The 115,343-nt window shown below is 43.7% G+C and carries 97 protein-coding genes, 2 tRNA genes and 1 riboswitch (1 of these 100 cut by a window edge); of the genes, 36 read left to right on the forward strand and 63 right to left on the reverse strand.

From position 1 onward, the window contains the following. From Q3W13_RS03665 to Q3W13_RS03700, 8 genes are all read right to left on the reverse strand, one after another. Nucleotides 1-497, reverse strand: partial view of a sterol desaturase family protein gene (locus Q3W13_RS03665; RefSeq protein ID WP_302861415.1) — the 5' portion only. Its footprint begins 124 nt before the window's first position; the window shows 497 of its 621 coding nt (coding positions 1-497); its start codon is at nucleotides 495-497; its stop codon lies beyond the left edge, outside the window. A gap of 182 nt (nucleotides 498-679) precedes the next feature. Continuing rightward, entirely contained in the window at nucleotides 680-1,393 is a 714-nt protein-coding gene (locus tag Q3W13_RS03670) for a CDP-alcohol phosphatidyltransferase family protein (protein WP_302861416.1), read from the reverse strand. Nucleotides 1,394-1,410: 17 nt separating this feature from the next. Then, entirely contained in the window at nucleotides 1,411-3,972 is a 2,562-nt protein-coding gene (locus tag Q3W13_RS03675; RefSeq protein ID WP_302861418.1) for a DUF5686 and carboxypeptidase-like regulatory domain-containing protein, read from the reverse strand. Nucleotides 3,973-4,339: 367 nt separating this feature from the next. Continuing rightward, complete coding sequence (locus Q3W13_RS03680; RefSeq protein WP_302861419.1) at nucleotides 4,340-4,798, reverse strand: phosphatidylglycerophosphatase A; 459 nt, start codon at nucleotides 4,796-4,798, stop codon at nucleotides 4,340-4,342. 127 nt (nucleotides 4,799-4,925) lie between these two features. After that, a complete protein-coding gene (locus Q3W13_RS03685) occupies nucleotides 4,926-6,248 on the reverse strand; it encodes an inositol-3-phosphate synthase (protein WP_302861421.1) in 1,323 nt (440 codons plus the stop codon). Nucleotides 6,249-6,275: 27 nt separating this feature from the next. After that, nucleotides 6,276-7,262 carry an NAD(P)-dependent oxidoreductase gene (locus tag Q3W13_RS03690; protein ID WP_302861423.1) on the reverse strand — a complete coding sequence of 329 codons (987 nt, stop codon included), beginning with the start codon at nucleotides 7,260-7,262 and terminating at the stop codon, nucleotides 6,276-6,278. After that, a complete protein-coding gene (locus Q3W13_RS03695) occupies nucleotides 7,259-8,374 on the reverse strand; it encodes a hypothetical protein (RefSeq protein WP_302861424.1) in 1,116 nt (371 codons plus the stop codon). The genes Q3W13_RS03690 and Q3W13_RS03695 overlap by 4 nt, the downstream gene beginning before the upstream one ends. 92 nt (nucleotides 8,375-8,466) lie before the next feature. Further along, complete coding sequence (locus Q3W13_RS03700) at nucleotides 8,467-9,672, reverse strand: pyridoxal phosphate-dependent aminotransferase family protein (protein WP_302861426.1); 1,206 nt, start codon at nucleotides 9,670-9,672, stop codon at nucleotides 8,467-8,469. Nucleotides 9,673-10,010: 338 nt separating this feature from the next. Between Q3W13_RS03700 and Q3W13_RS03705 the strand changes: the two genes are divergently transcribed. The 4 genes from Q3W13_RS03705 to Q3W13_RS03720 all read left to right on the forward strand — a co-directional run bounded on the left by Q3W13_RS03705 (nucleotide 10,011) and on the right by Q3W13_RS03720 (nucleotide 16,745). Continuing rightward, nucleotides 10,011-11,348, forward strand: a complete 1,338-nt coding sequence (locus Q3W13_RS03705; RefSeq protein ID WP_302861428.1) for a TolC family protein — start codon at nucleotides 10,011-10,013, stop codon at nucleotides 11,346-11,348. Nucleotides 11,349-11,350: 2 nt separating this feature from the next. Beyond that, nucleotides 11,351-12,502: an efflux RND transporter periplasmic adaptor subunit gene (locus Q3W13_RS03710; RefSeq protein WP_302861429.1), complete on the forward strand. Its 1,152-nt coding sequence runs from the start codon at nucleotides 11,351-11,353 to the stop codon at nucleotides 12,500-12,502. A gap of 55 nt (nucleotides 12,503-12,557) precedes the next feature. Further along, nucleotides 12,558-15,737 (forward strand): efflux RND transporter permease subunit, encoded by a 3,180-nt coding sequence (locus Q3W13_RS03715; protein WP_302861431.1) that lies wholly within the window; start codon nucleotides 12,558-12,560, stop codon nucleotides 15,735-15,737. A 474-nt stretch (nucleotides 15,738-16,211) separates the two neighbouring features. After that, the gene (locus Q3W13_RS03720; RefSeq protein ID WP_302861433.1) at nucleotides 16,212-16,745 is read left to right on the forward strand and encodes a hypothetical protein; all 534 of its coding nucleotides are present in this window, start codon (nucleotides 16,212-16,214) and stop codon (nucleotides 16,743-16,745) included. A 285-nt stretch (nucleotides 16,746-17,030) separates the two neighbouring features. Here the strand turns inward: Q3W13_RS03720 and Q3W13_RS03725 are convergent, their stop codons facing one another. Beyond that, nucleotides 17,031-18,224, reverse strand: coding sequence for a pyridoxal phosphate-dependent aminotransferase (locus tag Q3W13_RS03725; RefSeq protein WP_302861434.1), 1,194 nt, complete (start codon nucleotides 18,222-18,224; stop codon nucleotides 17,031-17,033). A 443-nt stretch (nucleotides 18,225-18,667) separates the two neighbouring features. Between Q3W13_RS03725 and Q3W13_RS03730 the strand changes: the two genes are divergently transcribed. The 7 genes from Q3W13_RS03730 to Q3W13_RS03755 all read left to right on the forward strand — a co-directional run bounded on the left by Q3W13_RS03730 (nucleotide 18,668) and on the right by Q3W13_RS03755 (nucleotide 24,325). Next, nucleotides 18,668-19,639 (forward strand): cation diffusion facilitator family transporter, encoded by a 972-nt coding sequence (locus tag Q3W13_RS03730; protein ID WP_302861437.1) that lies wholly within the window; start codon nucleotides 18,668-18,670, stop codon nucleotides 19,637-19,639. Then, nucleotides 19,639-20,079: an NUDIX domain-containing protein gene (locus tag Q3W13_RS03735; RefSeq protein ID WP_302861439.1), complete on the forward strand. Its 441-nt coding sequence runs from the start codon at nucleotides 19,639-19,641 to the stop codon at nucleotides 20,077-20,079. The genes Q3W13_RS03730 and Q3W13_RS03735 overlap by 1 nt, the downstream gene beginning before the upstream one ends. After that, entirely contained in the window at nucleotides 20,076-21,341 is a 1,266-nt protein-coding gene (gene bioA / locus Q3W13_RS03740) for an adenosylmethionine--8-amino-7-oxononanoate transaminase (protein ID WP_302861441.1), read from the forward strand. Before Q3W13_RS03735 ends, bioA begins: the two co-directional genes overlap by 4 nt. A 64-nt stretch (nucleotides 21,342-21,405) precedes the next feature. After that, entirely contained in the window at nucleotides 21,406-22,017 is a 612-nt protein-coding gene (locus Q3W13_RS03745; protein ID WP_302861443.1) for a hypothetical protein, read from the forward strand. Between the two features lie 112 nt (nucleotides 22,018-22,129). Further along, nucleotides 22,130-22,396, forward strand: a complete 267-nt coding sequence (locus Q3W13_RS03750) for a hypothetical protein (protein ID WP_302861445.1) — start codon at nucleotides 22,130-22,132, stop codon at nucleotides 22,394-22,396. Continuing rightward, nucleotides 22,368-22,805 (forward strand): transposase, encoded by a 438-nt coding sequence (locus Q3W13_RS25190; protein WP_368077617.1) that lies wholly within the window; start codon nucleotides 22,368-22,370, stop codon nucleotides 22,803-22,805. The genes Q3W13_RS03750 and Q3W13_RS25190 overlap by 29 nt, the downstream gene beginning before the upstream one ends. A 446-nt stretch (nucleotides 22,806-23,251) precedes the next feature. Further along, the gene (locus Q3W13_RS03755; protein ID WP_302861448.1) at nucleotides 23,252-24,325 is read left to right on the forward strand and encodes a S9 family peptidase; all 1,074 of its coding nucleotides are present in this window, start codon (nucleotides 23,252-23,254) and stop codon (nucleotides 24,323-24,325) included. A 105-nt stretch (nucleotides 24,326-24,430) separates the two neighbouring features. Here the strand turns inward: Q3W13_RS03755 and Q3W13_RS03760 are convergent, their stop codons facing one another. From Q3W13_RS03760 to Q3W13_RS03770, 3 genes are all read right to left on the reverse strand, one after another. Next, entirely contained in the window at nucleotides 24,431-25,075 is a 645-nt protein-coding gene (locus tag Q3W13_RS03760; protein WP_302861451.1) for a DUF4412 domain-containing protein, read from the reverse strand. Between the two features lie 68 nt (nucleotides 25,076-25,143). Beyond that, nucleotides 25,144-27,246: a ComEC/Rec2 family competence protein gene (locus tag Q3W13_RS03765; protein ID WP_302861453.1), complete on the reverse strand. Its 2,103-nt coding sequence runs from the start codon at nucleotides 27,244-27,246 to the stop codon at nucleotides 25,144-25,146. Nucleotides 27,247-27,391: 145 nt separating this feature from the next. After that, nucleotides 27,392-27,727, reverse strand: coding sequence for a MerR family transcriptional regulator (locus Q3W13_RS03770; RefSeq protein ID WP_302861454.1), 336 nt, complete (start codon nucleotides 27,725-27,727; stop codon nucleotides 27,392-27,394). A 198-nt stretch (nucleotides 27,728-27,925) separates the two neighbouring features. Here Q3W13_RS03770 and alaS point away from each other — a divergent pair, with 198 nt between their 5' ends. Next, the gene (gene alaS, locus Q3W13_RS03775) at nucleotides 27,926-30,643 is read left to right on the forward strand and encodes an alanine--tRNA ligase (protein ID WP_302861455.1); all 2,718 of its coding nucleotides are present in this window, start codon (nucleotides 27,926-27,928) and stop codon (nucleotides 30,641-30,643) included. Between the two features lie 78 nt (nucleotides 30,644-30,721). Here the strand turns inward: alaS and Q3W13_RS03780 are convergent, their stop codons facing one another. Beyond that, nucleotides 30,722-31,300, reverse strand: coding sequence for a hypothetical protein (locus Q3W13_RS03780; RefSeq protein WP_302861456.1), 579 nt, complete (start codon nucleotides 31,298-31,300; stop codon nucleotides 30,722-30,724). A 245-nt stretch (nucleotides 31,301-31,545) separates the two neighbouring features. Between Q3W13_RS03780 and gatB the strand changes: the two genes are divergently transcribed. The 3 genes from gatB to Q3W13_RS03795 all read left to right on the forward strand — a co-directional run bounded on the left by gatB (nucleotide 31,546) and on the right by Q3W13_RS03795 (nucleotide 35,073). Next, nucleotides 31,546-33,015 carry an Asp-tRNA(Asn)/Glu-tRNA(Gln) amidotransferase subunit GatB gene (gene gatB / locus Q3W13_RS03785; protein WP_302861457.1) on the forward strand — a complete coding sequence of 490 codons (1,470 nt, stop codon included), beginning with the start codon at nucleotides 31,546-31,548 and terminating at the stop codon, nucleotides 33,013-33,015. Nucleotides 33,016-33,158: 143 nt separating this feature from the next. Then, entirely contained in the window at nucleotides 33,159-34,307 is a 1,149-nt protein-coding gene (locus Q3W13_RS03790) for a TlpA disulfide reductase family protein (RefSeq protein WP_302861458.1), read from the forward strand. A 76-nt stretch (nucleotides 34,308-34,383) separates the two neighbouring features. Then, entirely contained in the window at nucleotides 34,384-35,073 is a 690-nt protein-coding gene (locus tag Q3W13_RS03795) for a response regulator transcription factor (RefSeq protein WP_302861459.1), read from the forward strand. Nucleotides 35,074-35,206: 133 nt separating this feature from the next. On the opposite strand, the gene Q3W13_RS03800 is transcribed toward Q3W13_RS03795, so the two are convergent. The 7 genes from Q3W13_RS03800 to Q3W13_RS03830 form a co-directional block, all read right to left on the reverse strand. Beyond that, complete coding sequence (locus Q3W13_RS03800; protein WP_302861461.1) at nucleotides 35,207-35,725, reverse strand: hypothetical protein; 519 nt, start codon at nucleotides 35,723-35,725, stop codon at nucleotides 35,207-35,209. A gap of 230 nt (nucleotides 35,726-35,955) precedes the next feature. Next, on the reverse strand, nucleotides 35,956-36,762 hold the full coding sequence (locus tag Q3W13_RS03805) for a hypothetical protein (protein ID WP_302861463.1): 807 nt from the start codon (nucleotides 36,760-36,762) through the stop codon (nucleotides 35,956-35,958). A gap of 356 nt (nucleotides 36,763-37,118) precedes the next feature. Further along, nucleotides 37,119-37,685 carry a Crp/Fnr family transcriptional regulator gene (locus tag Q3W13_RS03810; RefSeq protein ID WP_302861465.1) on the reverse strand — a complete coding sequence of 189 codons (567 nt, stop codon included), beginning with the start codon at nucleotides 37,683-37,685 and terminating at the stop codon, nucleotides 37,119-37,121. A gap of 68 nt (nucleotides 37,686-37,753) precedes the next feature. Beyond that, on the reverse strand, nucleotides 37,754-39,130 hold the full coding sequence (locus tag Q3W13_RS03815; protein ID WP_368077618.1) for an amidohydrolase family protein: 1,377 nt from the start codon (nucleotides 39,128-39,130) through the stop codon (nucleotides 37,754-37,756). 301 nt (nucleotides 39,131-39,431) lie between these two features. Then, nucleotides 39,432-39,866: a hypothetical protein gene (locus tag Q3W13_RS03820; RefSeq protein WP_302861468.1), complete on the reverse strand. Its 435-nt coding sequence runs from the start codon at nucleotides 39,864-39,866 to the stop codon at nucleotides 39,432-39,434. Between the two features lie 124 nt (nucleotides 39,867-39,990). Beyond that, a complete protein-coding gene (locus Q3W13_RS03825) occupies nucleotides 39,991-40,488 on the reverse strand; it encodes a cupin domain-containing protein (protein ID WP_302861470.1) in 498 nt (165 codons plus the stop codon). 241 nt (nucleotides 40,489-40,729) lie between these two features. Continuing rightward, nucleotides 40,730-41,212: a hypothetical protein gene (locus tag Q3W13_RS03830; RefSeq protein ID WP_302861472.1), complete on the reverse strand. Its 483-nt coding sequence runs from the start codon at nucleotides 41,210-41,212 to the stop codon at nucleotides 40,730-40,732. 178 nt (nucleotides 41,213-41,390) lie between these two features. Here Q3W13_RS03830 and Q3W13_RS03835 point away from each other — a divergent pair, with 178 nt between their 5' ends. Further along, nucleotides 41,391-42,110: an RluA family pseudouridine synthase gene (locus Q3W13_RS03835; protein ID WP_302861474.1), complete on the forward strand. Its 720-nt coding sequence runs from the start codon at nucleotides 41,391-41,393 to the stop codon at nucleotides 42,108-42,110. Between the two features lie 204 nt (nucleotides 42,111-42,314). Further along, nucleotides 42,315-43,895, forward strand: a complete 1,581-nt coding sequence (locus tag Q3W13_RS03840; protein ID WP_302861476.1) for a hypothetical protein — start codon at nucleotides 42,315-42,317, stop codon at nucleotides 43,893-43,895. Between the two features lie 76 nt (nucleotides 43,896-43,971). Here Q3W13_RS03840 and Q3W13_RS03845 read toward each other — a convergent pair whose 3' ends face one another. The 3 genes from Q3W13_RS03845 to Q3W13_RS03855 all read right to left on the reverse strand — a co-directional run bounded on the left by Q3W13_RS03845 (nucleotide 43,972) and on the right by Q3W13_RS03855 (nucleotide 48,084). Further along, nucleotides 43,972-45,366 (reverse strand): arginine decarboxylase, encoded by a 1,395-nt coding sequence (locus tag Q3W13_RS03845; protein WP_302861477.1) that lies wholly within the window; start codon nucleotides 45,364-45,366, stop codon nucleotides 43,972-43,974. 203 nt (nucleotides 45,367-45,569) lie between these two features. After that, nucleotides 45,570-46,499 carry a citrulline utilization hydrolase CtlX gene (gene ctlX / locus Q3W13_RS03850; protein WP_302861480.1) on the reverse strand — a complete coding sequence of 310 codons (930 nt, stop codon included), beginning with the start codon at nucleotides 46,497-46,499 and terminating at the stop codon, nucleotides 45,570-45,572. Nucleotides 46,500-46,638: 139 nt separating this feature from the next. Beyond that, on the reverse strand, nucleotides 46,639-48,084 hold the full coding sequence (locus Q3W13_RS03855; RefSeq protein WP_302861481.1) for an arginine deiminase family protein: 1,446 nt from the start codon (nucleotides 48,082-48,084) through the stop codon (nucleotides 46,639-46,641). Nucleotides 48,085-48,240: 156 nt separating this feature from the next. On the opposite strand from Q3W13_RS03855, the gene argS reads away from it, so the two are divergent. Further along, nucleotides 48,241-50,010, forward strand: a complete 1,770-nt coding sequence (gene argS, locus Q3W13_RS03860) for an arginine--tRNA ligase (protein ID WP_302861482.1) — start codon at nucleotides 48,241-48,243, stop codon at nucleotides 50,008-50,010. 68 nt (nucleotides 50,011-50,078) lie between these two features. On the opposite strand, the gene Q3W13_RS03865 is transcribed toward argS, so the two are convergent. The 6 genes from Q3W13_RS03865 to Q3W13_RS03890 form a co-directional block, all read right to left on the reverse strand. Further along, nucleotides 50,079-50,375: a hypothetical protein gene (locus tag Q3W13_RS03865; protein WP_302861483.1), complete on the reverse strand. Its 297-nt coding sequence runs from the start codon at nucleotides 50,373-50,375 to the stop codon at nucleotides 50,079-50,081. A 192-nt stretch (nucleotides 50,376-50,567) separates the two neighbouring features. Then, the gene (locus Q3W13_RS03870; RefSeq protein ID WP_302861485.1) at nucleotides 50,568-51,458 is read right to left on the reverse strand and encodes a 3-hydroxyacyl-CoA dehydrogenase family protein; all 891 of its coding nucleotides are present in this window, start codon (nucleotides 51,456-51,458) and stop codon (nucleotides 50,568-50,570) included. Nucleotides 51,459-51,612: 154 nt separating this feature from the next. Then, a complete protein-coding gene (bioD, locus tag Q3W13_RS03875) occupies nucleotides 51,613-52,227 on the reverse strand; it encodes a dethiobiotin synthase (protein WP_302861487.1) in 615 nt (204 codons plus the stop codon). Then, nucleotides 52,217-53,338, reverse strand: a complete 1,122-nt coding sequence (locus tag Q3W13_RS03880) for an 8-amino-7-oxononanoate synthase (RefSeq protein WP_302861488.1) — start codon at nucleotides 53,336-53,338, stop codon at nucleotides 52,217-52,219. Before Q3W13_RS03880 ends, bioD begins: the two co-directional genes overlap by 11 nt. Nucleotides 53,339-53,415: 77 nt before the next feature. Next, on the reverse strand, nucleotides 53,416-53,766 hold the full coding sequence (locus tag Q3W13_RS03885; RefSeq protein WP_302861490.1) for a Spy/CpxP family protein refolding chaperone: 351 nt from the start codon (nucleotides 53,764-53,766) through the stop codon (nucleotides 53,416-53,418). Between the two features lie 224 nt (nucleotides 53,767-53,990). Next, nucleotides 53,991-54,770, reverse strand: coding sequence for a LexA family transcriptional regulator (locus Q3W13_RS03890; protein WP_302861493.1), 780 nt, complete (start codon nucleotides 54,768-54,770; stop codon nucleotides 53,991-53,993). An 87-nt stretch (nucleotides 54,771-54,857) separates the two neighbouring features. On the opposite strand from Q3W13_RS03890, the gene Q3W13_RS03895 reads away from it, so the two are divergent. Then, a complete protein-coding gene (locus Q3W13_RS03895) occupies nucleotides 54,858-55,214 on the forward strand; it encodes a GIY-YIG nuclease family protein (protein WP_302861495.1) in 357 nt (118 codons plus the stop codon). Here the strand turns inward: Q3W13_RS03895 and msrB are convergent. The 4 genes from msrB to Q3W13_RS03915 all read right to left on the reverse strand — a co-directional run bounded on the left by msrB (nucleotide 55,204) and on the right by Q3W13_RS03915 (nucleotide 57,033). Next, nucleotides 55,204-55,692, reverse strand: coding sequence for a peptide-methionine (R)-S-oxide reductase MsrB (msrB, locus tag Q3W13_RS03900; RefSeq protein ID WP_302861498.1), 489 nt, complete (start codon nucleotides 55,690-55,692; stop codon nucleotides 55,204-55,206). The two genes, Q3W13_RS03895 and msrB, sit on opposite strands and share 11 nt — an antisense overlap. 275 nt (nucleotides 55,693-55,967) lie before the next feature. Continuing rightward, complete coding sequence (locus Q3W13_RS03905) at nucleotides 55,968-56,144, reverse strand: spore protein (RefSeq protein WP_302861501.1); 177 nt, start codon at nucleotides 56,142-56,144, stop codon at nucleotides 55,968-55,970. 30 nt (nucleotides 56,145-56,174) lie between these two features. Further along, nucleotides 56,175-56,245: transfer RNA gene (locus Q3W13_RS03910), tRNA-Cys, on the reverse strand. A 32-nt stretch (nucleotides 56,246-56,277) separates the two neighbouring features. Further along, nucleotides 56,278-57,033, reverse strand: coding sequence for an RNA methyltransferase (locus tag Q3W13_RS03915; protein ID WP_302861503.1), 756 nt, complete (start codon nucleotides 57,031-57,033; stop codon nucleotides 56,278-56,280). On the opposite strand from Q3W13_RS03915, the gene Q3W13_RS03920 reads away from it, so the two are divergent. After that, nucleotides 57,024-59,423, forward strand: a complete 2,400-nt coding sequence (locus tag Q3W13_RS03920) for a BamA/TamA family outer membrane protein (protein WP_302861506.1) — start codon at nucleotides 57,024-57,026, stop codon at nucleotides 59,421-59,423. The genes Q3W13_RS03915 and Q3W13_RS03920 overlap by 10 nt on opposite strands. A gap of 303 nt (nucleotides 59,424-59,726) precedes the next feature. Here Q3W13_RS03920 and Q3W13_RS03925 read toward each other — a convergent pair whose 3' ends face one another. Continuing rightward, complete coding sequence (locus tag Q3W13_RS03925) at nucleotides 59,727-60,713, reverse strand: phosphotransferase (RefSeq protein WP_302861508.1); 987 nt, start codon at nucleotides 60,711-60,713, stop codon at nucleotides 59,727-59,729. Nucleotides 60,714-61,339: 626 nt separating this feature from the next. Between Q3W13_RS03925 and Q3W13_RS03930 the strand changes: the two genes are divergently transcribed. Further along, on the forward strand, nucleotides 61,340-62,521 hold the full coding sequence (locus tag Q3W13_RS03930) for an NHL repeat-containing protein (protein ID WP_302861510.1): 1,182 nt from the start codon (nucleotides 61,340-61,342) through the stop codon (nucleotides 62,519-62,521). A 73-nt stretch (nucleotides 62,522-62,594) separates the two neighbouring features. On the opposite strand, the gene Q3W13_RS03935 is transcribed toward Q3W13_RS03930, so the two are convergent. Continuing rightward, complete coding sequence (locus tag Q3W13_RS03935; RefSeq protein WP_302861512.1) at nucleotides 62,595-62,918, reverse strand: hypothetical protein; 324 nt, start codon at nucleotides 62,916-62,918, stop codon at nucleotides 62,595-62,597. Nucleotides 62,919-63,226: 308 nt separating this feature from the next. On the opposite strand from Q3W13_RS03935, the gene Q3W13_RS03940 reads away from it, so the two are divergent. After that, entirely contained in the window at nucleotides 63,227-63,685 is a 459-nt protein-coding gene (locus Q3W13_RS03940) for a PA2169 family four-helix-bundle protein (protein ID WP_302861513.1), read from the forward strand. A gap of 93 nt (nucleotides 63,686-63,778) precedes the next feature. On the opposite strand, the gene Q3W13_RS03945 is transcribed toward Q3W13_RS03940, so the two are convergent. The 7 genes from Q3W13_RS03945 to Q3W13_RS03975 form a co-directional block, all read right to left on the reverse strand. Next, entirely contained in the window at nucleotides 63,779-64,312 is a 534-nt protein-coding gene (locus tag Q3W13_RS03945; protein ID WP_302861515.1) for a hypothetical protein, read from the reverse strand. 42 nt (nucleotides 64,313-64,354) lie between these two features. Beyond that, complete coding sequence (locus Q3W13_RS03950; protein ID WP_302861516.1) at nucleotides 64,355-64,876, reverse strand: TspO/MBR family protein; 522 nt, start codon at nucleotides 64,874-64,876, stop codon at nucleotides 64,355-64,357. Nucleotides 64,877-65,043: 167 nt separating this feature from the next. Continuing rightward, nucleotides 65,044-65,226: riboswitch (SAM riboswitch) on the forward strand. Nucleotides 65,227-65,397: 171 nt separating this feature from the next. Beyond that, entirely contained in the window at nucleotides 65,398-66,114 is a 717-nt protein-coding gene (locus Q3W13_RS03955; protein WP_302861518.1) for a peptidase, read from the reverse strand. Between the two features lie 3 nt (nucleotides 66,115-66,117). Then, the gene (locus Q3W13_RS03960; RefSeq protein WP_302861520.1) at nucleotides 66,118-66,861 is read right to left on the reverse strand and encodes a YdcF family protein; all 744 of its coding nucleotides are present in this window, start codon (nucleotides 66,859-66,861) and stop codon (nucleotides 66,118-66,120) included. 125 nt (nucleotides 66,862-66,986) lie between these two features. Continuing rightward, nucleotides 66,987-68,177, reverse strand: a complete 1,191-nt coding sequence (locus Q3W13_RS03965; protein ID WP_302861522.1) for a hypothetical protein — start codon at nucleotides 68,175-68,177, stop codon at nucleotides 66,987-66,989. A gap of 12 nt (nucleotides 68,178-68,189) precedes the next feature. Beyond that, nucleotides 68,190-69,440, reverse strand: a complete 1,251-nt coding sequence (locus Q3W13_RS03970) for a hypothetical protein (RefSeq protein ID WP_302861524.1) — start codon at nucleotides 69,438-69,440, stop codon at nucleotides 68,190-68,192. Nucleotides 69,441-69,939: 499 nt separating this feature from the next. Continuing rightward, the gene (locus Q3W13_RS03975; RefSeq protein ID WP_302861525.1) at nucleotides 69,940-71,145 is read right to left on the reverse strand and encodes an MFS transporter; all 1,206 of its coding nucleotides are present in this window, start codon (nucleotides 71,143-71,145) and stop codon (nucleotides 69,940-69,942) included. A gap of 243 nt (nucleotides 71,146-71,388) precedes the next feature. Here Q3W13_RS03975 and Q3W13_RS03980 point away from each other — a divergent pair, with 243 nt between their 5' ends. The 4 genes from Q3W13_RS03980 (at nucleotide 71,389) to Q3W13_RS03995 (ending at nucleotide 76,715) form a co-directional block, all read left to right on the forward strand. Continuing rightward, on the forward strand, nucleotides 71,389-72,663 hold the full coding sequence (locus Q3W13_RS03980) for a BamA/TamA family outer membrane protein (protein ID WP_302861526.1): 1,275 nt from the start codon (nucleotides 71,389-71,391) through the stop codon (nucleotides 72,661-72,663). 186 nt (nucleotides 72,664-72,849) lie between these two features. Beyond that, a complete protein-coding gene (locus Q3W13_RS03985; protein ID WP_302861527.1) occupies nucleotides 72,850-75,219 on the forward strand; it encodes an ABC transporter permease in 2,370 nt (789 codons plus the stop codon). A 161-nt stretch (nucleotides 75,220-75,380) separates the two neighbouring features. Continuing rightward, a tRNA-Arg gene (locus Q3W13_RS03990) sits at nucleotides 75,381-75,452 on the forward strand. 177 nt (nucleotides 75,453-75,629) lie between these two features. Then, on the forward strand, nucleotides 75,630-76,715 hold the full coding sequence (locus tag Q3W13_RS03995; protein ID WP_302861529.1) for an alkene reductase: 1,086 nt from the start codon (nucleotides 75,630-75,632) through the stop codon (nucleotides 76,713-76,715). Nucleotides 76,716-76,804: 89 nt separating this feature from the next. On the opposite strand, the gene Q3W13_RS04000 is transcribed toward Q3W13_RS03995, so the two are convergent. From Q3W13_RS04000 to Q3W13_RS04055, 12 genes are all read right to left on the reverse strand, one after another. Then, the gene (locus tag Q3W13_RS04000; RefSeq protein WP_302861531.1) at nucleotides 76,805-77,122 is read right to left on the reverse strand and encodes a hypothetical protein; all 318 of its coding nucleotides are present in this window, start codon (nucleotides 77,120-77,122) and stop codon (nucleotides 76,805-76,807) included. A gap of 247 nt (nucleotides 77,123-77,369) precedes the next feature. Next, nucleotides 77,370-79,724, reverse strand: coding sequence for a TonB-dependent receptor (locus Q3W13_RS04005; protein ID WP_302861533.1), 2,355 nt, complete (start codon nucleotides 79,722-79,724; stop codon nucleotides 77,370-77,372). A 113-nt stretch (nucleotides 79,725-79,837) separates the two neighbouring features. Further along, nucleotides 79,838-82,510 (reverse strand): ThuA domain-containing protein, encoded by a 2,673-nt coding sequence (locus Q3W13_RS04010; RefSeq protein WP_302861535.1) that lies wholly within the window; start codon nucleotides 82,508-82,510, stop codon nucleotides 79,838-79,840. Nucleotides 82,511-82,739: 229 nt separating this feature from the next. Then, nucleotides 82,740-83,189, reverse strand: a complete 450-nt coding sequence (locus tag Q3W13_RS04015; protein ID WP_302861536.1) for a MarR family winged helix-turn-helix transcriptional regulator — start codon at nucleotides 83,187-83,189, stop codon at nucleotides 82,740-82,742. A gap of 32 nt (nucleotides 83,190-83,221) precedes the next feature. Continuing rightward, entirely contained in the window at nucleotides 83,222-83,380 is a 159-nt protein-coding gene (locus Q3W13_RS04020) for a DUF5522 domain-containing protein (protein ID WP_302861538.1), read from the reverse strand. A gap of 82 nt (nucleotides 83,381-83,462) precedes the next feature. Continuing rightward, entirely contained in the window at nucleotides 83,463-84,410 is a 948-nt protein-coding gene (locus Q3W13_RS04025) for an exonuclease (RefSeq protein WP_302861540.1), read from the reverse strand. Between the two features lie 43 nt (nucleotides 84,411-84,453). Beyond that, nucleotides 84,454-85,053: a dephospho-CoA kinase gene (gene coaE / locus Q3W13_RS04030; RefSeq protein WP_302861541.1), complete on the reverse strand. Its 600-nt coding sequence runs from the start codon at nucleotides 85,051-85,053 to the stop codon at nucleotides 84,454-84,456. Beyond that, the gene (locus Q3W13_RS04035; RefSeq protein WP_302861542.1) at nucleotides 85,053-86,000 is read right to left on the reverse strand and encodes a YbbR-like domain-containing protein; all 948 of its coding nucleotides are present in this window, start codon (nucleotides 85,998-86,000) and stop codon (nucleotides 85,053-85,055) included. The genes coaE and Q3W13_RS04035 overlap by 1 nt, the downstream gene beginning before the upstream one ends. A 127-nt stretch (nucleotides 86,001-86,127) precedes the next feature. Next, nucleotides 86,128-86,448: a preprotein translocase subunit YajC gene (yajC, locus tag Q3W13_RS04040; RefSeq protein ID WP_302861543.1), complete on the reverse strand. Its 321-nt coding sequence runs from the start codon at nucleotides 86,446-86,448 to the stop codon at nucleotides 86,128-86,130. A 16-nt stretch (nucleotides 86,449-86,464) separates the two neighbouring features. Beyond that, nucleotides 86,465-86,896 (reverse strand): DUF1573 domain-containing protein, encoded by a 432-nt coding sequence (locus Q3W13_RS04045; RefSeq protein ID WP_302861544.1) that lies wholly within the window; start codon nucleotides 86,894-86,896, stop codon nucleotides 86,465-86,467. A 3-nt stretch (nucleotides 86,897-86,899) separates the two neighbouring features. Next, nucleotides 86,900-87,850 (reverse strand): transcription antitermination factor NusB, encoded by a 951-nt coding sequence (nusB, locus tag Q3W13_RS04050; RefSeq protein WP_302861545.1) that lies wholly within the window; start codon nucleotides 87,848-87,850, stop codon nucleotides 86,900-86,902. 47 nt (nucleotides 87,851-87,897) lie between these two features. Continuing rightward, the gene (locus Q3W13_RS04055; RefSeq protein WP_302861547.1) at nucleotides 87,898-88,983 is read right to left on the reverse strand and encodes a Glu/Leu/Phe/Val dehydrogenase; all 1,086 of its coding nucleotides are present in this window, start codon (nucleotides 88,981-88,983) and stop codon (nucleotides 87,898-87,900) included. A gap of 235 nt (nucleotides 88,984-89,218) precedes the next feature. On the opposite strand from Q3W13_RS04055, the gene Q3W13_RS04060 reads away from it, so the two are divergent. After that, nucleotides 89,219-91,006, forward strand: a complete 1,788-nt coding sequence (locus tag Q3W13_RS04060; protein WP_302861549.1) for an ABC transporter ATP-binding protein — start codon at nucleotides 89,219-89,221, stop codon at nucleotides 91,004-91,006. A gap of 117 nt (nucleotides 91,007-91,123) precedes the next feature. Continuing rightward, a complete protein-coding gene (locus tag Q3W13_RS04065) occupies nucleotides 91,124-91,453 on the forward strand; it encodes a DUF3276 family protein (protein WP_302861652.1) in 330 nt (109 codons plus the stop codon). Nucleotides 91,454-91,529: 76 nt separating this feature from the next. Here Q3W13_RS04065 and Q3W13_RS04070 read toward each other — a convergent pair whose 3' ends face one another. Beyond that, nucleotides 91,530-92,021, reverse strand: a complete 492-nt coding sequence (locus tag Q3W13_RS04070; RefSeq protein ID WP_302861550.1) for a DUF5362 family protein — start codon at nucleotides 92,019-92,021, stop codon at nucleotides 91,530-91,532. Between the two features lie 94 nt (nucleotides 92,022-92,115). Next, nucleotides 92,116-93,552 carry a magnesium transporter gene (mgtE, locus tag Q3W13_RS04075; protein ID WP_302861553.1) on the reverse strand — a complete coding sequence of 479 codons (1,437 nt, stop codon included), beginning with the start codon at nucleotides 93,550-93,552 and terminating at the stop codon, nucleotides 92,116-92,118. Between the two features lie 212 nt (nucleotides 93,553-93,764). Between mgtE and ychF the strand changes: the two genes are divergently transcribed. Together ychF and Q3W13_RS04085 are read left to right on the forward strand one after the other, a co-directional pair. Next, the gene (ychF, locus tag Q3W13_RS04080) at nucleotides 93,765-94,868 is read left to right on the forward strand and encodes a redox-regulated ATPase YchF (RefSeq protein WP_302861555.1); all 1,104 of its coding nucleotides are present in this window, start codon (nucleotides 93,765-93,767) and stop codon (nucleotides 94,866-94,868) included. A 289-nt stretch (nucleotides 94,869-95,157) separates the two neighbouring features. After that, nucleotides 95,158-97,812: a glycoside hydrolase family 2 TIM barrel-domain containing protein gene (locus Q3W13_RS04085; RefSeq protein WP_302861557.1), complete on the forward strand. Its 2,655-nt coding sequence runs from the start codon at nucleotides 95,158-95,160 to the stop codon at nucleotides 97,810-97,812. A gap of 6 nt (nucleotides 97,813-97,818) precedes the next feature. Here the strand turns inward: Q3W13_RS04085 and Q3W13_RS04090 are convergent, their stop codons facing one another. Then, complete coding sequence (locus tag Q3W13_RS04090) at nucleotides 97,819-98,388, reverse strand: phosphatase PAP2 family protein (protein ID WP_302861558.1); 570 nt, start codon at nucleotides 98,386-98,388, stop codon at nucleotides 97,819-97,821. A gap of 113 nt (nucleotides 98,389-98,501) precedes the next feature. Here Q3W13_RS04090 and glmM point away from each other — a divergent pair, with 113 nt between their 5' ends. From glmM to Q3W13_RS04115, 5 genes are all read left to right on the forward strand, one after another. Next, complete coding sequence (gene glmM / locus Q3W13_RS04095; RefSeq protein ID WP_302861560.1) at nucleotides 98,502-99,890, forward strand: phosphoglucosamine mutase; 1,389 nt, start codon at nucleotides 98,502-98,504, stop codon at nucleotides 99,888-99,890. 106 nt (nucleotides 99,891-99,996) lie between these two features. Further along, nucleotides 99,997-101,133, forward strand: a complete 1,137-nt coding sequence (locus Q3W13_RS04100) for a cysteine desulfurase family protein (RefSeq protein WP_302861563.1) — start codon at nucleotides 99,997-99,999, stop codon at nucleotides 101,131-101,133. Nucleotides 101,134-101,231: 98 nt separating this feature from the next. Beyond that, nucleotides 101,232-101,531, forward strand: a complete 300-nt coding sequence (locus Q3W13_RS04105; protein ID WP_302861564.1) for a hypothetical protein — start codon at nucleotides 101,232-101,234, stop codon at nucleotides 101,529-101,531. Nucleotides 101,532-101,620: 89 nt separating this feature from the next. After that, nucleotides 101,621-101,854 (forward strand): hypothetical protein, encoded by a 234-nt coding sequence (locus Q3W13_RS04110; RefSeq protein WP_302861566.1) that lies wholly within the window; start codon nucleotides 101,621-101,623, stop codon nucleotides 101,852-101,854. A 149-nt stretch (nucleotides 101,855-102,003) separates the two neighbouring features. Continuing rightward, complete coding sequence (locus tag Q3W13_RS04115) at nucleotides 102,004-102,618, forward strand: hypothetical protein (RefSeq protein ID WP_302861568.1); 615 nt, start codon at nucleotides 102,004-102,006, stop codon at nucleotides 102,616-102,618. A gap of 71 nt (nucleotides 102,619-102,689) precedes the next feature. Here the strand turns inward: Q3W13_RS04115 and accD are convergent, their stop codons facing one another. From accD to Q3W13_RS04135, 4 genes are all read right to left on the reverse strand, one after another. Further along, complete coding sequence (gene accD, locus Q3W13_RS04120) at nucleotides 102,690-103,535, reverse strand: acetyl-CoA carboxylase, carboxyltransferase subunit beta (RefSeq protein ID WP_302861570.1); 846 nt, start codon at nucleotides 103,533-103,535, stop codon at nucleotides 102,690-102,692. Nucleotides 103,536-103,621: 86 nt separating this feature from the next. Continuing rightward, nucleotides 103,622-104,263 carry a fasciclin domain-containing protein gene (locus Q3W13_RS04125; RefSeq protein ID WP_302861571.1) on the reverse strand — a complete coding sequence of 214 codons (642 nt, stop codon included), beginning with the start codon at nucleotides 104,261-104,263 and terminating at the stop codon, nucleotides 103,622-103,624. A 103-nt stretch (nucleotides 104,264-104,366) separates the two neighbouring features. Continuing rightward, complete coding sequence (locus Q3W13_RS04130; protein ID WP_302861573.1) at nucleotides 104,367-107,561, reverse strand: DPP IV N-terminal domain-containing protein; 3,195 nt, start codon at nucleotides 107,559-107,561, stop codon at nucleotides 104,367-104,369. Between the two features lie 171 nt (nucleotides 107,562-107,732). Continuing rightward, on the reverse strand, nucleotides 107,733-110,042 hold the full coding sequence (locus tag Q3W13_RS04135) for a transglycosylase domain-containing protein (RefSeq protein ID WP_302861575.1): 2,310 nt from the start codon (nucleotides 110,040-110,042) through the stop codon (nucleotides 107,733-107,735). 184 nt (nucleotides 110,043-110,226) lie between these two features. On the opposite strand from Q3W13_RS04135, the gene Q3W13_RS04140 reads away from it, so the two are divergent. Continuing rightward, the gene (locus Q3W13_RS04140) at nucleotides 110,227-111,105 is read left to right on the forward strand and encodes a polyphosphate kinase 2 family protein (RefSeq protein ID WP_302861577.1); all 879 of its coding nucleotides are present in this window, start codon (nucleotides 110,227-110,229) and stop codon (nucleotides 111,103-111,105) included. 112 nt (nucleotides 111,106-111,217) lie between these two features. On the opposite strand, the gene Q3W13_RS04145 is transcribed toward Q3W13_RS04140, so the two are convergent. Next, a complete protein-coding gene (locus Q3W13_RS04145; protein WP_302861579.1) occupies nucleotides 111,218-114,274 on the reverse strand; it encodes a GH92 family glycosyl hydrolase in 3,057 nt (1,018 codons plus the stop codon). A gap of 128 nt (nucleotides 114,275-114,402) precedes the next feature. Continuing rightward, nucleotides 114,403-115,182 carry an amidohydrolase gene (locus tag Q3W13_RS04150; protein ID WP_302861581.1) on the reverse strand — a complete coding sequence of 260 codons (780 nt, stop codon included), beginning with the start codon at nucleotides 115,180-115,182 and terminating at the stop codon, nucleotides 114,403-114,405. Nucleotides 115,183-115,343: the final 161 nt, after the last annotated feature.

Genomic DNA, 115,343 nt, shown 5'->3' on the forward strand with positions numbered 1-115,343 from the left:
CCCTTAAAGTTAAAGTGATGTATGGCATAGTGCGATATATCATAAAACAGGTATCCTAAAATAAATGCCGGGAAAAAGCCCCATATATAATCCACCGGTAATATGGCCTTAAACAAGAAGTAAAAGCCGGTAGCCAAAGGAATGCTTACCGATGGCGGTAATACCAAACGTTTCGCGTCGCTTGGATAATCGTGGTGTACACCATGAAATATAAAATGTATGCGTTGAGCCCAGGGCTTGTCCGCAGGTTCATAATGGAACACAAAACGATGCATTACGTATTCAGTTAGTGTCCACACGAAAAGCCCTAAAGCAAACAATTCAACAAAAAGTAATACACCTAATCCCGTTTGGGTGTACCTGTACACGCAATAAGCAATTACCGGCACAAAAATATACAGCGGAACGGTAAAATGAACTTTTGAAAGCGCTTCCAGAAGATCGCTTTTGAACATCCTTACAGATTCCGTTGAGTTGGAAACAAATTTCTTTTTCATAACTGCCCAGGGTTTAAAACGGTTAAATTTCTCCGCCTGTTATTCAATGTTGATCTATTAAAGTTATACCAATTTAGCCGGATTTTACTAACCTGTAACCTGATTGATATAATTGTTACGAAGATATGATATTTTAAGCCGATGGGCTATAAATACTTTTTATTTTGACAATCGGCGCATGTTTAGCGGCCTTGTTCTGCCAGGGATTTTTTGGCATCGACAAGCCGTTTAAATGCGGTTATATTAGTGAGTACCGCAAGTATGGCAATCGGTATGGTGAATATCGACATGGTTTCGAAAACATGAAACCTGATACCCGGGATGTACAGCTTATAATCCCCGCCTATGTATGCTGCGGTTACGCCGCAAAGCATGGCGCAAAGACCTATGGTGACCACACGCTCGGGGCGTTGCATCAGGCCGCCTTTACATTCAACACCCAGGCCTTCGGCGCGGGCACGAACGTAGCTCACCATCATTGAACCGATCAACGCGATGAAAGCGAATATAGAGCTTAAAAAATAGTGATGACCAACAAGATAATAGCAAATACCCAGGAACATGATCAATTCACTGTAACGGTCAAGCACAGAATCATATAAGGCGCCAAAAGTAGATTTCATATTACCCAGGCGTGCTACTTGCCCGTCGAGCATATCAAATAAACCCGCAAAAAGTATCAGCCCGCCTGCCCAGCCCACATACGACAGATCGCCGCGGTTGCCTTCTTCGGCGCCGATAATAAATATAATTGCGACGCCCACATTCAGTACAAAACCGATGGATGTTACCGCATTTGGCGTCAATCCCAGTTTTATAAACACCTTTACAACCGGGTCGATAACTTTGTAGATACCCAACTGTAAACTTGTGCGTACCGATGTTTGTTGTGCCATTCTGTTATGCAATATTTTTAAAAGTCAAATTTAACCCTCGCACGTATACCCCATTGCGAAACATCCGGGTGGTCCAGATAAGTAAAACGCTTAACAAGGTCTACCCGTACAAATTTAAATATATTTTCAATCCCCACACTACCCTCTACATAAGGCGTTCTGCCGAGACCATAAGTTATGGGCTCTCCACCGGCAGTTACCGGAAATTGGTAGAGTGATGGATGAAGCGACGGGTTATTTTTATCACTCAGGCCGCCATATATCGCTTTCAATGAAGCAACTTCGCGCCATTTTAGTTTTTTCAATAATGGAATTTTGTTAAAGAAAAAGCCCACGAAGTGCTGGTCGATATTTATACTGGCGTAATGGTCGCCTACAAACTCCAGGAAGTTCATCAGGTTGTATGAATAAATATCGTAGGCATATGTTTGGTTCGCGCGGAATATATCAAGCAGCGGATAGGGCACTTGTCCGAAAGTTTTTCCAGCCTCTACGGTAACATCAGCATAACCTAATATCGACAGATAAAAACGTTTGTCCATTTGTGCGTGCAGGTTCTGGTAGCCGTAATTGCTGCTGCCGAAAACATTTTTCAGGCCGGCAGTATAATCCAGGGTTAATACAGGGTACTTGCTTGGTACAGGGATCCGGTAGATTTTGCCCTGGTAAAACTGCTCGTGTGGCGCATAACGCAGGGTTAGGCCTGCCTCGCTGGTAGTAAGGTCTTTAACTACGTTTGATGTATTGTTGCCAACGGTATTCAGGAAATATAATGAGCCGGCGGGTGCTTGTGTAAGCCGCGTGAATTTAAAGTGATAGGAAAAATGGTTTTCGTATTCATGCACGTAATCAAAATTATAGCTCCTGTCATACAGGTATTTGTCGTTTTCTCCGCGCTTGAATGAAAGCAGGAAGTTATCCTCCTGTACGAATTGCAGGTTAGCCCCGGGAATTTTAGTATCGTACTGCGTGCTTATCCGCACATAGTTTTGCGGGAATTTATAAATCGATTTATTATTGAGTGAATATGTAGCGCTTAAAAAATATTTAAACCGCTCATCTTTAAAGCCGTAAGCGCCATAAGTTTCAAAATAATACCGCTTACTCAACTCCGGCGTGGTACGGCCGCCTACGCGCAGTTTAAACCCTTCCACAGGGTTAAAACTGTAAAATGTATTTGCCGGACCCAGCTCAAATCCTCCGAAACCTTTATAACCGGCCAGCAACAGCGTGGCAATGTCCATTGTACGCCTGAACGATGGCATGTTACGCAGGCTATCAACATTTTTATAAACTTTTGATTCGGCCGTGGTAAGTGTATCTAAACGGTTTTGGGCCCAGAATTCGTCGCTGCGGTGTTTAACTTCGTCGGATTCGCCGTATTCCTGGTGCTGATAAGTTGTATCAGGGTGAGGCACATTTACGGCATAATTGCCGTATGTAATGGTCCTTATACCAAATAAGCCGCCCTTTTTATTTTTGGTCAAGCCGAAGTCGGCCACGGTAGTGCTCTTGCTCAGGTGAAAACGGCCATCAGGATTTTGCTCAAATTCCTGATTAACCCGCATCCCATTAACAAAGTTAAGGTTAATATGCTTGTTAATGTTAAGCTCTACCTTTTCAACTGCGTAATTGCCGTCAAGCGTTATGTATAACTTACCCACAAAAAGCATATCGGCAGTATTGCGCGGTGTAAAGCTCAGCTCCACCAGCTTCGTGTTTTTATAAGCTACTGTATCGGTAATGAAGAATTTATAGAAAGTAGGCGACGACCCTGCTATCGGGCTTAAAAAGTTATTGGTCATCAGGAAGATGGTATTGTCATAAATATCCACCTTGTAATACATGTGTTTAAAATACGCGCCAAGGCCCTCACTGTCAACAGAACCGCCAAAGTTTACCGTCTTTTCGCCCAATACAATTGTTTTCTCTTTTTCAGGGTTTCTGCGATAGTAATATTGGCTGAGTTTTTCGTTTAAAAATATCGGGAGCAGGTTTTTTCCGGGAACGCTTGTGGTATCACGGTTATTGATTACAAACGCATATTTGCGGAAGAACTTTTTATCCGCCAGCGTAGGGGAGACGTTAGCCAGCGAAAACTGCATTTTGTCATATTCTTTATATTCAACATAGTCGTATGCAGTAGGGCGGTTTTTTTCCTTATTCTCAATAACCTTGCGGATAAGTTCTACAGCAGGATTGTCCTTATTACGGTATTTGGGCTTCTTCCCGGACTTAACCGTAACCTCGCTCAGCTCATTGGCGGCAGGTATCAGTCTTATGTTTACAGTTTGCGAAACCCCTTGCTTAACATTATAGAATGCATCTTTGTAGCCTAGAAACGAAACCTTGATTTGCTTAACAGGGCGGTCGGTGCTGATGGTATAGCGGCCGTCGTTATTGGTGGGGCCGCCTACAGATGTACCGTTAAATTTAACCGATACGAATGGCAGGGGCTCATTGGTTTTCCCATCGGTAACCAGGCCGGTAACAACCGTTGTCTGCGCCAGCAGTGCAGAAGTCAGGAAAATGAAGAAGCCTGATAAAAATAGCTTCTTATATAAATGTCTGTAGTCCATTTAATTTTTGTGCCTCAGCAAATGCAGGATTTATCCGATGTACGTAATTAATCCTGAAAACATTTGCAGTTGATGTCAACTTTTTATTTGTTAATCGCCCGGCAATACACGCTGCAAAAAACGCTGTCCAATTTATCACCCAACGCTTTATTAAAAACGCCATGGGCGGTTATCGGTATAGCCCGCAGGTACTCCGCTTTTTATTTCCCTCTTCGCGGCGACCGTAGAGGGTCTCTAAATTGAGTGCCAAAGGTAAAAAAAAACCGTACAGACTATTGTGGTCAAAAAGTCAAATATAAATTGCGATCAGGGCACAATTGTAAACTTTACATTGCTGTTGTTTTTGAACAGAATTGCCGCCGTTTTGTTAAAACAATTTAAACCATACAACGGCATACAACAGGATGTTAGTATAAATACCGGATAGTACATCATCCATCATAATTCCCCATCCGGCAGGAAAGTTTTCCATTTTGCGGATGTAAAATGGTTTAACAATATCAAAAAAACGAAAAAGGATAAGGCCTGTAATAAGGTATTTAAGCTCGACAGGGATAAAAAGCAACCCTACGCAGATCCCGGCAACTTCATCAATAACTACGCGGCTGGGATCTTTCCCCCAAATCTTTTCAACAACGGTGGATGACCATACACCAGTCAATGTTACGACAATAGTAACGGTCAGCGATAATAACAGTGGTGGTGGCGTCGAACCAGCCCATGCCAGGTACCAGCAAATACAGCAAAATATCGCAGCTAGTGTACCTCCGCCTTTAATATAACCTAAGCCAAAAGTTGAGGTAAATATTTTGTGGAAGAGGAGCATCTTTAGTTTTTGTAAAGGTTGTAGCGATTAAAAATGGTAATATTAGCTTAAATATCTGTTAAAGAAAAAGGTTGTAAATGTGAAACTGCATCAACATTTACAACCTTTTAACATTTACAACTAAAGGCTACAGCGCATCTACCAGCTCTTGGTAGTAATCCAGTCCAAGGTGGGTGATCAAGTCTTCGCCCATCATGTGGCGCAGGGTGTTCTGCAGTTTAATTAATTGTTTGAAAATATCATTTTCAGGCGGCAAACCTTCAGCAGTTTGAGGCGATTTCAAATAGAATGATAACCATTCCTGTATACCGCTCATACCTGCGCGTTTTGCAAGATCACTGAAAATAGCCAGGTCAAGTGCGATAGGCGCAGCAAGGATCGAGTCGCGGCAAAGGAAGTTGATCTTGATCTGCATTTTATAGCCTAACCATCCGAATATATCGATGTTATCCCAGCTTTCTTTGTTGTCGCCATGCGGAGGATAATATTCGATACGTATTTTGTGGTACAAATTTCCGTACAGTTCGGGGTTTTGCTCCGGTTTGAAGATGTCTTCCAGTACGCCAAGCTTTGAAACTTCCTTGGTTTTAAAGTTATCAGGGTCATCGAGAACCAAACCGTCACGGTTGCCTAAAATATTGCCGGAGTACCAACCGCTAACGCCTAACGAACGTGCAGCCAGGCCAGGGGCCAGAATGGTTTTCATCAAGGTTTGACCGGTTTTAAAGTCTTTACCTGCAATTGGGGTTTCAGTAAGCTTAGCCAATTCGATCATGGCGGGAATATCAACAGTTAAGTTAGGCGCACCGTTAGCGAATGGAATGCCTAATTTAAGAGCAGCATAGGCGTAGATCATACTTGGCGAAATTCGGGTGTCATCAGCTTCCAAAGCAGCTTCAAACTGGGCAAGGCTCTGGTGAATTTCTGATGGTTCGTAGTAGATCTCAGTCGAACCGCACCAAATCAGTACAATACGGTCGCAGCCATTTTTTTCTTTAAAATTTTTGATATCATTCATCACCTCCTGGGCCCAGTCAGAACGGGTACCTGTCTTAATGTGCGTACCATCGAGGTTTTTAGCGTATTGTTTGTCGAACGCAGCTTTCATCGGCACAACCGATTCCAGCTCAGCCCGTACTGAATTTAAGAGTGCCGGTTCAAGCACTTTTGCGTGCATGGCTGCTTCGTAAACGTTATCTGAATAAACATCCCATCCGCCAAATACTATATCTTCAAGCTTAGCCAAAGGAACAAAATCCTTAACCTTGGGGTAACGGTTTTCAGTTCTTTTTCCTAAACGTATGCTTCCCATTTGGGTTAATGATCCAATTGGCTGCGATAACCCTTTTTTTACAGCTTCAACCCCGGCGATCATGGTGGTGGCAACAGCGCCAAGGCCCGGAATCAAAATACCTAATTTACCGTTAGCCGGTGTGATATTAGTTTTCATATTTAATTGTTATAGTGTACTCTAGTTTTATAGCCAGTTGTTGGCTTTATACCATTTTATTGTTTCAGTAACTCCTGCCTTCAAATCGTAGGCCGGAGAAAAACCAAGATCGGCTTTTGCAGGGGTAATATCGCAGTTCCAATTTACAGCCATCAGCTCGTTCAATTTTTCCACGTTCAGTACGGCCGCTTTATTGTTCAAAGAACTTATTTTTTCTGCTATCCGTGCTATAAATTTTACAAAGTTTACAGGCAAATGAAATTTAGCTGTATTTAATTTCAGCGCTTCCCTCGCAAAATCTCCCAATGCGTAGCGGCTGTAAAAGTTGCCATCGCTCAGGTTATAAGTTTTTTGCCTGCCGGCATACAATGCTTTTATGGCTACCTTTGCCAGGTCGGTTACATAAATCAAGCTTAATTTTTGCTCAATATGCCCTATATAAGGCTCAATGCGGTTGCTTACCTGCTTAAAAAATATGAATATATCCCGGTCGCGCGGGCCGTACACGCCTGTAGGGCGTAATATTGTATAGTTTAAAGCGGTAAGGCTTTTTAATTTCTCTTCGGCAAGTAATTTACTTTTGCCGTATGCTGTAACCGGGTTAGGGGTAGTGTCGCCGGTTATTATTCCATCAAGGGTATTTAAAGGACCCATTGCTGCAAGGCTGCCGATCAATACAAATTTTTTAAGTCCGATATTGCTTTCCAGCGCGGCCAAAGCCAGATTGTACGAGTTCCCGGCATTCACCTGGTTATATTCCTTTGCCGACCTCGCCCGGGTAATACCTGCCGCGTGGATAATATAATCGTACTTGTTTTCAATCATATTATCTTTCAGCGCCTGCAGGTTGCCGAAGTCCGGGTAGGTATATTTTATATCAAAATCCTTTAAGTGGTCAATTTTGCTGCTTTTCCGTATGGCTGCAAATACTTCCAGATCGTTAGCTAATGCCTCTTTTATCAGGTGGTATCCAACAAAACCACTTGCACCGGTTATTAAAACCCGCTCCTTCATATATCCTTTTCGTAAAGGCGGTAAGTCTTGTATGGGTCGCCTTTAATGGCTTTAATAGCCTCGTTTATCATAACATTGTTTTCCAGTGTCCAGCCGGCTTCGGCGTGCGCAAGGCCCCTGCGTTTATACTCGCGGATGATGGAGCCATATATACAGGCTTCGATCCCCATTTTACGATAACCCTCTACTACGCCAAGTGCATAGATGCGGATGCTCCTGATCTTCTTTTTGCCAAACAGCAGCTTAAAGATACCGGTTGGCAGTAAGCGGCCCCGTTTTATAGTCTTAAATATTTCATTGTAATTTGGCAGCGCCAGGCCGAAACCTACAACTTTATTATTTTGTTCAGCAACATAAACGAAATCTTCATCCAGGATCATTTTCAAATCTTTAGCCAGGTAATCAAATTCCTCGTTGGTGAAGGGTACAAATCCGCTGTTCTGATCCCAGGCCGAGTTGTAAACTTCGCGCACCTTTTCAACCTCGCTTTTAAAGTTTTTAATATTCACCTTACGGATAATGATGTTGCTCCGCTTCAACCTTTCCTGCAAGGCATCCAGCAATCTCACCGATTTGTCGTCGTATGCATCTCCGTCCCAGTGCCAGGCAATCAAATCCATCTGCTTACCGTAGCCCGCCTTTTCAATCAGTTGGGCATAATACGGATAGTTATAGGTCATCATCAGCATTGGCGGGCTGTCAAAACCACGTATCAGTAATCCGCAAGCTTCATTTGTCGAGAAATTTACAGGGCCGATAATTTTTTGGTCAACACCTTTATCTTTCAGCCATTGCGTGGCGGCAGCAAAAAGCGAGTCCGCTGTTTCCTGGTCGTTTATGCAATCAAAAAAACCGAAAAAGCCGTCATTCCTTTTATTGTATTCGTTGTGGGCGTTATTCAGTATGGCAGCAATGCGGCCGATAACCTTATCGCCGTCATAAGCCAGAAAGCATTGTAACTGGTTATGTTTATGGAAGGGGTGTTTTGTCAGCAGGTCGCGCTGCGCAATAAACAGTTCCGGAACATAGTTTGGGTCATCCTTATAAAGGTCGTGCGGAAAGTCGATAAATGCCCCGAGTTCTTTTTTAGAATTAACCTGTACTATCTTCATTGGTGTTTTGTAGTAATGTATCTCCCTTAAAACGGAATAAGCATCGCAGATAACTCAATACTTGCGATGCTTTTATTATTTGCGGCCTTGCCTTATATCTTTTCTTTAACAGTAGTAACGCCTACTTCCTTAAATGCTTTGGCGATCTTTTCAACCGCTTCTTCAATCTGGGCGAAGGTATGTGTCGCCATCAACGAAAAACGCAACAAAGAAGAATCCGAGGGCACTGCAGGCGAAACAACCGGGTTTACAAATATACCGGCGTCCTGCAGGTGGCGGGTTACCTGGAAAGTTTTCAGGTTATCCCTTACATAAATTGGCAGGATCGGGCTTTCTGTAGGGCCAAGATCAAAACCTTCTTCTACCAACAGCTTCATTGCATAATTGGTATTATCCCACAGTTTAGCAATTCTTTCCGGCTCTGATTCAATAATATCCAGCGCAGCTATTACGCTTGCTACTGAAGCGGGTGGCATACTTGCGCTGAAAACCAGCGAACGGGCTCGGTGCTTAAGGTAGTCGATGGTGTCGGCATCGCTTGCAATAAAACCGCCAAGTGATGCCAGCGATTTACTGAAGGTGCCCATGATCAGGTCGACAGAATCAGTCAGATCAAAGTGTGATGCTGTTCCTGCGCCTTTTTTACCGATAACACCCAGGCTATGGGCATCGTCCACCATAATATTAGCTCCAAACTTGTCTGCTACTTTTACTATTTCAGGAAGCTTTGCTATATCGCCCTCCATGCTGAATATACCGTCAACTACAATTAATTTAACGGCTTCTTCAGGCAAGATGCTGAGCTTGCGCTGCAGGTCATCCATGTCGTTGTGCGAATATTTGATAACCTTCGAGAACGAAAGCCTGCTTCCATCAATTAACGAAGCATGGTCATATTCATCGAGTATTAAGTAATCATTACGGCCGGTAATACTGGAGAGCACCCCCAGGTTAACCTGGAAACCGGTGCTGAACAAAAGGGCTGCTTCTTTTTCAACGTAACGGGCAAGCCTCTGCTCCAGTTCGATGTGTATATCAAGCGTTCCGTTTAAGAATCTGGAACCGGCACATCCTGTTCCATATTTGTCAATCGCTTTTTTTGATGCTTCCTTTATCTTAGGGTGACTGGTTAGCCCTAAATATGAGTTGGAGCCGAACATTAATACACGCTTGTTATCGATATATACTTCAGTGTCTTGCCCAGACTCGATAGGCCTGAAGTACGGATATAAGCCCAATCTCCTGATGTCATTGGCATCCTGAAACTGTGCAATCTTCTCATGTAGTCTTTTAACCATGTATTAACGCTGCTTAAATTTTTTGTAAAAATACCATGAATTAGGTTATATCTCGAATTTACTTCGCAATTTTTTTGAGATGCACTCATTATACAACGCTTCTCAATCGGCAAATTAATTAATTTTTTTAATTATTTGCAGTCACTATTTTTCATTTTTTTTCAAAAACCCTAAATTAAAGCGGAAGTGTTGTTTTTATGACAAGTTTGCGTAAAAATATTGTTGCCGCTTGTATGGCTAAATAAATTGTAGCCATATTCGCTTATTCTTATCAAAAAGTTAAAAATATAGGCAACTTTGTTTATAAAATACTTTTAATAACGGATGCCATAAACAATATGAAAAAATCTACCTGTTTATTAATTCTCACTTTATCAATAACGGTGCCCACAGTGGTTCTCGGCCAGGCCAGTAAAGACACAGTGTTAACGCTTAAGCAATGTGTTGAATTTGCCCTGCGCAACCAGCCGGCTGTTAAGCAAGCTTCTCTCGACCAGGAAATTAACGAGCGCGACATCCGCATTGGTCTTTCAGACTGGCTGCCGCAGCTGAATGGTTCCGGCGAATACCAGCATTATTTTAAGGGCAGTCCGGTTAATAATTCAGCAGCCGCTGCAACGCCTTCGGGTACTTCAGCCCGTAATGATGAATTTTCTATCCTTGGCTTGCAGGCCAGCCAGGTTATTTATAATAATGATGTATTGCAGGCGGCCAAAGCAGCCCGTTACTCGCGCGATTATTATAAAGAGAATTACCTGAGCAGCCAGATAAATGTGGTGTCAGACGTAAGTAAGGCTTTTTTTGATGTGCTTTTATCACAAAGACAATTAGATATACTGAACGAAGACATTACACGTTTGCAACGCAGTTTGAAAGATGCGTACAACCGTTACCAGGCGGGTGTTTCAGATAAGATTGATTACAAACAGGCCACCATTTCGTTAAACAATTCTTTAGCCAGCCGCAAGCAAACGGCTGAGTCCATCAATGCAAAGCTTGCCTATCTTAAACAGGTTATGGGGATAACGTCCGGGCATAATGTCGTGCTGTCGTACGATTCAAGCCGGTATGAGCAGGAGGCGCTGATCGACACTAACCAGCACCTGGATGTAAATAACAGGGTTGAATATCGCCTGCTCCGCTCCAAAAAGAACCTTGAGGTGGTAAACGCCAATTATTATAAATATGGGTTCCTGCCGTCCCTTTCGGCGGTGGGCAGTTATAACTGGATTTATTTAAGCGACAGGTTCAGCAATTTATATAATAACTCGTTCCCCAGCGCTTATGCGGGTTTGTCATTGTCATTGCCGATATTCCAGGGTACCAAGCGTCTGCAAAACCTGGCCAAAGCCAGGCTGCAGGTAACGCGCACCGATTACGATATCGATAATACTGCCAATACCATTAATACCGAATACGTGCAGGCATTGGCAGGCTATAAAAGCAATTTTACCAGCTGGCAGTTAATAAAGCAAAATGTCGATCTGGCCAAGGATGTATATAAGGTAGTAAGCCTGCAATATCGCGAAGGTGTTAAAACCTATCTCGACGTAATTGTGGCACAGTCTGACCTGCGTACGGCCGAATTGAATTATTACAACGCTTTATTCCAGCTGTTATCTGCAAAAATTGATCTCCAAAAATCTTTAGGGACCCTATCTGTACAATCCAATTGAATATGAAAACAAAAAATATACTATTAGCAGGGACAGTTTGTTTGCTTATGGCATCCGCTTGCAAGCAAAAGGCAAAGCAGGCTCCCCCTATGCCGCCCACTCCTGTTAACGTTGCCGAAGTAAAGCCCGGCGAAGCTATCTATTACGACCAGTACCAGGGCACGGTGGTAGCGTTAAATACCGTGGAACTGCGCGCACAGGTAAGCGGATTTATAACCGGCATATTTTTTAACGAAGGCGAGGTAGTGCAGAAAGGCAAAGCCCTTTATGAGATTGACCGCCGCAAGTTCCTCGATGCTTATGCCCAGGCTCAGGCTAATCAACTAAGCGCCGAAGCTAACCTGGCAAAAGCACAAAAGGATATTGACCGCTATAATATGTTGCTGAAAAATGACGCTATTGCCCGGCAGACGGTCGATCAGGCAGAGGCGACTTACCAGACAGCCAAAAGCCAGGTGGCCGTAGCTAAAGCCGCTGTAGCATCCGCCAAAACCGATCTTTCCTATGCAACCATAGTGGCGCCATTTACCGGCAGGATTGGTATCTCACAGGTTAAACTGGGTACGCAGGTTTCGCCTGGTACAACGGTTTTAAATACTATTTCGAGCGAGCATCCAATAGGTGTGGACGTAGTAATCAATGAGCAAGACATTAATCGCTTTTACAGACTTCAAAAAGCAAGTACCGACTCTACCTTTAAATTGCAGTTATCAGATGGCACTATTTACAATCAGCCCGGTAAGGTTCGCGCTATCGACCGTGGAGTGAATAATCAAACAGGTACCATAAAGGTGCGGATTGAATTCGGTAACAAAGATGATGTGTTAAAGGATGGTATGAGCTGTGTGCTGAACGTGCTTAATAACGAATCGGGAAACAAGCTGATAATACCTAAAAAAGCCATTACCGAACAGATGGGTGAATTTTTTGTATTCACGGCGCAGGATACCGTCGCCAAACAGGTTAAAGTAAAACTCGGCCCTACCATAGGGCTGAATGTGGTGGTGCTCGACGGGTTAAAAGAGGGTGATAAAGTGATAACCGACGGGTTCCAGCGCTTACGCGACGGCGGGAAAATTACATTAGGTATGCCGCCTGCTGCGGGCCCCGGTAGTGATAAAGCCCAGGGAAAATCAGCAGCAGCGGGAAAATAGATTATATCATTGCAACTATAAGCAGCATACAAATCCTGATTTAAAGAATAAAGGAATGATTGCAGAAACTTTTATAAAACGACCGGTTACAGCTATCGTTATTTCGCTGGTGATAGTGATCGTCGGTATAATATGTATAATGAATTTGCCCATCGGGCAGTATCCTGAAATTACACCGCCAACGGTTAATATCAGCGGTTCCTATATAGGTGCTGACGCACAAACTGTGGAGCAAACTGTTGCTACCCCGGTTGAAGTACAGGTTAATGGTACGCCCGGCATGACGTACCTGCAAAGCAACAGCACCAGTAACGGCCAGATGAGCATGACGGTAAACTTTGAGGTAGGTACCGATATTAATATCGCCGCCCTCGATGTGCAGAACCGTGTGGGCATTGCTACGCCAACCCTGCCACAGGAAGTACAGCGCCTGGGGCTAACCGTGCGTAAACGTAACCCAAGTATATTAATGCTGGTGGCTATGTACTCGCCGAAGGGCTCACACAATGTTACCTTTTTAGATAACTATACCAACGTATTCGTGCGCGATGCATTATTGCGCGCCAAGGGTGTGGGCGACGTGTTTACCCGCGCTGATGATTTTAGTATGCGTATCTGGCTGAAACCGGATAAGCTGGCTTCGCTTGGTATGACTGCCGCCGACGTTACCAGCGCCTTGCAGGAACAGAATGCACAGGTGGCGGCCGGCTCAGTAGGCACCACACCTCAGGAGAGCACCCAGGCATTTGAGTACACTATTATTGTAAAGGGCCGTTTAACAACCCCGGAGGAATTTGGTAACATCATTGTACGTACTCAACCCTCCAACGGCTCAGTGGTGCACCTGAGAGACGTAGCACGTGTTGAGCTGGGTAAGTTTAATTATGCCGGTAACTCTTTTGTCGACGGTAAACGTGCATCCTACCTGCTGGTTTACCAGGCGCCCAACAGTAATGCTATAGAAACAGCCGACAACGTGTACGCGGTTATGGAGCAGCTTAAAAAGAGTTTCCCTGCCGACGTAGCTTACGTTGTTCCATTCGAGTCAGTTACTGTAGTGAAGGTTTCGGTAGGTGAAGTGGTTGAAACGCTGGTGATCGCCCTCGGTTTGGTGATTGTTGTGGTTTTTCTTTTCCTGCAGAACTGGCGCACTACGCTGATCCCTATCCTCGCCATACCGGTCTCTATTATTGGTACGTTCATCTTTTTTGTGCCGTTGCATTTTACCATCAATACGCTAACATTGTTCGGCTTTGTGCTTGCCATCGGTATCGTGGTTGATGATGCCATTGTAGTGGTTGAGGCCGTTCAGCATTATATGGACGAAAAGGGTATGTCGCCCAAAGAAGCAACGGTTCATGCAATGCGGGATATTTCGGCGCCGGTTATCGCTATTGCGCTTATCCTGGCAGCGGTGTTTGTGCCGGTAGGGTTCATACCGGGCATCGTAGGCCGCCTGTACCAGCAGTTTGCCATTACCATTGCTATCTCGGTGCTCATTTCGGCTTTTGTGGCCTTGTCGTTAACCCCTGCTCTATGCACTATACTTTTAAAGCCGCATAAAATTGACGACAAATCCAAAGGCATCGATAAGTTCTTCTTTAAATTTAACGAATGGTTCACCCGTGTAACAAACCGCTATCGCAATGGCGTGGATAAGAGTATTAAGAACTCCAAGTTTGTTATCATTATATTGGTATGTATCATTGTTGGTGCGATACTGTTGTTTAAAACCAAGCCGACTGGATTTATACCTACCGAAGACGAAGGCCGTATTTATGTCACTTACGATCTGCCTGAAGCATCGTCCACCAAGCGTACTGTCGACGTTCTGCACCAGGTTATGGCCGAACTGGACAGTGTTCCGGAGATTTATCACTATGCTGCGTTAGGTGGATTGAATGTAATCAGCTTTGCAAGTAAATCCAACAGCGCCACTATTTTCTGCCAGCTAAAACCATGGGATGAGCGTAAAGACAAATCGCAGCAGCTGGAAGCGGTAATCGCCAAAGTTCAGAAAAAACTGTCGCGGTTTAAGGAGGCAAGCGTTGTAGTTATTTCGCCCCCTGCGGTTCCGGGCCTTGGTACATCTGCCGGTTTTTCATTTATTCTTGAGGAAAAGCAGGCCGGCGGAGATGTGAAAAACTTTGAGAAGGTATTGCAAAACTTTGTTGCAGCTGTTCAGAAGCGCCCCGAAATCGGTAAGGCATTTTCCTTCTTTACCGCCCGCACCCCGGCGTATCAGCTTACTATCGACCGGGAAAAGGCTAAAAAGCTCGGTGTATCGATATCCGACATCAGTAATGCGCTGCAAACCTATATGGGCAGTTCCTTCGTTAATGACTTTACGGTGTATGGCCGAAACTTCCACGTGGTAGCCCAGGCGGATACCAATTACCGTACAGGTATAGAGAATATCGGGCAATACTTCGTGCGTAACTCATCAGGCGGCATGGTTCCCTTAAGCACGCTTACCAGCTATAAGATGATTGAGAATGCTCCACTGATTTCCCACTTTAACCTTTTCCGTTCTGCGGAAATTGACGGCGGTGCAGCACCCGGTTACAGCAGTGGCGATGCAATAAAAGCGCTGGAGGAAGTGGCTGCGCAAACCCTGCCTGCGGGCTACGGCTATGAATTTTCTGGCCTGAGCCGCGAGGAGATCATATCCGGCTCAAAAACGGTTTATATATTTATGCTGTCGATTGGCTTCGTATTCCTCTTCCTGGCTGCATTGTATGAAAGCTGGTCGGTGCCATTCTCGGTATTGCTGGCAGTACCGCTGGGCGCCTTTGGCGCTATATTGTTTTTAACCTTTAAGAGCGGCCTTGATGACAACATCTACGCCCAGATAGGACTAATTACCCTGATCGGCCTGGCGGCTAAGAACGCTATCCTGATCGTAGAATTTGCCAAAGAACGTGTAGACCGTGGCGTTGAGCTTGAAAAGGCCACCCTCGAGGCTGTTCGCCTGCGTTTGCGCCCGATCATCATGACATCCATGGCCTTTATATTAGGTGTAGGTCCGCTATTAGTAGCCTCGGGCGCCGGTGCTAAGGCAAGGCAAACCATCGGCTGGACGGTGTTCGGCGGTATGCTTACGGCTACTTCGCTGGCTATATTTATCGTTCCGGTGCTGTTTTACGTGATTACCAGGTTCGCCTATGGCAAAGAAAAACTGGCCGAACTGGAACGAAATTATAAACCCGATCCGGAGACAGATCCGCAAACCTGAAAAATGTAGCTTTTTTAAGCCACTTTAATACTTAATGCCTCTTGCAAAAGCTGTTATGCAGCCGGTTAAGGGGCATTTTTCTTTATAAACATGTCGGAACTTAGCGACCAATATTACGATTAGAATGCGTTTTAAGCGGTAAAAATGACATATTTGAGTATTCCTGCCTACATTTTTGACCTTTTTACCCTGCAACAATACTTGCTTGCGATAATGACAGCATGTCTCCATGTCAGTTGTCGGTTCGTCATGTTAAGATTTTGTTAAGCCGGGATGTATTTAACCATTTTCACAAAAAAGTCAATTGATTATCAGGGTAATTAAATAACCGGCAATTGTTAACAAATAATGTTGATTTTGCTGTTTAGAGCTATGTTTACATAATAGCGACAATCATTTTGGAATAGTGGCAAAGTATTTGATTAGTCGCACTGTATAGAAATATCTATAATTTTTTTCACTAAAGACACAACAATGAAAAACTCAACAAAATGGATAGCATCGGTAGCAACTGCTGCTGCTATTTTTTTCTCGGTTAACGTAAAAGCTCAAACAGTAGAAAATGGAAAATGGCGCCTTGGTGTTGGCGTTGAAGGTGGTATACCAACCGGATCTTTGCATACCGATCCTGCATATTCAAAATTTGAATTAGGTGGTACAGCCCGCTTGCAATATGGGGTGGCAAATAACGTAGCTTTAACGCTAACATCCGGCTACTATAACTTCTTCGCAACACAGGCTGCAAAAGATGTAGGTGGCGAAAGTTTCGGAGTAGTTCCGGTAAAACTTGGTGTTAAAGGCTTTGTTACCAACAACATTTACTTAGGTGCAGAGGCCGGTGCCGGTTTTGAAACTAAGTATGACAAAAACACCAAGCTGATTTTATCACCAGCTGTAGGTTGGGCTAACAAATCATGGGATGTAGGCGTTCGTTATGAAAACCTTTCGGGCCAAAGCGACACTTATGGTGTTGTAGCTCTTCGCCTGGCTTATGGCTTCGCCCTCTAATAACAAATAGCAAAATAATTATTTAAGCGTAGTGATTACGCATAAACAGAAGAGCCGCTCCAATTAGGGCGGCTTTTCACTTTTTATACTATTTTAATCTCGGTATGGCCGCACTCTTAACGCAGCAGGCGCCAACTTTTATATTGCTTGGTTAAGTGCAAAAGCGGATTACGTGAGCTTTGTTGAATCGAATCCGACCAACTATCTTATTTGATGACTAACAGAAAGCCCCTTACCGAGTTTGATAAGGGGCTTGTATGCATGAAGCAGGCAATTAAATTTTTATTAGATTAACTTCCCTAACGCCTCTTTAATTCTTTTCATCGCCTCAACTAGTTTATCTTCTGCTGCTGCATAGCTGATGCGGATCGACTTTTTATCGCCGAAAGAATCACCGCCAACGGTTGCAACGTGTGCATTTTCGAGCAGGAAGATAGCCAATTCATCGGCATCATTAATAGTAACACCATTGTAGCTTTTGCCGAAGAATGATGTTACATCGGGAAAGAAATAAAACGCGCCCTCGGGCAGGTTTACCTTCACGCCCGGAATTTCCTTCAGCAGGCCGTAAACCAGGTCGCGGCGCTTTTTGAATTCTTCGCGCATAGCCAATACAGTTTCCAGTCCGCCTTCGTAAGCTGCAACACCGGCGCGCTGCGTAATGGAGCAGGTTCCCGAAGTGATCTGCCCCTGCATTTTGTCACAGGCTGCGGCAATTTCTTTGTTCGACGCAGTGTAACCGATTCTCCAGCCGGTCATGGCAAACGCTTTTGACCAGCCATTGATGATGATCACGCGGTCTTTTATATAATCAAATTGTGCGATAGATTCGTGCTTATCCACAAAGTTGATATGCTCATAAATTTCGTCAGACAGGATATAAATGTCCGGATATTTTTCAAAAACTTTAGCCAGGCCTTCCAGTTCATCTTTGCTGTAAACGCTACCGGTAGGGTTACATGGCGACGAGAACATAAATAACTTGGTTTTTGGCGTGATTGCTGCCTCTAATTGTGCAGGGGTAATTTTAAAATCCTGCTCAACAGGCGCTTCAATGAATACGCTTACACCTTCGGCCAGTTTGACAACCTCAGAATACGATACCCAGTAAGGGGTTGGGATGATCACTTCTTCGCCCGGGTTAACCAGGCAAAGCACCGCATTGGCAATGGCTTGTTTTGCGCCGGTTGAAACTACGATCTGGCTGAAATCATAATCCAGGCCGTTCTCGTTTTTTAGCTTGGCGGCTACAGCTTTTCTTAATTCGGGATAACCCGATACCGGGGTATAATAAGTAAAGTTTTGGTCCATAGCCTGTTTGGCAGCAGCCTTAATATGCTCAGGGGTATGAAAATCCGGTTCTCCAAAGCTAAGGCTTATCACATCAACGCCTTTCGCGGCGAGTTCACGGCCCATTTTGGCCATCTTGATAGTTGCTGATTCAGACAGGTTTTGTATCCTGTTACTTAATGTACTCATGATTAATTAATTATTGCGCGGCAAATATAGAAAATCTCCTATGCGATAAATAATTAGATTTAAAAGAATTTGGTTTATAATATTGTTTTTTATAAATAACCACCATCTATTTTATGAATTATATAATTAATTCGCGGTTTTTTATGGGTTTAATAAATTGATACCCGTTATACTCCACTATTTTTTATCAATATGTTAATTTGAAATTCACGAAATTATTTATTGCGGCGCAGGGGGCGTGATGCGTTACATCTCTTGCGCTGATTGACATATTTTAATTAGCCCATCATTCCAATACCGGTATGGTTAAAAATGTAAAGCATTGCATCCCTGCAAGTAAAATCAAGCCTCTTAAAGCCGGCTCTTAATCGCCACTTTCATTTTTCAACAGAAACAACGTTTAAACATAAAATAGCTACTTTTGGCACCTAAATAATATCGACTTGGGACAGCACAAAAGGATAATACTAGCAGCACTGATAACCGGTGTAGTCCTGATGCTCGCAAAATTCGTAGCTTATATTTTAACCGCTTCAAACTTTGTGCTTACCGACGCTGCTGAAAGCATTGTTAATGTGGTAGCCAGTGCTTTTGCTTTTTTCAGTATCCATTTGTCGGCTCAGCCGCGTGACCATAACCATCCGTACGGGCACGGAAAGGTTGAATTTTTCTCTGTTTTTATAGAAGGTTCCCTCATTTCGATTGCGGCCATCATTATCATTATCAAATCGGTTTACGGCATCTTTCACCCTGCTGCCGTGCACGATCTTATTACCGGCGCTATTATTATCGGTGCTACAGGATTAATTAACGGCACACTTGGCTTATACCTGGTCAAAAAGGGTAAAGCACTGCAATCAATCACTATTTATGCAGACGGTAAGCATCTGCTGGCTGATATGTTTACCAGCATTGGTTTGGTAGCAGGTTTGCTGCTGATACATTTTACGGCGATATTGTGGCTCGACAGCCTGCTTTCAATAGCCGTTGCTTTATATATACTTTACAGCGGTTACAGATTAGTTCGCCGCTCCGTTTCGGGGCTGATGGATGAAGCCGATTTCGAGGTTGTCACAAAATTACTGGAGGTCCTGAATAAAAAGCGCCAGGTGGAATGGATAGATATCCATAACTTTCGGGCGCAAAAATATGGGAACGAACTGCATGTAGACTGCCACCTGACGCTGCCCAATTATTTTGATTTAAACAGGGTTCACGAGGAAATGAAGCGGGTAGACCGGTTGATAAATAATGAAGTAACCAAAACCGAATTGTTTATTCATGCCGACCCTTGTGTGCCTCAATGCTGTCACTATTGCAGCATGCCCAACTGTCCTATTCGCAGCGAGGCAAAAACAGAAGACATCACCTGGACGATGGATAAAATTATCCGCAACCAAAAGCATTTTGAATAATGTACCCATTCAACGTACGTGTTTACGGCATTTTAGTAAACGATGATAACCAGGTGCTCATCAGCGATGAGCAGGAGTATGGCATGCGCTTTACCAAATTCCCTGGCGGCGGCCTGGAACATGGCGAAGGTTTGATTGACGGGCTTAAACGGGAATTTGTTGAAGAATGTAATTTAAGTATCGAGGTCATCAGTCATTTTTATACGACGGATTTTTATGTGAGATCGGCTTTTAACGACTCCCAGGTGATTAGCGTGTATTACCTGGTTAAGAACATCGAGCCGATAAATCTTAACATAAAGACAGTTGTTTTCGATTTTGACAGCGACGGAGAAGTTTTGCAGGCTTTCCGATGGGTGAAAGTTCATGAATTAAATACAGATGATTTTATTTTCCCGACCGATAAGAAGGTGGCGGAATTGTTAAAGAATACAATATGAACCTTGTTGAACGTGATTTAAAAGTAATATGGCACCCTTATACGCAAATGCAGACTGCATTGCCGCCCATACCAATAGTACGCGGCGAAGGGGCATGCTTATTTGATGAGGATGGAAAAAAATATATCGATGCGGTATCCTCATGGTGGGTGAATATCCACGGTCATGCGCATCCCCATATTGCTCAAAAAGTTGCTGAACAGCTAAATAAGCTTGAGCACGTAATATTTGCAGGTTTTACTCATGAAGGCGCTGTTGAGTTAGGGGAGCGGTTGTTGAAGCTGCTACCGGGTAATCAGAAAAAGGTTTTCTACTCGGATAATGGTTCAACGGCCGTTGAAGTAGCCATAAAAATGTGCCTGCAATACTGGCATAACAGGGGAGAAGCGCGAACTAAAATATTGGCTTTCAACAATGCCTACCACGGCGATACTTTTGGTGCTATGGCGGTAAGCGGCCGCAGTGCGTTTACCGCGGCTTTCGATAGTTTATTGTTTGAGGTGGAGTTTATCGATTTGCCGGATGCAGGTAATATCGAACGTCTTAAATCTCACATCTCACATCTCAAATCTCAGCTGGCGTGCTTCATTTTTGAGCCGCTGGTGCAGGGTGCAGGCGGTATGATCATGTACGAAGCGCAATATTTGGAGGAACTGATGGCCCACTGCAGGCAGGAAGGCGTTTTGATGATTGACGACGAGGTGTTTACCGGCTTTGGGCGCACAGGTAAACCATTTGCCTGTTATCATGTAAACCAACAGCCGGACATCATGTGTTTTTCTAAAGGCTTAACCGGGGGCACAATGGCCCTTGGGGTTACCACGTGCAGCACACAGATTTACGATGCTTTTTTATCGGATGATAAGCTGAAAACGCTATTCCACGGGCATTCATTTACTGCCAACCCGGTAGCTTGCGCCGCCGCCTTAGCCAGTATGGATTTATTTACAGATCCGTCCACGCAGAAAAACATCGATAGAATTTGTGCGGCGCACTTAGAGTTCTCACAAAAAATCGAGTATCACCCCAAGGTTAAAACCATACGGCAAACAGGAACCATACTGGCCATGGAATGGGAGACCGGCGACAATACCTCGTACTTTAATTCATTAAGGGATAAATTGTACCAATATTTTTTAGCTGCAGGCATAATATTGCGTCCCCTTGGTAACGTTATTTATATTTTACCCCCGTATTGCATTACTGACGATGAATTAAATTACGTTTACGCCAAAGTCGCGCAAGCGTTAGAAGAGATATGATCTCAACGGTTTTAATCATTTACTTGATTAAATAGTTGATCAATCGTTAAAATCAAAAAACTAAATGGAACTTAAAAACATACTGCCTGTAATTATAAACGATAATGTGCTGCATGCCAAATGGCTCAACACGCTTTCGCTGATGGAAAACACCGGGGCACGTAAGATATCGGCCAGCGAAGACCCGGTTATGGTGACTTACATTGTGCTGAAGCATGCCGCCGAAGAGCACAGGCATGCCTTCTATTTGAAAAAGCAAATCGAAAAGACCCTGACAAGTTGCCCCACTTATGCGCCGGAATTGTTATTGGCGCCAGTGTTTAGCAAGTATTACTTAAATCAGTTGGACATACAGATCAGCAGATATTTGAAACAGGCTTTAAGGCTCAACGGTCGTGATTTACGCTTTGCTGCGTATTTATTGGTTACCTACGCCATCGAGGTACGCGCTGATGAACTTTACCCGGTATATCAGCAGGCGCTTGACGATGCTGGCAGTAAAGTAAATGTAAAGTCGATTATTCTGGAGGAGGAAGGGCACCTGGAAGAGATGATCAGCCAGTTAAAAACATTTTCGCCGCAATGGGAGGAGCATGCAAAGATTGCCGTTGAGTACGAAAGTCAATTGTTTAACGACTGGATCAATGCGCTTTCTGAAGAATTGATTGCGGCATAGCCGGCGGCTGAGGAAACCCCGCTTATAGCAGACGCCTTATCATACTAAGTGTAATGATTTGACAAACATCCAGGCTCATAAAAATGTAACTCATAAATAACAAGGAGGATTTATGAAACAGCATTTAAAGGAGGATGTGAACAATCTGCCGCAATTGGATAAAGCTTGCGGTTTGGATATGCACAAAGACAAGATCGTTGGCTTTATTTCCTGCAAGGATGGTAGCCAACAGGCTCTGAGAGAGTTTGGGACGTTTACGTGTGAACTTAAACAAATCAAAGAGTGGCTGCAAGCCAGCAATGTTGAAGATTGCTTGATGGAAAGCACGGGGATCTACTGGATGAGTTTGTATGCCATACTTATCGAAGCTGGTGTTTAATGTAACAGTGGCTAATCCCGTTCACATCAAACAGATTCCAAAACGGAAGACAGATCGCAAAGACGCCAGGTGGCTCTGCACTTTACTATTGCATGGATTGGTTCGTGCCAGTTTTATGCCAGACAATGATCAGCGGAAATTGAGGGATTATTGTCGCGGTCGCTTATTTTATACATGGCAGCAAAGCAAGACGCAAAACAGGGTGCTGAAGATTTTAGAAAGCAATCAAACTGCGGTCAGTAATAAGCACCATTCATACCAAGACGGCAATGGACATCATTCGTTTGTTGGCGGATGGTGTTACCGACAAGGAAGCCCTACTGAATTGTTCGAGAGGTCAAATCAAACAAAAGAACGGATGAAAGCACAAAAAGCCATTGTAGCTGTAGCGAGAAACTGCTTAAAGTAGTTTATAAAACACTGGAAACATTAACCATTTATAAAGAAAGGGGTATTGCTCACTTTGTCGATTTGCAAGCCAAAGCGGCATTGTATCATAAAAAGCAGCTATCGTGGTCACAAATCAAAGATAATAGAATGCACTAAAAGGACGGAAAAGGTAATAGAATAAAAGTCTGAAACCTAAGCTGCCAAATCTGTAGATAGCATCCAGGCTTGTTCCAAGAGAACGCAGAGGAAACTTATTTTTTATAATGATGAGGCGCAAAACGGTATAGCGCTAATGATAAGTTAGCTTGAATTTTCATACAATTAATCAGTAATTCTATGTCTGAGGATGATTAAAATATGTATTAACTTCCAATAAGGATGATATTTAACTGTTCGTTTAAAAGTAAGCCGTAAAATGTTTCAGTTGTGATGTAACCTGAAGTTTCTTCATGTCGTCATAATTGTATGAAACGTTTCCTAACCCTATTGTTTGTCATCTTAGTCTTTAGTCTTTCGTCTTATGCGCAGAAAAATAAGGGCCTCTTATTAAAATTATTGGGTGACATGCCTAAACCTCCTCCATTAACAGTTGATACTTTAGGAAAGGTAAGCATAGATGGGGGCTGGCGTTACAAAATCAGGTATTTATCAGAAGATAGTAACACATATTTTCACTCCCCTAAAGATTATATAGACGCTTACTTATTTATACCTCGCCACACAAAAGACACAAAGCTCCCCGCAATAATTGCTATACATCAAGATGGTGCTCATAATTATATAGGTAAAGATGAACCTGCGGGTATTGCTGGCGATGAAGACCAGCATTATGGTATTGAACTCTTTAAACGAGGATATATAGTTATATGCCCTGACAGATTTTGTCATGGCAATAGAAGAAGAATCGCCAATCCTGACACTACGGCTGATCTTTGGAATGAAGGGACAATATTATCAATAGAACACTGGGGTGGACAGCTTTTGTCTATTGGAAGGACTGCTATGGGTAAAGAAGTCTATGATTTGGAAAGAACAATGGATGTTCTTTATTCAATTCCTGCAGTTGACAAAAGCCGGATAGGAGCTATTGGGCATTCTGCTGGAGGGAATGCTCTTGCCTACTTCATGTTTGCTGATCCCAGAGTTAAGTTAGGTGTCTCATCTTGCGGCGTGTTTGAGATGGCTAATTGGTATGATGAAAAAGCTCCAATGAAACGTTATACATTTACAGTAATACCAAACTTTGTAAATGTTGCCCGTACATCAGATTTTGTTGCCCTTATTGCACCCAGGCCCTTCTTAATGACCAGGGGTTTATGGGAATGGGGCCAGGAAACTGATGAGGAAAAAACTAAGAGCATTGATCATGTAAAAGCTACCCGACTTCTATATAACGAAGCATTGCCCTACTATGCTACTCTTAAATCGGGTAAGGATTTGAAGGTAATTTATTTCGATGAAGATGGAGGCAGGCATGCTTTTCCAACCAAGCTTAAACGTCAAGTCTATGAATGGATTGATTCCTACTTGAAGAACTAATTTAGCTTTTTAGCCAGTCATTTTTAGAGGAAATCATTTAAAACAAAGAAGCCGCCCGTAACAGTAACAGGCGGCTTTTCTAATTAAATTTATAGAAAAAGCTTATTATTGACCTCCGCCTTGCATGGCTTTAAGTTCTTCAAGGGTCATTTTGTCAAAATCTTTTGGAATGCCAAATGTGCCGGCAGGCGCAGCTTCGTCGCTAACACCGTTTAAGGTAACGCTTGCAGACTGGCCCTGTGCAAATGAGGTGTACTGAACCGGCACGCCGCCGATGGCCGCGTAGTAAACCGGGATGACACCTTTTGGTAAGCTAATGTCATTAGTGATCCAAACATCATATTTAGTGCCCTTGGCATCGGTAGCTACAACTTTCTTGCAGTTAAATCCGGAGATCTGCTTAGCCTCGCTGGTTGGGGCAAAGGTCAATTTAGGATAAGCAGATACCATTTCTTCAACTTCGGCAGGTGTGGCTATGCCTGCTTTTCTTACATTGAATTGCGAAACGTCTACAATAACTGCGAAGTAAGTATCCTTGTTGTCTTTTAACACCTTGATTTTGGCCGGACCCGCCTCAAAGGTGATAGCAGCTGAGTCTGGCGTAAAATAAGTTTTAGCCTCAATCGGACCCTGAGGGCCGGTTGTACTCATGTTGAGGGTTCCGTTTGTATAACTTTTTTGCGCGCTGGCACTTAAGGTAGTTGTTGTAAGCGCAATGCCCAGCGCAACGTTGAAAAATTTAATATTCATGTTTTTAGTGTTATTTATTACAATTTAGAGTTTAGTTAACGTATATGCAAATATTATTGATTATTGTATTAATTAGATACGCTGATCAGGGAAATGTTACGTTTTAATATCTTATAATTTGTCTTGCTGCTGTCTGCGGCCAGCGCCAATCTTTCAACATAAGCATTACTATTGGTACCATCAGCTATCAGCATACCGAAATCAAAATTCCTGTTTATGACTTCTAATTTTGCCTTTGGATTAGTAGTGATGTAAATAAAATTTGCCTTTAGCTTTTCGGATGAATCACTTCTTGCAGGGGGCGTATTTAATATAAAAGCCCTTTTATCCATAAACTGTATCAGTCCCCCGTTTTTTGCCATCCAGGGCAGTGCAGTATTTTCAGTGAAGGTGAGTTGGCGCAAATGTTTTACCTGGCAGCTATCCAGGTAAGGTTGTACAGAATACTTATACGCTTTGTCGGTATCCTTTAGATCCGTTAACAAAACCGCTGACCTGCCATGTTTAAATACGATTGCTTTATGTCTGCTGATGTTCAGCCAGGCTATGTGGTTGCTTTGCTGCGCGTGGATGCTTTTCAGGCTGATGCTTATACAGAAAAACAGCATAAGCATCAGGCTTAATCTTAAAAGTGCAGTCCTTTTGTTATACAGAAAATAGAAAAAACCGATAATAACGCCATACAACAGCAGGTATTCGGCGGTTGTAAGCCATATCCTGCTGATTGATGCAAAGGGCAGGTGTTCAATCCAGGCCAAAAACTTATTCACTATCAGGATGGATTGTTCAAGCACGTAAGCCAACCCTGCTGACACAAGGGGTATTTTTGGTAAAAGCAGGTAAGCAATTCCCGACAGCATGATTATTTCTGTTGGAATGACGATAAACAGGTTGGTTATTAAAAAATAAACCGGAAACTGGTGGAAATAAAAGGCGCTTAACGGGAAGGTGATCACCTGGGCTGCAATGGAAACGGAAACGGGTGTCCACAGCCATTTATCCACCCACTTATTTTTAACCTTAAGCCAATTGTGTACAAGGGGTTGCAAGATGATCAACCCGAATACCGCAAGATAAGAAAGCTGAAAGCCTACGTCAACGATAAACAGCGGATTGTACAACAGCAATCCGAATGCCGATATGGCCACGATATTGACCATGTTGATATACCGGTTGTATGCCTTGCCAATAACCACCATGCTGATCATTACCGCTGCCCGGCATACCGCCGGCGAAAAACCGGTAAGCATGGCGTAATACCAGATAAGCGCAATAATAACAATGGCTTTGAGCAGTTTCCCGAACCTGAACCGGTTAAAAAAGCTGAGCACAAAATTAAGCAGCAAATAAATAACAGCCACATGCGCTCCCGAAACCGACAGCACATGTATGGTGCCCGTTTTGGAGTACGCCTGCAAAATGTCGTTGCTTAAATCGGCTTTATATCCAAGTATCAGTGTCGACGCAACCGCGATGGCGTTGGTATCGCGCATATTTAATCTCAGCTTTTCAATATACCGCTGCCTCAACTGAAGTGCATAACTGACGAGCGGATTGCCTTTATTAAAATCCAGTTTTTGATACTGACCGGGATATAAAAATTGCTGAAAATAAATATTTTGATTGGCGAGATAGCGTTTGTAGTTAAATTCAGCCGGATTGAACGGTGGGTTTACTGAAGTATATTTTGCAGGGATGAGCAGCTCGTCGCCGTACATCAGATCGGGTGTAACATCTTTTAGCGTTATCAGCAAAGTGCCCGTCGCGGCCGATCTTCTGCCTTGGTTCACGGTCGCTTCTACATTAACGGTAAATCGGTAAAATCCGTTCTTCAGCACCGGTTCGCTAACTATTTTAACCGCAAGCAACTGTGCATGTTGCTTTGAAAAATGGTGTTTGTTATTGAGCTCGTTATTGTTGAATGTAGTAACGTATCCGGCAATAACAAGTATAATCGTTATAAGTGCGCCGCCAGCCCATTGCGATTGGTAAATCTTTAGCCTGGTATAACCTATATTCAGGAAGATAAAAATTGCGGTCAGCGCAGAAAAAGCTATAGTTAGCCAATGGATATCCGCGACAGGGGGTAAGTTAATGGCCAAACCAATACCCAGTATAAATGGAAGCAAGAGGATAAGGAAAGGCACTTCGCCTTTGTGGTTGGCTATCATAATATCTTTTTGAATTGCGGGAAGAGAGCACGGCTATCTCGTTATCTTCGTTAGCATCATGCGCAACAAACTTACCGGCGAGGTTGCTTCGTTCCCCGCAATCACAATATTTTTAATTTTAGTAAATATATGATTTCACAGGGAATCAGAGCTGGTCTCTTACCTCAATCAGAAATTTCTTCAGGCTTTCCAGGGACGCTATGACGCGCTGGCTGTCGCGGGTGTCGGCCATGTTGTTTTTGAGGTATTCTTTGGCGCCATTAAGCGTATAGCCCTTGTCGCGTATCAGGTGAAAGATGATTTTGAGGTTCTCAATATCCTCGGGTGTAAAGTAGCGGTTGCCTTTTTTGTTTTTTTTGGGCTGAAGGATATCAAACTCCTTTTCGTAAAACCTTATCAGCGACTGGTTTACATCAAACAGGATAGCCACCTCACCCATCGTGTAGTACATCTTGCTGATTTCCCGTTCTTTATATGGCATATGCAAATGTAATTGTTTAGATCGAAGTCCGGAAGTCCGGAAGACGGAAAAGTCAGGAAGATTTAATTTAAGTCGGATTTTATTTGCAAAGCAGTATTTTTTTGCTGCTGAAATCCTGTTAAAATCTGCGAAATCTCAAAAATAATCTTTCGGGCCTGGGGACTTCCCGACTTTCGGACTTATGCTTACCTTTGCCTCATGACTGCTACCGAAATTCGTAAGGCTTTTCTCGACTTTTTTGCTTCTAAGGGACATACCATTGTGCCTTCTGCACCTATTGTAATAAAAAACGACCCGACGCTGATGTTTACCAACGCGGGGATGAACCAGTTTAAAGCACTATTTTTAGGCGAAGAAACGCCTAAGTTTAAACGTGTGGCAGACACGCAGCGCTGTTTGCGGGTTTCTGGAAAGCATAACGACCTGGAAGAGGTAGGGATTGATACCTACCACCACACTATGTTCGAGATGCTGGGCAACTGGAGCTTTGGAGATTACTTTAAGAAAGAAGCGATAGAATGGAGCTGGGAACTGCTGACCGAAGTTTATGGTATTGAAAAAGACCGCTTGTATGTAACCGTTTTTGGAGGCGATGAAAGGGAAGGGTTGCCGATGGACCAGGAAGCCTACGATTTTTGGAAACAATATGTACCGGAAGACCACATCCTGATGGGCAGCAAGAAGGATAATTTCTGGGAAATGGGGGAGACCGGTCCTTGCGGCCCTTGCTCCGAAGTTCATTATGATAACCGTAGTGAAGGTGAAAGGTTAAAGGTGAAAGGCGAAAGCTTGGTGAATGCCGACGACCCGCAGGTGATTGAGATATGGAATAACGTATTTATGCAGTTTAACCGTCTGAAAGACGGCAGCTTGCAGCCGTTGCCGGCCAAGCATGTGGATACGGGCATGGGCTTTGAACGTTTGGTGCGTGTGCTGCAAGGGAAAACATCAAATTATGATACCGATGTATTTACCCCACTGATTGATTTTATTGCACAAAAAAGCGGTATAGCTTATAACAGCGCTGCCAAACCCGGCGATGCCGATTGGAACACGGCCGTAGCCATGCGTGTGCTGGCCGATCATATCCGTGCTATTAGCTTTGCTATTGCTGACGGACAACTGCCGTCGAATAACAAAGCCGGTTATGTTATCCGCCGAATTTTACGCCGTGCCGTCAGATATTCGTATCAGTATTTGGGATTCAAGAATCCGTTTTTAAACCAATTGGTGCCGTTACTGGCCGACCAGTTTAAAGGCGTGTTTGATAATTTAGTTGAGCAAAAGGATTTTGTGCAGAAGGTGGTATTGGAAGAGGAGGTTAGTTTTTTGAGGACATTGTCTGTTGGCATTGGGCGCTTTGAAAATTACTTTAAAAAGGACGGGGAGCTATCTGTCGCTAATACGCAGGACGACTCGACACAATTCCTTTCAGACAGATGGGACTATGCTAGTGAAATTGCTAATAATAGAGTCGCAGGTAAATTCGCATTTGAGCTCTCGGATACGTTCGGTTTTCCAATAGATTTAACTGAATTGATGGCTCGTGAAAAAGGCTTTACCGTAGACATAGAAGGTTTTGAAAACGCTCTCCAACAGCAAAAAGACCGCTCCCGCGCTGCTACCGCCATTGATACAGGTGACTGGGTAGTTTTAAAAGACGATGAAAATGTTGAGTTTACCGGTTATGATGAGCTGGAAACCATAGCGCATGTTGTAAAATACCGTAAGGTAAAAGCTAAAGGAAAGGAGCAATACCAGATTGTGCTGGATAAAACCCCTTTCTACGCCGAAAGTGGCGGCCAGGTAGGCGACAGGGGCGAGCTGGTTTTTCCTGATGGTGAAATAGTTTATGTAACTGATACCAAAAAAGAGAACGGCCTGATCGTACATTTCACCGATACGCTGCCAAAGGATATTGATGATGCATTGACGGCGATGGTAGACCCGGGCCTGCGGGGGCGCACCAATAACAACCACAGCGCCACGCACCTGCTGCATGCGGCTATGAAGCAGATTTTGGGGTCGCATGTAAATCAGAAGGGTTCGCTGGTAAATGCTGATTACCTTCGTTTCGACTTTTCGCATTTTGCCAAAGTAACGGACGAGGAGATTGCGCAGATTGAGGCCCTGGTAAACCAAAAAGTACGCGAAAATATCCCGTTGAAGGAAGAACGCAGCGTGTTGTACGCGGAGGCCATTTCAAGCGGCGTAACCGCGCTGTTTGGGGAAAAATATGGCGACTATGTGCGCGTAATTACTTTTGATGATGATTTTAGCAAGGAGCTTTGCGGCGGTACGCATGTTAAGGCTACCGGGCAGATCGGCTACTTTAAAATAATCAGCGAAAGCGCAGTAGCGGCGGGCGTGCGCCGTATTGAAGCGATAACCGGCATAGCTGCTGAGACTTTTATTAATGAGCAGAATAAACTGGTGCACCAGCTGCGCGAATTGCTGAAAAATCCAAAAGATATTACTAAAAGCGTTGAGGGCCTCATCGAAGAAAACAACAAGCTGAAAAAAGAAATTGAAAAATCTGTTCTGGAAAAATCAGCCGGGTTAAAAAATGAGCTGGCCCAAAAAGCAGAACAGATTAATGGCATCAATTTCATCGCCCAAAAAGTACAACTACCCAATGCAGACGCTATAAAGAACCTGGCTTATCAGTTAAAGGACATCGTTAGCAACTTGTTCCTGGTGCTGGCTGCAGACATAGATGGCAAGCCATCGTTGACCGTAATGATTGCCGAAAACCTGGTAAAGGAGAAAAATCTGAATGCCGGCATTATTGTTCGTGAGCTTGCCAAAGAAATTAAAGGCGGCGGCGGCGGTCAGCCGTTCTTTGCCACTGCGGGCGGCAGCGATGTAAGCGGCTTAGATAATGCCTTGCACAAAGCGAAAAGCTTTATAGCGTAAACGAATCCCATATACGTTAATCTAAAACAAGCAAAAAGGGGGACTCCGAATCCGGAATCCCCCTTTTTGCCTGGGATATTAGTGGTGCCCATGTGGGCCATGTCCACCTGGTCCGTGGCCACCGCCATGCGGTCCTCCATGAAATCCGCCAGGGCCTCCGTGTGGTCCGCCGTGCGGGCGTTGTATATTATGGTAGACAGGTCCGGGGCGTCCGTGTCCAAAACCATGCGGTCCGCCGGCGTAATACGGCCTGCCGGCATGGTAAGGCCTGCCAACATAGCGGGTGCGGTAATGGTCGCGTACGATCACGCCTCCTGGTCTGCCGCGATAATGGGCGTACATGCGCCGGTCATGATAAAAATAACGGTAAGGGCGGGGCCGGTCTACTGCTACTTTATAACCTGTTGCAATGCTGTATGAAGCATAGCGTGGTGGCAAATATGACCGCCAAACCCAGTTTCCCCCATCTAAATAAATATACCGGTGAGTGGGTACATAATAATAAGCCTCTACATCAGGAAGGTAATAATAATCAACTGATGCATATTCAGGAGGCGGTGTCCAGATCCCAACGCTAATGCTCACCTGGGCATTAGCTCTCGGAGTGCTTACGGCAAGTAATAAACAAACAGGTAAGCTAAAAAGTATTTTTTTCATAGTTTGTTGTTGTTCGTCCCGGTATATTCAAATTACATGCCGGAAGCGTGAATGTATACAAATTCGACTGATTTAATTACTGTTGGTTTAAAGCGAACTTCAGTTCGCTGTTTAGTGAAATGACAAACACACCTATGTCTGACAGTCCGGTCGCCGTTAAATGGCAGTAAAATGTTACCGCATTAACAGTAATAACTTTATATTTGGGTTTTATTACGATTCAGGCATCGCCGCATTTACTTTTTATGACAAGTTTTAAAGCCGGTATTGGCGACAAGTACGAGTTGGTAGTAGGGTTAGAAGTTCACGCACAATTATCCACTTTAAGTAAAGTATTTTCTTCCGACTCAGCAGCGTTTGGGGCGGCCCCAAATGAGCACATCAGCCCTGTTTCTTTAGGTCATCCGGGAACTCTGCCCAAGCTAAACAAAAAGGCTGTAGAGTACGCGGTGAAAACAGGATTGGCCTGTAATTGTACCATCAACCTGAACAATACTTTTGCCCGTAAAAATTATTTCTATGCTGATCTGCCTAAGGGCTACCAGATAACCCAGGACCAGCAACCGATTTGCCTCGGTGGTTTTATACCGGTACGATTGGCCGACGGATCTACAAAAAATATTGCTATCCACCATATCCACATGGAAGAGGATGCCGGCAAAAGCATGCACGACCAGCACCATGCCGACTCCCTGATTGACCTGAACAGGGCAGGGGTACCATTGCTGGAGATTGTGACGGAACCTGATATACGCAGCGCTGAGGAGGCTGGCCAGTTTTTAACAGAGATCCGAAAGCTGGTGCGTTATATAGAGGTATGCGACGGCAACATGGAGGAAGGCAGCCTGCGTTGCGATGCCAATATATCTGTAAGGCTAAAAGGGCAAACAACTTACGGTAACCGCTGCGAAGTGAAAAACCTCAACTCCATACGTAATGTACAGCGGGCCATTGCACACGAGTTTGAGCGCCAGGTAAACATTATTGAAAACGGCGGTTTTATCGAACAAAATACGTTGAACTTTAATGCTGATACCGGCGAAACGTCGGTGCTGCGCTCTAAAGAAATGGCGAATGACTACCGCTATTTCCCCGAACCGGATTTAACGCCGCTGGCATTGACAAAGGAGTATATAGCCAAAATACAAAAAGATATGCCCGCACTGCCCGGCGTACTATATAACAGATACATAACGGAGCTTGGTCTTTCAGAATACGATGCCGGTGTAATAACTGCAGAGCGCGACATGGCGCAATATTTTGAAGCTGTGATCGCCGGTACGAATAATTACAAAGCTGCGGCAAACTGGCTGATGGGACAGGTAAAATCGTATTTGAATGATAGCGGAACCGGTATTTCTGAATTTCAGCTAAGCCCTGAAACGCTGGCGGGACTGATTGCTTTAGTAGATTCCGGAAAAGTAAATAATTCTGTGGCGGCTCAGAAAGTGTTTCCCGAACTGATTAAAAACCCGGGGAAAACAGCCGAAGCCATTGCCATGCAAATGAACTTACTGATAAGTGCCGGCGATAATGATGTTGACCGTTTTATACAGGCTGCACTTGCCAAGTATCCGGATAAGGTAGCAGAATACAAAAAGGGAAAAAAAGGCGTGCTTGGGCTATTTATGGGCGAGATTATGAAGAGTTCGAAAGGTAAAATCGACCCGCAAAAGACCAATCAGTTGCTTATAAAGGAATTGGAAGGGAAATAATCAGGCAATACCCTGTCGGTATTATGTCATATCTCGAGTTTAAAAGAAATAAATTCAACCGATGTGTGAAATTGCGCGTATGTTTTTGAAACAGACAAATTGCATTCAAGACGCATTGCGCATGTTGGAAACCTAAATAAAAGATGAAAAAAAACTTCGCATTATTCAATGTCATCGCAGCGGCTGTAATCATGTTCAGCTCATGTAAGGACAAATCAGCTTTGGTTATCAATGGTACCATACTTCACCCGGGCAGTCAGAAAAAGGTAGTGTTAATGGCGGTTGACAGCAGCCAGGTTGCGGTAGTAGATTCTGCAAACCTTAATGAACAGAATAAATTTGTTTTTAAACATTCGGCGCCCTACGCCAGCTTGTTTATGCTGCGCATTGGCAATTCCATTTATGATGTGATCGGGAAAAATGGCGATGAGATAGATTTTACCGCCGACCTGTCAGATAAGCAGGGCAATTATGACGTTAAAGGTTCGCCGGAAACAGAGAAGATCAAAGAATTTGATAAAATAAGAAACGCCTTTATTATCCAGCGCACGAAACTTGCTGAGGAATACGACAGCGTTGCGCAGTCATACGGAAAGTCGACTGATTCATTAGTAAATATTTACAGGCCGAAATACCAAAAAAATATGACTGATTTAGCACAGGCCAGTATAAAGTTCGCCAATGATAATGCCAGCTCAATAGCGGGTTTTTATGCTATCGCAATGCTGGAAGATCCCACTCAGTACGAGCAGCAGGTTATTGCGTATGTTAATAAGATAAGAGGAAGCTTTCCTGATAATGCTGCTGTACAGGGCTATATCAGGCAGGTGGATAAATTAATACCGGTATCTATAGGCCACAAGGCGCCTGATTTCACGATTACAGGCATAGACGGCAAACCGATAAAGCTATCGGATTACAAAGGTAAATATGTGATGCTCGATTTTTGGGCATCGTGGTGCGTACCCTGCCGGCAGGAAAACCCTAACGTGGTTAAGCAATATGCCAAGTTCCACCCGATGGGTTTGAATATACTGGGCATCTCGCTTGACCAGGATAAGGCGAAATGGCGGCAGGCAATTAATGCAGATAGGCTGGTGTGGAACCATGCATCTGATTTAAAGAACTTTGAAGGCGCAACAGAAAGGCTATACCATGTAGAGGGCATTCCGTCAAACTTTATCATCAACCCGGATGGTATAATAGTGGCAAAGAACGTCCGGGGTACCGACCTTGAAGATTTTTTGAATAAAACATTTAATAAATCTCAACAAAACGTTAAAATAAAGTAACATTTAACAATTTCTTAATGTAACTTTAACCAAAATCTTCAATTGTCCGCCTACTTTTACGCAAAAATTGACCTGCATGAGTAGTTCTGCCAAACAAAAAATTTTGATAGTTGACGATGAACCGGATATTCTTGAGCTCATCGAATATAATCTGAAAAAAGAGGGCTACCAGGTTTTCCTGGCCCGTAACGGACAAGAGGCAGTAGCCGAAGCCAAACGCTCATTACCCGACCTGATAGTGCTCGACATTATGATGCCAAAAATGGACGGCATAGAAGCCTGCCGGATTATGCGCACCATGCCTGAGTTTAAAAACACCTTTATGGTTTTTTTAACAGCCCGCAGCGAGGAGTATTCTGAGATTGCCGGGTTTAACGTTGGGGCAGATGATTATATCGCCAAACCAATAAAGCCCCGTGCATTGGTAAGCCGTATAAATGCCATACTACGCCGTAATGCCCCTGCCGAAGACGTAGCGGATAATAAGTTGGAAATAGGTGATCTGGTAATTGACCGTGAAGCTTACCTTGTTTACAAGGCCGGTCAAAAAGTCGTTCTGGCAAAAAAGGAATTTGAATTACTTTACCTGCTTGCCTCAAAACCCGGCAAGGTATACACCCGGGAGGTCATTCTGAAAAATATCTGGGAAGATTCCGTAGTGGTAACGAACCGAACGATAGATGTGCATATCCGCAAACTTCGCGAAAAACTGGGCGACGATTGCGTTGCTACGGTAAAAGGTGTTGGCTACAAATTTGAAGCGTAGTCAATCAATTTAATGTCCACAAGATTATGGAACAGGCCCCGCAAAATGCGGGGCCTGTTTTTCCGTTATAAAATTATGGCCGTTGGACTAACCGATATAGTTGCCTTGATGGCCATTCTCAGATGGTTATTGTCTACATCGTTTCAAGCCAGCTTTTTACCTCTGCCTGGGCTGCTTCTATAACAGGTCTGCCGGCCCTGTAGTACATTTTCCATTGGCTGCTTTCAGCTTCGTATTGCACATCTGCGAATAGCCGTCCATTTAGTTTGGCGTCAAAATTAACTGTGGCAGATACCTTTAAAAATTCTTCCAGGCGCTTTTTTATTATCTCCTTTGGATTGGTCGGTAGTAAGTCTGCAGATGCGTCGCCGTTTAATAATTTATTCTTTGCTTGACCCAATAGTTCAGATGGTTTTGGTATATGAAAACCATGTGATTTTCGTGGCAAATGCTCAACACGATATTTTTTATAGGCCTTTGCAAAGGCATCGCTTTCAGTATAAGCTTTAAACAGCCGTACTAAGATTCTGGCGCAATCTGCCTGCATATCGGTGTTCAGACTACGCGCTTTATTAACCAATACTCTGCTAAACTGAACATTGCTTGACAATAGTTCATTAAACATATAGTTATTCGCAGTTTCTGGTTCCACCCCGAGTTGTTGAAGCACGTCTGGGGCGCGAAAAGCCAAAAGTATGCAGGCTAAAACAAGAATTTTAATTTTCATAAATTGGAACTGAAAAGGTTATAATTTCTGTTGATCGGCCATCCCATTTGCACCATGCTGATTTCGAACAAAAACGAGCTAATCGGTGCTTAAAGTTTGACTGATTGTCATTGCGGGAAAAATGGTTTCCCGCAATGTGGTTTGAAGTTGTGTGTTTAGTTGTTGTAACTGTAAGTTGAGCTTTTTACAACCACAGGATCGCCGGTTTTTGCTACAGTTTCGGTCTGTGTAGCCGGATAACCATTGCTGTCGTAGGTATAGCTATAAGTGTCTGTTTCAATGATGGCATTTTGGGCATTGTACACGGTTTCTTTTACCGGGTTATGTGCGGAAATCATCTGAAATAACGCTTGTGCAAGTTCCGGCGCAGCTACAATCGGATTAGTTTTGTTATCATATTCAAACTTTCGTGTTTCACTAACTTTAAACTGATTGGTTACCACCGACCATTGATAGGTGGTTTGCGTCTCTACGTCGTCGCCGTTGTAACTGTAAGTCACTTTGGTAAAAGGGATGTTATCGTTTAAGTACTTTACATATTGGGTGTACTCGCTTAGTTTATTATTCAGATAGGTAAATTGAGTATAAGCCACGACTGCATTATTGGTTTGGTCGAGGTATTCCATGCCGGACAGCGTAGTCCCTGTGTAAATAAAATTTATAGCGCCATCTGTAGTAACAGCTGTATTTATTTTCTTTTGGGCGTTATAGGTTAAAGCGATATTCGATGCTTCGCCATTATTTTTGCCTTCAATTCTGTCTATCAAACCGCTGGCATTATAATTGAATGACGTGTAGTTATCAGCATCCTGCTGAATCCTTGTAATTAAGTGCGTCCCGGTGGGTACGGGTGTCGGTGTTGGGCCGCCGCCGGTAGTTTTATCGTCTTTTTTACAAGCTGACAGGAATAGGACGCCCGCTATAATCAATAGAGGAGCGTATTTTTTGGTTTGTTTTTTCATTGTTTTACTTTTAATTGTGAATTTTATTGTTTGATTTTTTAATTATTTAATTAGAGTTTTACAGGTAGAATCTACCGGCACCCCGATCTTTAAAGGTTGCAAAAGGTGGGTGTTTGTGCGTTGCGGCAATAGCCAGGATCAGTCCGTGGTAAGATTAATTATAGCTTACCAAAGTAATCTCCGGCAAGGCTAAATGTGGTTGCTTAAATTCTAAAGAAGCTTCGATTTTTAACAGAGTGGCGCGAACGCAGGTATTATTTGCCGCGCTTTTTACTTTTTGGAAAAGTAGTACCGGGCACCCTCCAAAATGCACGGCATGGGCCATGGAATAAACAGTTGCCTGCCAAACCTGCCGATTATGATCTTATTTTACTGCGGTACCTGCTCAGGGTCTCACGGGTGATGCCTAAATAGCTGGCGATGTATGTTAGAGGCACACGTTTAAATATTTTGGGGTGTTCCTCTATTAATGAACGGAACCTCACTTCCGGCGGGTCTTTTAGCAAGGCTGCCTCCCGTTTTTCGGCCTTTACAAATTGCTCCTGCGCAATTATCTGTGCTAATTGTCGCCAGGATGGATACTCAGAAAGTAAGTGCATCACATCATTATAGCAAAGTTCCAGAATAGTTGCTTCCTCCATCGCTTTAATATTCAGTGGCGAGGCACCGCGCGAAAAAAAGCTTGCAAGAGAGCCGATAAGGCCGTTTTCAAAAACAAAATCCTTACAGCATTCGCGGTCTTCCAACTGATAGTAATAACGCACGCTGCCCTTTTCAATAAAAGCCAGGCTTTTACAGACTTCGCCCTCCCTTAGAAAAAAATCATTTTTTTTAAGGACCCGGGCTTGCAGTAATTGCTCTAATGCGGCTTTTTCATTTAGCGTGGGGTTGATGAGCCTGTCGATGTTAAATAACACCCGCATAATTAGTTTCCGATTTACTGCCAAATATAAAAATCGGGAATTAAAAAACAGCGTCCGCAGGCAAGGAATCAGATTACCAGTGCCTGTTCCAGTAAATGCGCCGCCGAATTTTCCAAGCGGTGTTTTACCCCATCAAAGCCCTGATATAATAATTTATGGTTAGCTTTTACAATTTTGCCTGCTACTATGACAGTATCAATATTTGAAATATTGGCCTGCGACACTACCGTTGCAACCGGGTCATTAACAGGCGACAGATTAAGCATTCCGGCATCAAGCATAATAATATCTGCTTGTTTACCAGGTTCAAGCGAACCAGTCGTTTCTGCTAAGTTCAGTGCCCTGGCGCCGTTAATAGTCGCCATTTTTAGTACATCTATTGTGGTGAGTGACACATTTTGCGGCATTTCGCCTGCGTTTAGTATTTCAGCGTTAGCAAATGCTCTTTGCGTTTGCAGGGCTATGCGCATTTGCGTAAACATATCACCGCTCGTAGCAGTTATCACATCAATTCCGAGTGCAGGAGCAATGCCGGCCGCCAAGGCTTTGCCCGTAGCTGGGAAACCTATCCCCATTTGCATTTCAACTTCAGGCGTAATAGATATAGAACACCCATTAGCAGCCAGTTTTTCGAAATCATGGCTGTCTAAGTAATTACAATGAGCAAAATTCATGTCCGGCCCCAATAAACCGGCGCTGTCCAATCGCTCAATTGCCTTATATTTTGAAGCGAAAGCACCGCAGCCGACATGCATGGATACAGGCAGACATAAACTACGGGCAAGGTTAATGTCATCGCGGCTAACATTAAATAGTGAATACTCGGGCCCGCGTATTGCCATGGCTGGCGTAATTAATTGCCGTTGGCTGCTAAAATATTCTTTGCAGATGCGTTCAATATCGCCTGGATGTTTTAGGCGGCTTTCGTAAAACCAATCCCAAACGGCGGTCCCCGGCGTACCATAACCAAAAACAGCACGACCGCCGGCAGCCATAAGTCCTGTTATGGCTGCATCTGCGTGCGCGGGAGTATTCATGATGTGCGACCAGTCAAATATAGTGGTTATGCCTGCGTCTAATGCCTCAAGCGCCCCGTAAAGGTTAGCCACAAAAACATCTTCAGGCCTGTAGGACGCAGCAAGCGGCCCAAGGATATGCTGTAAATATTGCATCAGGCTATATTCAGCCGCGATGCCTTTTAAAGGACTTTCCCAAACATGCCTATGGCTATCGACGAACCCGGGCATAACTATCTTTCCGGCAGCCGGAATAATCTGACAGTCTTCAATGTTTAGTTCTGGCGCTATGGCACTTATCTTGTCGTTCTCAATCAAAATATCGGTATGCCTTAAAACCTGTAATGTTTGGTTCATTGTAATTATGCATCCCTCTTTTAGTAATAGCTTATTTTTTTTCATTTGAATTTTATTTAGCGTACTCTGCATTTTACAGGCTTGTAACTGTCATTTTAAAACTTTAAAAGGATGGCTGCATTACACTTTACAGGTAATACAATACCGGACGCATCAAGCATGCCGTACTCTTGTATATCTGTCAATCAATCCCGCTATTTGCGTTCATCGTGGTACAGCTTTGCCACGTGCCTGCAGTTTATGGTTTACTGCACAACCATTTCGTTAATAATTTATTCTATGGCTTTCCGTGAGATCAGGCCTGGAAAAACAGGCATAGCATTCCCTCTTTGATCTTTTGGAATCAAAAAAATCAAGCACTGCTGAATAAAATTTACAAGGACTTGTATTTATCGGCGAGCCATTTCTCCGCTTGCGATAACGTTTCAAACAATACCGTTGGCACCTGCCTCGACATTTGTTGGTGAAGGGCTATCGAAGACATTTTTGAAAATAAATCAGGGGACAAAATGCTAAGATTATACCGAAGGCCCGCCTGATAGCTCAATGGGAATAATTCATTATTTATCCAGTCGACGAGTCCTATCCACGCACCTTCTATTTCTTTTGTATCATGAACATGAAACCTGCAATTTTTAATACTACCTTCTTTGCGTTGCCAATCAAGCATCCGTAACGAGGCATGCTTCACCTCATCTTCTGAAGAATAACCAATCCATTTCATTAGCAGATAATTTTTGTTCGGTTCATAACTAATGACCGCATACAATTCGCCCGCGTCATTTTTTATTCTTTCGATGGTAATCACTGTTCTTTTATCTGCTTGCTTAAAATTAGCAAAAATCAAGTTGTTGACAGTTCTGCTTTTAGTGTGTTCGCAATGCATGATATACAATTAGTTAGCGTTATATGTCCCCCGCATTCAAGTTGCTTTATCTTACCATTTCAGGCAAATAGAATTTAATGTTATGCATCGGAGCCAGTTCAAACGCATGCCCGATATCCATTTTTAAAATGTTGACGGGGATGCTTAAATCAGGTATGTCAGTTGCAGAGTTGACGGATTTGCCAATCAGCCTGAAGTATTCTTCCAGTTTCCCCGGCTTAACAATAGTAAGCAACTTACCCGTTGTGCCGCCTACATTTTTATAAGTGTGCAATGCGCCGGCCGGAATTTTTACCACATCGCCGGGCTGAGTGCGAATGGGTTTGGTAATATCGTCAATCACAAATTCAAAAGTACCAGTGATAATATAGAATACCTCTTCGTCGGGATGTGTGTGCGGAGGGGGGCCTGCAAGCGGAGGCGCCGTATCTTCATAGGCGAAATACTTGTTACAGGTATCAGACCCGGTGGCCAGAAAGGTCATCAGGTGGCCAAATACTATTACTTGTTCACGCGCCGGTTTAAATTCATTGTGGTGTGTCATGGTTATTTATTTACCACAAAATAACGGCGGTTCTTCAATTGTTACACTTGATTTGAATCACATAATGAAAATCCTAAAAGTAAGTTGTGAATGGCTCTTACTCTATACATCGGTGCACTTGTAGCCATGGCGGCAGGGCTCAGTCAGGCTTACAATTAATTATTCCTGTAACAAAACGAGGCCCTGCGAAATTCAGGGCCTCGTTTGATAATATGTAAAAGTTTCTAATGTTAATAGATACTTAATGTGCCGCTGCCGTTTTTTTTCCGGCAGTGGTAGTCTTGTTTTTTGTTGTTTTAGCGGCAGCTTTCTTTGCAGCAGCGGTTTCGGCTCGCGCCTTTGCTGTTACAGTTTTAACCTTTTTATCAGCTTTCGCTTTTACATCTTCAGCGGCCTTCTTTGCTTTCTCTGTTTCTTCTTTCGCTTTTGTTTTGGCAGCTTTAACCTTCTTATCAGCAGCCTCTTTAACCTTAACCGCAGTAGCCTTGGCTTGTGTGGTGGCATCTGCCGCTTTGTTGGAGACAGTCCGCTTTGCCGCGGTAACTTTGCGTTTAACTGCCGGTTTTTTTGCAGTTACCGCTTCCTTTACATCATCGAACTTGTCTTCAGCGGCTTCTTTTATATCTTCGGCTTTGTCTTTGGTACCTTCCCAAAGGCTTTCAATTGCGTCTGCAACCTTCTCGAAAAATCCCTTTTCTTCAGGCCTGGTTGAATTTGTGCTCATATTGTTTTTTCTGGTTAGATGTGTTTTGCTTTTTACAAGACAAATATTATTCCAAGGGTCTTTTAAACGTTATTTGACGATAATTGGAAGGATTGAAGGCTGTTACCTTGATTTTTGTATACTATAATGGTCAATAGTACCGTCATAAACTTAAAATATAACCGTATTTTTGCCGGCTATGAAAGTGCCGAAATTTGCCGACCTGATATTGTTTGAGGATGATGATATAATAGTGGTTAACAAACCGCCGTTTGTGAGCTCACTGGATGAACGTGAAGGTGGCGAAGTCAATATGCTGCGTTTAGCCAAACAATATTCAGAGGATGCGCAAATATGTCACCGCCTTGATAAGGAAACATCAGGCGCGTTGATTATAGCCAAAAACCCGGAAGCCTACCGCTCCATATCCATGCAATTTGAAAGGCGGCAGGTAAAAAAAATATATCACGCTATTATTGATGGCACGCACGTATTTGAAAACCTGTTTATAGACTTGCCGATACTTAACGTCGGAAAGGGTAATGTAACTATCAGTCGCCAGGAAGGTAAGCGTGCTGAAACATGGTTTCAATCATTAAAATATTTTAAGCATTATACCTTAGTCGAGTGCCGCCCTGTTACCGGGCGTATGCACCAGATACGTATACACCTGGCTACCCAGAGGGCATCCATAGCAGGCGATGAAATGTATAAAGGGCAGCCTGTTTTTCTATCAAAAATAAAGCGCAAATATCATCTTGGTAAAGACCAGGAAGAACAGCCTATTATGAAGCGCTTCGCGCTTCATGCGTATGAGGTAACTTTTAAGTTGATGGATGGCAAAGAGATCACCATACATGCCCCTTATCCTAAAGACTTTGAGACCCTTTTAAAGCAACTGGAAAAGTTTGACTCGTAGAGTTACGCTGATTGCCTCAGCAACTTTACCGGATTTTCGGCAGTGATATATTTCCGCCCAAAAACAAGCAACCCTGTGTAACATTTTTGTCGTTATACCAGTATAAAGCCTATTGTTTTGCTGCTAAAGCTATCTGTCGGCTATCTTGAATAGTATTCGGTAGCTTGCGCCGGAAAAATCGGCGGTTGGAGATTTGCGCAGAAAATGAACCAAGACCGGGCAATGTTGAAGAAGCTTTTATACGCCACGTTAATTTTTGCATGCTTTATTCCAAAGCCAAGCGCTGCCGCTACCGTTAAGCCCGGTGATCTGCAAACTATACTAAAGACCGTTAACCGGATTGACCGCGAAAAGAAAATAGTAAATTATATAAAGGCCTGCCTGCAAGATTCGCCCGAAGCTGATTTGCCGGCCGTTAAACAGGCGCTTGATAATTTATTTGTACAATTGCATGTAGAAAACCGGGATGCCTTTGATTACTTTGCTGAAAGTATTTATCATCGCCGGCTGATGCATATGGATGATGCTGAAGCTGCCATGATAAAGGCCATAAAGCATGCCGGCGATATTGGCGACCATTTCCTGTTGTATTCGTTTTTAAGCCACCTGGCTTTTATTCAAACAGATAAGGGTAATGCGATTGATGCAGTGACAAGCTACGGGCTTGCAAAAAAAGAAGCGATAAAACTGAATGACCCACATCTGCAGTCGCAACTGGATGTAAATCTGTCTGATGTTTACTACAAGAACAACTTCTATAACCAGTCGTTGTTTTACCTGGATCAAGCAGAAGAACTGGCAAGCAGGTACGAACCGGGTGCTGATGATCTTAAAAAGATCATTTATTATAATAAAGCGGAAAACTTCTTCAGGATGAATAAACCTGACTCGTTAAAGCTTTATCATGATAAGCTGATGGGGATCAAGGGAAACCTGTATAAGCTTTATACCTATCAAAAGCGCACGGGGTATTACCTGGAAATACTAAAATACAATTTTAAACATGCTGTTACGCTTATTAAGAGCGTACAACGGGACAGTTTATATAAATATACCGACCAGGACCAGCAAAACCTCGCAGATGCTTATTTTAACGGTGGCAAGACTGATTCGGCCGTGGTTATTATCAAGGGATTGCTTGAGCAACCCTTAGAGGTGAATCATCCGGAAGTAAAGTATCACCTTTATAAGGTACTTGGACAAATTGCAGATGGCAGGGGAGACCATAACCTGGCGCAGGTAAACTTTAAGCTTGCGCTGGAGCAGGCAGAGGATATGATCAGCAGGCTTACCCAGGTTGGTAATATCTCGTCGCAAATTAAGATAGATGAGATAGAAGGCGATTATATTCAGAAGGACGAAGCTTATAAGCGGGAAAGGATCTGGCTGACGTTTGCAGTAGTGATAGCGTTGTTCGTGATCATATTGATAGCGATGTTTTACCGCAGCGCCAGGCAGAAACGACATTACGAAAAATTGCTGTATACCGAGCAAAAGCAGGAACTGGCGTTTATCAACTCACACGAAGTGCGCAAACACCTTTCTAATATCATGGGCATTATTGACGTGATAAAAAATAGCGATGACCGGGCAAAAGAATACAAGCTTTTTGAAGAACATCTGCTTTCCTCTGTGCAATCTATGGATGACGCCATAAAGAATATTTCGGCCAAGCTTGATGAGCACATAATTAGTGGTGAAGATTTTCGTGCATCGCCACCACCTGCTGTTGAACAGCCAAAGGTTACCCGGAATGAAATGCTTAATGAGCTTAAGGCTGGCTAAAGGCCTGGTTAGCTGCGAAAGACCCAACAGTCTGAGCTGATTAAAATTAACAGAATCAAGGCGTTATAGCTTAGGACTAAGTAGTATATCCTAAAATCTTCAGCACCTGCTTGCTGTTCTGTTCTTCACCAAACACCTCGAAGTTGAATGTTTCATCACGATTTCGACGGATAATGACATGTTTGGGCGACGGCAGTAAACAATGGTGAATACCACCGTAGCCGCTCAGTACTTCCTGGTAAGCACCCGTATTAAAAAAGCCCAGGTATTGTACTTTACGGGTTTTTGGCATAAATACACTGTTCATGTGCGCTTCCTGATTGTAATAATCCTGCCCATCACAGGTAATCCCGCCAAGGTTCACGCGCTCGTATTCACTGTCCCAGTTGTTGATCGGCAGCAATATATATTTCTGGTTAAGCGCCCACACGTCGGGAAGATTGGTTATGAATGAGCCATCCAGCATCAGCCAGCGCTCCCGGTCGTTTTGTTGCTTGCGGCCTAACACTTTATATAAAATGCCTGAAGCTTCGGCAACAGTGTATTTGCCAAATTCGGTAATGATATCGGGCTCAACAGTATCGTGTTCGGCGCAAATCTCTTTGATACGGCTTACGATTTCGTTGATCATGTACTCATAATCGAAGTCAAATACCAGCGAATCCTTAAAAGGCATACCCCCGCCAATATCAAGCGTATCCAAATGCGGGTTTATCTTTTTAAACTTACAGTACAGGGTGACATATTTCTCCAGCTCGTTCCAATAGTATGGCGTATCTGATATACCTGAGTTGATAAAGAAATGCAGCAACTTTACCCTGAAGTTAGGGTTACCTTCTATTTTATTATGATAGAAATCGATAATATCTTCCATGCGAACGCCCAGGCGCGAAGTATAAAACTGCGAGTCAGGTTGTTCTTCAGCGGCTATACGTATACCGAGGTTGCATGGCGTATCCATTTCTATCTCATCATCGTAGATATTGAATTCTTCCTTATTATCTAATACAGGTATGATGTTTTTAAAGCCATCATGCAGCATATCGATCAGGTAAGTTTTATACTGGAATGTTTTAAAGCCGTTGCAGATAACGGTAATATCCTTAGTAACCGCGCCTTTTTTCTCCAGCGCGTCAATCATCGGCATATCAAAGGCCGACGAGGTTTCCAGGTGGATGTCGTTTTTAAGCGCTTCCTCAACTATATGCTTAAAGTGTGAGCTTTTGGTGCAATAACAGTATTTGTATGAGCCGCGGTAATTGTTTTTAATAATTGCCTGCTGAAACAGGAGCTTAGCCTGCTGAATTTTTTTGGTTATCATAGGAAGATAAGTGAAGCGCAACGGCGTACCGTAGGTTTCAATCATCTCCATTAAATTGAGGTCGTGAAAGTAAAGTTCATCCTCAATTATCTCAAAACCATCCTGTGGAAAGCCTACGCTCAGGTCAAGAAATTCCTCGTAACTCTGCATGCTATAAAAATTTTGGCAAATGTATATTTTAAACGGAATAATGCGCTATTTGTTAGCAGAATTTTTATAGCAGAAATGTAAAATAGACAATTAAGTTTTTGTTAAGAAATACATTATTTCGGATTAACGAGAGCCACCGGGAAGGCAAGAAGCATCGGCTCTTTAAGGCTGTTATGGGCGTTGTTATGATAATGTTAAATTCTTCAGCTATGTGCCTCCGGCAAATGTACCTCTGCCATCATGCACCTGGTACTACCGCCGCCGTTGGCTTCAATAGTATTAATGTCTGAATAAACCAGCTTTCCGTATTTTTTAAGCGTGGCTTTTTGTTCTTCATCTAATGCACTAAAAGCGTTTTTCGACATCACAATCAATGCTTCGCCTTTGTTATTGTTCACCTCCAGCATATTCCCTGCAAAGCTGTTCATTTGCTCAAATGAGATATCAATGATTTCTTTTTGGGTTGATTGCAGGGATTCTTTAACCAAGATCTTTTCATGCGGATTAGGGATGCTATCCAAACAAATCACCGCGAAACCGCTACCTATACACATTAGCACATTGGTATGATAGATGGCTTGTCCCTTTTCATCAACGGCATCAAAGCTTACAGGCGTATAACCGGCCTGTTCGCAAAATAAATTCAGTACCTCTCTGTCTGTACGGGGGGACAGGCAGGCGTAGACGATCTTATTTACCCTGTCGAGCACCATGCTCCCGGTGCCTTCCAAAAATTTATCCTCTGTCTCAAAGCGGCTTAGGTCGATAATGTGTTTTACTGCAAAGTCATCCTCCAGCTTAGCTATAACATCCTCGCGGCGCTCCAGGCGACGGTTTTCAGCCTGCATCGGATAGAGGAATACGTTGCCATCGGCATGAAACGATACCCAGTTGTTTGGGAAAATCGAATCAGGTGTGTAAGGCTCCGGCGTATCGTCAACAACGGTAACATCTACACCTTCCCCCCGCAGCGTGTTTACCATACGATCGAATTCTTGCTGCGCTTTTTCGTTTACGCCGTCTTTCGCAGCATTCCTGTTTTGAAAAGCGTTGCTGCCAGCGGTTTCCTCGTTAAATCCGAAGTTCACCGGGCGGATCATTAATATGTGGGAGGTTGATTGGTTGTTAGTCATTAGTCATTAGTCATTAGTCATTGGTCATTAGTCACTGGTCATTGGTCAATAGTTATTATAGGCTGGTAGGCGTAGCTATGTAGTCAGTTAGCCATCATACATAACCAATGACTAATGACCAGTGACCAGTGACTAATGACTACAATTTGTCCCTTTGCAGCGGCATGCTCATGCAATGAAATCCGCCGCGGGCGCGCGAAAGCTCTGCAGACGGCATCAGGATCAGCGTATCTTTCATACTTTCAGGATTACGCTCACCACTCTCAAATTGTTTGAGCAGGTCGGCAACTTTTATTATTTCGAAGCCTTTTTGCCTGAATGCGTCTACAGTGTGATCGTTGCGGTCGTAACCTAACACTACACCCTCCTTAAGTGCTAATAAGTTGCAGGAGTCCGTCCATTGTTCGCGCGAGTTGTAAGGAAAAATATCTCCGCCGGAATAAATAAATTCAGTGCTGCCTTCTTCGCACTCCAGGTCTTTTTCGCTGATGTTGCGCAGCAGGTCTTCGATAGTCTGGAACGTTTTCGGCTTCTTATCCTTTCTGAATTGCACAATCTCCACCTTATCCTTCGATTTTTTACCGCTAAACCAGGTAAGCGGGTCATCCAGGTCATCAGGAGTATCAGTTATCGAAAGCGTTTTCAGCAGCACCCACATATTGCGCTTTACCTGCGTAAAAATGGTATCAATATGCATGTAATCCCGTTTATGCGGAATTTTAACGATTGTTACCTTCTTTACCACATCATGCTTAAACAGTAATTTTATCGCCTCGTTGGCTCCGCTGGCCGAGGTGCGCTCGCTGCAGCCTATCAGCAAATGCTGCGGGCTTACCATCATTACATCGCCACCTTCGAGGGTTGTTTTTTGCTCATTGTCCTCGCCCGGCCGTAAAAAGTAATGCACCGTTTCTGGTATCTCGAGGATGTTATTGCGGTAGCCGGCGAATAGCGCGTGGTTAAAGAAAATGTACCGTGCCAGCAAGGTTTCGCGTGCGCGTGCTTTTTTAGCAGGCTTGTTCAGCAGCATGTAGTTGTTTACAGCCACCCCGATATCCCGGCTGAAGATCAGGTTCGGAATAGGTGCAAATATCATCTCATCTTTATTCAGTGAGCCTGATATAATGATTTTTGCCAACTCTGAAGGTTCGGTATCTGTCAACTGGGTTTGCAACTTGTAGCTGCAGCCTTCAATGGCGCATACGGCGGCTATTAATTTTTTCCGGATATCGGGTTCGTTTAAAATATCCTCCAGCAGGGTTTGTATCTCTATTACTTTGCCCGAAGAGTGAAAATTTTTATTGTCCGGCTTATAAAATGAGCGGTTATTTTCTTCTGCATCTACCTCGGCAAGCCGGCCTTTTATCTTGTCCGGGTCAAGGAAATACATCAGCAGCTTGACGTAGTAATCGTATTCATTTTTGCGCATGGTGTCCAGGTGCACAATGTCTTCAAAAAGCCAGTCCTGTGCTTTTGAAGGTACTACTTTGCCCAGCCCGTTATCCGGACTATGGATTAACAAGGCACGCAGGTTTCCAATTTCGGACGTTACATCTAATTTAAAATTACTATTACTGAGGGTCATAAATGGTTGATGGAATGACAAAGTTAGTCCGAAAGTCCGAAAGTCCGAAAAGTCAGGAAGATATTTATCTGAACCGGCGTTATTTTCGTTCGCAGTCTATTGTTCCCGACTTTGGGACCTTCCCGACTTTCGGTCTAAAATGCCTATTTTTGCGCGATGAATTTTATTACCGAAGCTACCGTTAAAGCTGTTAAGCATTTATATAATACCGACATTGCCGCCGCCGACATCAACCTGCAGGAAACGCGCAAGGAATTTGAGGGGCAATTAACCATAATTACATTTCCGTTTACCAGGTTTTCTAAAAAATCGCCGGAACAAACCGGTACTGATATCGGCGCTTTTTTGCAAAACGAGCTGGCTGAGGTTTCAGGTTTTAATGTGATAAAAGGTTTTTTGAATATCTCCTTAGCGGACAGTTACTGGGTTAATCAGCTATACACCGAGATTTCGTCTGATAAATTTGCTGTTAGCGAACCAAACGGTAAAAAAGTGATGGTAGAGTATTCATCTCCCAATACCAATAAACCGCTGCATTTAGGCCATGTACGTAACAACCTCCTCGGTTTTTCAGTTGCGGAGATTTTGGGCGCTGCCGGTTATGAGGTAATAAAAGCTAATTTGGTTAATGACAGGGGCATTCATATCTGTAAATCTATGCTGGCCTGGCAGAAGTTTGGCAATGGCGAAACGCCGGAGTCGTCGGGCATGAAGGGGGATCACCTGGTAGGGAAGTACTACGTTATTTTTGACCAGGAGTATAAAAAGCAAATTGAGGAACTGAGGACTGCCGGACAAACCGAAGACGATGCCAAAAAGAACGCGCCTGTGATAAAAGAAGCCCAGGATATGCTGCTGAAATGGGAGGCAGGAGATGAGGCGGTAATTGGCCTATGGAAAACCATGAATAAATGGGTTTATACAGGCTTCGCTGAGACGTACCGGAAAATGGGCGTTACTTTCGATAAGTTCTATTACGAATCTGATACTTACCTGCTGGGTAAGGATATTATAGAAGAAGGACTGGAAAAAGGAGTTTTCTTTAAGAAAGATGACGGTTCAGTATGGATTGACCTTACGGCCGATGGCCTGGATGAAAAGCTGGTGCTTCGCTCTGATGGTACTTCTGTGTACATTACCCAGGATATGGGTACGGCCCAGTTAAAATATAACGATTTTCACATGGATAAATCCATCTATGTGGTGGGTAACGAGCAGGATTATCATTTTAAAGTGTTGTTCCTTATCCTGCAAAAGCTGGGCAAAGCAGGCGCAGACGGCCTGTTCCATCTTTCGTACGGGATGGTGGATCTGCCATCGGGTAAAATGAAATCGCGTGAAGGAACCGTTGTAGATGCCGACGATTTAATGGCAGGTATGGAGGACGCGGCTAAACAGCAAGCGCTCGATATCGGTAAGATGGAGGGCTTTAGCGAAACAGAAAAAGAGCACTTGTACCATACCATCGGTATGGGTGCGTTAAAGTATTTCCTGCTAAAGGTCGATCCAAAAAAGCGTATACTGTTTAATCCGCAGGAATCTATAGAGCTGCAGGGGCATACCGGACCGTTTATACAATATACCCATGCCCGCATTAAATCTGTTTTAAATAAGGCCGGATTTAAAGGTAAAGGCGCCGAGGGTAATTATACCGCGCTTGAGCCTGCAGAACGCGATATTATAGTATTGCTAACACAGTTTCCGGAAATTATTAAGAATGCCGCTGAAAGCTACAGCCCGGCGATTGTAGCCAATTATGTTTATGAACTGGCTAAAGCTTATAATAAATTTTACCAGGACACGCCAATATTAAAGGTTGATGATGAGAATGTGAAGCAATTCAGGCTGCAGTTATCGGCAGCCACTGCAAAGGTCATCAATAAAGCTATGAAATTGCTGGGCATTGAAGTGCCGGAGAGAATGTAGCTACAATTGTAAACGGGCAGTTGACAGCGGCAATAACTGCCTACTGCTAACCGCCCGCTGCAACCCTGCTACTTGTGCCAGTGTCCTCTGTGCCATGTATATCCACGGCCGGTATGTGTCCAGTTTCCGCGTATATAGGTGCGGCCGGGCCTTGGCCTAGCCCAATATCCTCTGCGGTAAACGTATCTTCCGCCGCTGTAACCCCAGTCGCCATCAATCCAAACGGCTCCGGCATAGGGGGCTACCGGTCTTTCGTAAACGGGCTCGACGGGTTGGTCGGCCACATAGTACTCTCCTGAACATGAGGCCAGGAACAACGAGCCTGCTAAAGACGTCATTATTCCTATTTTCGATAATGTATTCATTGGTAAATTATTTATTAAAAAATAGATAGCTACCAGGTAGGACAATTATCGTTCCGAAAGGTTTAGTGAAGTCCCAAAGTCAGAAAGGTGCGGAAGTTCGAAAGAAGTTACACTGAATGCTGAAATTCTTAAACGGAGTATTTGGTTGAATTGCAGAGACGCGAACCGTCACGTCTCTGGGAAAATGATATTTTACCGCGCAAATTTTTCCGACAGGACTAAATCCTTGCTACCCGGGGTATATTTGTAAAAGCCTCTGGCAGACTTTACGCCCGTGTGTCCGGCAGTTACCATGTTAACCAATAGCGGGCAGGGCGCGTATTTCTGGTTACCGAAGCCGTTATACAATACGTTTAATATAGCCAGGCAGACATCCAGCCCAATAAAATCAGCCAGTTGCAGCGGACCCATAGGATGGGCCATGCCTAATTTCATCACCGTGTCGATTTCTTCCACTCCGGCAACACCTTCATATAAGGTATAAACAGCCTCATTTATCATCGGCATTAAAATGCGGTTAGCCACAAAACCGGGATAATCGTTCACCTCAACAGGCGATTTTTCAAGGTTGACCGACAGTTCCATAATGGTTTTGGTTACCGAATCAGTTGTGGCGTAACCCCTGATAACCTCCACCAGCTTCATTACGGGCACCGGGTTCATAAAGTGCATGCCGATTACATTGCCGGGGGTTTTAGTTACCGAAGCGATCTGCGTAATGGAGATGGACGACGTGTTTGAAGCCAGGATGGTATTTTCGCCGCAATACTCACTTAATTGCCTAAACAGGCTCAGCTTTACTTCCCGGTTTTCGGTCGCAGCTTCAACAACAAGGTCTGCGTTCGTAACAGCCGTTTTTAAGTCGGTGTAAGTTGTAATGTTATTTAAGGCAGATGTTTTAACGGCCTCGTCGATAGCACCTTTTTTTATCTGGCGGTCCAAATTACCCGTTATTGTTTGTATCGCGCGAGCCAGGGCATCTTCTTTAACATCCACCAAATTTACCTTATAACCATGCTGGGCAAAGGTGTGTGCGATTCCGTTACCCATCGTTCCGGAACCTATTACTGTAATATTGTTCATAATTGGAGTAGTTGATTAAGTTAGATTAAGAGAGAGGTTGATATATTCTTAATCCCGGCACAAAGGTAGCCGGGATTGCTAGATTTTAGAGATTTTCGCAGATATTTTTGACGATGGATCTACTCAATCGAACCAGTCAGTTCAATCCAATCAGCTACAGATCAATGTACCTTCCTGCATCAACAACAGCCTTTTTATCAACGGCGGGGTATTCGGGGATGTGGCCGAGTAATTTAACACCTGTATATTCTAGTATATAATCTTTTGAATAGATGTCTTTAGCGCCATTGAAAATGATGCCCATGATAGGTATATCCCGCTGCTTCAAAGCATCAACCGATAAAAGCGTGTGGTTGATGCTGCCGAGATAGTTTTGGGTAACCAGTATCACCGGTGTTTTTAGCTGTTTTATAAGGTCGATGATCAGAAAGTGATCATTAAGCGGTACCATAAGTCCGCCGGCGCCTTCTATAATAAGCTTGTTGTTGGTTTCGGGGATAACAAATTTATTTTCGTGGATAGTAATCTTGTCGATTGCGGCAGATTTATGCGGCGAGAAAGGTTGGGTCAAACCGTATGTTTCCGGATGGAAGACGGAAATTTGATTGCTTATTAAACTTTTTACTGTTTTGGTGTCACTGGTTTCCAGGTCGCCAGACTGTACGGGTTTCCAGTAATCGGCCTTTAACTTTTCAACCAGTGCTGCGGATACAATAGTTTTACCTATACCGGTCCCTATCCCTGTTACGAATATTGTTTCATTTTGCATCTGCAAATGTATTTAAAGTATCGGCTAAGAAGGTTATTTCTTCGGATGTATTGAATGAATGAAGGCAAATTCTTATTCTTTCGCTTCCCTTGGGGACCGTAGGACTAAGAATAGGGCGTACGTCAAGGCCCTTCTTTTGCAGGTTTTGAGCAATTGCTATCGCTTTATCGTTACTGTTTACAACCACACATTGTATGGCGCTCTCGCTAGCGATCAACAGATTTTTTTTGTCTACGGTTTGTTTAAATAGCCGGATGTTGTTTTTTAATTTTTCTATTGCGCTTGCCGAGTGCTGTAACCGCCGGTAGGCCATTTTAACCGACACGATTTGATGCAGCGGCGCAGCGGTAGTATAAATAAAAGATCTGGCAAAGTTTATCAGATACTCGCGCAGCGAATAACTGCCTATAACAATAGCGCCATGACTACCGAGCGCCTTGCCAAAAGTTACTACTCTTGCAAAAACTTTCTTTTTCAGGGTGTTGTCCACCAGGCCGAATCCGTATAAGCCAACAGCGTGGGCTTCATCTACTATTAACGCAGCATTGTAAAGCCCCGCAAGCGCTGCTATTGCAGCCAATGGCGGTGAATCCCCATCCATTGAATACACGCTTTCAATACCAATATAACAATTGCCTTTGGCGAGCTTCAGCTTTTCCTCAAGGCTATGCAGGTCATTGTGCTTAAAGGTGTACCTGTTGGCGAAGCTTAACCGGGCGCCATCAATTATTGATGCATGAGCCAGCTCGTCCAGTATTACCGTATCGCCGCGCTGCGGCAGTGATGAAAACAAACCGAGGTTAGCATCATAACCGGAATTGAATATTAATCCGGCCTCGCATCCATGCATACCGGCTATATAGCTTTCCGTTTCTTCGGTGTAATTTGAATTGCCCGATAATAGCCTTGAACCGGTTGAGCCATTCTTAACGGGTTGCAACCGAGCTATTTCCTTATCGATGAGATTTCCTAATTCCGCTGACCGGGCGAAACCCAGGTAGTCGTTTGAACAAAAATCGACCAGCGTATTATCCTGCTTCAATGTTCGGTATGTGCCGGACGCCTGCCTTTCCTGCAGCTTTTTACTGATAAAATGTTCTGTATTTACCAACGGATGAAATTTTGGTAAAAATAATAAAGCGCCCCGGTTTAATGAGACGCTTTATGGTTAAACTTTAAGCAGGGTCATTATTTACCGCCGCCGCCGCCGCCTTGCATCCTGGCGCGTCGCTCATCCATCATTTTTTGCCAGGCCGTTGCCTGATCAGGAGTTAAGAGTGCTTTAATCTTATCATTTGCAGCCTGCATAATGGGGCGGAAAGCCGACCTGTCGCCACCTGCATTGCGTAAACTGTCTATGCTTTTCGCCTGGGTCTCATAGATAGCTGTAATTTTAGCTGTTTGGTCGTCAGTTAGTTTCAGCTGTGTTTGCAGCATCTTGGCCCTTTCTTCAGGAGATCTTCTTTGGCCACCACCTTGTGCATGGCTCACTGCTGTAAGTCCTAAGAGTACACAGCATACTAATAAAATCTTTCTCATTGTCTTTCAGAGTTTTTTAATCTATAGATAAAGATAAATGCAATAAGGTTTAAGTGTTAGGATGTAACTTAATTGTTGCGGGGCGGTAATGTTGCAAAGTTGAAAAGTTTTAAGGTTGGAATGTTGATTTGCAGTCTAATAATGCGGTTGGGTGCCGCTCAGACAATGAGAGTTGAAATATTGTAATCATATTGATACAATATTTCAACTTTATTTGGGTGAAATTAGTTATTGCTCTTTAGGTTTGATATAGACCGCTGCATCTGTGCCATCATACTTGTAAGGCTTTCGAGGGTTGGCTCTGGTGTTGGAGTTGGCAGGGTGGTAGATATATAGGCTTTTGCTTTCCATAACTCCAGGATGTCTTCGCCGCTTACCTCGTATGGTTCATAAACGGGATTGTCTGATACAAGCTTCAGCTTTTTGTTGTCTTTAAATTTATTGCCAATGCGCTTATAAACAACGCCTTCAGTTTTTGAGACTACTACATAGGTTTCAGAGTGCTTAACATCGCTCCAATTTTCTACATATTCACCTATAATTATCGAGCCGGATTCCAACGGAAGCATCGAATCACCCTTAATTTCGAAAGCGCGGTAGGTACCTTGTTTAAAGGCAGGCATAGGCAGGTAAAATTTGGGGAGCGCTGCTACATATTCGCGGTCGGCATAACCATTTAAATAACCCGCCGCTGCTTTAGTGGGCACCAATTCAATGTTTTCATTGTCGTCTTTATCAACAGAAATCGTCAGGATGCGCAGGTTCGCCGGGTTGCCTTTGGGTTTCGGCACCCACTTTTCATCGATTTCATCATTAATGAAATCATCTATCGAGATTTCAAAGTAGGTTGCTATTTTTTTTAGTAAATCATACTTTGGGTCTGCCCGGTCTTCTTCGTAAGCGCCTACTAACGAACGTTTTATGCCTAATTCATCAGCAAATTGCTGTTGTGTAAGGCCTTTCTTTTTGCGAAGAAATTTAATATTTGAAGGAATATTTGACATAAAAATTTGGAATTGCTAAAATAGTTAGTATTTTTATGCTCATAAAATTAGTAATTATTTTTCAAACAGCAAATTTTATTTATCAATATGAAACGCTTTATCTATATCATTACCGACAGAAATCGTAATAATCTGCATGTTGGCCTATGTTCTGACCTGTTGAAAACCCTGGAATTTTACCGCCAGATGCCTACGTTATTTTTTGATAACTCCAAACAGCTAAACCGTTTGGTATATTTTGAAGAGATAAATAACGAGGAGCAGGCCATGGAACGCTTTAAGACAGTCAGCACTTATACAAGGCCGCAGAAGGAAAAAATGATCAGGCCTGTTAATCCGGATTGGATAGACCTGACCATTGGCTTAAATTACGAAAGCGGGGTAAGGGTAAGGCCGCAAATGCGCCCGTCAATCAGCTCAAGCCGTGCGGCTGTTACTTTTTAATGAATTTTAAGGCAGCGGAGTTCATGCAATATCTTTTACCGCCGCGGCTTGGCGGGCCATCATCAAATACGTGGCCGAGATGCAACCCTGTACTGCGCTCAATAACTTCATCACGAACCATGCCGTCGCTGTTGTCGGTTATTATTTCAATTTTTTTAGGGTCAACCGGTTTTACAAAACTTGGCCAGCCGGTGCCGCTGTCAAATTTGTCTTCAGATGAAAATAAAACCTCGCCGGTTGCAGCACTAACGTAAACACCTTTCTCTTTATTCTCGTCGTATGCATTATGAAAAGGTGGCTCGGTGCCGCTTTCAACCATAATATGATAAGCTTCGGGGTTAAGCACTTTTTTCCACTCTGCGGGCGTCCTGCTCATTTTGCGTTTGGGATCGTATTTTTTAATTTGCCCGCTGCTTGGCTGGCAGCCGAATGCTGTAAGTACAGCCAGCAGGGTGACTGCAAAAATCGATTTCTTCATGTTAATAAGTTTTTGATTTGGTCGGACCAATTCCTTAATCCTTACAGTACAAGTTACGAAAAATGTTAACGTCAGGTTTGCTGGCTGGCGCAATTCAATTTGTAATTGTCCGGCTGCAATATGTGGTATAGAAAGGTTCCGGTCTGCAGAACCGTGTAATCGGGGCCCTCAACGGTCATTTTAAATAAAAAAATCCTGTTGATGGTCGTCAACAGGATTTAATATCCTTGTGCAAGGCATAACGATTATGCTCTGCATCTTATTTTAGTCTTTAATTACTTCGCGGCAGCTGCTTTAGCCAGTGCTTCGTTATTTTTAGCTATCTGGTTGCCCTTTTTTTCTGCACTGCGGCTTCCAGGCTCAATGTTGGTAGCCAATTTTAAAAATTGTACTTCTAAGCGCGAAGTAGTTTTATTTCTCCTGTCTTTTCTTTTTAAACGAGTAACGCCCATGGCTTTTAATTTTAATGTTCTTTAATCCCGAGGTCGAAAGCGGATTCGAACCGCTGTAGGAGGTTTTGCAGACCTCTGCCTAGCCACTCGGCCATTCGACCTTTTTTTACAAGGCTGCAAAAATAACAATTATTTATTGCTTGCCAAGTTTATTTCTGCTTATTTCTGCACAAAATAATGCGGTAGCTATGCCCACGTTCAACGATTCTGCTTTTCCGAGCCGCGGGATGGTTACCGGCTTATCTATTAAGCGCTCAATACCAGGCCGAACCCCGTTACCTTCATTGCCCATAACCAACAGGCCTTCGTTACCAAATTGAGTGCTGTAAATATTTTCGCCCTGCAGCATTGCCCCATATATTGGTAAGCCGAGTTGAGGTAAAACATTTTCAATATCAACATAATGTACGTTTATTCGCGACAGCGAGCCCATGCTGGCCTGTACTACTTTTGGGTTATAGGCGTCAACAGTGTCTTCGGAGCATATCACATCTGTAATGCCAAACCAATCGGCGGTGCGGATAATAGTGCCCATGTTGCCGGGGTCCTGCACGCCATCTAAAACTAATGAGAACTTTTGTTTGAGCTTTTGGTTATTAAGCATCGGGTGCTGCGGAATTTGCACCAGGGCAATTACATCCTGCGGGGTTTTCAGGCTGCTTACTTTCTGAACGTCTGTAACGGAAATGTTATATAAATTTATTTTTCGGGATAAATTAAGCAATTTTGGGTCGAACGAAGCAGTGTGGTAGACGGCCTCGACCGGATAGCGGGAATTTAGAAATTCTATAACCGATTTATACCCTTCCACCAAAAACAGGCCGCTCTGTTTGCGCTCTTTTTTGTGTTGAAGGGATTTTAGAAAACTGACTTGAGATTTTGAAAGCATATATACAACCTATTAGTTCCCGCCTTGCAATATTAAGTATTTTGCTGTTGTTTATAGGCAGCGGCTGTAGCTTAACCCGCCGCCTTAAGGACAATGAGGCATTGGTGCGTAAAATTGAGATAAAGGGAGTTGATAAAGAGTTTGCCGAAGCCGCAGTTTTATATGTAGATAAGGGGCAGCAACCTAATAACGTCATCAACCTTCAGTTTTACTACCTGTTCAGCAAGAACGGCAAGCGCGACATAGGCGAACCGCCCGCCATACTGGACAGCGGCCTGGTAGAATTTTCGCGCCTTCAGATCGAACGCTTTTTACAGAACAAGGGTTATCTAAAGGCTAAAGTCGCCGATTCAATACTCGTAAAAAAGAAAAAAGCGACGCTGATATTTTCGGCTACTGAAGGGCCTTTGTTCCGTATCCGAAAACTGGAAGACAGCATAGCTGACCCATTGGTAAGAGACTTATACCGGGTAAACCGTCCCCGGTTTTCGCATGTGCAGCCGGGCGGCAGGTTTGATACCGACAGCCTGGCTTATGACCGTGACGAATTTTACCTGGTAATGAAACGAAACGGGTATTATGATTTTTATCGTCAGTACATCAATTATCAATACGACTCAACCTTCCGCAGCAGCGTGGTAGATATCAAAATGATCATAGATAACCCGCCGGGCCGGTCTGCGCACCCTATTTATACCATTAACAACACACTGGTAACCGTAACGAAAAGTAACGGCCGCACTACTGGCAAGGCTGATACCCTGCAGGTTGACTCACAGTTCAGATATGTTGATTACTCCGGGAGGTTTAAGCCTCATGCGGTCATCAATTATGTGTTCCAGAAAAAAGGCGACAGGTACGACATCGACAAACAAACACTCACCACGTCGCGATTATCCGAACTGAACGTGTTCCGAAATGTGCCCAACCCCACCTATACTAAACTGGCCGATAGTACCAACCGCCTTAATACACGCATAGATATAACGCCTCTCAAACAATTCAGCGACCGTGTTGAAGGAGAATTCCTGTTTAACGGCGGACGTTTCGGCTATAACCTGGGGAATACATTCACAAACAGAAATGTTTTTAAGAACGCCGCTATCCTTCAGATCAAAACAAACTGGAGTGTATTGTTCGATAATAACAGCAGCACAATAAATCACGCGGCTATCCAAAACCAGGACCTGCGGCTTGGCGCCAGCATTATTTACCCGAGATTGATAGTCCCGGGCGTAACGCTGCCGATTTTTGGAAAATACAGTGTGCCACATACTACCTTGTCCAGCAACTATCAATTATTTTATCAAAAAGGCCTGGTTTCCCGCGAGAGCTTTACCAATTCCATCACCTACGATTTTTACGAAACCTCTCATAAGCTGCATATTTTTACGCCAATAAGCTTTGAATATTCGCGGGGCCGTATAGATACCGCGGCACAGCGGGAGCTGATAGAAAAGAACCTTTATGCCTACAGTTATCTTATCGGGCGCACTATATTTTCAATAGGCAGCCAGTACACTTATCAGCTGAATACCGACAGACTAAACACCTTCGGCAACTTTACTTATTTCAGGGGAAGTATCGATATCGGCGGCAACTCGCTTAGCCTTGTCAGCAATATTTTAAAAACCAAGCGCGATACTGCCGGCAACCGCACTATTTTTGGCTATCCCTTTGCCCAGTATGCCAAAGTGGAGACCGACCTGCGTATTTACCGGAGTTTGGGCGGCGAGCGGCAGTTTATCTTCCGTATTAATCCAGGGATAGGTGTGCCATACGGAAACAGCGACGACCAGCACTGGATATTTGAAAAGGAATTTTATGCAGGCGGGGCGAATGATATGCGCGCATGGCTTCCCCGTACTTTGGGGCCGGGGCAGTTTAACCGTGCTAAGTTTTACGGTCCGTCAAGCGGCGACCCCTTACACCCGTCAAGCGGCGACCTGCTCAGGGCCAAGCTGAAATACCTGGATGAATATGGCGAAATAAAAATTATCACCAACGCTGAATATCGCTATAAACTTGCCGACAACTTTTTTGGGGCAAAATTAAAGGGCGCTGTATTTGTGGATGCCGGCAACGTATGGCGTCTGCACAAACAGCCTGATCAGCCAAACTCAGAATTCAGACTGAATAATATTCTGCAATCTACCGCAATGGATATCGGCACCGGCCTCCGGTTCGACCTTTCTTTCTTTGTGTTTCGCCTGGATGCTGCGTTTAAATTTAAAGACCCTCAATTTACCGGCGCTGATTCGTGGGTGCTTGTCCATCACTTCAGCGAGCTGTTTACGCCCGGGGAATTTAAGGCGCGATACAAAGCCGCCAACACCGGTGATAGCTATAACTTTATGCAGTTGAACTTTGGCGTGGGGATGCCTTTTTAGTTCAATGTAATAGTTCATTGTTCATAGCAGGATAATATTTTTGTTATATAGCAAACACTTGAAGGGTTAGATACTACTTCCTGCAGCGGCTATGAACTGTTAACCATCAATTAAGAACTCTCCAAGTACTTTTATGTATCGTATCTATCTATAAATGCGCATCGTAATCGCGTACAACCAAAGGGAATATTGCGTGTTGGCAACCTTGCCTTATAGTTTAATATCTATGAAAATAAAGGCGCCATGGGAAACTGCGGCGCCTTTAAACTTTTGTGTCGTCAATCAACCAGTTATGAGGAAACCCTAATAATTCCCTCGCCCGACAATTTCAACCGCCTCATCAAACCTTGGGAGCTTTGCATTTTGTTTGAATTGCTCCATGTGTACTAATGCGTAACGCATGCGGGATTCCTTGCCGGCAAAGGTGATATCGCCATTCCAAATGCCATTATGATACTCAAAGAATGGAGGTATTGGTTTTTTAAGATCGCCCTCCTCCGGCTTTTTGCCAAACAGTAGAAAGGTGACGAAATAAAATAAATGGAGCAGCTGCCGCATCAGGAAGAAACGTGCACTCCGGTAGTCTGTTACTTCACCGTTAAAATAATTTTCCAGGTATTGTCGCTCATCCTGCTCTGTCTTTACTAAGAAATTCGCTGGCACGGCGAGGTCCAGGTAGCGATCATTCAGGAAGGCAGCCTCCCAGTCGACCAGCCAAAGCCGTTTACCGTCAAATAACATATTTTCCGGTTTAAGGTCGTTATGGCAGGCAACCATATCGTTGCCATGGCGCGGGTAAACATTTTTTATACGGTTATATATACGGAATAGCTCATCAGTTATGTTTAACGGCATAGTCTTAGCGGCCTGGAACTTTTGAATCAAGGCTTCCATTGAGTCGAGATAATTGATACGGAAAGGGAATGGCGGCAAGCCGTGCAGCCGTTTCAGCAATTCCGGCATTACTTTTTTTGCCTCGTCAATCGGGAAGGGCCTGGCATCTATAAAATCTGTCACCGCAATTCTTTCCTCTGCGTTAGCATACCAAACTTTCGGCGCTATGCGGGCTTCGGCTGCCGCCTGCATACAGGCATATTCTAATGAAGGGGCGCTTATGGCGTCGGTACGGGTAATAATGCGCAGCAGGTAGGGCTTTCCGCGTACAACAATCTTCAGCACTACTGCTGATGAAAGTCCGGCGGTAAGCTGGCGCATGTTATCGATTTTGCTTGTGCCAAAGGTTGTTTGAAGTGCATTCAGGACAGCTTCTTTCTTGTTTTCCGGGATCATAAATCAGGCTTTTAAATGAGGTTGACGGTCAAATTTATAGCCGGACCTTGACTTTTTTTCGCATTTTAAACTATATTTTTTCAAGCATACTGTACGTTATGTTTTTGCGTTTACCTTTCAGATAACCTTTAAAATCAGGGCTGAAATCGGGTGAATTGAGTGCAGTATCCGATAGGAATTTTGTATCTTTGCATATACTCCGGGACACAGCCACCCTTCCCGTATCCAACTTAAAAATATCAATATATATTGATCCTTAGCACAACCGTTAATAGCTGATTTGCTAATTAATCTAAAGTTTGTTCTTTGATGGTCTTTGTTTTTCCGGGGCATAAAAACCCTCAAATTTGCCTTGGAAACCTGTTGTTATCCCGTTTGGACAGAGTTAAGGTGGTTTTCAGACCGAACGAGCATAATGGTTCTGGCCCGTTCAGCAGACATATTTGTAGATGGGCAAAACGGATTTAGCCCGTTTTTGATGGTCTTTTTGTTATGGGCAAAACGTGTTATGCCCATTTTCCTGAGGTTTTTGTAGATACGCTAAGAGCATTATGCCCATCTACATTTAGACAACTTTGCCCGAACGGGCCGGAAAATCTATTTACATATGCTTACATTTATACCCGATGAAACGCCAATCCCGCAGATCTCCTTTCCTCTTCTTTTTACTATTGCTAACGGCGTGTTTTTTTTCGGCGTGCCAGAAGGAATTGATACCAGGACAGCATGGGACCGTGCCGATTGATACAACAGGCACAGGAACGGGGCCGGGGCCAACCGTTCCGGATACACTGCCATCTTTTTACAGCCCGGCTGCGGTAGCCATTGATGCATCCGGAAATATCTTTGTGGCGGATTATGGCAATAACCTCATCCGGCGGATCAGCCCATTGGGCATGGTAGGCACACTGGCCGGAAACGGGCAACAGGGTAGGGTAGACAATACCGGTATGTCGGCCTCGTTCAACCAGCCGGCCGGTATAGCAGTGGACGCCGAAGGGAATGTTTACGTGGGCGACGCGGGCAATAATCGGATTCGCAAAATCTCGTCAGCAGGTGTTGTAACCACGCTGGCCGGCAGCGACAGCACGGGCTACGCTGATGGTGCAGGCATTACGGCTGCATTTTTTCACCCTGAGGGACTTACCCTTGACCATGCGGGGAATGTGTATGTAGCCGACGCAGGTAATAATGTAATAAGAAAGATTGCGCCAGATGGTACCGTCAGTACTTTTGCCGGCAATAGTTCTGCCATAGGCGAGGCGGCTATTTTCAGCGACCCAACGGGCGTTACGGCGGATGGCGCCGGAAATTTATATGTAGCTAACGCACTTAAGAATAATATATTAAAGGTAACGCCGGCGGGGACAGCCGCTACATTTGCCGGCGCCGGTGATTTTGGTTCGGCAAACGGACCCGGCACCGTGGCGACCTTCTATTTCCCCAACAGCGTTGCGGCAGATGCTTCGGGCAATGTGTATGTTTCAGATGGTGTAAATAACCTTATCCGAAAAATAAGCCCCGATGGTACGGTAAACACCTTAGCCGGGAGTGGTAAAGCAGGCGCGGCTGATGGAGAGGGTACCGCAGCATCGTTCGACGGGCCGGCAGGTTTGGCGGTTGATGCGACCGGTAACGTGTATGTGGCAGACTCGAACAATAACCTTATCCGAAAAATTACACCTGCCGGCGTCGTAATTACAGTTGCCGGGAGCGGTTATTCAGGGTCAAGAAACGGGCAGGCAACAACAAGGAATAATCCGAAGGCGATAGGCAGGGCAAGGGCGCCAAAGTTTAAGATATTCTAATCCGCTGATTTGCTGCTTATTTTAAGTTTAAATTTGAAAAAATAAGCCGGTAAATCAGCAATTCTTTAACTGATCAATATTTCATTATATAATTTGCCACTTGCTTTTGCTCGTCAACGGTAAGCAGATCGCCGCGGTAGGCCCAATGGGAGAGGCCATCGAAAACTACTTCGCCGAGGTAGTCGGGGTTAAGATAATCCGGCAGGTCGTTATTCGGCGCGGTAGTTTCTAAAGGCTCCGTAAATAAGGCCGATTCATCACCGAAAGCATCTTTAAAAATTTTGTAAGTACCTGTTGGATGCAGGCCTTTTTTATCTTTTTCTAAAACGGGTTCGATAATAATATCGCGTTTGCCCCCGTCACCGGTAGTCAGGCTAAGTTGTAATGGGTTGATCATTTGTAATTACACTATGAACATAAATACAGGCAGGCAGGATGTTTGTTTTGCGGTGTGATTTAAAAGCCTGTAAATTATCTATCCTGAAAAACGGACAGGTGCATATGCCCGTTTAAAACATGCTTAGCACTCTTCGGAATAGTTAAAAAAAACGACTATAACCCATGTTTCCAGTTAAATAGCTAATTAAGAGGTTAGTAGCTAAATTTATTGTAGGGGGATAATAAATTAATTAGAACAATAAATTAAACCAGGGTATAATGGCATGGTATTTAGACGGGTAGGTGAATAAACATAATACAAATACCATGGAAACTACAGAAAAATCAATCGACGTACTAAATGATTTGATAGAGATCAACAACGACCGCGTTGCAGGCTTCGAAAAAGCAGCGAAGGACCTCGGCGAGGGCGATTTTGACTTGAAAGGAATATTTGCGCAGTATGCGCAGGAAAGCCGCATTTATTCGACAGAGTTGTCTTCAGCTGTTGTCGCGCTGGGTGGCGAAGCTGAACGCGGAACGGGTATGGGCGGCGATATACACCGCGCCTGGATTGACGTAAAGGCTACATTTACCGGCCATGACCGCAAGAGCGTTTTAGCTGAATGTGAGCGCGGCGAAGATGCGATTAAAAAAGCATACCAGTCGGCACTTGATCCTGAAAATGAGCTGTCATTTGATGTAACCGACATGATCCGCCGGCAGCAGCAAGGCATACAGGCCGCTCACGATCGAATCAAGGCATTAAGGGACAGTGCTGCGTAACGATTATTAGAATAGGGTAGGCAGAATTAACAGATTTAAGCATTGTTACCAGGTTTCAAATCCTGTGCGATCTTAAAATCTGTTAATTCCAATTTAGAATATACTTTTCAACCCATCAATAATACTCTGAAAAAATGTTGACAGGTTTAAATTGTTATGATAATTGAAGTAAAGGAATATACAGAATATAATTATGGCAATAATGATAAATCTGCGGAACATATAGGCCAACAACACCAAACCGCACGGAATAGCGAGTAACAGTATCCAGCTGATGTGTATCGGGCTTAATTTGTCGTCGTGCTTATAGATGTAATATAATATACCACTTGATCCCTTATCATTTTGATGGCGGGCATACAGGAATGTAGATCTGTCGATTTTGTGCCGGTAGAATGCTGTGCCCTTATCAAAAGTGAGCTGCTCTTCAAAGCCATTCATCGTAAAAGTAAACACACCATTTACGTTTTCCTGGATAATACCGGCGGTATCGGTAGCAACAACGGCTACTTCGCTCCGGGCAAACGGATTTTCTTTTATTACAAAATGTTCAATTGCGATGGTATCGGCAAATGAAATAGTTGCTGATACGGTAAGCACACAAAGAAGCAGTAGTAGTTTCTTCATTTTTGAGCAGAATAGATGCAATAAAAATACAGTTTTAAGCTATCAGTTCAGCAAATAAATGCTCAAATTAAGCGCGGTGGCAAAGCTTACCCAAAGCAGATAAGGAACCAGCAGCCATGCGGCGGTAGTACTGAACTTGTTGAACCAACGGATGTTGAGAATTATGCTGACCCAAAGCAGCAGCACTACAATAAGCGCCGGCAAAATAGCATGTGCCCCAAAAAATATCAGCGACCAGGAAAAGTTCAGCGCCAGCTGCACCACATAGATAATAACCGTGATGACATACACGCGGGATTTATCGCGCCGTTCCCAAACAAGGTAAGCAGCAATGGCGATCATGACATAAAGTGAAGTCCATACAGGTGCAAATAACCAGTTTGGCGGGTTGAACGATGGCTTATTAAGCATGCTGTACCAACCGGCAATCTGAGGGCGGGTAAATAAGGATGCTGTAAAGCCAATCGTCAGTGTGATCAGTATGCTGATGAAAAATGGCAAAAATTTGAATTTTTTGGCAGGCGCGGTGATATTCATATCTTCATCAACAGCAATGGTGAGCATTGTGTTTGATTGCGATCCGGTTAAATCTTATCATTTTGAATTTTGTTTGAAAATTATTTGCTTGATTAATAGTCAATTACGAAAATTGACAACTATAATTATATAATGTCTATAGGAATTATAGATTTTATATGTATGTTTGCATCAACAAAATCGTTCTTTTATTTCGCTTATCCAGAAAGACCGAGGGAAAAGGCCCTGTGACGTCTTGGCAACCTGTAGTGAAAGTATATACATTCAAAAGCCGAAACTAAGAAGGTGAAATCTCTTAGGTAGGGCTGTTGAATGAAACTTAACACACAACACAAGGTGCTAATTCCTGCTCCGTTTAACGCGGAGAAAGATAGGTATTCAACCGTTTCCCCGGTCTCCCTGGTAAGTGATTAAATAGTTTTTTTCTATAATGTCGCGTGACCGAGAGGATAGGCTGGGGCCTGCAAAACCCTACACGGCAGTTCGAATCTGCCCGCGACGTCTGGTTGGGTCTTTAGTCCGGAGGCTAAAGTCTAAGTTATAAATCACTACAACTCCTCAAACACATCATCCATCCACCTTTCGGCGATATTTTCGAGGGCGGTTTTTAATTCTTCAGCCCATTGGGCCGATATGTATTCCAGGTCTTTTTTTTCGTAACGTTTTTCAACCATACGAAAGCTATCTTTTTTATACAACGCTACATCGATGGGGAAGTCGACGTTATTTGAGCTTACCCTGGTTGAATCGAAAGATAAGAAGCCTGTTTTAAGACCTAACCGCAAGCTCGAATTTTCATCGATAATGCGGTTCAGAATAGGTTTACCGTGACCTGCATTCCCGATAATAATGTAAGGCGCACCGTGGCCAAGTTCAACCCAGTTGCCTTCGGGGTACAATAAAAACAGCTTATGTTCCTCGTCGCCGGCAAGTTGTCCGCCTATAATCGTGTTCAGGTCGAATTTAAAACCCGCCCTTTCCAGCGTGGCGCGGTCTTCCTCTGCTACACGCTTAACCTGTGCGCCGAAGGCGTTTACCGCCTGGTAGAGTTTATTATAATGCTCCTTTTCAAGCTGTTCATTAAAATAAATAATCGCCTTGTCTCTTATGGAGCGCAGACCACTGGTCATGATAAAGAGCGAGCCGCCGTCTTTTTGTGCCACCGTGATCTTCTTTTTTACGGTGGTATCGATACCTGACGTTATACGTGTATCAGCAAGCGCAACCAGCCCTTCTTTAACTTTTATCCCTAAACAATAAGTCATCCTTTATTTAAAATGATAAGCAATAGAGCCGAACACCTCCTTCATGTACAAATTCCAGTCGCTAAGCGGATCTGCACTGGGTATGAGGTCTGCAAACGAAAAATTTCCCCGGCCCTGGATAAAATCACAAGGATAGGGGACAACATCTAATCCCTGTTTTTTAAAAATGGCCATCGAACGGCGCATATGCCAGGCCGATGTAACCAGCAGGTACGGCGGTTGCAGATGTTTTTCGGCTAACAGCTTTTTAGAAAACGCTGCATTTTCAAAAGTGTTTCGGCTATTGTTTTCGATAATAATCAGGCTGTCAGGTATATTAAAATCCCGCAATTGTGATTTAACCCAGGTTCCCTCCCTGAAATCGCCGGCGAATAACAGCCCGTTGCCTCCAGACATTAGTATATGCGAAGCTTTGCCCGTGTTGAGAAGTTTCACAGCTTGAATGAATCTTTCGGAGCGCTCGTTAAAAAGGCCGTCGCCGTTGGCATCAACACCGTCAAAACCGCCTAAAAGTATTACACAGCTATATTGCTTATTCGGTAATGTTGCTGGCGGTATATCCCAAAACCTTGCAAATTGGTTAATTAAAAAAGGGCTTGAAAAAATAATCAGCAATACAAAAGTGGTGATAAAAAAACGGCGTTTCCGTTTTGGATTCCGGGTTACCAGGGCTGTAATAAAAAAGCCTAATATCCAGGTAAATGGCAATATGAATATCAGCAGTACCTTTGAGAGTACAAAAAACATCTGGTCTTAAATTTTAGCTAAAATAATCTTTTTACGGTTATTAAGCGGACAGGTTACCTTAAAACAAAAAAGCAAGCGGGGGACACCCTGCTTGCTTCTTATCTATAAAAACAAACTTAATAATTTTAAAATCCTGTATCCCTCAACCTGATGTAATCGTCAAGGGTGGTGATATTTGCGAGATTTTTGCCTTTCACCCGTTGGATGTAGGCAACACTAACACCGTGGTCGCGCAGTTCCTGGGCTTTTTCGAGCGATAAGTCTTTGAAGCCAAGCGCCTGCACGCCCTTGATAAAATCAGGACTAACGCCATGGTCCTTCAACTCCCGCGCTTTTTCAAGTGACAGCTTATAGCCTAATTCATGCATGCGGCTAAGGAAGTCGGCGCTAACGCCGTGGTCTCTTAGTTCCTGTGCGCGGTCAAGGGTTATATCTCTGTAGCCAAGGCTTTGGAGCGAGGCCAGGTATTTGCTGCTAACGCCATGGTCGCGCAAATCCTGTGCTTTATCCAAAGTCATATCCGGGTAGCCCATTTTCTTAAGCTTGGTAACGTAGGCAGGGGTTACACCATGGTCGCGCAGTTCAAGAGCCTGGTCGAGACTGATTTTTTTATAGCCCATTTGCTGGAAGCTTCTGATAAAATCTGGTTTCACGCCATGCTCGCGAAGCTCAACCAATTTTTCGAGCGACTGATGGCCATAACCTTCGGTTTTAATCAGTTCGAAATAATCAGCCAATAATTTTTGGTTCATATTCTGCTCCGCTAAATCCTTAAACTGCCCGTTAGAAATGCTGGAATAACCATTGTTTTTCAGGAAATCGAAGTAGCTTTTATTGATGTCAGTAAAAAATACATTCATCATAAACTCATTGTCGAGGCCGGTATAGCCTTTTTGCGCAAGGTATGCCTTGAACTGGGCGTTTTCTTCAAAAGTATAGCTGCCATGGCCAAAACGGCCTTCGAATACGCCTTTAAAAGTTACCTTGCCCGATTCACGGGTAAGGCTGAACTCACCGATATTACCGGTAGGCAGTTTGCCAAATTCAGCAATCGGAAAGTTACGGCCATTGCTCCAGTGCTTTCCGTAAAATTGGATGTTAATCTGATTGTTTTCTATTGATGCGTCCCAGGTACCCGGTCCGCGGTTATTCCCCCACGACCAGTCATCATCGTCATCTTTTTCAGCCCTGGCATCGGCTTTGACATTAGCTTTAACGTCTGCTTTGACCTTGACTTTCTGTTGAGCGAATGAATTGCCGGTAAATGCTGCCGCCAGCGCCAAAACCGGCAATGCTATAATTGATATTTTTATCATGATAAATTGATTTTATTTCTGGTTGTCAAAAGAAGTTTTTAACTGCATGTATTTACGCAGGTTATCGGACTTGAAGCCTTTTTGCTGCATGGAAGCCACGTATTCAGGTGTTACACCTGTAGATTTTAATCCGGCAAGTTCGTTTAAAGGGATATCAGCGAAACCTAATTTTTTAAAACCGCCTACGTAATCAGGCGTAATTTCTAATGATTTGAGACTTACCGCCGTATGAGCCGGTATGTCTTTGTAGCCAATATCCATAAACCCTTTGATAAAGCCTGGTGTGATGTTCATCGATTTAAAGGCAACAATTTGATTAGCCGGAATATCTTTATAACCGATATCATCAAAACCTTTAACATAAGCTCCGTCTATATCCATCGATTTCATGGCAATAAGGTTATGCACCGGAATGTTTTTATAACCAATCTGTGCAAGTCCTTTGATATAATCAGGCGTGATGCCCATCGATTTCATGGCGATAATGTTGTGGCAAGGAATATTGCTGTAACCCACAGATTTAAAGCTATTGATGTAAGCTTCATCAATACCCAGAGACGACATGGCAATTACGTTATTCGAAGAAATGTCGATGTATCCAACGCGCTGAAGCATTGCAATGTATTCTTTCTTTACATCAGTGATAAAAAAAGAAAATGCATGATAGTCTTTTACGTTTTTGATGCCGTGGCCTTTTACATATTCCATAAACGATGCATCAGGTGTAAATTTATAATGGCCGAAGCCCATATCTCCGTCAAATTTGCCGTTGAAGGCCATCGTGTCGGCTTCTCTTTTTAAGGTAAAGTTGCCCTTTTCGCCTTGTTTAGGCAGATTTGGGAAGTCGCTCAGTTTAAAGGTTTCATTGCTGTTCCAATTGTGTTCCCCGTCGTCACCGCTACGAAACTCGATACGGATCTTATCGCCTTTTATAGTAGCGAACCAACTGCCTTCGTTACGATCGGCTTTAATGCCGATGTCGGCATCAATGTCCGGATCTACGTTTATGTCAGGACTAACATCGAAATTGAAATCGGGATTAGTGTTGATAACCGGGTTTACATTGGGGTTAACGTTTATCTTCGGATCAACATTCGCACTGACGTTAAAATTTGAATTCACCTTAACCTGCGGATCAACGGGTACCACAGGATTGGTCGCTACAACCACCTGGGCGATAGCGGCAGGATTGTAAATGAAGCATACAATGCCGCTCAATAGCGCAAACAGGTATGCAGACTTAAATATTTTAAAAAGGTTCATAAAATTGGTTTGAATGTTAATTATTGCCTGATTTAATTAGTGACCTCAATTTGAGATTAAATACTTCCCTTGAAACAAAAGGTTACAGACTATTTGAGTTTTTTAATTAGCCTCTGCTCTCTCTATGTAAACGGCCTCTTCGGTCTTACATATGCATTCACCAAGTCTTATTTAAATCCTGGATATACTTAATATACTTATGGGGCGCACTGACATGCAAGGGCCTTGCATGAAGTCAGTCCGGTTACGCTGATGTATTCAGAGCAGAATTGTACAGCGTTTTACATACGATCAGGTTCTCGAAACTGGCGTTCTCAACCTGTTAATATTACCAGATATAAAAACCAAAACTGTTACAAAGAGAAGGCTGTCATGGCAAGTCGATAAGGTCATATCGATCGCTACAATCACCCGGTGCAGAAGATTAAAAAGACTGGTAAGAAGTTAATAAGTTGCTAAGAAGATCTGCTGGTATTCATCAAAAACAGGTTTTATAAGGCTATCGCTTCCTTTCAATATTCGGTAAAAACGCCGTTAGTACACCTATCAGCGGCAAAAATGCACATACTTCAAAAACAAAGGTAATGCTGGTATGATCGGCTAATTTGCCTAATAACGCCGAGCCAAGGCCGCCCATACCGAATGCCAGTCCGAAGAATAAGCCCGATACCATGCCTACTTTACCGGGCATCAGTTCATGTGCATAAACTACAATTGCAGAGAATGCCGATGCAATGATAACGCCGATAATAATTGCTAAAACTATTGTCCAGCCAAGCGGCACGTAAGGTAGCAAGAGCGTAAACGGGGCCGCGCCTAATATGGAGAACCAGATGACCGTTTTACGGCCGAACTTATCGCCCATAAAGCCGCCTATCAACGTGCCTGCCGCCACAGCTGCCAAAAACGCGAACAGGTAAAGCTGCGACTGCTGGATGGAAACATTGAATTTATGAATTAGGAAAAAGGTTAGGTAGTTGGTCATGCTGGCCAGGTAGAAAAACTTGGAAAATATAAGCATCATCAGCACCGCGAGAGAGAGCCGTAGCTTTCCGCCTGTTACCGGGGCTACAACCTGTCTGGCGGAAGTATTTTTAGTATGGCTTACAAGGTAATTGCGATACCAGGCACCTACAAAAGAGAGGATTATTATGCCAATTGCAGCGGCAATGGTGAACCAGATAATATTCTGCTGCCCGTAAGGCGCAACAATAATAGCTACCAGCAGCGGCCCGATCGCGCTGCCGGCATTGCCGCCCAATTGGAATATAGATTGAGCCACACCTTTTTTACCGCCGGCAGCAACATGCGCCAGCCGCGACGATTCCGGGTGAAAAATAGATGAACCAATCCCCATCATGGCCACTGCTCCGAGCAGTTCTAAAAAACCGGGCGCCTTTGCGAGCATGATGACGCCTGTCATGGTAACTGCCATGCCAATAGCCAATGAAAACGGCCTCGCCTTACGGTCGGTAATAAAACCTACTATAGGCTGCAGCAGGGATGCCGTTACCTGGAAAGTGAATGTGATCAGACCGATCTGCGAAAAGCTCAACTGATAATGCTGTTTAAGCAGAGGGTAAACCGAAGTGATAATAGACTGTATCATGTCATTTAAAAAATGACCGATACTGATTGCGAATAGTACACCGAAAAGTGTTTTTTGAACGAGTTGTTTCGGGTCCTGGGTTGCGGTTGCTTGCATTTTATAATTTGTGATTGAGGGAAATTCCCGGCTATACTGGCCCTGCAAAAATGCGATTTATAACAAATACAAGCCATGTAATTAATAAATATTACGGTAATATTAAATTTGCTGCGCCCCGGAACCAGGCCCTGTAAAAAATGTTATAGCTTTTATAGCGGAATGATTACTTTCGGAGTCAATTATAAACCGTAAAATAATTAATAAACAGGGAGCTTCAGTTCCCCTTGTAAGCAGGGTTGCATGAGGATTTTTCTATCGATAAAAGTATTTTTTGTTCTTACCATCGTTACAGTGCCGCTATTTGCCCAGCAAAACCCTGTTCCCATCAAGAGGATACCGGTAAAACGCCACGGCGTTGTAAAGGATACTGTACGTATAGATACCCTGGCAAGGCAACCTAAGGTGCCGCTTTCGGAGCAGGAAGATATTGGGGACGTGCTTTCAAAGCTTTTTCACGCCAGGCAGACGCCTGCCGTCGACAGCATTACTTCCAAACCAGAAATTTCGATAGCTCCGGCCATAGGTTATACATTGCTTTCGCGGTTTGCGCTCGTACTATCAGGCAATGCTATCTTTAAAACGGCGCCTCAATCACGAATTTCTACGGTTATTGCCAGTGCCTCTTATACGCAAAACAAACAGTTTATCCTGCCTATCCAAACCAATATATGGAGCAAGGATAATACCTACAATTTTATAGGCGAATACCAATACTATAAATATCCGCAAAACAGTTACGGCCTTGGCAGTAACTCAAATATCAACAATGAAGACCCGATGGATTATTCGTACCTGAAGTTTTACCAAACAGTGCTCAGGCGGGTCACCGGTAATCTTTACATGGGCCTTGGCTATATTTTCGATTCCCATTGGAATATATCCGATAAAGGGAATATTAATGGCACTCCCGACGATTATACCACCTATGGCAAACGCTCGCATACAGTAGCCTCGGGGCTTACATTAAATGCAGTGATAGATTTAAGGGATAATGCGATCAATCCTGGCAAAGGCGGATATGCGGCCCTGCAATATCGCGATAATTATCAATTTTTAGGAAGCACCACCCCGTGGCGTTCGCTGATAATAGACCTTCGTAAATATTTCAGGTTTCCTGCAAACTCCGATAATGTTTTGGCACTATGGAGTTATAACTGGCTGGTGTTAAGCGGACGGCCGGAATACCTGGATTTACCGAGCACACAATGGGACGGCAATTCAGCAACGGGACGCGGGTATATACAAGGCCGTTTTCGCGGAGCTCAGATGGTATATGCAGAAGCTGAATACAGGTTTAAGATAACCCATAACGGCTTGCTTGGTGGTGTGGTATTCCTGAATGGCGAATCATTTTCTGCGGCCCCCGGTACCGGCCTGCAGCGCATACAGCCCGGTTATGGCCCCGGTTTGCGTTTAAAACTTAATAAAACTTCAAACACCAATATTACCATCGATTATGGTTTTGGCAGACAAGGCTCAAACGGTCTGTTTATTGATATCGGGGAGGCGTTCTAAAGTTGATTGATTGAGTTGACTACGCAGAAATTATCGGTTTTTTAAATTGAGCGCATAATCCTGAGGTCTAGCCTCTGACCAATAACTATCCTGTTAAATTTTGTTAAATAACTGTTAATCAATGTTAAGGCTATTTTTTTCATGAAATCGTAAGGCTAGGTTTGTTGCACCAAATCAACCTGCTTCATGATAAAGAGCTATTTAAAAATCGCCTGGCGCAATCTTATCCGCCATAAAATTTTTTCGCTTATAAATATTGGCGGACTATCAACCGGTATCGCTGCCTGTCTGCTCATCTCGCTATATGTGCATTACCAGTTAAGCTTCGATGCTGCTAATAGCAAAAAAGACAGGATACTGCGTATTACCAACCTGATGCATACGCCAGAAAAAGATAACATTAATATGGCGTTGTCGCCGGAGTTGCTTGCGACAACTTTAAGACAAAACTACCCGGAAGTTCAAACAGCAGTACGGTTTGCGCCTACTAAAGGAGTGATAAAGCTAAACGGACAGGTTTTTAAACAAGATGATGTTTATACCGCAGATGCCAACGTATTTGATGTTTTTGATTATAAGTTTGCAGAGGGTAGTGCGGCGGATGCGCTGACGGATTTACATGGACTTACGCTTACAAAAAGCACGGCGATAAAATACTTTGGCAACGGCAGCGCGCTTAATAAAACCATGGTATGCAACGGTAAACCTTACCGGGTAGCAGCAGTGCTGGAGGATCTTCCGGAAAACTGCGACCTTGAGTTTACTATACTGCTGCCCGTAGAGTTTTATAAAACAACCAGCTGGCTCGAAGATGATTTTTCGGTATACACTTATGTGCTTTTTAAACAGAAGCCTGATATAGCGGCCTTTAAGCGTAAACTGGCGGGATTTTCGAGTAAGACCATTCAGCTTGAACTGAATAAAATCGGCGCAACTAAGTATTCTATGGAGTTTAATGCAGAACCATTAAGCGATGTGCATTTCAGCTCTGGCAAACTCGGCGATACTCCGAAAGGGGATAAGCAATTGGTTTATATTTTTTCAATTTTGGCAGTGGTTATCCTGGTTGTAGCGCTGTTAAATTATATCAACCTGTCTACCGCACGCGCGGCAGAGCGGGCTAAGGAGGTGGGAGTGCGTAAGGTTAATGGCGCATTACGGGGAAGTCTTATCAGCCAATCTTTGTTCGAATCTTTTTGTGTTACGCTTATCGCTTTGGTAATAGCCATTGGCCTTAGCCTGGCGTTATTGCCGCTTTTAAATAATTTATTGCAGATAAAACTATCTTTTTTTGCCTCGGGGCGTACCATCATATTTATTTGCGGGCTGGTTTTGACATCGTCGCTGCTTACAGGCTTGTACCCAGCCTTCGTGCTTTCAGCTTTCAAGCCCGTTACTGCATTAAAGGCCAATTTTAATTATATGGCTAAGGGCTTAACCCTGCGTAAGATTATTACAGTGACACAGTTTGTGGTAGCAACAGTAATGATTGCCGGCGCCTTTATCATGAACGAACAAATAAATTTTGTGCAGCACCGTTCTATCGGCTATGACAAAGATCAATTGCTCACTGTTTCTTTGCCGGATGATTCGGTAGCGCTGTTGCATGTACCAGCATTTAATAATGCCCTGAACCAAATGAGCCAGGTAAAAGGAACTTCGGTACAAAACGGATTGGCAGTTGATAACGGAGGGCAGGCAAAATCAACCACGCTCACTATAGCTGACGGTCGTAAGCGGGAGCTGATGTCGAATTATTTCTCAATCGACGAAAAGTTTATTCCCCTGCTTAAAATGCGGCTACTGGCAGGGCGTAATTTTTCGGAGCAGATGATCACCGATAAGCAGGAAGGGTTTATAGTGAATGAAGCTTTTGTGAAACAACTGGGCTGGAAACATGCGATCGGCCAGCCAATGGAAGGCATGAACCATAAAGGACGCGTGGTAGGTGTAGTGAAAAATTTCCACTACGAATCAATGCATAACCCTGTGGCCCCGTTAGTGATGATTTACACCGGCAGAGGATTCAGGCCGGGGGCGGTACTGGTGAAAGTCAGCCCTAAAGATTTAACTCTTATCAAAACCGCCTGGCAAAGCTATTTCCCTGATTATCCTTTCAATTACGAATTTATGGATGCGGCGTTCAATGCCGTATATCAAAAGGATGTGACCACTATACGCTTGTTCAATTATTTTACCGTGTTATCAATTGCTTTGGCATGCCTGGGTCTGTATGGATTGGCGCATCTGATTGCGATACAGCGCACAAAAGAGATAGGAATACGCAAAGTGCTGGGTGCCGCTTTGAGCCAGCTGATGGTGCTATTGGCAAAAGATTTTATAAAGCTCGTAGCCATCGCTGCCATGATTGCTATTCCTGTCACACTTATCATTATGAACAAGTGGCTCACCAGCTATGCCTATCATATCAGCGTTAACTGGTGGCTGCTTGCATCGCCGGTGTTTGCTATCCTGCTGATAGCCCTGTTGGTAATAAGCTATCAAACTATAAAAGTCGCGGCGACCAATCCTGTAAAAAGTTTAAAAAGTGAATAACAGAGATCAGAGATCAACGATCAGGGTTCAGAAAAGACGGGCAGCACCAGTTAGGCTGTAACCACAAAATAATAACACTCAAACCATATCCTTTTCCAAAAACTCACGAAGTTTTCAAAACTTCGCGGGTTTTTTTGTTATTGTTCTATATTTGCACTATTGCTTCTGTAGTTCAATGGATAGAATTATGGTTTCCGGTACCATCGATATGAGTTCGAATCTCGTCAGAAGCACGCAAAACGGGCAGCGATAAAAATTTCGCTCGCCCGTTTTATTTGATAAGAGGAAAAGTATTTTCCATCCGTCTCCTCAAAATAGCAAAGACACACAGATGTCATTTTTAAAGGCAGGCTTTTACAATTCATAACTACAGTATACTTTTATGTGTTTGAACACTAAATTTATCCTGAATGAAAACTCTTAAACTATTTGAGCCTTTCCAGGTTGGGTCTATCTCGGTAAAAAACCGCATCGTTATGTCGCCGATGACCCGCTGCCGGGCTATAGGCAATGTACCAAATGACCTGATGGCAAAATATTATGCGCAGCGTGCAGACGCAGGCCTTATTATAACGGAAGGGACATCACCATCACCCAATGGCCTCGGGTACGCACGCATTCCAGGCATTTTTAGCCAGGAACAGGTAGAAGGCTGGAAAAAAATAACGTCTGCCGTGCATGCAAAAGGCGGAAAGATTGTTATACAATTGATGCATACCGGTCGTATCAGTCACCCTGCAAATATGCCGGAAGGCGCCAAAATCCTCGCCCCGTCAGCAGTTAAGCCCGCAGGCCAAATGTGGACAGACTCGCTGCAAATGCAGGATTTTCCTGTACCTGACGCTATGACTGCCGAAGAATTGTTGCTTACTAAAGCCGAATTTGTAAGCGCGGCAAAAAACGCTGTTCTTGCAAATTTTGACGGCGTAGAGCTGCATGCCGCGAACGGCTACCTGCTTGAGCAATTTTTATCGCCCATAAGCAATATACGTACCGATGAATATGGCGGCAGTATCGAGAACCGTGCTCGCTTCGTGATTGAGGTAGCAGCCGAAGTGGCCGCAGCTATTGGAAAAGATAAAACAGGGATCCGTCTGTCACCTTATGGAGTGGCGAGTGATATGCCGCATTATCCGGAGATTGACGCCACATATAAATATCTTGCGGGTGAGTTGAATAAACTGGGGATAGCTTATGTACATGTGGTTGATCATTCTGCAATAGGCGCCCCTGCGGTTCCGCTGGAAATCAAACAAGCCATACGGGATATTTTTAAACAGACGGTTATTATGGCCGGTGGCCACACGCTGGAGTCAGCCGAAGCCCAGCTGCAAAGCGGATTAGCCGACCTGGAAGCTTTTGGCCGTCCGTTCATTTCTAATCCTGATTTGGTTCAGCGTTTTGCAAAGGGACAGGAATTATCCGGCATCCTCGATATGAACACTTTTTATACGGCTGACGAAAAAGGCTATACTGACTATCCGGTGTGCCAATAGCCGGAACCCAGGTTTAGGAAGGGCAATAAAAAAAGAGGCCGTCTCATAATCGCATATAAGACGGCCTTTTTTTTAATGAAGATATCAGATCATGATGCCTTCGCTAATTCTTCTTTATAAACCGGCTCAACTTTCAATGCTATTTGAACGGCGTCATTTGCTTTATTATCATACTTTTCTTTCAACTTTTTAAATATTTCAAAACTGAATGCGTCGTTCATTGGCAAATGGTGTTTTTCAACGGTTTTGGGGTGCACAGTCAATACATCGGCCGGCACCTTTAGATTCTCATGGTTAATGTGCGTAAGACCGGTTATAGGATCAGTGTCATAAATCACAAAGGTATCGATAAACCGACCTGTGGCGTCCTTGTAAATTACTGTGTCATGTTCATTAAATGTTTTCATTTGCGCGTTTTGTGTTAATAATAAACACGGCAGGATATACTAATGTTTTACACAGAAGTTAAAAAACTTATTTAATTCTAAATAGATAAGTAAGATTACTATCATTTGACAAACCAGTCTATAAGTAACAATGGTCTCTAACGCCAGCAGCCATGTGCCTGTAAGAGGCCATGGCTGCTTAGAATCATTGTTTGCGCGATATAAGTCACGCACTCCTTTTTATCACTTCAAATTGTTAATCCGGATATCAGAAATTGGCTCTTAGTGTTACCCCATACATTTTCGGGTTGCCTAAATGCGATGCGCCAAAGTCATAAGCGTAATCAATATATTTTTTGTTCGCAAGATTTTGCCCCCAAACATATACATCAAACCTCCTGGTAGCTACGCCCAGACGTGCGTTAAACAAACTATAGGCTTTTTGCTCAATATGGTTTGCCAGATCGAAATATTCATTGCCAATATATTTCCATTCGCCACGGGCAATTAAATGGGTATTTTGCGCAAGCTGGTAAGCATATTGCAATGCCAGCATCGATGTTACGTCCGGTGTATAAACCTGGTGATTGCCTTTAAGGTTCACTACACTGCCATTGCCTGGCACGGCAAGGTCGGTGTAACGTGCGTGGGTATATCCGAAATTGTAATCAACATCTAAACCTTTAAGTAATGTTGCTGCCAGCTCAGCCTCAATACCTTTGCTGTGCATTTTGCCCGCATTTTTGGTTACGGTGATTGCATCGGGCAAAATTAGTGTTGGCACCTGTGCGTTGTTAACAAGTGTATAGAATGCGGCAATATTTAAACGAACGCGTTTGTCGAAGAAGGTATTTTTCGAGCCAATTTCGAAATTATCACTGTACTCAGGCTTGTAAGCGTAAAGCGGTGGCTGTGACGGGTCAGCACCCAATTGACTGATACCTCCGGCGCGGAAGCCCCTGCTGTACGATGCAAACAGGTTGTTATTCTGCGATGCATGGAAATCTACGGTAAGTTTCGGCGTGAATGCTTTAAAGTTCGCTTTCGAAGATGTATCGGTCTGGGTTACCATTATGTCCCCGCCGTCGGGCTGGAATTCGCCTTTAATTTCTTCTTTTTTATGCTCCAGGTCATAACGCAGTCCTGCGGTAACATCCCATTGCGGGTTAATGGTGTAAGTTGCCTGTCCAAATGCAGCAAAACCGTAATTGTGTTCAATGTTGGTATTAATGGTAGTAAAGTCAGGAAATGGCGCACCCACTGCGGCGGCATCATCGCCAAAATGTGTTCCGGTTTTCGTCGGTGCGCTGCGGTAAAAGCCGTACAATCCTCCTGTCCATTTAATTGGCGATTGCGACGAAGCCGGCGAACTGAACCTGAATTCCTGGGTGGCTACTTTTACATTGTTCCAATCGCTGCCGTAATTATTTATTAATGATACGCCATCGATGGGAGAGAAGTCGCCATCTATCGGGGTGGTATAATACCGGTAGTTTTTCTGGTACGATGTGGCAGAGGTAAAGTTAAAATTGCTGCCCGCATAGTTCGCTGCTAATGAAGCATTGAAAATGTTGTCGATGATTTTGGTCGTAGCGTTCTGGTTTACTTTGAACGGATTGTTGATTGCTTCATCCGGGCTGCCCGCCAACGTAAACGGTCCGTTGTTTCTGTTCTCGTAATTCTTTACATTCAGGGTAAATGTCAGCTTTTGGGTGGCTAAAAACTTAAGGTAATAACTGCCTAAAAAGAAATGCTGTTTATCAAATTTGGTGTTGTTGTATTCGTTTGTATAAAAGCCGTTAAAACCCGAATAAACGCCTGCAACACCTAAAAACAATTTGTCTTTTATCAGCGGCGTCCGGAGGCCAAGGCTGTAACGCTGCTCGTTATAGCTTCCAAATTCAAGCTCGGCAAAACCGCTGGTTTGATTAGAAGGCTGTTTAGTTATAACATTGATAACACCCCCAAGCGCGTTGCGGCCGTATAAAGTTCCCTGCGGGCCGCGCAGTACTTCAATGCGCTCCACATCAAACAACTGCGGAATATAAGTATCAAGGCTGAACTGGTTTACGCCATCGATGTATGTAGCTACAGCCGGATCGTACGATGTTGTTGCAATACCCCTCAACCCGGTAACATTACGATTATCGCCCGGACCGGCGGAATATAAATTCGGTACAATACCCGTGATGTCTTTCAGGTTTTGTAAATGATAAGCATTTACATCCTTTGCCGAAAATGTAGAAATGCTTACGGGCACGTCCTGCAGTTCTTCTTCACGTTTTTGCGCGGTTACTACTACTTCATCCAGCTGATTGCTGGCATCGTTCAGTTTTAAATTGAATACCAACGCTTTGCTGTTAACGGTTACTGGCTGACTACGCTCTGCGTAGCCCACGCCGGTAACATGAATAATATAATTTCCTTGAGGGACACCGTTAAGGCTGAATTCACCTTTACCATTGGTAATTGTGCTGTAGTTGGTATTCAGGAGATTAACAGTAGCGCCGTTTACCGGCTGGTCGTTGCCGTTGGTAATGGTGCCAGAGATTGAAGATAGATTTTGCGAAAAAGCTGAACAGAAAGTGCCCAGCAGGATTAAAAGAGCGTAGAATTTTTTCATTGAAGTTAATATAAGTGCACAAATGCGCCGCCAAAGTTAACAATGCTATTTGTTGATAAAATAAAAAAGCAGGATAATTATCACTAACTATCCTGCCAAAAGGTTTTAAGTGCTTATTGTTTCAGCGACAATATCCAGCTGATAATCTGTTTAGCTTCTGCTGTTTTCAGCGCAGGGTGGGCCGGCATCGAAACATCGCCCCAAACGCCATTACCGCCTTCTTTTACTTTATTTATCAGGTGGTCCATAGATGCTTTGTTGTTCGGGTATTTCTTAGCCACGTCTGTAAACGCCGGGCCAATGGATTTCTCTGCGATTTTGTGGCAGGTTTTGCAATCCAGGCTTAGCATTAAGGCTTTACCAGGTGCATTAGCATTCAGGTTAGACGCAACTGAAGCAGCGGCGGTTCCCGGCAAAATGCTTAACGGTTTGCTTTTTGTTGTCGCTTCATGGTCGTCGGTTACATCTACCGTAACATTGTAGTTTCCTTTTTTAGCGTAGGTATAAACAAGTCTCGGTACTATAGTCTTTTTTGTAACGCCATTGCCTAAATCCCAGGTATACGTCATTTTATCTCCTTCAGGGTCTTTTGCGGCAACCCTAAGGATAACTGTTAGCGGCACTGCACCGGCAGTTTTGTTTGCGGTAACTTTCGCAATATCAGGAGCACGGTTTCCGCGATTATAGTCTATCCTTGCCAATCCGGCGTCAGGGTTTTTCTGGAACCAGCCGCTGCCATATTCAAGTACATAAAATCTGCCATCCGGGCCAAGCTCCATATCAATAGGCGAATTAAACTTAAGATTAGGAACAAATGGCTCCATCTTGTCAAATTGCCCGTTTGGCTGCAGGGTTATTGCTTTTATCCAGCCGCGGATCCAGTCATAGAAAATTACCTTTTTATTGTAATAATCAGGAAAACGGGTGGCTTTAGGGTACATATCGGTATAATAGGTTGGTCCCGCCATAGTGGTACGACCGCCTGAGCCTACCTCAGGGAAGTCTGCCGACGGGCCGTATGGATACCAGATAAATGCAGGCTGCGCCGGAGGCAGTTCCCTTAAACCGGTATTATTCCTGGAGTCGTTGATAGGTTTTGCCGGGTCGAATGCAGGGCCGGAAACACCTGTTTCATAGTTGTAAGAGTGATAAGGGATATTCGGACCGATAAATAAGGGCCAGCCAAAGAAACCGGCTTTTTGCGCCTGGTTAAGCTCATCATATCCGCGAGGCCCGCGTGTTTCCAGGCTATCTTTCTGAGCATCCGGACCAACTTCGCCCCAGTACAGCCAGCTATTCTTTTGATCAACAGCTATACGGTAAGGGTTCCTGTCACCCATAACAAAAATTTCGGGGCGGGTGTTTGGTGTACCTGGTTTAAATAAGTTACCTTCCGGGATGTCATAAGTACCATCCTGCTTCATCTTAATTCTCAGTATTTTACCGCGCAGGTCATTGGTATTTCCTGCCGAACGCCTTGAGTCGTATTGCTGGTGATCCGGACGGTCATCAAGCGGTGCAAATGAGTGCGTATTGTATTTAGGCCGCCCGCTTTCGTCGAACGGAGTTGAGTTATCTCCAGTCGATAGGAAAAGCATACGGTCAGGTCCAAAAGCTATTGAACCGCCGGTATGGCAGCAAATTTCGCGCTGCGAGTAAAGCTGCAATACGATTTTTTCGCTCTTGTTGTCGATCGTATCATGATCATAAACAAAGCGTGAGAGACGATTCACACTGGTATCTGCGGGGCTGTAGTATATGTAAACGTAATGATTGTTTTTGAAATCAGGGTCAGCCTGTATGCCAAGCACACCTTCTTCGGCATTAACACCTTTTACATGAGCTTTAAAATAGGCGTTTAAAAATCCTACCTGCTTCATCGTTTTGGTTTGTTCGCTGTAGCGCATTATTTCGCCGCGGCGTTGAGCAACCAATATATCCAGGTTTGGCAATACGGTCAGCTCGGTCGGCTCATAAAATGTACCTGTTACCAATTGTGTCTTTACAAACCGGTTATCTTCCGGCACACGCTCGGTTGTTGCTTTCGCATAATTTAAAGCGGGATGTGCCATCGCCCATTGTATACCGCCGAGTATATGCTTTAAATAAAGCGGGTCGCTCCAGGTATCGTCCATGTGGCCAAGCTCGGTGTACCATGCTCTGCCGCCATCGTATATGTGGTACCATGCCATCGGATGATTAGCGCCGTTAAGCCCTCCCTGGTAGGTGCTTTCGTCGATGGTCATCAATACATGCACGTCCTTATTCAATTCTTTGTAGTTATACCACTCGTCTTTCCTTTTCCACTCATCAGGAAGATGCTTTGTAGATATATGAGTTTTATCAACCACGTGTAAGGTAGCCATCTGCTGAACGGCAGGGTGACTCAAAAAATATCCCCCCACAAGACGGCCGTACCAATGCCAGTCGTATTCCGCATCGGCTGCGGCATGGATACCCACATAACCGCCACCGGCTTGTATATACCGCTCAAAATCGTTACGCTCGCGTGCGGTAAACAGAGGGCCGGTAGTGCTTAAAAACACAACAGCACTGTATTTTTTCAGGTTGCTTTCGTTGAATTTTGTATCGTCAGAAGTAGTATCGACAATGAAGTTGTGTAGTTTGCCAAGCTTTAAAATAGCGTCTACGCCCAAAGGAATAGAGGCATGATGAAAGCCAGCTGTTTTGGTAAATACCAATATTCTGTGCTTTGCAGGTGGGGCAAAGCCAAAAAACAACAGTGAGATAAGAACAATTACGGGTAAGGTAAATTTCAGGCGCATTGATTTATTTTTTAATGATGAAATTACGGGTGTTAATAATTGGGTTAACGGGGGTGTAATTTAGATAAAAACCATCAAAAAAAGGCAGAAAACTATGGATTTGAAACTTAATTGTTACTAATACACTTGTTTTTTGTGTCCTTACGACACAATGAATTGGATGTGTAATAATAAACAGTTGTATATCAATATATTATCGTATCCGGTAAAAGTGGGATTTTACACTTAGTTATCCGCGCAATTTATCTAATAAATCACTTAGCAGGCCTGCTTCTTCTTCGGTGAGGTTGTTTTGGAGAAGGTCTTTTATCTTAAATTCCTCATCCATTTTTGCCAATACTTTCAGCCCTTCATCGCTGATGCGTATGTCAACGGCGCGGCGGTCGCGGGTATTGGTGCAGCGTGATACCAGGCCTTTCTGTACCAGCCTGTCTACTATGCGGGATGCGTCCGACATTTTATCCACCATGCGTTCCTTTAATAAATTTACAGTAGCCGGGTTTGGATACTGGCCCCTTAAGATCCGCAGAATGTTAAATTGTTGTATAGTAATGTTCTGTTTTTCGAACAGGGAACGGGTTTGATTATTTAGCCAGCTATAGGTGTATGAAATATTAATAACAGCCTTTTGGTAATTGTTCTCGAATTTGCTGCTTTGTATTTCTTCGTCTATCCGCATGGTTAATAATTATGTTACACAAATATCCTTAATTATTTTTTAATATCATCTGCCTGTTTGGGTTTTCCATAATTCCAGGGACAGTTAAGACACTTATTTTTACAGCAATATCCGCGCTTTAAATGATATTCTTTGGTGAATACCAATAACCCATCTGCATTTATATAATAATCTATGCCTTCTTTTAGCATTGGTTTGTGATTAATTGAACTGGATTGATTAGGTTATCCTTGGTGATAGTGTCGTTTCCAAAACTTAATCAACTAAAAATCATTAATTTAAGATCTTCACAGCAATTTTATCGCCGAAATGTTTTTTTAAATGCAGGCCGTTGCCATGCAGCGTCCATATTTGTTTGGGTTTTACTTGCTCAACAGCCATCAGGATGTCGTTCCAATCTACGTGATCCGAGATAAATAGCGTGTCCTGTTTATTTACTTGCAGGTTTTCCCAGCCAGAGGCAAAAAAACGCTTTACATCTTTCGCCCTTATGTAGCTGTCGAAAGTGAAGGGGGGGACGATGTAGACGAACTCTTCCTGCTTTTTCATTAGTTTCCGGCCGTATATTTCGTGCCGGCCAACCGGATAACCCATTTTCGCATAAATGGCGTTAATGGGCATGATGCGATGATGCACCAGTATGCGTTTTTGCGGTGCATATTCATTTATCAGGCTGATCAGCCGCTGGCTTTTACCCAAGCCGTAGGCTCCCAGCAGAATATTCATTTTTACATCATTCAGCTTTTTTATCTCGGCAACAGGATCTGGATGAAGTACTGAAGGATCAGCAAAGGTGCTTTCAGTTATCAGCACGTCAGCTTCTACCCATTCAATCGGCTCACAGGTGGCGTCCGGCTGAACTTTGTAATCGCCGGTATACAGATAGCGCACCCCGTTGTATTCCATCAGCACCTGCGCAGAGCCCAGCATGTGACCAGCAGAAATAAATGTTATTTTTACCCCTCCGACTGCAAAAGCAGAATGATAGCCAGCTAAATTGAAACATTTACCGACATTCCTACCGTAGCGAAGCGCCATAAAAGCATGCGTCGCTTCAGTACAGTAAACCGTGTTGTTGCCACTGACGGCATGATCAGCATGGGCGTGCGATATCACGGCTGTGGTAACGGGTTGTACCGGGTCTAAATAAAAATCACCGTATTTGCAATAAAGGCCGTTAGGGTTTATTATCAGAAAGTCGTCCAGGATAGTATCGGTCATTAAACGGTTTTTATTTGGCGGATTAACGATTAAGCAAGCAAGGTTAATGAATGCCGGCCAACGATAAGATTTTATTATGCAAACTCAGGACCTGCGGTATCACCAGTTGCACATCATCATTCACAATAATATAATCGGCCAGCGCGGCCTTTTTTGCTTCGGTAAACTGTTTGTTTTCGCGGCTTTCAATTTCAGCCCTGGTAAGGTTATCACGCTGCATCACGCGTTTAATGCGTGTTTCAGCCGGAGCTGTTACAGTGATGGAATAATCGCACATTTTGTACGAATCACTCTCAAATAGCAGTGCTGCCTCTTTCAAAACATAGGGTGCGTTACCGTTTGTTTTTACCCACTCATCAAAAGCCCTGAAAGTTGCCGGGTGTACTAATGCGTTTAACTTGGCAAGCTGTTGGCTATCATTAAAAACAATACTTGCTATATATTTGCGGTTAAGCGTCCCGTCGTTAAAATAGGCCGTATCACCGAAAGCAGTTTTTATACCGTCAATAAGTACCGGATCGGTAACCATTGCTATTTTTGCGGCATCGTCAGCATAAAATACTGGTACACCCAATACTTCAAATACCTTGCAAACGGTAGTTTTGCCGCTGCCAATGCTACCGGTTAAACCTATTTTAAGCATTATTTCCTGATGATAAAATCAATATTCTGTGGCTCCACCTTTACTATTTTAGTAAACGCAGGCGATTTGAAAATTACTACAGGCAAGGCTTTATAGCCGCGCTTTTTCCAAAGATCCAGGTCGGCGTTCGCTTCAAAAAAATCTTCAGTGGTTTGTGCATACCGGGTTAGCGACGTTGTAAACGTTACTTTTACCTTCTGTGGAAAGATCTTAACGTCATCATAATTATGGTTGTTAATCAGCTTTACCGGTATCTCCAATGTTTTTTCGGTAAACTCATCAACCGGGATAGTTACATCAGTGCTCTTGGGGTAAACGCTCACATTGCCTTCTTTTACCGGCTGCAGGGCCAGATGCTTATTAACAGTTTCGCTTACGCTGTCCAGCTTCAGCGTATCTGTATTCCAGCTGGTCATTTTATCAATAACATTGGCAGGGCCGTTAACTATAACATAGCCCGGCTTAAGAACAACGTTACCCGACTGTGAAAACTGGTGCTTGTATTGTATGGCCGTGATCAGTTGAATCGGCAGCCTTTTAACTTTTCTGTTCGAAAAATCAAAATACAGCGTATCAGAAACAAAGCTGGTGATTTGCTGGCTTGGGTCGCGTTTTGAGTTTATTTGCGGTAACTGTGAACTTAACACTATATAACTCTTTGTTTCAAGCGTATGCAAGTCTACCGCGACGCTTGTATTGTCCGGATGCATTTTTGAGAAGAGCATTTGCCAGCCGCTTCCGTTAATGACTGCGCTGACGGTATCGGATTGAAGAGAGTGAAAGGCACGCTTCTGCGGCGCATTCCTAAAGCTCAAAACTTCTTTAACGGTGTAGCTGTAAGTGTTTGACAATACCGTAAATACCCACGCCACAATAGCGAGCACCAGGCATGTAAAAAACGCCGATACCCTTCTCCGTTCTGTCGCTGATAATTTGATTATTGCCATATTTTGAGGTTAAAGGTTAAAGGCGAAAGGAAAAGGGTGAGATAATCTCGCCATTTACCTTTCGCCCTCATTCTTTCTGTGCCGATAAGAGCTACTCTAATTTTTCGCTCTTTACCTTCCTTTTACCTTACTTAGTTGCTGCCGGCGTATTTAACGCTTTAGATGCCTCTAATGATATAGCTGATTTATCAAAACGGATTTTACCATTATCAACTTCAATCAAAAAGGTAGTGTCATTAATGTCAGCAATCCTGCCATGTATACCGGCTGTGGTTACTACTTTGTCCCCTTTCTTCAGTTCGTTTACGTATTTCTTCTGGTCTTTTTGTTTTTTTACCTGCGGCCTGATCATGAAAAAGTAAAACACCAGGGCAATTAAACCGAAAACTACCAGTTGTTGCATTCCCATTCCGGTGCCGCTGGCCTGTAATAAAATAGTTGCTATCATTTTGAATTGTTAATAATTATTTGGTAAGCGTTACTTCGCCAATTAAGTGTACCCTGTTTTGCGCAGGATTGGTGTTGGCGGTAATGGTAATTTGTTTATCCTGCAGGCCCACCTTCCCGGCGCTGTTAAATGTTACATGAATTGAGCTGCTTTCTCCCGGCTTAATTGGTGTTTTTGAATATTCCGGCTTAGTACAACCGCAGGTTGCCACAGCATCGGTAATAATAAGCGGAGCCTTGCCTGCATTAGTGAATTTAAAGTCGTAAGTAACAAGATCGCCAGCTTTAATTTTGCCAAAGTCGTGCGTCTCTTTCTCAAACTTCATAACCGCTGTACTGGCATTGCTGGCTGTTTGAGCGCTGTCCGCACTGTTATTGCCGGTTTTGTTTGCATTGCAGGCTGTTAGCAAAATGCCTGCCGTTAATAAGCCTAAAAGCAATTTTTTCATTTGTTATTCTTCAATAAGTCCTCTGCCTATCTTTTTTACTTTGTTTTGTGCTTTAAGGTCTGCCAAAATTTTGTCTAATATACCGTTGATAAATGCATTACTCTTGGGTGTACTAAACTCCTTCGAAATTTCGAGATACTCATTTATGGTAACCTTAACAGGTATCGATGGGAAATTAACAAACTCTGCAATAGCCATTTTCATTAGCAGTGTGTCCATCATGGCTATACGGTCCGGCTCCCAATTTTGCGTCTTGCTGGTAATCAGCAACTGGTAATCGTCATTATGCCGTATGCTTTCCTCAAACAAATTAACAATAAACTCCCTGTCTTCTTCCCAATTGCCGGTTACTTCGGCCAGTTTGTTTTGTTTTGGGTCGTCGTAAGCAAAATTCTTAAAAGTTTTGGCTATCAAGGCTTGCAACACATCTTTGTCAACCGGCCAATACAGGAACATATCTTCAAAAACCTGTTCGGCAAGTGATGATTTTAGGATCACTTTTTTGAAGATAAATTTAATGATGTCCTTATCAGTCTGTATTGTATCGTCGGTCTTTTTCAGATACTCCTGGTAATCTTCGGATTTTTTCAGGATCGTAAATAACGATTTAATCAACTCCGGCTCGAAATTCCAGGCTACCTTATATTTTTTTAATCCGGCAAGATATTCTTTGTTTTGAAGCAGTGATACCACGAACCTGTTGCTCATTATCTTTAAATTGGCGTTCAGGTCGTCGGCTGTTGGTAAGTGTTTGTTTGCCCTTTCTGCTGCATCGGTTTCAGCATATTGGGTAACTTCAGAAATTAGTGACAACATCCAGATGTACATTTCATACACCTTATCAATGGTCAGCAATAGGTTTTTTTCATGCTGCTTAACGTCGCCGCTGTTTGATTGGTGATAGGCGTATAACGACTGGAGGACTTTTACCCTTAGGTGTCTGCGATTTAACATTTTGTAAGAACGATTAAGTTCCGCAAAATTAGCGGATTCTTTTGATTTTAATAGGTTGATTTAACTTTTTTTATATCTGCAATACGTTTTTCGGCAATTTTGTTTGCCGCTTCAATTGCAGAAATGTTTTCGGCCTTTGAAAGCTTTAAAACATTACGGGTAGCTTCATAAATATTTTCTGTTAGCTGCATGGTCCTTTTTCTGGTAAAGCCCATCAGCTCGGAATAGCAATTAATAATACCGCCGGCATTAATCACATAATCAGGCGCAAATAAAATGCCTTTTTCCAGCAGCATCCGGCCCTGTTCATGCTCATCCTCCAGCTGATTATTGGCAGAGCCGGCTATAATGGCGCATTTAAGCTTGTTAATTGTTTGTGTATTAATAGTTGCACCTAATGCGCAAGGAGCGTATATGTCGGCGTCGATATCGAAAATAGTATGGGCGGATACGGCTTCTGCATTATACTTTTTGGCTATTTGCCTTAAATGGTCATCGTTAATGTCGCTGGCATACACTTTAGCGTTTTCATCCCGCAGCAATTTAACCAGGTTTTCCCCCACATGGCCAATGCCCTGTACTATTACCGATTTGCCGGCAAGATTATCATTGCCATACAGTTCTTTAACACAGGCTTTCATTCCCATAAAAACCCCTAAAGCGGTAATAGGAGAAGGGTCGCCGCTGCCGCCTATGGTTTCAGGAACGCCCATAACATGCTGGGTTTCCATGCGTATATATTCCATATCGCGCGGATTGGTGCCCACATCCTCGGCAGTAATAAATTCACCGTTCAGATTTTTGATAAATCTGCCGAATTTACGCAGTAATGCTTCCGATTTATCTTTACGTGAATCGCCGATAATGACCGCCTTGCCGCCGCCCAGATTAAGGCCTGCAATTGACGATTTGTAAGTCATGCTTTTAGAGAGACGCAATACATCATACAAAGCGTCGGCCTCAGTTTTATAAGCCCACATACGGGTACCGCCCAAAGCTGGACCGAGTGTAGTATCGTGAATGGCGATAATTGCCTTTAAGCCGGTGTCGGGGTCGCTGCAGAATACAATTTTTTTATGGCCGTAAGCCTCGAGCTGGCTAAAAATTGATTCGGTAGGGTTGGTGTTCAGCATCAGAGAAACAAAGTAAATAATTCTGTTGGGCTCCCGACAAAAGTAGAGGTTTTTTTTATTGGCGCAAATTTTTGTTGGCGAAGTCCAAGGCAGTACAATCAGAAAATCAGGCAAGCTTTTGAAGATTGGCTTTATATTAAACATTGCATTCGCATTACTTAATGCGTTTGGGCTTTCTTGAAAGTCTGCTGTCATTATCCTACTTTTGGTCTTCCGGATTTCCGGGTACCTTTAAATGAAAGACCTCGCATATCTCAATAAATTCTTTTATAAATATCGCTGGCGTTTAATACCGGGTGTGCTGTTTGTCATTATTTCAAATATTTTTGGCGTCTTGCCGGCACAAGTTATCCGGGTGGCGTTTGACCTGGTGACAGAAAATATTGCCGTATACCGCCTTTTCTCGGGCTTTAACAGGCAGGAGGTTATTTACCAGATATTCGGCAGCAGTTTATTGTTGTTCGGTATCCTGGTTTTGGTATTAGCCCTGTTACGTGGCTTATTCCTGTTTTTTATGCGGCAAACCATTATCCTGATGTCGAGGCATATTGAGTATGACCTGAAGAACGAGATTTATAATCACTATCAAAAACTTTCGCTCGCTTTTTACCGCCGCCATAATACCGGCGACTTAATGAACCGCGTTACCGAGGATGTAACACGCGTACGCATGTACCTGGGGCCCGGGATTATGTACACTATCAATACGGTAGTGCTTTTTATAATGGCTATTGCTATTATGCTAACGGTAAATGTACGGCTTGCGGTATGGTCGGTACTGCCGCTGCCTGTTTTAGCTATTATTATCTACTATGTTAATAACACCATAAATCATCGCAGCGAAAAAATACAACAGCGCTTATCCGCACTGTCGAGCTTTGTGCAGGAAAATTTTTCGGGCATCCGGGTTATCAAATCATATGTCCGCGAAGATTACGTAACAGGTAAGTTCGCTGTTGAAAGCGAGGATTACAAAACGCACTCGATGGAACTGGCAAAGGTGCAGGCTGTATTTTACCCTGTAATGCTGCTGCTCGTAGGCATGAGTAACGTTATTACGATGTATGTAGGAGGGACCGAGGTAATGAAAGGGAATATTACCGCAGGCAATATTGCAGAGTTTCTGGTTTATCTGAATATGCTGAGCTTCCCGGTAATATCGCTGGGATGGGTAACTTCCCTTATTCAAAGGGCCGCAGCATCACAAAAAAGGATAAACGAGTTTTTAAATGAGCAGCCCGACATCAAATCGCCTGATGCCCGCCCGTTGCCGATTAATGGCCGGATAGAATTCAAAGATGTGTCATTTATATACCCCGACACTGGCATACAGGCGCTTAAAAATGTCTCCTTTGTCGCTAATCCCGGCGAGATGATAGCCATTATAGGCCGTACCGGGTCAGGAAAATCGACTATTGCTAATTTGATTATGCGGATGTATGACACAACCGGCGGGAGGATTTTAATAGACAGTGAACCAATAACCCGGGTTAACCTGGATAGTTACCGCTCGCAGATAGGTTTTGTACCACAGGAAGTATTTTTATTTTCGGATACGATAGCCAATAATATTGCATTTAGTGCCGATGTTTTGGAGATGGATAAAGTAAGGCAGGCGGCAAAGGACGCTGCGGTTTACTCAAATATTATGGAGCTCGATAAAGGCTTTGAAACCCTGATCGGCGAACGGGGGGTAACTTTATCGGGGGGGCAAAAGCAGCGCGTGTCAATAGCCAGGGCCCTTGTAAAACATCCTCAGGTATTAATTTTTGATGATTGTTTATCGGCTGTTGATACCCGGACAGAGGAGGAAATATTGAGCAACCTGGGCCGCAATATGCTGGGTAAAACAAGTATTATTATTGCGCACAGAATATCGACCATAAAAAATGCCGATAAGATTTTAGTTATGGATAATGGTGAAATTATAGAACAGGGCAACCATGATTACCTGATGGAAAAAAGAGGCACATATTTCGAATTGTACGAAAAACAGCTGCTTGAGGAAGAGGAAAATGTGTAAAACCCTCCGAAAATTAAAATATTCTCAACAAAAGTTTAATATTGTTTGAATAAATGCTTGCTCTTTGAAAAATTATTTATATTTATGCCAACCAAAACTAGTTACGATAATATTATTATGGGAGATTTTGACAACAGAGAGCGTGAAGAGGTTTATTCAAAGAAGGTAAGGGCAGGGAAACGGACCTATTTTTTTGACGTAAAAGCGACCCGTTCAAACGACTACTATGTTACCATAACCGAAAGCAAAAAACGGTTAGAGGACGGCGTGTTCATCAAACACAAGATTTTTTTATATAAAGAAGATTTTGAAAAATTTGCTGAAGGCCTGAAAGAAACGATCGACTACATCAAGGCAAACCAGGAGGTAGTTGAAAAGCGCTATGAGTACAGCGAAGCCCAGGAAGTTGGTAAAACAGCTGATGAGGATTTTTCCTTCGAAATTTAAAAGAGAACAAACTAAACAAACTAACTATTTTTTTAACCCCTGCCTAACCAGCAGGGGTTTTGTTATTTACAGTGTTTTATCTGTTCATCATTGAGGATGCAGTAATGCCGAATATTATTGCACCAATGATAATAAGTGCATAAAGGCATAAGATAACTATGGTTAAAATACCCCATAGTTTAAAAAATGACTTTAGTTTCCCAAGAGCGGCGGTAACATGCATTTGGTCGGCGTACATAATGCCTTTTTTGATGCGGCTGCCAAACTGGTATAAAAACAGCGAAAAGAAAAAGTAAAGCAGACCAATCAACAAATAAATCACGGTGATGAAACCGCCCATACCCGACATTATGGCGGCGCCGGGGTTGTCAGGTTGTAAACGCGAGAGGGTCGCCATCATGGTACCTGCAAATAATGCAGCGATAGCTATAAAGCCAGTAAAAATAAAGCCTATTATCCCCAAAAAAGCCGCCCATTTTCCCGATTCGCGAAGATAAGTTTGGCTTTCATAATTTAATGAGATACTTGGGGCGGCATCCGCCATTTCAAAACTGTCTGTTGTTTCCATTTGATTTCAATTGTTTTTAGAGTTTAAGATTAGCTAAAGTTAAAAACTAAAAACTGTTTTGCAACGGATAAGCAGCAGAGTTTGCAAATATGCCCTAGCTTACTCCGCCTGCGATTATATGGCTGAGCAGTGCTGTAGGATGCCCTGCTGCGTGGCTGTGGCTATGCAGCACATTATGCATAACGATGGACGCCATACTAAAATAAATGATCAGGCCGGTAACATCAACCAGCGTGGCAACAAAAGGCGCCGATGATGTAGCCGGGTCCAGTCCGAGTCGTTTCATTGCTATTGGCAGCATGGAGCCTGCGAGTGAGCCCCACAATACGATACCCACCAGGGAGAAGCCGACAGTGAAAGCCACCAGTAGCCAGTACGGGCCATAAATGTCGCTGAAAGAGCTCCATACAGCTATTCGTAAAAAGCCGATTACGCCAAGTATCGAGCCAAGCATTAAGCCCGAAAGTATCTCGCGGCGCATAACACGCCACCAGTCGGCAAGCGTTACTTCGCCCAACGCCATTGCCTGTATGATCAGTGTAGAAGCTTGTGAACCGCTGTTCCCGCCGCTGGACATAATCAGTGGGATAAAAAAAGTAAGCTGTACCACCACAGCTATTTCATCATTAAAATATTGCATCGCTGTGGATGTGAGCATCTCGCTTAAAAACAAAATGATCAGCCAGCCCACTCTTTTGCGCACCAGCCGGAACAGATTAATATCCAGGTATGGCTCGTCCAGCGCCTCGGTACCACCTATTTTCTGTATGTCTTCGGTATATTCTTCGTTAGCTATCCATAAAATGTCATCTACCGTAACTATGCCAAGCAAAATATTCTGACTGTCAACTACCGGCAATGCGGTGCGGTTATTCATCCTGAAGATATTAATCGCTTCTTCCTGCGGATCGCTGGCGCTTAGCGCAATAAGCCGGCCGTCCATCAGCTCGCTTACCTTCGTTTCCGGCTTTACCAATAATATTTCGCGGATACGAATATCATCCAGCAACACACCACTTTTATCAATCACGTAAATAACGTCAATGGTCTCCGAGTTTTTACCATAGCGGCGGATGTGGTTCAATACACGCTCAACATCCCACTCTTTTTTTACAGCAACATAGTCAGGTGTCATCAAACGGCCTACTGAATATTCTTCATAACCTAGCAGGGTAAGCGCTTCCTTACGGTCGGTAGGCGAGAGCAATTGAATCATCTTCTGTACTACATCGCCGTGCATTTCTGCGAAGAGTGACGTGCGGTCATCGGGTGGTAGCTCGTTAATTATACCGGCAATGCGCGGGCCCGATAGCTTTTTAATGATGCGTTCCTGTGTGGGAAAGTCAAGAATGCGGAAAACGTTAACGGCGCGGTTGAGGGAAAGGGTTTCGATAAATAAGGGCCCATGCTCGGGCATTTCGTCAATCAGTTCTTCAACGTCAGAGATGTTGAGGTTGTTCAAATATTCCTGCAAATGCGTATTGTCCACCGTGCCGAGTATTGCATTGATTTGGTCAACCATCTCTTCCATAAAAAAACCTCCTTTTACATGTTATTATTTGCCCTGATTTGCGTTGCGGCAAAAGTCGTTTTTTTTTTCAAAACGAGGGAATTTTTTTCTGTTATCTTTGCGGCTTTTTAGAGGGTGGTTGTTCGAGTGGAATAAGTTGATTAAGTTTTACAGATTCGGCTTTTCTTAACTCCATTAACCGCTCACTTAATCAACTCAATCAACTATAGAAAATGGGACTTCAATGTGGTATAGTCGGTTTGCCAAATGTGGGTAAATCAACTCTTTTTAATTGCTTATCGAATGCTAAGGCGCAGGCGGCAAACTTTCCGTTTTGTACCATAGAGCCCAATGTGGGTGTAATAACTGTTCCTGACGAGCGCTTAACAAAGCTTACAGAAATTGTTAATCCAAAAAACGTAGTGCCAAATACTATTGAAATAGTTGACATTGCCGGCCTGGTAAAGGGCGCCAGCAAAGGTGAAGGCTTAGGGAACCAGTTTTTGGCGAATATCCGTGCCACCAATGCAATCATCCACGTGTTACGTTGTTTCGATAATGATAACGTAATCCATGTCGATGGCTCGGTTGACCCTATACGCGATAAGGAAATTATAGATACTGAGTTGCAACTGAAAGACCTTGATTCTATAGAAAAGAAAATAAGCAAGGTTGAAAAAATGGCCAAAACCGGCGGAGACAAAGAAGCTAAAAAAACTTTCGATGTGCTTAGTGTTTATAAAGACCATTTGCTGGCCGGTAAATCCGCCCGGACGGCACCGGTTGCCGAAGAAGATAAAGAATACGTTGCCGACCTGTGGCTGCTTACTGCCAAGCCTGTACTCTATGTGTGTAACGTCGACGAGGCTTCCGTTAACACCGGCAATGCTTATGTTGAAAAAGTAAAGGCCGCCGTAAAGGATGAAAACGCAGAGGTGCTGATTATTTCTGCCCAGATTGAATCGGAAATTTCTCAGTTGGAAACTTACGAGGAGCGCCAAATGTTCCTGGATGATTTAGGGCTTACTGAATCAGGCGTTAATAAATTAATCAAAGCTGCTTATAAGCTGCTTAACCTGGCTACTTACTTTACCGCAGGCGTGCAGGAAGTACGTGCATGGACAATTACTGCGGGATTCACTGCCCCGCAGGCAGCCGGTGTTATCCATACCGATTTTGAAAAAGGCTTCATCCGCGCCGAGGTAATTAAGTATGACGAGTTCGTAAAATATAATGGCTCCGAAGCCGCTATAAAAGAGGCCGGTAAATTGGCGATAGAAGGTAAAACCTATATTGTGCAGGATGGCGATATTATGCACTTCAGGTTTAATGTTTAACCAGGGTTTACACCTGTAAACCCTGATGAAACTTATTGATTATCAGAGTTTTTCAAGTAGGCTTAAAATTAACATATTGATAATCAATATGTTTCAGGGTGTTCGCGGTGTTCGTGTGGTGAAACGGAACGCTATTACCGGAGTATAATGTGTTAAGTTTTAAACGATGTCTGCCAGTTTTGAGGCTGTCGTCCGGAAGGGCTGTCTAACTGCCACGACTAATATCTATCTGTAAAATAGGAAATCAAAATCCGCTATATTTTTTACCTTTAGGACATTAAATTTACCTATGGCCGCTTTTAAACTATCCCCGGAGAAAATCCTCCTTTCTGCTCTCTTTTTTTTATTGTCCGTTTCTTTTTCATCAGCGCAAAACACCTATGAATTAAACGAAGGCTGGAAATGCCGGAAAATTGCAGACGTAAATGCCGATGGTTCGCAAATCTCAAAGCCCGATTACACCGTCGATAACTGGCTGCCTGCAACCGTTCCGGGAACTGTTTTAACCACCCTGCTAAACAATAAGCTGGTACCCGACCCATTCTGGGGGATGAACAACGAGCACATAAAAGATATTTACAATACCGGGCGCGAATACTACACGTATTGGTTTATTAAAGATTTTATACAGGCGGCGCCAGCCAATGGCCAGGTTTATTTAAGCCTGCGAGGGGTTAATTATGGCTGCGAGGTATTCCTGAACGGCAGAAAGCTAAATAAGCAAACTCATTTTGGTATGTTTTTGCGGCAGAGCTATAACATCACAGCGTTGCTTAATAAGACAGGAAAAAACAGATTAGCTGTATTGGTTTACCCTCCGGATCCGGTGGGCAACGCCAACGGCGGCCAGGGTGGCGATGGCCAAATCGCCAAAAATGTGGGACTGCAATACACGGCCGGTTGGGATTGGATTCAGCCTATGCGCGACCGTAATACAGGCATTTGGGATAAGGTAACCATAGAGACCACAGGCGTTGTAAGAGTTACCGACCCGCACGTTATTACGCTGGTACCAGGCGTAAGGCAGGTTGAAGGTAAGCAAGCGCCGGCTATGATTAAATCGTCAGCAACATTGAGCAATCCAACCAATAAGCCAGTGAGCGGTGTATTGAAGTTTACCATAGATGGACAGTCAATATCAAAAAAAGTGGTTGTTAAGCCTTATTCCAGCATGGAATTAAGTCTGAATGATTTTACCTTAAATAATCCGAAACTATGGTGGCCAAACGGCTATGGACCGCAGTACCTTTATAAAGCTACAATACAGTTTAACGTTGGAAATAAAATATCTGACAAAGCCGACATTAATATTGGAGTGCGCGAATTACAGACGAGCTGGAATGAACAAACTAAAAGCCGCCAGGTGGCTGTTAACGGGCAAAAGATATTTATTAAAGGAGGTAATTGGATTATATCGGACGCTATGCTGCGTTTCAGCGACGCACGCTATGACGCAGAGGTGCGCTTTCATCACGATATGAACCTTAACCTCATCCGTGTGTGGGGCGGGGCATTGGTTGAGCGCCCCGAATTTTACAACGCCTGCGATAAGTACGGTTTGCTGGTATTCCAGGATTTTTGGATATCAGGTGATGCCAATGGCCGCTGGCTCGACCCGAAGAAAAAGGATGACCAGTGGACACGCCGCAAATATCCCGACGATCACAAACTGTATATACAATCTTTAGTTGATCAAATAAAGCTGGTGCGTAACCACCCGTCGCTGGCTATCTGGTGCGGCGGCAACGAGATCACACCGCCTGAAGATATTTTACTTCCATTGCGGGATACCATTTTGCCAAAGCTGGATGGCACCCGCTGGTTTGTGGAATATTCTAATTCAGATAAAATGTCACTCAACACTATTGGCGGTAACGGCGACGGGCCGTACGGTATCCAGCCTGATTCAGCCTTTTTTAAAGTGCATACCTTTCCGTTTAATTCCGAAATTGGCTCGGTAGGTATCAACGACTTTGAATCGCTTAAGCGGTTTATCCCGACGGCTAACCTTATTGCACCTGAATTTAATGCTGATAAGAGGAAATCGAAAGTTGATTCCGTTTGGGATTACCATAAATACATCGGCTACGATGCTTCAATAGAACCCTACGGCAAGGCTGCCGACGCGAAGGATTTCGCCAATAAAGCCCAGTTGGTTAATTACAATCAGTACCGGGCATTAATAGAAGGGTTCAGTGCGCACATGTGGGATTGGTATACCGGAGTTATTATCTGGAAAACACAAAATCCCTGGACTGCCATGCGCGGCCAGATGTATGACTATTACCTGGACCCTAATGCCTGTTTGTATGGCCTGCACAGTGGCAGTGAGCCCTTACACGTAATGTATAACCCAATAGATGGCATGGTGACCATTGTGAATAATACCTTCACTGCTAAACGCGAGCTGATGCTGTCTGTTAAGACCTATGACATGCAGGGCAAAGAACACCTGCTTACCCAGGTTTTTGAAGAAATACAGCCGCAATCGGTAAAAGGATTTTTACCGATGAAGGAAGGACTCAATGCGCTGGCTAAGAAAGAAGGAGTGTTTCTTTCACTGAGATTGACAGATTTACATCAGAATATTGTAAGCGATAATTTTTACTGGCTGCCTGATGAAAAAGGCGTCTATTCGGGGCTGAAAAAAATAGGCCAGGCGCAGCTGGCAGTATTAGCAAAACAGTTATCACCGGGCAAAATAGAGGTGAGCTTAAGCAATCCCGCAAATGGTCCGGTTGCATTCTTTAGCCGTTTGTCATTAGTTGATGCTGATAGCCATACTCGTTTATTGCCGGTGTTTTACAGCGATAACTATGTATCGGTATTACCAGGCGAGCACAAGGTGGTCGTAATAGAATACGATGCGGCAAAAATTAAAACCAAGCCCACGCTTAGTGTAAGCGGGTGGAATGTAAAGGAGGTCTTTTTGGCTGTTCAATAGGGTCACTTAAGGGGCAAATTCGGGTTGTATCTTATTGAAGATAATAGCAAATAGCCAACCAACCAAAATTCCATACAGCGCCCCAACAGTAACATCAATGGGGAAATGTACGCCTACATATACCTGGGCAAAGCTTATTAAGCCAGCCCATAGTAACGCCCAAAGCCATATCCAGCGCCATTTTTTATGGAATAACATAATCAGGAAAAAGGCCATGGCAAAGTGATCGGTGGCGTGTGTGGATGGGAAACTGTAGCCTGTACCGCAATTTACACGGACGGTGGCTGTTTGTGATACCACTGCATCACGGCAGGGACGGGCGCGTTTCACAAGCGGTTTAACGATACTTGCGCTGGTAAAATCGGCAAAGCCAGCCGATAGAGCCAATAGCAAAATAACAATCAGTCCTTGTTTTTTGTAACGGTATACGCAAAACCCGATGATGAAGATGTACAGCGGTATCCAGAATTTTGGGTTCCGCAGTAAAGGCATAATCCAGTCAAAGAACGGATTAGCTAATTGATGATTAACAAAATAGAATAAATGCCGGTCGAGCTGTATAAGGGAATCGGGCATATTGCATTAAAAATTGTAAATATAGACAAATAGGCTTGCCTTAAAACAGTACGATTTTTATTATTGCATTGCTTAAATATCTTATTTTTGCGCCACAATAAAACAATTACACTTTGACATTAATAAAATCAATCTCGGGAATCAGAGGTACCATTGGTGGTACGGTGGGCGAGGGTTTAACCCCGTTGGATATTGTAAAATTTACTGCTGCTTACGGCAGTTGGGCCGTTAATAAAACCGGCATAAAAAAGTTAGTTGTTGGCCGCGATGCCCGTTTATCGGGCGCTATGCTGAACAGTCTGGTAATCGGTACTTTACAGGGGCTGGGTATTGATGTAGTGGACATCGGCCTGTCAACAACCCCCACCGTTGAAGTTGCGGTTCCTGACGAAAAAGCTGCCGGTGGTATCATTTTAACTGCCAGCCACAATCCCAAACAATGGAATGCGCTTAAATTACTAAATGCAGCCGGTGAGTTTATCAGTGATGCGGATGGTAAAGAAGTGCTTGATATTGCTGAAAGAAGTGATTTTAAATTTGCCGATGTTAACGACCTTGGTAAGGTTACTACAGACGACAGCTACCTGCAAAAGCATATCGACAAAGTACTGGCTTTGCCTTTGGTTGACGTTGAAGCGATTACCAAAGCAAACTTTAAAATAGCGATAGACTGTGTTAACTCGACAGGGGGCATTTTTATCCCGGCATTATTAAGAGCTCTGGGAGTAAATACCATTTATGAATTATATTGCCAGCCAGACGGGCATTTTCCACATAACCCCGAGCCGCTTCCTGAAAACCTGGTATCGCTTTCAAAGGAGGTTGTAAACAAGCGTGCAGACCTGGGCATAGCTGTTGACCCTGATGTTGACCGCCTGTGCTTTGTTAATGAGGATGGCAATGTTTTCGGTGAAGAATATACCCTGGTTGCCGTTGCTGATTATGTACTGAAAAATAATAAAGGGAATACAGTATCGAACCTGTCGTCAACCCGGGCTTTGCGCGATGTTACTGAAGCAGCCGGAGGCGAATATCATGGCGCCGCGGTTGGAGAGGTGAACGTGGTAAACAAAATGAAGGAGGTGAACGCAGTGATCGGCGGTGAGGGCAACGGCGGGGTTATTTACCCTGAATTACACTACGGCAGGGACGCCCTGGTAGGTATCGCGTTGTTTTTAACACATTTAGCTAAATACGGTAAATCTATATCTCATTTAAGGGGAACTTATCCGGGTTATTTTATCTCGAAAAATAAGATCACCCTTACACCAGAGATGGATATTGATGCTTTGTTATTGAAGGTAGAAGAAAAATACAAGAAGCAGCCTCATACTACGATCGATGGCCTGAAGATAGAATTCGATAAAGAATGGGTACATTTGCGCAAGTCGAACACTGAGCCCATTATTCGTATTTACTCGGAAGGCAACTCTGAAACGGTTGCAAATAACCTGGCAAATAAGATCATTGCCGACATTAAAGAAATTTTAAAATTAAGTTAGTCGGAAAGTCCGCAAGTCCGAAAGCTGAATCATAAATAATAGTTTAAGTGAATTAACGATCGGGACAATCGCTAATTCACCAATTCAATAATTCAATAATTGCTTCATGCGCGTTTATTTTGACAATGCCGCTACCACACCCCTTGATCCAGAGGTGATGAAGGCGATGTATGCCGTAATGGAAAATACCTACGGAAATCCATCTTCTATTCATTCACACGGCCGTGAGGCGCGCACGTTGATTGAAAGATCGCGTAAAACCATAGCTAATTTATTACATACTTCGCCTGCAGAAATTTTCTTTACTTCGAGCGGTACTGAAGCGGATAATATGGCCATCAGGTGCGGCATACTTGACCATGGCATTAAACACGCCATCACCAGCCGTACCGAGCATCATGCGGTACTGCATACGATGGAAGCCCTTGAAAAGTCGGGCGTCATTAAACTAAGTTATGTAGATATTGATGGTAAAGGCAGTATTGATTACGACCATCTTGAAAAGCTGCTAAAAGAAAACGACCGCAGCTTTGTTTCATTGATGCACGCCAATAACGAAATAGGCACCTTATCGGATATGGAGCGTGTGGGCGACCTTTGCGAGGCGTACAATGCAATTTATCATTGCGATACTGTGCAAACTATGGGGCATTATCGGCACGATTTAAGCAAGCTAAAAGCTCATTTCCTGGTTTGTGCAGGCCATAAGCTGCATGGCCCCAAAGGAGTAGGCTTTCTGCACATTAATCATCGTATAAAGATTAAACCTTTGATTTATGGAGGTGCTCAAGAGCGCAACATGCGGGGCGGAACCGAAAATATATACGGTATTGTAGGCCTGGCAAAGGCGCTTGAATTAGCCTATGCAGAAATGGAGCAGCACCAGCAACATATACAAGGACTGAAAAGCTATATGATGAACCGATTGATTGAAAGCATCCCCGGCATCAATTTCAATGGTGAAACAGACCCTTCAAAAAGCCTTTATACAGTATTAAATGTACAGTTTCCTGAAATGGAAATGGCGGACATGCTGTTGTTTAATCTGGACATAGCAGGCATATCAGCATCAGGCGGCAGCGCCTGCAGCTCAGGCAGCGACATTGGCTCTCACGTATTAACTGCTATCGGTTCCAGTCCGTCAAGGCCTTCTGTAAGGTTCTCATTTTCAAAATACAGCACGCGGGACGAGGTTGATTTTACCTTAGGCAAGATCCGTGAGCTTTGCCTGGTGAATGCCTGAGTTCGGCCTTTTATTTCTGGCAAGGTAGTTTCATTTGATAATTGGTAAATCAACATGGCATAATTGTTGGGATTATTTAATTACAAATTAAAACTACCATGAATTCATCTAATAAAGATTACGGAAGAGAGCAGGAACGTCCGGGTCAAGGTAACCCGAATGAGATCCCTGAAAAAAGAGAGTCAGAACATGAAAAATCCGGCTACCCTCACCAGGTAGAGCAGGAACAACAGCAGGAAGGTAACGATGCTTCATATAGCGAACAAACTGATGTTACCCCTCCGAATCAGAAAGAGTTCCCTTCAGTAGGTAATGCCACCACAGATTTCAGACCAAGTAATCACGGCCGTACTACAGGCCGCATGGTCGGTCATGAGCCCGGCACTGAAGGTATATAAGCCATAACACCGGTAACAATTCGCATTTATTAAACCGAGAGGCATCATGCTGATAGCCTCTCATTGTTACATTAATTAAGACATAAATTATGGACCCGCGTGAAAAAGATCTCAGGCAAAAAATGGAAGAAGATAAAGATGATGCTACCGAGCGCTTTCCGAATGCACAAAACTCAAGCGCCGCAGAAATAAATCGTGGTATTGACCCAAGCCAGAAAAATTATATGGGTAAATCAAACACCGGCCCTGAAGGCCCGAACTGGGACCTGGAGAGTAAGGATTCCGATGGAGATACCAGCCAGAACGCCGGAGTTTTTAAATAAAGATTTTCGCCTTATCGATTTTGCCGTTTCGTTTATTGGAACGGCTTTTTTTTGTCTGAGTATTCGAGCTGTTTTTTCTTATTTCTATTTTTTATAAAACATTTTTCTTAAAATGAAAGTTATTAAATCAAAAATAAACCTATAATACTATGGAAAACAATAATGAAAATTTTGGTAATCGCAGGGACGAAGACCAAAACAGACGTTCAGCGAGCGAATTAAGCTCGGGGGCAAATTCATCTTCAGGCAGTGGATTGGGCAGAGATAATAACTGGTCAAATTCACAGGAAAGCCAGTCAAACTCCACTTCAGATCAGAATCAGGACGATTTTGAACGTTATGGTAATTCGCGGGGTAATCAGTCTGGTTCAATGGGCGGCCAAAACAGTTATGAGGGTTCACAAGAGAGCCAATCGAACTCGCAGGGCCAGTCAAATTCACAAAATTACGGCGGCATGCAGCAAAACCAGGCTGGCAGAGACGACCAGAACAGCTACGGTAATTCGCAGGAAAGCCAGTCGAACTCGCAGGGCATGGGCTCACAACAGGGGCGGTCTGATCTGCAAAGCGACCAGCGTAGCGACTCCGAATCACGTGTAGATAATTCCGAATGGCAAAGCGGTGAGAGCAATAATGACAATTATAGCACCACACAGGAAAGCCAGCAAAATACGGAAGGCGGCCTGGATGAAAATGAAGATACCGAAGAAGATTTTGAATCGGATGACGATGCACAGTACCCCAGCGGTTCAGCTCAGCTTTAATTTTAAATCCAATAAAAAAGCGGGGCCGTCAATCATTGACGGTCCCGCTTTTTTAAATATTTTACTCTTGTTTAGTTCTCCATCATTTTCAGGAATGATGAAAGTTTCTCCTTCATCTCTCTGCGGTCGACTATAAAATCAAGGAAACCATGCTCCTGTACGAATTCTGCAGTTTGGAAGCCTTTTGGCAAATCTTTCTTAATAGTCTCTTTAATAACCCTTGGCCCGGCAAAACCAATCAATGCGCCGGGTTCAGCAATGTTTATATCACCCAGCATGGCGTATGATGCGGTTACACCGCCTGTTGTAGGGTCGGTAAGCAGCGAAATAAACGGCAGTTTAGCTTTTGAAAGTAATGCAAGTTTGGCAGAGGTTTTTGCCATTTGCATTAACGAAAAAGCTGCCTCCATCATACGGGCGCCGCCTGACTTAGATATCATCAGGAATGGAATTTTATGCTCAATACAATAATCAATAGAGCGGGCGATTTTTTCACCTACGACGGATCCCATTGAACCGCCGATAAAGTTAAAATCCATACAGGCAATAACCAGCGGCTGACCGCCCATCTTACCTGCCCCGGCACGAATAGCATCTTTCAGACCGGTTTTTGCCATCGTCTCCTTAACCCTGGCTGTATATTTTTTGGTGTCTTCAAACTCCAGCGGGTCGCCTGAGGTAAGGTTAGCGAACAGTTCTGTAAATTCGTTGTCATCGAAAAGTATCGAGAAATATTCCTTTGAGCCTATGCGTAAATGGTAACCGCAGTAGTGGCAAACATATTGGTTTTCAACCTGCTCTGAATAGTGAAGAGGCTTTTTACATTGCGGACACTTGTTCCAGATACCGTCAGGAGCTTCCTTCTTTTCCTGAGTGGTTGTAATTATCCCTTTTGTTTCCCTTTTAAACCAAGCCATATCTGTATCTAAGTCTTTCAAATTAGGATACAAAGTAAAGCATTTTTTTAGATAAATGGTTATAGATATAGGCTCCCGGGAGTGGATTATATATTTTTGGTTTTGGGTACCAAAACGGCATTTATAATGTGCAGCATACCATTGCTCTGTAATATGTCAAATTTACTGATAATACTCTCTCCGCCATTATCATCTATCAAAACAATATTACGGTTGCTGTCAATCTTGGCAGTCAGGGTACTACCCGCAATAGTGCGGAATGTTGCCTGTCCGTTATTAGCGTTTATTTTATGCTGGATATCTTTTACGCTAAATTTGCCTGCAATTGCATGACTGGTGATCAGGTAGTTTAAATCAAGTTTATGATTTGGCTTTAAGAGCGTATCAAGTTCACCCGCCGGCAATTTTTCGAAAGCCTGGTTTGTCGGAGCGAAGAAAGTAATAGGGCCTTTGCTTCTAAATGTTTCGGTTAATCCCGCGTCTTCAATAGCGGTTACCAGTAAACTATATTCTTTCGAAAGCTCTATATTTTCGATGATATTATTTGACGATATCATCGCCGTTCCGTTTACATTTTTTACTTTCCCCCACTTAGCCTTTACCGAATCAATGACGATATGGTTCGAGGAGGCGCTATCCTGGGCAAATAAACTCTGAGCACTAGCAGCCACCAATAAGAAGATAAACCATTTTTTCATGGCGGCAAAGGTAGGGTTATTTGCCTGCATAGTCAAGTTTCGAAAAGAATCAAGGGGCAGGAACCAGGAGCGGAAAGTATGCACTGTTTTTCAAGTCTTGATTTCTGACTATTGGTTCCTGCCTCTTTAAAAATTACCATCCCGGTGTAAAGCCCAGGCCAAACACAGGTTTATTAACGTCGGTGCGGTTAAACGGCACTGCGAAATAAGGTTCCAGAACAAAATAGCCGAATACGTTTACCCTCAGCGAAATGCCCGCGCTAAGGGCCGGTACGCGCTGGTTAGCATTGTAAACCGGGTCCTGTATCTGATGTCCGTTCTTGTCTAAAATAGGGTTGCCATTGCCGTCTACCTCGCCTTTGTGGCCTACTAAATCGGGGCTCATACCGAATTTTATCTGGTTGCCGCTATTCCAGGCCAGGCCTGCGTCAAAAAAAGCATTCAGCTCGGTGAAAAGAAATTTAGATTTAAATTGAGATAGTTTCTCGGGCCCTGTAAAAGGCAGTCTCACCTCGAAGTTGGCTACAGCAATACGGTTGCCCGACAATTGATCGATCGTGAAGCCATTGGTAGGTTTCTTTCCATTGTTATTATAAAAGGTTTGCGCTTCGTAGCCGCGGATAAGGAACGGATAGCCCACATATAGCTCATACAGGTTGCCGGTGTTACCAAAGCGGCCGTATCCGTACAAACGCGCCGCAAAAGTTACAGGCGCTGCACGCAGATAGCCGCGCAAATCAACCGTCGGGGCAAAATAATGATAGGTGCCAAAATCATACTCAGCCTGTAGCCTGTAGCGGTAACCGTTTAAAGGCGATGCCACGCCGAAAAAAGAGTTGTCGCCAACCAAAGCCGTATTTACATTAAAAATTGTTAAAGGCGACAGGTTAAAGCCTGCATTTGCCGGGTCGGAATTATATTCGCTGTTTGGTACGTGGCGTTTGGTATAATCAATTACCCGGCCAAGCGTATCATAAACCGTGGTATATCTTTCAACCCGGTAGTAGTATTGCGCAACTCCTGTACCAAATTCTATCCTTGTTTTTTTGGTGAAAGGATAGGATGTAAAGAGCGAAGCCTGGTCCTGGAAAATCCGGATAAGATCATATCGCTCCTCCACCGAGGGAATAGTCGTATTGCTATTTACCTGGTAGTTTGAGTTTACAACACTATAATTGGCTGTTTGAAATGGAATATGCGAAAGGCTTCCGCCTATATTCCATCTGCCGGTTTGGTTGATATAAGTAAACTGTCCGCCGAAATCATAAATCTCACCATTCACTGCCAGCCCGGCATAAATTTGGTTACGGCCCAAAATATCACTGAACACGCCCTGAACGCCGCTTGATAATCCCGCACCATACTGGCTTACCGACGCCCCTACGCCGCTACTCGCCAGGTAGTCAAGCTTAAATTTCGATTTATAAGGGATTGTTTTTATCGAGTCGACAGGCAGTTTAGGATAGGCCAGGTAGTTATTAAGGTTGGAGTTGATCAGGTCGACGCCCACTGCGCGGGCAGGAGGGAGGATGCCTGCACCGAAATCGCCGGGTTTACCCACAACCGGTTGCGGCTTAAAATCGCTCACTTTAGCATTATATAACGCATATTTCTGCTTTGCATAGTACGAGTAAACTATATCGTTGTTTGCCGAGATACTTAATGCAGGCGAATATTCGGTTATGCCGCATACGCCTGTAAATAAATTGGTCATTTGCTCAAGGCCTCCTGTTGCCGGCGTATAGCGGTACATATTGCGGAAACCGTCGTGATTCGAAAGGAAGTAGATTTGCGTTCCATCCGACGAGTATTGAGGGTTCAAATTATTGGCCCCGTCAAATACATTAATATCGGTCACTTTCCCTGTGGCCAGGTCCAACTCGGCCAGACTGAATGTTATCTGGTAGGAAAGTGTTTGGTCATATGTTTTCCTGTCCGTAGCAAAGACTACCTTTTTGCCGTCGCGCGAAAAGCTGGGTTGATAGTCAGTGTACTTATCGTTGGTTAATTGTTTAACCTGTTTGGTGTCGAAATTATAGAGATATAAATCTACTTGTCCATTTGCAAGTCCCTGAAAAACAATATTCTTTCCGTCTGGCGACCAAGATAGGTTGCTGAACTGTTCTGCTTTGCCCATAGCCTCATCATCAATGATGCTGCCGGAGGCCACGTCGACAACCACCATTCGGTTGATGCCTTTGTTAAACACACTGAACGCAAACTTCTTACTATCCGGAGACCAGGCGCCCGCCGACTCGATGAAATTAAATTCATCTATATGCGTACTGGATACTTTTTTTGTAAGTTTTCTTATAATCCTTCCCGTTTTCGCATCAGCTAAAAATAAGTCTACTTCAAATAAGTTTTTCTCCGATAAAAATGCAAGGTATTTACCATCCGGGCTTATCGCAGGGGCAAGGTTCATTTTCCCGGAGTTGCGCTCGTCTTCTATGCGTGTTCCCACCGGCGTCTCTACAGTATCCTTTAAATAAGGTTTATAGGTGGCCTCGATCGCGTTTTTCCACAAGCCAGAGAGGGTTTTATCATCATAACCAAACGTACGTTTGATGCCATAGCCAAGGCCGAAGCGCGCCACGTTTTTAAAGAACGGGACAATTACCGTATCGCCGTAAGTGGAACCGATGAATGAATAAAAAGCTTCACCGTAACGATATGGGAAGTATTTGTTGGACTCGGTCAGATCCCTAACCGTTGGAATATCGTGATTTAGATAGGCATCGCGCATCCACATAGCCGTATAAGCATCTTTTTTACCTATCGAGAGGTATTCTGCCATACCCTCGATCATCCAAAGTGGAATGTTGCCTATATTTTCGAATGATACCGAATCACTGGTTTGCAGGGCGTGATATTGAAAGGCATGTACCAATTCGTGGCCGATCACATGGCGCGTCATCTGGTTACTTTCCATCACCGGCATTACAATCCGGTTTTTCAGCCCTTCGGTAACACCGCCGGTGCCTACATCAATCTCGCCATCCAGCGCAGTGGTCTGCTGGAAGTCCGGGTGGTCGGCATAGAGTATGATAGGGTTTACCCGCTTAAAGGTATCCCTGAAAACCTGTTGGTGCAACGTGTACCACAGTTCACTTTCCTGGGCAAAGCGTTTCAGCATGCTGTCGTTTTTCAGGTAATAATAGATTTCAAAGTGAGGGGTTTTGTAGACCTTGAATTTCAAGTCTTTATAGCGCACCTTGTTCTGTCCGAAGTACTGCGCTTTAGCGGTAAGTGCAGGGAGAAGCGAGGCTGCTGCACAAAAGAGTATAATAGAATATTTTTTGATGCAATTGCGGAGATGTTTATTCATACAGGAAAAATAGAATAAGCGCTAAATTATTTAAAAGTTGGCATTAGTTGTAGCGGTTGTAAGTAATGCAAATGTTAAAGTAATTAATGTTCTAAAACCAATTCACCCGTTACAACCACTAAAGCTATTGATAATCTCTAACGAATACGCTTTAAGCTACGCGCCGGTTGCTTACTGCGTATTTGCAGCACTGTCCTGCTTTACAGGTGGAGTTTTTAACGAGTCGGCTGGCCTGAACAAGCTATCGGTTTCCGCTGAATCGACTACAGGCACAGGCGATGGACAATCATATTTTTTTGTGATTTTAGTCCATGGTTTCGGGAAAGGCCCTGGCGTATAACCCGATTTCGGGTCGGCGTAAACCTTTTCCATAAAACGGGCAAAAATTGGCAATGCAGTATGAGAGCCTTCCCCCGTCTCGGAAGAGGTGAAGTGCACCGTGCGGTCATCCGCACCTACCCAAACACCCGTTACCAAATCCTTGGTGATGCCCATATACCAGCCATCAACATATTTAGATGAAGTGCCGGTTTTACCGCCAATCTGGTTGCTTGCTTTTTTCCACAGACCAGGGTATTCCCATAAAGCCTGGGAAGTACCGCCCGGCTCTTCCATACCGCCGCGAAACATGTAGAGCATCAGCCACGCAACTTCCTCGCTGATCACCTGTTCTTCTTTCAGTGTAAATTCCTTTAAAACGTTCCCGTCCTGATCGGTTATTTTGGTTACCAGGATAGGATCTACCTTTTTGCCCCGGTTTAAAAACGTGCTGTAAGCCCGTGTCATTTCATAAACCGAAACGTCATTAGAGCCCAGCGATACCGATGGTATGGCTTTCAGCGGACTTTCTATTCCTACCTTATGCGCATATTCAACAACCTTGTCCCAGCCCACCTTTTCAGTAAGCTGTGCGGTGATGGAATTTACAGATTTACCCATTGCCCACCGCAACGACATATCCTGGTACGAGAAATGAAAATCTGCATTATTGGGTTCCCAAACCTGCTGTTTGCCTTCGTCGACATATTTTATCGATACAGGCCGATCGGTAAATTTATCGCAGGGGCTGTAACCGTTATCAAGAGCAGTTAAATAAGCAAACGGTTTAAACGTTGAGCCTGCCTGCCTGCGCGCCTGGTTCACGTGGTCGTAATTAAAGTATTTGTAGTCAATGCCACCTACCCAAACCTTAATTTTTCCGGTTGTTGGCTCCATGGTCATCATTCCGGTATTCAGCAGTTTTGCGTAATATTTTATGGAATCGGCACTCGAAAACGTAGTATCCCGTTCGCCGTTCCAGGTAAATACCTTCATGTGTTTCGGCGTCTCAAAATATTGCCTGATCAGCGTCGCATCGTTATTATACTTTTTCTGCAGCCTGGCATAAATGGGCAACTTTTCTTCAGCTTTTAAAACAAAGTCCTTTATCTCGTTCCCGTCTAAATCCTGCCATGGGTTTTTGTTTCCCCACAAATTGTAGAAGCGCTTTTGCAGCATCTTCATTTTTTCATTTACAGCCTCTTCCGCATATTGCTGCAGGCGCGGGTCTATTGTGGTGTATATTTTCAGCCCGTCCTCGTAAAGATCATAATCATTATCTTTCAGCCATTTCTTCAGCCACCGGCTCACAGCCTGGCGCAGGTATGAGTCGCCCTGGCCCTCATTTTCCACATAACTTAAATCAAGCTTAATCGGTTTATTTACGCTCGTATCATAATCGGTTTTTTTAATGTAGTTATATTTAAGCATCTGGCCTAAAACCACGTTCCGGCGCTCTAATGAGTGTTTTGGATTGTTAATTGGGTTGTAGGTTGATGTAGCTTTCAGCATACCCACAAGTGTGGCAGCCTCGGCAGGGGTAAGGGCATCAGGGGTTTTATTAAATAGCTTTAGCGATGCTGTTTTTATGCCGAATGTGTTATTGCCGAAAGGTACGGTATTTAGATAAAGCGTAAGGATTTGGTTTTTACTGTAAACATGTTCAATTTTAAACGCAGTGAGCCATTCTTTAATTTTATAAACCACGGTTTTTACTCCCGGTATATGCCGCATTACGCCCTGCGATTTCTTTTTGCGTGTCTCGAAAAGGTTTTTGGCCAATTGTTGGGTAATTGTACTGCCGCCGCGCCTGTCCCCTGATGCGGTAGAAAGCATACTCGTGAAAAACGAATAAAAATCAACGCCGTTGTGATGGTAGAACCTTACATCTTCGGTAGCAATAAGGGCGTTGATGACATTAGGTGATATTTTATTGAATTCTACAGGGGAGCGGTTCTCTTTATAATAGCGGCCTATCAGTGTACCGTCGGCATAATAAACTTCGGACGCCAGCGACATAGTCGGGTTTTTGATATCATGCATATCAGGCGAATACCCGAACAGCCACAGGAAGTTTAACTCAATAGCACAGAAAAATATAATAACGAAGTATACAAATATTGTGAAATACCTTAGGTATCGGTTTTTTATACGTCTGAACATGGGGTAAAGATGTAAAATTATGGCCCTAAATCATAGGCAAATTAGTAAATATTAAAAACGCGGATTCAAATTGTAAATTTTACGTCAACCAAAATATTCCTGATTTGTTTAAAATATATGGCTGTGAAGTAAATCTAAGGCTTCCAGGATTTTAATTTTAACTTGCATTTCCCAATCCTATTCTATGAATAACCTGGTTTCCAAATTTAAAATCACCGAAAAACAAAAATTTTCATTAAAAGATCACGATCCCGGTTATGCCGACGGTTTCGAAAAAAGTGATGCCAAGAATATATTGGCTTCATTGATCAAAGAAACTTCGTGGCAACAGGCGAAATTATATGCTGATAACCGGCGATCGGTGTTGATTATTTTTCAGGCGATGGATGCTGCCGGAAAGGATGGCGCAATAGCCCACACAATGTCAGGCCTTAACCCGCAGGGCTGCGAGGTTTACAGCTTTAAGCAACCCACTGCAGAGGATTATGATCATGATTTTTTATGGCGGCATCATAATGCCATGCCCGAGCGGGGCAGGATAGGCATACATAACCGGTCGCATTACGAATATGTGCTGGTCACAAAGGTACACCCTGAATTGCTGCTGAAGGAGCAACTGCCCGGTATTAATGATGTTAAGGACTTACCCAAAGGATTTTGGGAAGACCGCTATGAAAGCATCAGGGCCTTTGAAAAACATTTGTGGGATTCGGGAACTGTGATTATCAAATTCTTTCTCCATCTATCCAGGGCAGAGCAGGAAAAGCGTTTTTTGAAGCGGATAGAAGACCCTAAACGCAATTGGAAGTTTTCTCCCGGCGATATTGTTGAACGCAGCCGTTGGGCCGACTACATGGACGCCTATGAAAAGGCAATAAGGGAAACATCAACTAAGCATGCCCCCTGGTATGTAATACCCGCAGACAAAAAATGGTTTACCCGGATCGCCATATCAACCATTATACTTGAAACAATGAAAAGCCTCGATTTAAAATTCCCGGTCTTGGAGAAGGCTGAAATGGATAAGCTGGAAGAAGCGAAAAATAAATTGTTGAGCGAATAAGAGTTCGTACCGGTTTTTTAAGACCTGAACATGTTACTTTTGGATCTGTATAGTCAGAACAATAAAAGCAATTGATCAAAAAATCAGTTAAATCCTCCTCTAATCGGTGAAATCACTCTATAACTATTTCATCCGCAAAAATATACGATGGGCTTCCTTTGCTTTCATGCCACTCCGGTAACGGGCCATACTGCTTAGCGATAACTTTTATAAAGCGAGTTTTGGCATTTAACGATGCGGTGAAATCCTGCGTTTGTACGTTCAGGTCTTTAACGTCAACTTTTGTGGGCACAGTTGCCGCCAACTTGTAGTTTACGCCATCATCTGACAGCCAGTATTCCACTTCTTTAGGGAAAACTATCCATGACCGGCTGTCCTGCAATGCCCCGAAAGTGATCTGTTTTACGGGTTTAACTTGCTGCATATCGATTATGGCCACCACATCATTCCCTTGAAAACCCTGCCAGTTGCCGATGCGCCAGTTTGCTTTGCCGCGGATGCCGTTAATGAGGGTGTTGTCGCCCTGGTCGGCATAGTTGGGCAGGTATTTGTTTACAAGGGTTAGCTTTAAGTCATCGCGTATTTTGTTGAAGGTTCCTGTAACTACGAAACTTTGTTTATCGCCGTCGATGGCAATTGCTCTTACGGTTGTGTTTGCGGAGATTTCTACCGGGACAGTGTATAAGGTTGAACTTGCGCCAGGAGCGGAACCATCGGTTGTATAATAGATTTTTGCATTCTTATCGGCGGCTTTTATCTCAATTTTTATTGGCTGCGTAAATGTTTTTGATGGCGATATAATGTATGGGTCTGACACGATTAAGTCATCAGTAATTTTTGATGTTGGTTTTTCGAGCGATTGGAGGAAAATATTGTTAGGCAGCTTACCTGTTAATACTTCAAAGTCCCCGCCATTGGCAATGTTGTCATAATTCAAATAAATCTTATTATAGGCTTTTTTATTGAGGTTCATGCCTTGCAGGTAGATATTGGCCCTGCTAACGCCGGCGCCGGGATTGGTAATGGTAAACTTTTTACCGTTCTCAAGGTTGATAATTGCTTTATCAAACTGCGGAATACCAATTTGAAATTGCTGTTGACCAGGTGCAATATTATAAATACCCAGCGAGCTCATTACATACCAGGCCGACATTTGCCCGCAATCTTCGTTACCTGAAAGGCCGTCAGGTTTGTCGCTGTATTCTTCCCGCAAAATTCGGCTCACGTAGGCTTGTGTTTTTTCCGGGGCATCGGTAAAATTATACAGGTAAGCCATGTGGTGGCTTGGCTCGTTGCCATGTGCATATTGGCCGATCAACCCGCTTACGTCATCCTGCTGCCGGCCGCTTAAGTTGGCGTCGGTTGTAAAGAGCTCATCGAGCTTGGCTTCAAATTTTTGCTTGCCACCCATACGCTCTGCCAGCCCCTCCACATCCTGTGGAACCAGGAATGAGTATTGCCAAGCGTTGCCCTCGGTATAGTTATTGTTTATCTCAGTTGGCTCAAATGGCGTGTACCAGCCGCCGTTTGCACGGGCTTGCATAAAACCGTTCTGGTCGTTAAAATTATTTTTCCAATATTGAGCGCGTTTAATGTACTCGGCGTAATCCTGTGGCTTGTTCAGCATTTTTGCCATTTGGGCGATGCACCAATCATCAAAAGCATATTCCAAAGTTTTGGAAACAGACTCATGCTCATCATCAGATAATACCACGCCATTAGTACGGTATGAATCCAGGCCAAACTGGTTGCGGTTAACAGCAGCTTTCATGGCTGTAAACGCTTCTTCAGCGTTAAAATCGCGGATGCCTTTTGCGTAAGCATCGACAATTACCGGTATGGAATGATTACCCACCATGCAATAGGTCTCATTGGAAGCCAGCGGCCAGATGGGCAGCAGGCCACCCTGTTCGTACATGGCCAGAAACGATTTGATAAAATCCAATGTCCGCTTTCTGTCAATCAGGTTCAGCAGCGGGTCTTCAGCGCGGTAGGTATCCCACAAAGAAAATACGGTGTAATAGTTAAAACCGTCTGCCCTGTGTACTTTCTGATCCATACCACGATACTGTCCGTCAACATCACTGTAAACGTTGGGCGCCAGCATGGAGTGATAAAGTGCGGTGTAAAATATGGTATGCTTTTGTTTGATGAAATCGACCTGGGGCTGTTTTTTCCGAGGGGCTGATCGTCTGCGAGGCGCATTGCGGCTGTCATAGCCAATATTCGGGTCTTGTGTGTTTTGAGGAATTTGATTTGCCGAAGCAGTTGGCGCCCCGCCTTCAACCTCAATTTTAGCAAGCTGGTCTACCCACAAAGCCCTGGCTTCGCGCATTACTTTTTTAAAGTCGAAGTCCGGAACCTCGGTATCGAGGTTTTTCAATGCCCCTTCAGCGCTTACTGATGAGATCCCCACTTTAGCGATCACCTCGCCGGGATTGTCAAATTGCACATACATCTTGATGTTTTTGCCCTGTAGCTTTTGCTGACCGGCTTCTAACTTATCGTCTCCGGCTATGCCATAAGTTTTAAATGGCTTCGAGAATTTAGCATAAAAATATAACGTCTGGTCGCTGGCCCACGAACTTGAGCGACGGTAACCGCGTATTTCGTGATCGTTTACTACTTCAACCCACGAATCAAGCACGGCATCGCGATGCTGGAGGTCAATGATGATATTGGCTTGTTTGGTTGACGGGAATTTATATTTGTGAACACCCACGCGCGTGCTTGCCGTTAGCTCCACATCAATATTGTATTTATCCAGGTGCGTTTTATAATAGCCGGGCGATGCCACCTCATTCTTTTTCTGAAAAGCCGACATATATTCGGTATTCTTAAAATTTGGCTCGCCTGTGGTTGGCATAAACAGCACATCGCAATAGTCGGCTATGCCTGTACCACTTAAATGGGTGTGCGAGAAGCCATAAACTGTGGTATCGCTATAATAATACCCTGAGCAACCATCCCAGCCTGTAAGCCTGGTATCAGGACTTAGCTGTACCATTCCAAAAGGTACCACCGCACCGGGGTAGGTATGCCCGTGGCCACCCGTGCCTATAAAAGGGTCTACAAATTTGGTGTAGTCTTTTTTCTTTTGGGCTGATGCCGATAAGCCGACTGAGATAATAAGACAAGAAGAGAGAATACTACGGGAAAGAAATTTCATTTATTAGCGGTGATTGGACGAGGCCAAAAATAATGTAATTGTCTGAACCGGATTATAGAATTAAGTAAATTTATGGACTTTATGCAGCTTTCAAATTCCGGCCATTTTACAATTCTGCAAATCCAGACTTAAACATTTATAGTAAAATCATCCATATCTTTCAAAAAGGGCAGCGCACGACGTGTTTTCTTTACTTCTTCGGCATTTATGGTGAACGTGTACATGTCTTCCTCGTCGCGCTTGTAATAGATACTATTGCCATTAGGATCAACACAGGTTGAGTCGCCGGAGTGGTAAATCTCATTGCCGTCATGGCCTACGCGGTTCACCGCAACTACGTATGATTGGTTTTCGATAGCCCGTGCAGGTATCAGGGCGCGCCAATGGGCTATGCGGCGTTCGGGCCAGTTGGCCACTATCAACAGCAGGTCGTATTCGGCATCCACGTTACGCAACCAAACCGGGAAACGCAGGTCATAACAGATCATCGGGCAAACATTCCAGCCATTCAGCTCAACCACCAGTCTTTTTGTCCCGGCGGTATAGGTTTGATGTTCTTTGCCCAGAGCAAACAGATGCCGTTTATCATAACACTCGTAGGTGCCGTCGGGACGCATCCATATCAGGCGGTTATAGTATTTATCATCGTCTTTAATAATCATACTGCCGGTAAGGGCGCAATCATATTTGTTGGCAATTTTATGCATCCATTTCATGGTTTTGCCGCCCATTGGCTCGGCCAGTTTCTCGGCCTCCATGGTAAAACCTGTATTAAACATCTCTGGCAAAATAATCAGGTTAGTTTTTTCGCGGATGTTGGAGAGTTTAAGCTCAATATTCTGCAGGTTTCTGTCGATATTTTCCCAAAATAAGTAGCCCTGGAAGACGGTGATTTTTAAATTATCCATTCTTTTTTTTCATGGTTGATGGTTCATAGTTCATGTTGAAAAAGCCTGAACATATAACGTGAACCTGTAAAAAAATAGTCAATAGTTGACGCCTCACGAAAAACCGCAAACCCGGTATCAAGCTATTAAACAGTTAAATAATAACGAGTAAATCTATCCTA

Source organism: Mucilaginibacter sp. L3T2-6, from assembly GCF_030519355.1.
Taxonomy (GTDB): Bacteria; Bacteroidota; Bacteroidia; order Sphingobacteriales; family Sphingobacteriaceae; genus Mucilaginibacter.

Bases quoted from the DNA above. Each gene is read 5' to 3' on its own strand.
- Q3W13_RS03670 (WP_302861416.1), bottom strand. From the start codon at position 1,393: ATGGCACAACAAACATCGGTACGCACAAGTTTACAGTTGGGTATCTAC.
- Q3W13_RS03675 (WP_302861418.1), bottom strand. From the start codon at position 3,972: ATGGACTACAGACATTTATATAAGAAGCTATTTTTATCAGGCTTCTTC.
- Q3W13_RS03680 (WP_302861419.1), bottom strand. From the start codon at position 4,798: ATGCTCCTCTTCCACAAAATATTTACCTCAACTTTTGGCTTAGGTTAT.
- Q3W13_RS03685 (WP_302861421.1), bottom strand. From the start codon at position 6,248: ATGAAAACTAATATCACACCGGCTAACGGTAAATTAGGTATTTTGATT.
- Q3W13_RS03690 (WP_302861423.1), bottom strand. From the start codon at position 7,262: ATGAAGGAGCGGGTTTTAATAACCGGTGCAAGTGGTTTTGTTGGATAC.
- Q3W13_RS03695 (WP_302861424.1), bottom strand. From the start codon at position 8,374: ATGAAGATAGTACAGGTTAATTCTAAAAAAGAACTCGGGGCATTTATC.
- Q3W13_RS03700 (WP_302861426.1), bottom strand. From the start codon at position 9,672: ATGGTTAAAAGACTACATGAGAAGATTGCACAGTTTCAGGATGCCAAT.
- Q3W13_RS03705 (WP_302861428.1), top strand. From the start codon at position 10,011: ATGAAAAAATCTACCTGTTTATTAATTCTCACTTTATCAATAACGGTG.
- Q3W13_RS03710 (WP_302861429.1), top strand. From the start codon at position 11,351: ATGAAAACAAAAAATATACTATTAGCAGGGACAGTTTGTTTGCTTATG.
- Q3W13_RS03715 (WP_302861431.1), top strand. From the start codon at position 12,558: ATGATTGCAGAAACTTTTATAAAACGACCGGTTACAGCTATCGTTATT.
- Q3W13_RS03720 (WP_302861433.1), top strand. From the start codon at position 16,212: ATGAAAAACTCAACAAAATGGATAGCATCGGTAGCAACTGCTGCTGCT.
- Q3W13_RS03725 (WP_302861434.1), bottom strand. From the start codon at position 18,224: ATGAGTACATTAAGTAACAGGATACAAAACCTGTCTGAATCAGCAACT.
- Q3W13_RS03735 (WP_302861439.1), top strand. From the start codon at position 19,639: ATGTACCCATTCAACGTACGTGTTTACGGCATTTTAGTAAACGATGAT.
- bioA (WP_302861441.1), top strand. From the start codon at position 20,076: ATGAACCTTGTTGAACGTGATTTAAAAGTAATATGGCACCCTTATACG.
- Q3W13_RS03745 (WP_302861443.1), top strand. From the start codon at position 21,406: ATGGAACTTAAAAACATACTGCCTGTAATTATAAACGATAATGTGCTG.
- Q3W13_RS03750 (WP_302861445.1), top strand. From the start codon at position 22,130: ATGAAACAGCATTTAAAGGAGGATGTGAACAATCTGCCGCAATTGGAT.
- Q3W13_RS25190 (WP_368077617.1), top strand. From the start codon at position 22,368: ATGCCATACTTATCGAAGCTGGTGTTTAATGTAACAGTGGCTAATCCC.
- Q3W13_RS03755 (WP_302861448.1), top strand. From the start codon at position 23,252: ATGAAACGTTTCCTAACCCTATTGTTTGTCATCTTAGTCTTTAGTCTT.
- Q3W13_RS03760 (WP_302861451.1), bottom strand. From the start codon at position 25,075: ATGAATATTAAATTTTTCAACGTTGCGCTGGGCATTGCGCTTACAACA.
- Q3W13_RS03765 (WP_302861453.1), bottom strand. From the start codon at position 27,246: ATGATAGCCAACCACAAAGGCGAAGTGCCTTTCCTTATCCTCTTGCTT.
- Q3W13_RS03770 (WP_302861454.1), bottom strand. From the start codon at position 27,727: ATGCCATATAAAGAACGGGAAATCAGCAAGATGTACTACACGATGGGT.
- alaS (WP_302861455.1), top strand. From the start codon at position 27,926: ATGACTGCTACCGAAATTCGTAAGGCTTTTCTCGACTTTTTTGCTTCT.
- Q3W13_RS03780 (WP_302861456.1), bottom strand. From the start codon at position 31,300: ATGAAAAAAATACTTTTTAGCTTACCTGTTTGTTTATTACTTGCCGTA.
- gatB (WP_302861457.1), top strand. From the start codon at position 31,546: ATGACAAGTTTTAAAGCCGGTATTGGCGACAAGTACGAGTTGGTAGTA.
- Q3W13_RS03790 (WP_302861458.1), top strand. From the start codon at position 33,159: ATGAAAAAAAACTTCGCATTATTCAATGTCATCGCAGCGGCTGTAATC.
- Q3W13_RS03795 (WP_302861459.1), top strand. From the start codon at position 34,384: ATGAGTAGTTCTGCCAAACAAAAAATTTTGATAGTTGACGATGAACCG.
- Q3W13_RS03805 (WP_302861463.1), bottom strand. From the start codon at position 36,762: ATGAAAAAACAAACCAAAAAATACGCTCCTCTATTGATTATAGCGGGC.
- Q3W13_RS03810 (WP_302861465.1), bottom strand. From the start codon at position 37,685: ATGCGGGTGTTATTTAACATCGACAGGCTCATCAACCCCACGCTAAAT.
- Q3W13_RS03815 (WP_368077618.1), bottom strand. From the start codon at position 39,130: ATGCAGAGTACGCTAAATAAAATTCAAATGAAAAAAAATAAGCTATTA.
- Q3W13_RS03825 (WP_302861470.1), bottom strand. From the start codon at position 40,488: ATGACACACCACAATGAATTTAAACCGGCGCGTGAACAAGTAATAGTA.
- Q3W13_RS03830 (WP_302861472.1), bottom strand. From the start codon at position 41,212: ATGAGCACAAATTCAACCAGGCCTGAAGAAAAGGGATTTTTCGAGAAG.
- Q3W13_RS03835 (WP_302861474.1), top strand. From the start codon at position 41,391: ATGAAAGTGCCGAAATTTGCCGACCTGATATTGTTTGAGGATGATGAT.
- Q3W13_RS03840 (WP_302861476.1), top strand. From the start codon at position 42,315: ATGAACCAAGACCGGGCAATGTTGAAGAAGCTTTTATACGCCACGTTA.
- Q3W13_RS03845 (WP_302861477.1), bottom strand. From the start codon at position 45,366: ATGCAGAGTTACGAGGAATTTCTTGACCTGAGCGTAGGCTTTCCACAG.
- ctlX (WP_302861480.1), bottom strand. From the start codon at position 46,499: ATGACTAACAACCAATCAACCTCCCACATATTAATGATCCGCCCGGTG.
- Q3W13_RS03855 (WP_302861481.1), bottom strand. From the start codon at position 48,084: ATGACCCTCAGTAATAGTAATTTTAAATTAGATGTAACGTCCGAAATT.
- argS (WP_302861482.1), top strand. From the start codon at position 48,241: ATGAATTTTATTACCGAAGCTACCGTTAAAGCTGTTAAGCATTTATAT.
- Q3W13_RS03865 (WP_302861483.1), bottom strand. From the start codon at position 50,375: ATGAATACATTATCGAAAATAGGAATAATGACGTCTTTAGCAGGCTCG.
- Q3W13_RS03870 (WP_302861485.1), bottom strand. From the start codon at position 51,458: ATGAACAATATTACAGTAATAGGTTCCGGAACGATGGGTAACGGAATC.
- bioD (WP_302861487.1), bottom strand. From the start codon at position 52,227: ATGCAAAATGAAACAATATTCGTAACAGGGATAGGGACCGGTATAGGT.
- Q3W13_RS03885 (WP_302861490.1), bottom strand. From the start codon at position 53,766: ATGAGAAAGATTTTATTAGTATGCTGTGTACTCTTAGGACTTACAGCA.
- Q3W13_RS03890 (WP_302861493.1), bottom strand. From the start codon at position 54,770: ATGTCAAATATTCCTTCAAATATTAAATTTCTTCGCAAAAAGAAAGGC.
- Q3W13_RS03895 (WP_302861495.1), top strand. From the start codon at position 54,858: ATGAAACGCTTTATCTATATCATTACCGACAGAAATCGTAATAATCTG.
- msrB (WP_302861498.1), bottom strand. From the start codon at position 55,692: ATGAAGAAATCGATTTTTGCAGTCACCCTGCTGGCTGTACTTACAGCA.
- Q3W13_RS03905 (WP_302861501.1), bottom strand. From the start codon at position 56,144: ATGGGCGTTACTCGTTTAAAAAGAAAAGACAGGAGAAATAAAACTACT.
- Q3W13_RS03915 (WP_302861503.1), bottom strand. From the start codon at position 57,033: ATGCTTTCAAAATCTCAAGTCAGTTTTCTAAAATCCCTTCAACACAAA.
- Q3W13_RS03925 (WP_302861508.1), bottom strand. From the start codon at position 60,713: ATGATCCCGGAAAACAAGAAAGAAGCTGTCCTGAATGCACTTCAAACA.
- Q3W13_RS03930 (WP_302861510.1), top strand. From the start codon at position 61,340: ATGAAACGCCAATCCCGCAGATCTCCTTTCCTCTTCTTTTTACTATTG.
- Q3W13_RS03935 (WP_302861512.1), bottom strand. From the start codon at position 62,918: ATGATCAACCCATTACAACTTAGCCTGACTACCGGTGACGGGGGCAAA.
- Q3W13_RS03940 (WP_302861513.1), top strand. From the start codon at position 63,227: ATGGAAACTACAGAAAAATCAATCGACGTACTAAATGATTTGATAGAG.
- Q3W13_RS03945 (WP_302861515.1), bottom strand. From the start codon at position 64,312: ATGAAGAAACTACTACTGCTTCTTTGTGTGCTTACCGTATCAGCAACT.
- Q3W13_RS03950 (WP_302861516.1), bottom strand. From the start codon at position 64,876: ATGCTCACCATTGCTGTTGATGAAGATATGAATATCACCGCGCCTGCC.
- Q3W13_RS03955 (WP_302861518.1), bottom strand. From the start codon at position 66,114: ATGACTTATTGTTTAGGGATAAAAGTTAAAGAAGGGCTGGTTGCGCTT.
- Q3W13_RS03960 (WP_302861520.1), bottom strand. From the start codon at position 66,861: ATGTTTTTTGTACTCTCAAAGGTACTGCTGATATTCATATTGCCATTT.
- Q3W13_RS03965 (WP_302861522.1), bottom strand. From the start codon at position 68,177: ATGATAAAAATATCAATTATAGCATTGCCGGTTTTGGCGCTGGCGGCA.
- Q3W13_RS03970 (WP_302861524.1), bottom strand. From the start codon at position 69,440: ATGAACCTTTTTAAAATATTTAAGTCTGCATACCTGTTTGCGCTATTG.
- Q3W13_RS03975 (WP_302861525.1), bottom strand. From the start codon at position 71,145: ATGCAAGCAACCGCAACCCAGGACCCGAAACAACTCGTTCAAAAAACA.
- Q3W13_RS03980 (WP_302861526.1), top strand. From the start codon at position 71,389: ATGAGGATTTTTCTATCGATAAAAGTATTTTTTGTTCTTACCATCGTT.
- Q3W13_RS03985 (WP_302861527.1), top strand. From the start codon at position 72,850: ATGATAAAGAGCTATTTAAAAATCGCCTGGCGCAATCTTATCCGCCAT.
- Q3W13_RS03995 (WP_302861529.1), top strand. From the start codon at position 75,630: ATGAAAACTCTTAAACTATTTGAGCCTTTCCAGGTTGGGTCTATCTCG.
- Q3W13_RS04000 (WP_302861531.1), bottom strand. From the start codon at position 77,122: ATGAAAACATTTAATGAACATGACACAGTAATTTACAAGGACGCCACA.
- Q3W13_RS04005 (WP_302861533.1), bottom strand. From the start codon at position 79,724: ATGAAAAAATTCTACGCTCTTTTAATCCTGCTGGGCACTTTCTGTTCA.
- Q3W13_RS04010 (WP_302861535.1), bottom strand. From the start codon at position 82,510: ATGCGCCTGAAATTTACCTTACCCGTAATTGTTCTTATCTCACTGTTG.
- Q3W13_RS04015 (WP_302861536.1), bottom strand. From the start codon at position 83,189: ATGCGGATAGACGAAGAAATACAAAGCAGCAAATTCGAGAACAATTAC.
- Q3W13_RS04020 (WP_302861538.1), bottom strand. From the start codon at position 83,380: ATGCTAAAAGAAGGCATAGATTATTATATAAATGCAGATGGGTTATTG.
- Q3W13_RS04025 (WP_302861540.1), bottom strand. From the start codon at position 84,410: ATGACCGATACTATCCTGGACGACTTTCTGATAATAAACCCTAACGGC.
- coaE (WP_302861541.1), bottom strand. From the start codon at position 85,053: ATGCTTAAAATAGGTTTAACCGGTAGCATTGGCAGCGGCAAAACTACC.
- Q3W13_RS04035 (WP_302861542.1), bottom strand. From the start codon at position 86,000: ATGGCAATAATCAAATTATCAGCGACAGAACGGAGAAGGGTATCGGCG.
- yajC (WP_302861543.1), bottom strand. From the start codon at position 86,448: ATGATAGCAACTATTTTATTACAGGCCAGCGGCACCGGAATGGGAATG.
- Q3W13_RS04045 (WP_302861544.1), bottom strand. From the start codon at position 86,896: ATGAAAAAATTGCTTTTAGGCTTATTAACGGCAGGCATTTTGCTAACA.
- nusB (WP_302861545.1), bottom strand. From the start codon at position 87,850: ATGTTAAATCGCAGACACCTAAGGGTAAAAGTCCTCCAGTCGTTATAC.
- Q3W13_RS04055 (WP_302861547.1), bottom strand. From the start codon at position 88,983: ATGCTGAACACCAACCCTACCGAATCAATTTTTAGCCAGCTCGAGGCT.
- Q3W13_RS04060 (WP_302861549.1), top strand. From the start codon at position 89,219: ATGAAAGACCTCGCATATCTCAATAAATTCTTTTATAAATATCGCTGG.
- Q3W13_RS04065 (WP_302861652.1), top strand. From the start codon at position 91,124: ATGGGAGATTTTGACAACAGAGAGCGTGAAGAGGTTTATTCAAAGAAG.
- Q3W13_RS04070 (WP_302861550.1), bottom strand. From the start codon at position 92,021: ATGGAAACAACAGACAGTTTTGAAATGGCGGATGCCGCCCCAAGTATC.
- mgtE (WP_302861553.1), bottom strand. From the start codon at position 93,552: ATGGAAGAGATGGTTGACCAAATCAATGCAATACTCGGCACGGTGGAC.
- ychF (WP_302861555.1), top strand. From the start codon at position 93,765: ATGGGACTTCAATGTGGTATAGTCGGTTTGCCAAATGTGGGTAAATCA.
- Q3W13_RS04085 (WP_302861557.1), top strand. From the start codon at position 95,158: ATGGCCGCTTTTAAACTATCCCCGGAGAAAATCCTCCTTTCTGCTCTC.
- Q3W13_RS04090 (WP_302861558.1), bottom strand. From the start codon at position 98,388: ATGCCCGATTCCCTTATACAGCTCGACCGGCATTTATTCTATTTTGTT.
- Q3W13_RS04100 (WP_302861563.1), top strand. From the start codon at position 99,997: ATGCGCGTTTATTTTGACAATGCCGCTACCACACCCCTTGATCCAGAG.
- Q3W13_RS04105 (WP_302861564.1), top strand. From the start codon at position 101,232: ATGAATTCATCTAATAAAGATTACGGAAGAGAGCAGGAACGTCCGGGT.
- Q3W13_RS04110 (WP_302861566.1), top strand. From the start codon at position 101,621: ATGGACCCGCGTGAAAAAGATCTCAGGCAAAAAATGGAAGAAGATAAA.
- Q3W13_RS04115 (WP_302861568.1), top strand. From the start codon at position 102,004: ATGGAAAACAATAATGAAAATTTTGGTAATCGCAGGGACGAAGACCAA.
- accD (WP_302861570.1), bottom strand. From the start codon at position 103,535: ATGGCTTGGTTTAAAAGGGAAACAAAAGGGATAATTACAACCACTCAG.
- Q3W13_RS04125 (WP_302861571.1), bottom strand. From the start codon at position 104,263: ATGCAGGCAAATAACCCTACCTTTGCCGCCATGAAAAAATGGTTTATC.
- Q3W13_RS04130 (WP_302861573.1), bottom strand. From the start codon at position 107,561: ATGAATAAACATCTCCGCAATTGCATCAAAAAATATTCTATTATACTC.
- Q3W13_RS04135 (WP_302861575.1), bottom strand. From the start codon at position 110,042: ATGTTCAGACGTATAAAAAACCGATACCTAAGGTATTTCACAATATTT.
- Q3W13_RS04140 (WP_302861577.1), top strand. From the start codon at position 110,227: ATGAATAACCTGGTTTCCAAATTTAAAATCACCGAAAAACAAAAATTT.
- Q3W13_RS04145 (WP_302861579.1), bottom strand. From the start codon at position 114,274: ATGAAATTTCTTTCCCGTAGTATTCTCTCTTCTTGTCTTATTATCTCA.
- Q3W13_RS04150 (WP_302861581.1), bottom strand. From the start codon at position 115,182: ATGGATAATTTAAAAATCACCGTCTTCCAGGGCTACTTATTTTGGGAA.